Genomic DNA, 83,423 nt, shown 5'->3' with positions numbered 1-83,423 from the left:
AACAAGATAGTCGGAAACTCAGCTATAAACGTTTTTATCGCCCTACTTTTCGCATGCACTTGACGAATAAAGAAATTCTAGACAAGCTTTTGAGCTATTCAGAAGACTTGAAACACCACTACCATCTCTATCAACTCTTGCTTTTTCACTTTCAGAATAAGGAACCGGATAAATTTTTCGGGCTCATTGAGGACAATCTAAAGCAGGTTCATCCTCTTTTTCAGACTGTCTTTAAAACCTTCCTCAAGGATAAAGAGAAAATTGCCAACGCCCTTCAACTACCCTATTCCAACGCCAAACTGGAAGCCACCAATAATCTTATCAAACTTATCAAGCGCAATGCCTTTGGATTTCGGAACTTTGAAAACTTCAAAAAACGGATTTTTATCGCTCTGAATATCAAAAAAGAAAGGACGAAATTTGTCCTTTCTCGAGCTTAGCTTTTCATCAACCCACTACAGTTGACAAAGAGCCGTATTAAAATAGTCTCTTATAGCTCTCTTCCAAGCTTGAGAACTCACGCGCGATCTTTTTACGCCACCGTACTGAGCAGTCTTTGGGCTACCTGTATCATCTCTATTCATATTTGAAGGTGGCAAGGTTTGTATAGCATGAATATCTAAAAATAAGCGTTGGTTAGTTGTCATTGTGTTTTTCTCCTTTGATTTGTTTATAATATGATCTTGCCCAATTTAGGCGAAGATTTTCTTGTACATTTTTTAAAAACCAATACAAGTCTTCAGCTAACTTAGCATAATCAACCTTTGTAGCAGGAGACTTTGTTTTGAGCAACATCATCATGTGGCGTAAATGGTAGATCAACTCTTCAAAAGTTGATGATGTAATCATAACATTGAACCTTCTGTCAATGGCTGTCGTGTCATCTCCTTTTCGAAGTTGACTAAGAGCAGAACCGATATTTTGATAAGTATCGGGCTCATCTAACATCACACTGGTTGAAGTTCCTTGTTGATGTAAGGCGTAAAATTGGATAGCTGTATAAATCGCTAACTCCTCATAGCTAGGCTGCTGGTATGAATTGACGAACTCCTCTGGTAAATGCTCAAATAAAATCGGCCAGATATCTGTTGCATCGCTCAAGGGTTTACCCAACGTTTTTCTAATTTTGGCCAGTGCGGCTTTACTCAATGGTGACTCCAACTCATAACTCAATTGTCTAATAATTCTTTTTGTGACAGAACCAACTGTCTGTTTGGATTGTTCCAACACACACACCTCCTATTTTAATTGTTGATGAAGCAAATATTCAAATGAATTATAGGCAGTTGCAATATTTTTTATTCGACCATCTTTTTCAATGCCGAGGTAGTCCCTAGTTCCTCCGTGACCTAAGATGCTCTTTGCTTCAGCTTTAACCATTTTTTTCAGCAAATCTCTCCATTCTTTGATTTTAGGATCCTTTTCATCATCTGGTAGGATACTGGATAACCATTCTCGAAAAGGGTGATCGATTTTGAAATAGAGCATTTCAACCATCTGATTAGTATAATTGTTGTTTGAGATATTCCTGATTTCTTTTAGTTCCTCTATATAGCGTTTATATACTTTGGAAATGACAGTTTTTGTTTCTTCTACCACCTCATTAATACGTGGTACCCAACCACTCTCATTAAAATCCGCCAAAACTAAATCATTGATAAGTATAGAGTCAATAACTTCATCAGTTGGAAGCCATGAAGTAGCATTTCCATCATCCTGCATACTAATGGAAATAATATTAAATAATCTATTTCCTATTATGTCACCTATATCTCCGAGCCAATCAATAATTCCCGGTTTTCTAAAGTGCCCTGTTCTATCTTCTACTGCTAGCAAACCAAATGACCGCCACAACGATTGATTCAAGAGATGTTTCCTAGGAGTATAGCTATCTTTATTTTCTCCTGTAGTATTATATTTCCATGTTGTCATCGGCTCTAAAAAATTGTCCCGATGATTAATTTCGGGTAATTTTACAATCTCAAAAGAGAAAGGCTTATTTAAATCATATTCTGGATCAATATAAATCCCTCTGCTCCAAATCGTATACAGATTAGCTAAATCTGTACATTCACTACCAAACAAATAGCGATTAATATTATCAGAACTAGCAAATTCCCAACAGGGACATTGAATACTTTCTAAATTACCATGGTCATAGAATGGCAAGATACAATTTAGTAACAGCGTTTCAAATAAAGAAGTTCCCTGTATAAAAACTGCCCCGATATCAAACAACCAGCCCTTTGACACTTTATATTTTTTTTTTCCAAAAATAACTTTATCGGATAATCCTGAGTACCCTTGAAAAGTTAAAAGCCATCGTGTAACTTCGGAAGCAGTCAGTTGTTCTTTATTTTTACTATTCTTTGGGGAAAATAAGGCTAACTTATTCTCACTCTCTGAAATCGTTCTATTGATATTTTTCCCAGAGATACTGCTTGCTTTTGCTTTACTAATTTTGTCTGCTACAATATCCTCTTTTCTAACTTGAAAAAATGGATATTCCTTATCAAATAAGTAAAAGCGGTCCCGCCATTTTTCTAGGTAATGACTAACAATGTCTGGGAACTTACCACTTTCCCAAAGATCTATCCATGTATCATATAAATCATCCTGATAGTCAGCAATATCAGATTCTTCCACAGGCTCAATTTGTTTAAACCGCTCATCTACTGCCAGATACTCATAGACATTACCATCTGCATCAAAGCGTGAAAAGACAGTATGTAACACAGCCAGCAAAACTCGCAGCACAGCAAAATCTTGCGTTTTTGTATCTCCTGCTAAATCTTTGTACTGATGAGCATTTATAAATAATTCCTGCAAGGAAACTTCTTTTGTTGTTCCTTTTTCATCATAAACGACAGAAATCCAGGGTTCATCTAGTAAATTAAATCGACTCATTCTTATTTAACCTCTCCATTGTAATCCCATATTTTTTATCATATAAGAGTTTAAACCCATTGAGAATAAACTCATTGTTTTCATCAAAAATAATCCCGAGAGCTCCTTTTAACCACGATGAATTTCGCCATTGACTTAAATAGCTGTTGTTATACCTTTCAAGCTCTTCAATAGTTTGATCGATATTATAGCCCTTGGATAAACTCATAGGAAGTCGTAAAGTATTTTGTGCTACTTTTTTAGCGACCAAAGGATTATCAATATTCTGAGATATATCTTGATTTTCAATAAATAAGCTATAGCCATCAGACATTTTTTTTAAAGCAATCACTTCAATTGTATCTTCAACATCACGAACCTGAGCATTAGATTTTTCTTCACTATCGTTTGGATGCAGGTTCTTCAACCAACCAATCAGACTATTGTTTCTATGTCTCGATATTTTTAAGACAGGATCATTGATACGGTATGTTCTTGCCTTTGTTTCCTTATTCTTAATCGTGACATCATGCTCCGTCTTAGCATCTAAATATTTTTGCTGAAATTCCTGACTTGAAAACTCAATTGTAAAATCTGGACTATAAACTTTCTGGACTAATGGTGAAATATCATCTGGTAATCTCATGATATCTGGTAAAAAGTGCTGAGTTCTGGCTAACAGATAATCACCATAAGCAAAACTACTTCCTTCTTCAAAATCCAACTCTTGGGAAGTTCCTAAAACGTAAAACCTAGCTATTTTATGCTTTTGAGGCCGGTCTATTTGGTGTCGATGAAGTCGTCCAATACGTTGTATTAGCAAGTCCATAGGTGCCAGATCACTTATCATCACATCGAAATCAATATCCAAGGATTGCTCAATCACCTGAGTTCCAATGATAACTTTCTTATGTGGACGGTCTACATTTTTTCCGATTTGTTGTAATAATTCTTTCTCTTTTTGGATTCTTTCGGTCGCAATAAAACTGGAATGAAGTAATTCCACCATATCATCTCCAAAAATTTCCGAAAAGTTTCTTGCCAACTCTTGGGATCTTCTCACTGTATTGACAATGATTCCAACTACTCCACCGCCCTCAAGGGCATCTTTAACAGTTCCCAATAACTGCTCTTCTTGTAAACGAATGATGTGAATGTCTTTTATGTTTTGCTTATTGAATGTTGTAACTTGATAAATCTCTGAGCCATCATTATAAGTGATTAAAGGATAAACGTCTGTCTTTAATTGGTCCGTATTTTCAATATCTCGCCATTTGATCCCCATCCCAGACATATAGCTTTTAAGGATATTTTCTCTTTGTTGAGAAGGTAATGTCGCTGACAAAATGACTACTGGAACACCATAGGCTCCCATCCATTTTATCGCCTCCATCAAATATTGACTCATATAAGCATCATAGGCGTGAACTTCATCAATAATAACAACCTTTTTACTAAAACCTAGATGACGCAAAGCTAAATGTTTTTGTTTCAATGCTAACATTAAGAACTGATCAACAGTCCCCACTACAAAATCATCTAAAGCCGAAGTCTTTCTCCCAGAAAACCATTCATTAATGATAACGCTACCATTTTCTACATCGTCAAAATTAAATGTATTAGCTTTAAGTTTTAAAAAATCTTCGTTTAGAGCTGCTTTCCCGTGTACCAACTGAATAGATAGTATGTCTTCAGAATCATCTTTTAAACTTTCAACCCATTTTTCAATACGATTAAAAATCCCATTCGATGTCGCCTGAGTTGGTAAACCAAAAAAAAGACCGCTTCTTCCCGTCTTAGTAGCTAACTGCTCTGCTGTAATCAATGAAGCTTCTGTCTTCCCTAACCCCATTGGTGCTTCTAGAACTACAATCCCAGGTTTAGATATTTGAGTAATAACATGAGATAAGGTTGATTGAACATTATTAGGTTCAAATCCAAATCTTTCCTTATAAAGACTATCTGGTTTTGAGATATATTTAGGTTGCCACAAACTAGTTTTTTTCCACCTTTCAAACCCATCTTGAAGGCGTCTTAACTTATCTACCTCCTCTTTTTCATTGACACTTAATAAAGGAAAGTAGTACTCATTACTAGCAATCCAGTCAGCCATAATCAGCAATCCTGATAAGATAACTTGAGCAGGCTGTTTAATTCTAGGAAGCTCTCTCACAGAGTCAAACCCCAACTCATCTAAAGCACAGTTGAAGATTTCTTTTTGAACCAAATCCCAATTCTTATGGATAGCACTCTCCTTACTTTCATTTTGAAAATAGTTTGAAAGATAGCTCCCTTGATTTTTTACATCCTCAATCGTATCAATCGGTCGTCCATGGTGTCCACCAATAATAGTCGAAATATCCTCTTGAACACCATAACTAGATAGCAAATATTGACCTGCAAGGCTGTGATGACTCTTTTTTGGTGATGATAGTTGAAGTGAACTAATTTTAGTAAATCCTGACTGCTCCAATTTTTCTAATAGTTGAATATCCAAATCATCTGAATTTGCAAATCCTCTTTGAGTTTGAAAAGCTGGAGTTGCTTTCCCGATATCATGAACAGCAGCTAAAAATTGTGCAAGTCGTTTCCCTAAACCGTCATCATGTGTTACTGAATCCAGAGAATCCTCAATCAGCTTTTTTTGCCCCTCACTTAACCAATGCTCCCAGAGAAGTCCAATTATATCTTTTGTATCTTCTAGATGCTGAGACAAGGGTAACCAAAAAAATCTACCATTTTCTTCCTTTTTCTTAGCCCAAAGAGTATCGGACTTTTTCTTAGACATGATTCATCCCCTCTTCATCCCATTTTATATATTTCCATTTTATACCTAAAAGTTTTAAAATACAACAACAAGCATGGAAGGGGTTACAAAAACATGCTGTTTTCTAAAGTAGTGTAAACATAAGAATGGGAAAATCCTTTTTAGAGGAGTTTTAAAACATTACTAGAATGATCTTTATTAATATAAAACCATTCACCATAGAATTGCTTCACTTCCATACCCTAAAGTAAGAAATGGATGATATTTCCCTTAAATTAACTGTAAAGGATTGTATTGTTGAAAATGGGTACATTCTCTGTGATTCAAATATCAAAAAAAGAGAGAATAATGTAATCCTCTCCTGTTCTTCGTTATATGTGAGACTTTTCAATTGACAATGAACTTGTTTTCCTTATGTTTCATTTTTTGAGACTAATACCACGGTTTCAACTGGTTAAGACCGCCAGACTTTTAAATATTGCTGGGCTGTCTCTAAGTTAAAGGTTTTATCTGCGATGAGGCGCTCAACGAGGGGAGCAACTTCGGACTCACTAGCACCTGCTAGGAGCGCTAGGGATTTGGCCTGTAATTTCATGTGACCTTGCTGGATGCCCGTACTTACCAAGGCTTTGAGGGCCGCAAAGTTTTGGGCAAGACCGATGGACACGATAATCTGGGCTAATTCTTTGGCAGAAGGATTTCCCAGTAGTTCATGACTAAGAGCTACACGAGGGTTGAGTCCGATAGAGCCACCCTTGGTCGCTACCGGCATGGGTAAGGTCATCTGACCCACCAATTCTTCTGTGTCCCTATCTAGACTCCATAGACTGAGACCTTGATAACGTCCGTATCGACTGGCAAAGGCATGAGCCCCAGCTTCGATGGCACGCCAGTCATTACCCGTGGCGATTAAAATGGCATCAATACCGTTAAAAATCCCTTTATTGTGAGTAGCTGCTCGGTAAGGATCAGCCTGCGCAAACTGACTAGCCAAGGATATTTTCTCCGCAATTTCTCGTCCTTGGTCCCTTTGGGGACTCAAGTAGCGAAAGGCGATACGACAGCTTGCAGTCACCAGAGAATCGGTCGCGTAGTTGGACAGGATTCCCATGAGACTCTGTCCTTGACTGAGTTCTTCTAAGACTGGCTTCAAGGCTTCCAGCATGGTGTTGAGCATATTGGCTCCCATAGCTTCCTGGGTATCGACATGGAGATAGACAACGAGAAAGTCTGTTTCACCTTTGATCTGCTCTACATGTAAATCACGCGCCCCGCCTCCACGTTTGACGATAGAAGGATAGGCTTGATTGGCAAGTTCCAAGAGTTCGGCTTTCTTGCTGGCAATCTTCTCTTGCGCTTGTTCAGGATCAGCAACTTGATAAAGGGCTACCTGACCAATCATCTGGCGCTCATGTACTTGAGCAGTAAAGCCACCTGCTCGCTTGATGATTTTGCTGGCATAGCTGGCCGCAGCAACCACGGACGGTTCTTCTGTCACATAGGGAACTGTGTAGTCCTGACCATTCACCACAAGCTCTGGAATGACGGAATAAGGCAGAGAAAAAGTTCCTACCACATTCTCACTCAGCTGATCTGCAACTGCCAAGCTGACTTGTTCATCCTGCTCGAGACTCGTTTGCTTTTCAGGACTAAGGAGCGCCTGAGCTTGTAACAACTCAAGGCGCTCATGGTATGATTTTTTAGAAAATCCATTCCAACTTATCTTCATTATTTTTCAACCTTGCTATAACGGCGTTGGTGGTCGACAATTTCAACCAAGGCATAGTCTTGATGTTCATAAGCTGCAAATTGAGCTGAGCCAGACTCATCCAACTGCACCTCTTCGAAGAAGACTTTTTCATAGTCTGCAACAGACAATGCTGTACGTTGTTTAAGTTTGCTCAAACGATCCTTATCAAGGTAAGCCTCATAGCCTTCGACCAATTCACCACTAAAGAACTCTGAAACCGCTCCACTTCCGTAACTGTAGAGGGCAATTTTATCTCCAGCCTTCAAAGTCTCTGCATTTTCCAAAAGGGAGAGAAGGCCGAGGAAGAGGGAACCCGTGTAGATATTTCCAATCATCTGACTGTAGAGAATGGACTTATCAAAGTTCTCTTGCAAACTATCCTGTTTTTCTTTAGACAAAGTTTTGTCCATCATCTTGCGCAAACCTTTTAGGGCCAACTTAGGATAAGGCAAGTGGAAGCAGATAGCCACAAAGTCATCCATAGTCCAATCGTAGCGTTTCTTGTATTCATCCCAAGTCGTTGTCAGGCAATCAAGATACTGTTGGGTCGAGTACATGCCGTTTACATAAGGAGTGCTTGAGTAGTTCGGACGCCAGAAATCCATGATGTCGCGCGTTTGAGCAACATTATCATTGTTAAAGGCCATGATGCGCGGATTCTGGGTGATTAGCATCGCTACACTTCCAGCACCCTGAGTTGGTTCACCTGGAGTTCCTACACCATACTTGGCAATATCACTGGCAATGACCAAAACCTTAGACTCTGGAGAATTTTCCACATGCAATTTAGCATAATGAAGGGCAGCTGTCGCTCCATAGCAGGCTTCTTTGATTTCAAAGCTACGGGCGAAAGGCTGAATGCCTAATAGGCCATGAACAAAGACTGCCGCTGCCTTACTCTGGTCAATTCCTGACTCGGTCGCCACAATGACCATGTCGATTTCTTCTTTTTCTTTATCTGTGAGGATAGAGTTGCTTGCACTAGCTGCCAAGGTAACAATGTCCTCAGTCAGTGGCGCAATACTAATTTCATTTAACAAGAGTCCCTTGCTAAATTTTTCGGGGTCAACTCCCCTCGCTTCTGCTAAGTCTTGTAATTTCAAGACATATTGACTGGTCGCAAAACCAATCTTATCAATACCGATTGTCATATTTACCTCTGTTTTTTCATTCATTGTAAAAAATCGTTTCATTCTATTTTATCACAAATAGGGACAAAAGAGAGAAAAAAGACTTGATTCAACAAATCAAGTCTTTGCTTTGATTGTATTAGGAAGAGATTCCTCGTTGTTTTCGGATGTAGTAATAAAGCTTTAAAATCACCGTTCCACTTGCCATTCCAATAGAAATAACAAGAGCTAACATAACCACCAAAGTCGCACTAGCAATAGCATGGCTGTAATCGCCAGTCACAAAGAAAGCTGTCGTTCGATAGGATAAATAACCTGGCACCAAGGGGGCAAGAATGGCCAAGACAAAGACCACCGCTGGTGTCTTATAGACAATACTTAAAATCTGACTGATGCAAGAGCCAATTACTGCTGCGATAAAGGTCGCGACAATAACATTGGTTGGTTCTTTGAGGACGAGATAGAGGAGCCAAACGCCCATTCCCAAAACACCACCAGGTAGGAGCATGGAGCGTTGAACATTCAGTACGATTAGAAAGGTGATAATGGCGAGTAAACTCGCCACTGCTTGGAGCAAAATACTTGTTAGAGTCATCTTATGTCATCAAAACCAGGGCGACCGAAGTGCCGGCCCCTAAAGCGAGGGTAATGAGCAGAGATTCAAACATCTTGCTCATACCAGAGTTGATATGGTTGGTCATGATATCCCGAACCGCATTTGTCAGAGCAATCCCTGGAACAAAGGGCATGACAGCTCCTGCTATGATCAGGTCTGCTGTCGAAGGAAATCCAGTGTAACGGGCCCAGAACTGGGCGATCAATCCGAAAACAAAGGCACCCGCAAAGGCCGTTACAAAAGGAATGCGGACAAACTTCTCTACATAGAGAGAGAAGGCAAATCCAAATAAAGTCGCAATAGCCGCACCAAGAGCGTCATAAACATTGCCCCCAAACATAATTGAGAAGAAAGGGGCACTGAGGGTCGCTGCTACAGTCACTTGGAACTTAGTATAAGGAAGGGCTTGATTGCCGATTTCTTTGAGCTTTTTAAAGGCTGTCGAGAGATCAATCTGTCCTCCGACAAGCTCCCGTGATACTTGGTTGACATCACAGACTTTTTCAATGTTATAAGAGGATGAGGTTACCCGTTTCATTCGAGAAATATTAGTATTTTCAATAGAAAAGAAAATAGCAGCGGGCATGGCAAGTACATTGCAATCCATAATCCCTTGTGAATGGGCAATACGAATCATGGTATCCTCTACCCGATGAATCTCCGAACCACTTTTCAAGAGAATGGTTCCAGCTAACATAATGACATCAATGACGTCATTCAACTCTCTTGATTTGTCCATTTTCTCCTCCTTTTTTCTACTCCCTATATTTTATCACAAAATCTTGTTAAAAAAAATCTTTGTCATGATTTCATGACAAAGATTCGTTTAATCTCGAGAACTTTCGCGGTTTCCTTCATTGTTTGGTTGATTCGTTGGAGGATTATTACCTTGTTGATTACCTTGTTGGTTCCCTTGATTTGGTGTTGTTGTAGAACCCTGGTTCCCTCGTTGAGCAGGGTTAGAGGATGAAGTTGACGGTGGTGTTTTCGGTTTGTAAATCGAAATCTTGATACGCGTTCTAGCAAGGTCAACCTTTTCACCAGCTTTTGGTGTTTGATCTACAACCGTACCCTCTGCTGTTCCTTCAGGAGCAGTCGATACTTCAATAACCTCAATATTAGCCTCTTTTACTCCGACAATCTGAGTCAGATTATTCTTAGTAAATTCGAGACTTGAACCGATGTAGTTCGGCATGCTGACACTAGTCACCTTCTTAGCTACTGTTAAGGTAATCGTAGTGGCTTTTGAGAGATCATAGGTAGAACCCGATGCAGGGGTCTGTCTGAGGACGGTGCCAGGTTCGCTTTCGCTGGATTCTTCCTCTTCCATCTGGATTAGATTTTCTGGTACCTTTTTCTCCTTGAGCTCAGCTACAACTTCTGTGTACTTGCGTCCGACGTAATTGCTCAATTGGAAGGATTGCTTCCCAGAAGAAACAATCAAATTGACCTTGGTCCCTTCTTTTCGGCCGCTACCAGCTTCTGGATCCGTTCGAATAACACGTCCTTCTGCTACTGTATCGCTGGCCTCTGACTTTTCTTCACCAGCTTCAAACTTGGATTTTTTAAGAGTTTCCTTAGCCTCTGCAACGGTTTGTCCAGCTACGTTAGGAATAGCAATCGTTGCTGGTGTCCTTGACAAAATCCAGACCAAAGAGGCTGCAACCAATAGAAGACTGGCCAAAAGAATCATATAGCGAGCCTTAAACTTCCGTTTCTTGGCTGGCTTTGGTGCAGGTGCTGGCTCAGCGACTGGTTGAGTTACTTTCTTTGGCTGAGGACGCTCTTCCTGCGCAGGCGCTTTAGGAATAGACGTCAGTGTACTTTGTGGAACTTTAGGCAAGGTCTTGGTATCTGCCTTGCTGGCATCATCAAAGACCAGTTTCGGTTCATTTCGGCGATTGTAAGACAAGCTAGTTGACAAGTCCACATACATCTCCGAAACAGACTGATAGCGATCCGTCAATTTCTTGGCCGTTGCCTTGATGACAACATTTTCTAAAGCCTGAGGGACAGATGGATTTTCAGCTATGACGGACGGAAGTGGTTTCTGGAAATGCTGGAGGGCAATCGTAACCGCGCTATCCCCATCATAAGGGATATGACCTGTCAGCATCTCATAGAAGATAATCCCCATCGCATAGATATCACTCTGGAAAGTCGCTTTTGACCCACGTGCTTGCTCAGGTGACAAATAATGAACGGAGCCTAGCATCGAGTTTGTCTGAGTCAGACTGGTCTCCGCAAAGGCTACTGCAATCCCAAAGTCGGTGACTTTGGCTGTGCCATCAGGTGTCAGTAGGATATTTTGAGGTTTCAAATCGCGGTGAACAATGCCTCTAGTATGGGCTAAGCGCATCGCCAAGAGGATTTGCCCCATGATTCGAACCGCTTCTTCATTTGAAAGAGGATGGTGTTCTTTGATATAACGCTTGAGGTTAAGCCCTGCTACGTACTCCATAGCTAGGTACTGTTGACCTTCTTCCTCACCAATATCTGTTATCCGAACGATATGAGGATGGTCCAGATCTGCCATAGCCCTCGCTTCACGCTGGAAACGTGCTACAGCAATCGGGTCTGTCTGGTAGTTGGTCCTCAGGACCTTGACCGCCACTTCTTCCCCGTCTAGGATCAAATCCTTGGCCAGGTAAACATCTGCCATGCCCCCTCGACCAATCTGTTTGATAATCCGATACCGCCCGGCAAAAATCTTGCCGATTTGGATCATTCTGCTTCCTCCTCGTTCATGTAAACAAGGGCAACCGTAATGTTGTCTAAACCTCCTGCATTGTTAGCGAAACGAATGAGGGTTGCCGCCTTGTCTGCTAAGGAAATATCGCTGGTTACGATATCATAAATCTCACTGGCCGAAATCATATTGGTCAAACCATCACTATTGAGCAAGAGATAATCTCCTGACTCCAGTGTAATCATTCCAAAATCTGGTTGAATCTCATCTTTTTGTCCGATGGACTGAGTGATGATATTTTTTTGGGGATGCGCTTCAGCTTCTTCTGGAGTCAACTGGCCAGCCTTGAGCAATTCATTGACCAAGGAATGGTCACTGGTCAACTGGTGGTACTCTTCTCCACGAATCAAACCGATACGAGAATCTCCAATATGAGCATAGATAGCTTGGTTGTCAATAATAGCCATAGCTTCTAGCGTAGTTCCCATACCTTTGTAGTCTTCGTCCTGACCTAGTTGATGAATTTTTTGATTTTCAATCTCTAGGTAGTGGGCAAACCACTCACGAACTTCATTGACTGAGTCGATTTGGGTATCCACCCAAGCCACGCCTAGGTCTGTTACCGCCATTTCACTAGCGATATTTCCTGCACGGTGCCCTCCCATCCCGTCAGCCAAGAGGATCATAGTGCGTCCTGCTCGGTTGACAAAGTGATTGACATAGTCTTGGTTATTTGTTCGTTTCTGACCAACATCTGTTAATAATGCTATTTCCATTGTGTCAGTTCCTTCCTAATCTGATATCTTACGAAATTGGCTAATGAAGAATCCATCACTTCCGTACAATTCTGGAGTAATCAGGATACAGCCATCTTTCAGGATATCTTTACATTCGTGTTCTAGTTTAACCTGTTCGAACTCTGGGTGACTTTCTAAAAACGCCTCAACGACTTGAAAGTTCTCCTCAGAGACAATAGTACAGGTACTATACGTTATTATACCACCTTTTCGTAGTGTTTGACAAACACTACCTAATATTTCCAGCTGAATTTCCTGTAGGGACGTGAAATCTGCCGTTTCTTTATTGTATTTGATATCTGGTTTGCGGCGCAAGAGGCCGATTCCAGAACAAGGGGCATCTACTAAAATCTTATCAAAAGAGTCTTTTTCAAAAAACTCATGCACTTTTCTGGCGTCCAATTTTTGCGTTTGCACCCGATCTGCCACACCCAGACGTTGGGCGTTTTCTTGGATCAAGTCCAACTTGTGATCATAAAGATCCAAAGCCGTCACCTTACCAGATGTGAGGAAAGAAGCCATATGGGCTGTTTTCCCACCCGGAGCTGCACAGGCATCCAGGACCTGCTCATGGCCTTGCAGATCAAGAGTGGGAGCAACCAATTGACTGGACTCATCTTGGATGGTAATAGCACCCTCTAAAAACAAATCATGTCCCGCAAAGTGTCCCTGCTCCTTGACCAGACCAGAAGCGACCAAAGGAGAATCACTCGCCTCTAATATGGCCTTGATTTCCTCCTTTCGGCTCAAGTCGGTCACTCGGATACTGGCTTTGTTGCGCACCAAGAGACTTTTAAAGATGGCTTGTGCTCGCTCTTCACCGTATTCTTCCTTGAGCTTAGATACTAGCCAAACTGGGAGAGAATAGGCAATGGAATCACGCTTGTTTTTGCGTTTGATACTGTCAATGTCTGGCCAGCCTTCTCGCAAGATATGACGAAGGACGGCGTTGACTAATTTTTCACTGCCTTTTTTACGGGCTTTGGCTAGCTCTACCGCTTCATTGACTACAGCGTGATTAGGAATCTTATCCAGATACCGGAGTTGGTAGGCGCTCAGAAGGAGCAGGATATAGAGCCAGTTATCTAGCTTGTCTCGGTCTTGGATAAAGTGGGACAGATACCATTCCAGAGTCAGTTTGCGAGCTACCGTTCCGTAGACAATCTCTGTCACCAAACCCTTATCTGCTACTGAGAGTTGACTCCCCTTGAGGTGTTTGTTTAAAGCAATATTCGAATATGCTTGGTTGACTAGAACATCCTCTAGCACTGCTAGAGCTAGACTTCTAGCCGTTTCTACTTTAGTCACCAAATCGTTCTCCTACTGTCAATGTGCGTCCCACTCCGTTGAGGAAGGAAGAAATATCCATCTTAGGCTTACCAGCTGGCTGCACTTGCTTGAGAGACAGAGCACCTTCTGACGTAGCGACGATCAATTCCTTCTTGCCAATAGATAGAATCTCACCTGGAGCTCCCTGACCTTCTACTGGCAGGGCTTCATAAATCTTAAAGCGATCACCCTTAAGGAAAGTATGGGCAACAGGCCATGGATTCATGCCACGTATTTGGTTGAAGAGTTGACGATTGGTTTTAGTCCAATCGAGTTTCTCTTCTTCTGGCTTAATATTTGGCGAGAAAGTGACCTGACTAGGATCTTGAGGCACAGGTTTGATCTCCCCAGCAATATAGCCAGGTAGCGTATCCAAAAGCAAATCACGACCAACAATCGCCAATTTTTCAAACAAGGTACCAACATTGTCCTCATCTGTGATGGGAATACTGCGACGGGAAATCATATCTCCTGCATCCATTTCTTTAACCATTTCCATAATGGTCACACCAGCTTCCTCATCTCCTTGAATCAAGGCATAATGAATGGGAGCGCCACCACGGTGTTTGGGAAGAAGGGAAGCGTGAACGTTAACCGCAAAGTCCATGCTATCAAGAAGTTTACTTGGGAGAAACTGCCCAAAAGCAGCGGTCACAATCCCATCTGCTCCTAAATTCATAATAGCTTCCAGCTCTGGGCTTCCAGATAATTTTTCTGGTTGGTAGATAGGAAGGCCTGCTTCTTTAGCAGCCTGCTTGACTGGGGTTTCTTGGACCACTTTTTTACGGCCGACAGCGCGGTCTGGCTGGGTCACAACAGCTAGAATCTCGTAACGATCATCTGATAACAAACCCTTCAAAACTGTCGCTGAAAAATCAGGTGTTCCCATAAAGATTAGTTTTGTCATTTCTTCTCCTTCTTATAAAAACTGCTGCGGTTCGTGGTCAATGCTGAGACGAAGCTCGCTATTTTCACGTTCTTGAGTCAAGGCCAAGACCTGGTTAAGAGTTGGTCCCAGCTCATCTTCTAAACGGTATTTAATCAAAATCTGGTAATGATAAAGGTTGTGGGTACGGGCAATGGGTTTTGGTGTCGGTCCAAGGATTTTACTAGTTTCCGATAAACCTGATCGCAAAATTCCCATAACTTCATAGGCACGTTTGACAACCTCTTCTTCTTTCTTGTGAGAGAGGGTAATCCCAATAGTGAAATAATAAGGCGGATAGCCGAGTTGGCGTCTGATACTCATTTCATAGGCATAAAAACCTTCGTAATCCTGATCTTTTGCAAAACGAATGGCATAGTGTTCTGGATTGTAAGACTGGATCAAGACCTGCCCAGCCTTTTCCGCTCGACCTGCACGACCAGCCACCTGGGTCAAGAGTTGGAAGGTTCTCTCAGAAGAACGGAAATCAGGCAGATTCAAGGCCGTATCCGCATTGAGCACTCCGACCAAGGTCACATTGGGAAAATCCAAGCCCTTAGCAATCATCTGAGTTCCCAGCAAGATATCTGCTTCACCTTGGCCAAACTGGTCAAGAAGAGCTTGGTGACTGCCTTTCTTGCGGGTCGTATCCACATCCATCCGCAGAATGCGTGCCTGAGGAAAGAGCTCTGCCAGCTCATCGTAAGCTTTCTGAGTCCCTGTACCGTAGTAGCGAATGCTGCGACTCTGACAGTTGGAACAGACATGAGGAATTCCCTTAGAAAAGCCACAGTAATGGCAATTCATGGTCTTGGTATCCATGTGGAGAGTCAGAGAAATATCACAGTTGGGGCAGCTATCTACCGTTCCACACTCCCGACACATAACAAAGCTAGAATAGCCCCGACGGTTGAGCATGAGGACTACCTGCTCTTTTTTATCCAGTCGGTCTTGGATGGCCTCTAGCAAAGGGGGCGTAAAGTTTGACGTCTCATTCTGCCCGATATAGTCACGAAAGTCAATCACTTGAACCTCAGGAATAGTGGCTAAAGGATTAGCTCGTTGTGTCAGACGTAAGTGTTGATAGACACCTTTTCCAGCTCGCGCACGGCTTTCTAAGCTCGGTGTCGCCGAACCAAGGACCAGGGCTGCTTGATTGTACTGGGCCCGTAGAATGGCGACCTCTCTAGCATGATAACGGGGATTGCTGTCTTGTTTGTAGCTAGCTTCATGCTCTTCGTCGATAATTATAACACCTAGATTTTTCAAAGGAGCAAAGATAGCTGATCGAGCGCCAACAACAACTTGGGCATCGCCACGCTCAACCTTGCGCCATTCGTCGTACTTTTCACCATTGGACAGGCCTGAGTGAAGAATGGCTACTTTCTCACCAAATCGAGCAATAAAACGCTCCGTCATTTGTGGCGTCAGAGAAATCTCAGGCACCAGCAAAATAGCCGTCTTACCCTTATCCAAGGCTCCTTGGATAATCTGCAAGTAAACCTCCGTTTTCCCACTTCCTGTAATCCCTTGAAGGAGGAATGGAGGCTGTTGACTACCAATAGCACTGACAACCGCATCGCGAGCTTGTCTTTGCTCTGGGTTCAGCTCCAAAGGTCTACTTGCTTCAATGCCTTCAAAATAAGCAGCTGAACGTTGCACTTCCTTTTGGACTAGAGTCAAAGCTCCTTGCTCCACAAAAAAGTTGACTTGCTCCCGTGAGTAGGATTCTAACAAGCTAGCCAGAGGAGCACTTTCAGGATGAGACAGCAGATAATCTCTCAGCTCTGCCTTTTTCTTAGCACGCGCAGAAATCTCAATACCTTCTAACCGATCGACATGGACCTTATACCAAGACTGGGTCTTGACCTTCTTCTGATCGACAGCCTGATACTCTAAGCGAAGCAGACCTTTTCTGGTCAAGCGCATCATTTCTGCCTGTTTGGCCAAATCCAGAGAAGAAAAGGCTAGCGAATCTTCTGAACCAAACAAGCGCTCTTTGTCTTGCCGACTCAAACCTTCCAGAGGATAGAGAATCTTATCATAGCTGGAGTTTAAAAATCCCGGCAACATGGCTTTTAGGATGGAGATTTTGTAAGAAAAGACAGACTTTCGAAGCTCCTCAGCTAGCCAAAGTTGCTCCTGAGTCAAGACTGGAGAAAAGTCTAGCACCTCCGCAATCTCTTTCAAGTCCTGATCAGCCACCTCTTCATCCGAATGGGACTCCAGGCCTAGAACAATCCCTTGGATCAAACGATTGCCCTTACCGAAGGGGACATGGACCCGTATACCGACTTCCAGCATGTCTATAAATTCCTCTGGGATCTTGTAACTGTATGGCTGGTCCGTCTGCATCAGGGGAACATCCACGATAATCTTTGCGATAGCCATCTTCTCACCTCCTTCTTGTCAGTACATTCTTGCAATAGAAAAAATAAGATTGAGTCCCCCCAACCTTAAATTTTTTCACCATCTTCTTTTTCTTTAGCGATTTGCTCTTTGATTTTCTTTTCTTCTTCTTCTTTGCGGCGTTTTTCTTCTTCGATACGGAGACGAACTGCTTCACGTTTTCCTTCTGGATCTGGGTGAATGGTTACATTTCCAGACTCGATTTCTTCTAAAGCACGAAGAGTTGATTTTTCAGATTTGAATTCTTGAGTTGCAGGTGCTCCAGCTTCTAATTCGTGGGCACGTTTTGCTTCCAAGATTACGAGTGAATATTTTGATGGTACCTTGTCCAGCAAGGTATCAATAGAGGGTTTTAACATCATTTGCTTGTACCTGTTTCCTATAGTTTATCGAGGGGTTGGAGATTTTGGCAACATCTCCTGATAGTGACCAATGACACGGTCCACACGGAAGTGTTCTGCTTCGATCACACGCTTGACACGTTCAGCAGCGAGGGGCACCTGATCGTTGACAATGGCATAATCATACTCACGCATGAGGGCAATTTCTTCCTTAGCTTTTTCGATTCGTTGGGCAATCACTTCTGCACTATCTGTTCCACGACCTACCAAACGATCTTGCAATTCATCCAAATCTGGTGGTGTTAGAAAGATAAAGACAGCATCTGGAACCTTTTTCTTAACCTGAAGGGCTCCTTGGACTTCAATCTCAAGAAAGACATCAATTCCCTTGTCCAAAGTTTCATTGACATAAGTCAGAGGAGTTCCATAATAGTTACCGACATATTCTGCATATTCCAACATCTGACCTTGACGAATCAGCTCTTCAAACTCTTCACGAGTACGGAAGAAATAATCTACTCCGTCCACTTCACCAGGACGTTGCGCACGCGTCGTCATCGATACAGAGTATTGAAATTGATTCTCAGAACTCTCAAAAATCTCTCTTCTAACCGTTCCTTTCCCAACTCCTGAAGGACCAGAAAAAACGATTAGCAAGCCTCGGTCTGCCATTATGTCTCCTTTAGTTAGTCTGTGAAATAAAGTAAAATTTCTCTCGGATACTGGTGATAGTGTCAGTTATCCTTCTACAGTCTTTCTATCTAGTGTAACAAAAAAGCAGTAATATTTCAACTGCTCTTTCTTATTTATTTAGCATAATCTACTGCACGAAGTTCGCGGATCACGGTTACCTTGATATTTCCTGGGTAATCGAGATTGTTTTCAATTTTCTCACGAACTTTGTGAGCCAAGATTGTGACTTTGTCGTCTTTGATTTGTCCTGGATTTACCATGATACGGATTTCACGTCCTGCTTGAAGGGCGAAGCTATTTTGCACGCCTTCAAAGCCATTGGCGATTTCTTCCAAATCATGGAGACGCTTGATGTAGCTTTCAAGAGATTCACTACGAGCACCTGGACGCGCTGCACTCAAGGCATCTGCTGCAGCAACGATCACTGCAATGACGCTTTCGGCTTCGACATCACCGTGGTGGCTAGCAATGGTATTCACCACAACTGGGTGTTCCTTGTACTTACGAGCCAACTCTGTACCAATCTCAACGTGGCTACCCTCAACCTCGCGGTCAATAGCTTTCCCGATGTCGTGAAGGAATCCAGCACGACGGGCAAGAGCTGCATTTTCACCAAGTTCACTGGCGATGATACCAGATAACTTAGCAACCTCAATCGAATGACGCAAGACATTTTGTCCATATGAAGTACGGAACTGCAAACGTCCCATGATCTTCATCAAGTCTGGATGGAGGTTTGGCGCACCAATCTCGCAGGCAGCAGCCTCACCGTATTCACGGATTTTATTGTCAATCTCTTGACGGTTTTTCTCCACCAACTCCTCGATACGAGCTGGGTGGATACGGCCATCCTTGAGCAACATTTCCATGGTCATACGAGCAATTTCACGACGAATCGGATCAAATCCTGACAAGGTTACCACTTCTGGCGTGTCGTCAATGATGACATCTACCCCTGTCAAACTTTCAAAGGTACGAATATTGCGTCCTTCACGACCGATAATGCGTCCCTTCATGGTATCGTCTGGTAGGTGAACTGTAGAGTTTGTTGACTCTGCTACATATTCACCAGCGATACGTTGCATAGCCTGAACCAAGATATCTTTCGCAATCTTGTCTGAACGTTCCTTGACCTCTTGCTCTGCCTCACGAATGCGGCTAGCAATTTCCTTGGTCAAATTTTCCTCTGTCTGAGCCAAGATAATATCTCGAGCCTCAGTTTGGGAAAGGGAACCGATACGTTCAAGTTCAGCTTCTTTTTGTCTTTCGACTTCCTCTAATTGCTCTTCACGTGCATCAAGGTTTTTTGCTCTATCAGAAATACTTTGTTCTTTTTGTTCAAGTGTTTTTTCTTTGTTCGTCAAATTGTCGTCTTTGCGGTCAAGACTCGTTGCACGTTCCGTCAAACGACTTTCGATTTGCTTGAGCTCCTGACGTTCTGACTTAAATTCAGCGTCCACTTCTTCACGGTATTTTCTGGCTTCCTCTTTGGCCTCCAATAGTGCTTCTTTTTTAAGAGACTTGCTTTCGCTCTTAGCTTCATTTAGCAATAAATCCGCTTCGCGCTCAGCTTGTCCTCGTAAATTAGTTGCTTCTTGTTCAGCATTTAGAAGCATCAACTCTGCAGCCTCTTGAGATGATTTCATCTTAGCTGAGATGCTGACATATCCAATGACTAAACCAATGATGACGGCAAAAACAACAATCGCAATGGTCATGATTTCCATGTTTTTACCTCATTAAATTTGTTTATCGAATGACATACATTCTTTAATATTCTATCATAAAAAAGGAATTTAAACAAACCTAAATTGAAGAGTTTTGTGTGAATTTTAGGAGAAAGTTCTGAAATCCCCAAACAAACTTTCTAACACTTAAAAATGACATTTTCATTAAAACATACAATAAAAAAAAGCCTACCTTTTAGTAGACTTAGTAATGATCTTTGAAGGACAAGAAAGCCACGCTATCTCCATCTATCATATAAATCAAGCGATTTTCTGCATCAATGCGCCGTGACCAAGCTCCTTGATAGTCATATTTGAGCGGTTCTGGTTTCCCCATTCCTACAAAAGGATCGCGTTGAATATCTTTGATTAATTTATTGATTCTTTTTAATGTTTTCTTATCTTGGTTTTGCCAATAGCAATAATCCGCCCAGGCATCTTCTGTAAAATTGAGCAGCATTTCTCACTCCTCAATCATATGTACCTGAGTGCTTCCAGCACGAACTTGAGCCATTCCTCGCAAGACCTTGTCAGAAAGTTCCTTATTTTGAGCGATTCTCAGGGTTTCCTGAATACTATCCCACTCGCTCTTTGAAAGGACTACAATATCCTCATCTGGATTTTTATTGACCACTGTTAAAGGCTCAAATTCATCGTTTACCTTCTTCATGTAGTCTTTTAAATGATTTCGGAATGTTGAGTAAAGAACTGCTTCCATAACCATACCTCGTTTTACCTCTTTTCCACTATTATACACGAAAAGAAAGAAATTGTCAGGAACTTGTACAAGATTTTTCTTTTCTATCTATTTATTCGAAAATCTTCTAAAAAAGCCTACCTTTCAGTAGACTTAGTTTGTTTCTATTCTAATCGGCACTCTGCCAAAATTCTGCTCTGCTATACTTGGTTGTCCCAGTTGGTAAATCTGGTCTGCCTTTTGGGTCATAGCATCCCAAGGTTCTTTCCCAATTCGGCTGACTAGTTGGACTTGGTCTTTCAGAGACTTAAGATGTTGTCTGCCTTTTTCGGTAAAACCAAGGACATGAATGGCTTCTGGCAAGTCACTTTCTCTGGCCTGCACCAGGATATAGGTCAAGAGGCGTCTGACACGCGCTTTGGTATAGCGTTTGGTCGCAACCGCCTCGACCAATTCGTCAACAGACTGTGCTTTTTTGATAGCTTCCTTGATGCGCACTTCCATTTCTTGATTGACCTGATAAATGGTGGTTAGGTCTGTATTTGACAAGATTTGATAGCGGAGCAAGGGAAAATAGTCATCCCAGCTCACCTTACTGGCCTGCTCAAAAAGGGCAAGAGAAGGCATAAAGCGTTCTAAGAAATCTTGGTCCCTCTGATGCTGACGAAGAGCTGTCGCCGAGGCAAAGTCCACATCCTTGTCCACAGAATGATAGCCAGCTCCTTGACGCTGAATAGGATGCAGTTTGATGTTTCGTCCTGCAACCGCCTTGGCATAGGCCAGAGCAAGGACATGATTGGGCGTGTTGCCTGAAAAATCAAGACCAGCAAATTCCTTCCACATGGCTTGGGTTTTCTGGGGATAAGATAGTGAATCAGGCAGATTGTCCACAAAATTCTCCATCTCAGCACCTCGCTCTGTGTATAAGTCAGCAATTTTCTGATAATCCAGAACTTCCTCTGTCCCAAAGGCTAGGCTATCAATCCCCAGCCGTGCCAAGATATCCACAGCTCCTTGACCGAAGAAATCAGCTGCCTGAACACTGACTAGAAAGGGCAATTCCACTACCAGATCCGCTCCATTCTCCAGTGCCATCTGGGCCCGTGTCCACTTGTCTACAATAGCAGGCTCTCCACGCTGCATGAAATTTCCAGACATGGCAACGATTTTCAGCCCATCCGCCTGATCCAGCAGGTATTTGTGGCCATTATGAAAAGGATTGAACTCCGCTATAATACCTGTAATGGTCATGATGCTCTCCTACTTCTGCACGACAAAAAACCAACGTCTACTAGTCTCAGTCGGCTCCTTGTCCTCAAAGTCCGCATAGAGTTTGAAGGACTTGAAACCAGCCTGTTCCAGCAAAATATCATAGGTCAAGACTTCGTATGTACGCTCCTCGTGTACCTCATCGTGGCGACTAAAGGAACCATCAACCTCCTTGATAAAGAAGGTCAACTCATGCACGATGGAGTGAGGAGCCGCATCCTCATAGGTATCCCAGAGCATAGCAAAATCTTCCGCATTTTCATGGTAAGAATAGCCTGGAAAAACTTCATCTGTCTGGTAGGTCGAATGGACATCAAAGATAAAGACACCATCTTCGCTGAGGGCATTATAGACTTCTTTGAAAACATCCCCAACTTCCACCTCATCCTGCATGTAACAGATTGAGTCCGAATAACACGTGACAAAGTCGTATTTCCCTGCTTTGGACAAATCCAGCATATTGCCTTTAATAAAATCAATCTTTTGCTTGGCTGAAGCTGCTCTTTTCTCAGCAATCTTCAGCATATCTGCACTCAAGTCCAGTCCAGTCACTTCAAAACCAGCCTGAGAAAAGCGCACAGACTGGATGCCTGTCCCACAAGCCAATTCCAAGAGTTTCTTTCTCTCCTTGGTCTTAGGCAAATGACGCAGAGAAAAATCCGTCCATTTATCGTATAAACTATCATCCATCACAGCATCGTAAACAGCCGCAAAGGTTTCATAAGTTGCCATAATCATGATACCAAGTCCGCCCGTAATAGGAATGAAAATTAGGAGCTTGGACTTAGGATCCTGATCCAAGCCAAAGCTATCTATTTTCCGACGATTACAGGACGGGTTCAAATCCTTTCTATCACTTTCCTTTTAAAATAAGCAAAGAAACCCAGTTTACTGCAACTGAGTTCAATTGTAACGCTATAGTCTTTTCGTTTGCTTTTAGTACTAGGCAACGAATTACAAGCATAACTAGAGTTAGACAAAATGAGTTAACGCCGTAATAAAAGATAAAGGAAAAGACTATAAAGTTTCAGATAAATCTACAGAATCCGCCTCATGCCATAGTTTTTCTAGGTTATAGTGGGCACGCATTTCTTCTGAGAAGATATGCACAACGACACCACCGAGGTCTAGCAAGACCCAGCCTCCTGCTGCATCGCCTTCGATATGGCTGCCTTTAACACCAGCATCAGCTCCTTTTTCACGAATGTTATCAGCGATTGCGTCCAACTGACGGCTATTCATCGAGCTAGTGATAACAAAGTAGTCTGTCACACTAGTCAAATCTTGTACATCAAGCGCAAGGATATCCTCCGCACGTTTCTCATCAGCCGCTTTCACGACTAGTTCTAGTAATTCTTTTTCGTTCATTTAGTCCTCTTTCAAATAGTGCACATAGGCGTTATAGGTTTCAAGGGTTTGGGGATAGATGGGGAATCCCTGATGAGCTAGATGCTCCACGGTACGAGCTGTTTCGTAGGCCACTGCCTTATTGAGTGACAAACTTGCAATCTCACGTGCCTGGTCCACTCCAGGGAAGGCACGATTGTGCTCGATATAATCTGCGACGTAGATGACTTTATCTAAGTCGGTCATCTGAGCCGCCCCGACTGTATGGATTTCAATAGCTCGCAGGATTTCAGAGTTTTGCAAGTTCAAATCTTCCTTGATTTTGTAGATGCCGACCATGCCATGCCAGACATTATTGCCCCAGTTTTTGAGGTCAGGGTCTAATTGGTAACGGTCAATCAAGTCTAGAAATTCCTGATCTGACAACTTTTTAGCATAGTCGTGGAGAAGACCTGCTAGTCCTGCTTTCTCGGCATCGACTCCAAATCTCTCAGCTAGTTCTATGGCTGCACGCTCTACACCCAGACAATGGGTCAAACGTTTTTCAGGCAGAAGCTCTGCCATTTTTTCCAACAAAGCCTCACGGGAGCAGTTGATATAGTTTTGATAGGCCATCAGTAAAGCCCCTCCTTCTCGATGTAGTCTAGCACTGGCTGAGGTAGGAGAAAGTTGGGTTTCCGACCTTGGGCAAGGAAATCACGCACCATGCTGGATGAGATATCCATGAGCGGTACATCCACCCAGATGACTGGATAAGAAGTCCCTGCCTTGTAGCGTGGGCGCTGGACCCCCACAAACTGAACCATGTCAACCAGTTCATCAATTCGGTACCACTTAGGCAGATAATCCACCATATCAGCTCCGATAATGAAGTAATAGTCTGTGTCTGGATGTTGCTCTGTCAAAATCTTCATGGTGTCGTAGGTGTAGGAAATGCCCTTGCGCTCCAGCTCAATAGTTTCAATGGCTAGTCCTTCGATCCCCTCAATCGCCAATTCAAGCATCTTGAGACGGTGGTGTTCAGGGATGGTTTCTTTTTTGTCTACATGAGGAGGTTGGTATTCAGGCATGAGCAGGACCTGGTCCAGCCCTAACTGTTGTCGTACTTGGTCCGCCACAACAAGATGGGCATGGTGAACAGGGTTAAAATTCCCCCCTAGAATCCCGACTTGTTTGCGTTTTTTCTCCTTGATTTCTGGCTCCAACTCTACCTTGGTAAAGGGAGTCAATAATTCAATTGCCATAGGCTCGTCTTCCTTTAATTCTCTGTAAAAACAGTTGTTTGGAGTAGGTGTTTAGATTTCTTTAACTTTCTTGGAAATCTTGCGATTTTCTTTCTTGCTGGATTGTTTAAACAAGATTAAGATGCGTCCGATTTTTTGGACTGTATCCACACCAATTTCTTCTTCCAAGATTTCAGCTACTTCGTGGATGTTTTCATCTGTGTTTTGTAAGAGAGTAACCTTAATCAATTCGCGGGCGTCAAGAGCTTGACGAACGCTGGTTTTGATTTGATCGTTGAGTCCATTTTTCCCGATTTGGATGATGGGTTTGAGGGTGTGTGCCTGGCTGTTGAGGAAGGCACGTTGTTTTGATGTTAATGACATAATCTTTCTTCCTTTTTTGATAGTTATTTTAGGTGGTGAGGGACGGTCGGAACTAATTTTCCAAAGCTCTCATCTTTGAAAAATGGATTTCCTGACCTCACACTTGAGCCTAGGTCTCAAGTGTGCCCCTTGCCAATCTAACGATTGGCAATCACACCACGGCAATAACCATCTCTGTATGAGCTCACTTTGTTCGCTCAGTGATTTTATTTTAAATAATTGCTTTTCGTGTGACGACGGCGACGCCTTCTGGTGCCCAGACGGCGACTTTGGCGGTGCCTGTTACGCGGATCCATCCGAGTCCTGAGATGACTAGGTCTGTTTTGTCCTTGATGGTAAATACATGCTCAACCAGTTTTGGAAAATCTTCTTTTTCCTTACTGTTTGGAGGCGTAAGAAGGGTACCTAGGTGCTTGTCGTAGAAAGCACTAGCCCCTTCTAGCTTGGTACGGTGAAGTTTGAGTTCATTGTCAAAGAAGGCTGTAAAACCTTGCTTTTCTCCTGCAATAAAGTCAAAGCGTCCGAGACCACCTAGAAACAGGGTTTGTTCAGGATTGAGCTGATAGGTTTTGGGCTTGATTTCCTTTTTAGGACTGACATACTTGAGGTTTTTAGCCGTCAAGTAGTGGGCCATCTGGTGGCGGTGGATAATCCCCGGTGTGTCGTAAATATAAGATCCGTCGTCAAGCGGAATCTCAATCTTGTCCAAGGTTGTCCCTGGGAAGCGCGAAGTCGTGATGACATTCTGGTCACCCGTTATTTCTTGGATAATGGCATTGATGAGGGTTGATTTTCCAACATTGGTCACACCGACCACATAGACGTCACGACCCTTTCGGTAGTGTTCAATCTTGTCAATGACTTCCTTGATGGCATGCTTGTTTTGGGCTGATGTCAGAACGACATCTACTGGACGAAGTCCTTCCTCGTGGGCACGTTCCATGAGCCACTGGCTAATCTTGCCCGGTTTAACAGACTTGGGCAGGATATCTTTTTTATTTCCAACCAAGAGGACATCATTACCCGATACAAAGCGTGGCAAGCCTGGGATGACAGAACCATTAAAGTCAAAGATGTCAATGACATTGACCACCAAGGCATCACTGTCTCCTACCTCGTGCAAGAGTTTGAGGAAATCATCGTCTGTCAACTGGACATCTGTGATTTCATTGTAATGACGGAGACGGAAACAGCGTTGGCAATAGACTTCGCCTGTCTCCAACCCTTTTTCGAGTGCCGACTGGGGAGTAAAGCCAAGTCCAGCCTTGTCTGTCGTCTGAATAGTTGCTCCACAACCAATACAGAGAATTTCTTCCATAGTTAGATTCCTTTTTTATATGTAATCGGTCCGTACTTTTCAGTAATTTGCTTCATGACACGGCGCTCGCGAGCTCGGTTAATCTGCGTTTTGATGGAGTCGTGTTGGACCAAGGGCTTGACTAAGATCGAGCGAATGCCTGCACGATGAGCTGCTCGAATATCCGTCATGAGCTGGTCACCAACCATGACCACTTCATTTTTATCATAGTGAAATTCCTTCATGGCACGGTCTATTCCAAAGGTGAAGGGTTTAAGAGCCCAATAAACATAATCAATTCCAAATTTCTCAACTGCGCGTTGAACTCGTTTTTTGGTATTATTTGATACCACGATGATGCGAATGCCTGCATCCCGAAGGTCATGTAACCATTGTTTCATCTCTGGCGTCCCATCAGGGTTGTTCCAAGCAATGAGGGTATTGTCCAAATCGACCAAAACAGCCTTGATTCCCTGCGCCTGCAGGCTTGGGACTGTCAGATCATAGACTGCTTCCACAGCAAAGTCTGGCATATAATTTTCAATCGCCATTCTGGCTCCTTTTCTTTTTAATTTCTAGCAATATTCTTTAAACATTGGGCTAAGACTACCCATAAAATGAGACTAGCTATCAAAATATAAATCCAAGCATTTGGTTCATCTGCAAACGGTAAGGGAACATTCATTCCGAAGAATCCTGTAATAACCGCAAGGATAGCTAGCAAGACTGAGATAATGGTCAAAGTTGTTAAATTATCATTTAGATTATTATTTAGGATGTTGTTGTAAGAGGCTGAGAGTTGTTGCAAAACTTGAGAAATCAAGTCTGTCATCGAAACCAACTGATGCGCTTCAATCATGGCATCGTCAAACTGCTCTCTTTCTACCTCATTAAAATTGCGATAAAGAGCATGCCCTTGGATGTGTTCCAAGAGGAGACGATTTTGTTTGGCAGCAGCAGTCAGGTAAACCATACCAGTTTCCAAGTCAGAGAGGGCAAAAAGATTTTTTTTAGTTGTTTTTTGACGAAGAAGTGCACTGATTTCATCCTTACTTTTATCCATTTCTTCAATCACTGGATAATAAGCATTGCTAATAATCTCTAAACTGGCAAAAAGAAATTTGTAGATTGAAACAACTTCATGGCTTTCAAGGTAGGATGCCATTCGTTTAATCACATAACTATTCTTGTGGTTGCTAATTGTGATCAGCCGTTGTTTTTCAACGATAAAGGTCATCGGAATCGCTTCATAATATTCTTTGTCTTTTTCTAAGTCAAGAACATTATAAATGAAGGTTACCGTTCCCGTTTCACGGTGATAGTCCATGTGGGCACGCTCATTTCTATCCAGAGCATACTCGATGGTTTCCTTGTCCAATCCATAGATGTCAGAAAGATCTTCCATATTTTTAATCTTGTCCACATCAAGGTCTATCCAAGTACGATCGTGACCTAATTTTTTCTCTACAAATAGCATACTCTCTCCTTTACCAAACTCCTTCTATTGTACCACAAATCTGCTAAAATAGTCGGACTATTCAGTACGGGATAAATTACTAACAACGGTAATATTGCGGTTAGGAACAAAGTGAAGAGCTTGATCATCACCGCGCAGTTGTGTTGTACGGATCCCTACACTAACGACCTTTCCAGAGACGGTAATCGGTCCATTTGTGAGGACCACTTCATCACCCACATCAAGCTGGCGTTCAAAGAGGATGAAGAAGCCATTAATGACATCGGATAGAAAGCCTTGCGCCCCCATACCAATGGCTACCCCAGCAATCCCTGCCCCAGCAAGGAGGCTGGAAACCGGCAAGCCCAAAATAGACAGGATGCAGTAGATTAAAAAGAAATAAAGAATGTAGTTAAAGACATTCTCCAGCAAACGCGAGATGGTCTTTTGCCTTCCTGCATCCCGATTTGAAAATTTAAGTGAGGGCTTGACAATCTTTCGTACAGTCGCATGAAGCATCTTTTTAGCTATATAAAATAGTAAAAACAAAATCAAAAGAGAAATCACCTTGGTCAAGAGATTCTCTAAAATAGTTGTTAAGTCAAGTTTATCAAAATAGCGTTGAAAAAAATCTTGCATATAAAACTCCTTTTTCCTATTATACCATAAAATCTCCCTTCTCTTTTCTTTCATAATTATTCAATTATAGGCCCTTTTTTCAAAATATCACTTGCCTCTATAGCATATTTATACTATAATTATAAACAATACATTTTGAAAGAGACTGCTATGAAACGAATCATTAGAGCCTGGACCAAGGCAAGCCTCATCAAACGAATCCTTATTGGAATGATTTTTGGAGCTACATTGGGGATGCTCTTTCCAAACTTTACAGGAATTGGTCTGCTTGGAGACCTCTTTGTAGGCGGACTGAAAGCCATCGCTCCTATTTTAGTTTTTGCCCTTGTTGCCAATGCCCTTTCTCAGCACCAAAAGGGACAAAATACCAATATGAAGACGGTTATTTTCCTATACTTGCTCGGAACCTTTGCTGCTGCATTGGTAGCCGTTCTAGCTAGTTTCTTACTGCCTGTGCAAATCACCCTGACCAGCGCAAATACAGAAGTTGCTGCTCCTGACGGTATCGGTCAAGTCCTCAGCAATCTCCTACTCAAACTGGTGGACAATCCCTTAAATGCCATTGTTGAAGCCAACTATATCGGGATTCTCTCTTGGGCAGTCATCTTTGGCTTGGCTATGAGAGAGGCAAGTAAACACAGCAAAGAATTACTGAGAACCATGGCGGATGTCACCTCTAAAATCGTGGAATGGATTATCAACCTAGCTCCCTTTGGGATTTTAGGTTTGGTGTTTAAGACCATCTCAGACAAGGGCATTGCCAGTCTGACCAACTACGGTGTCCTCCTAGGACTCTTGATTGCTACCATGGCCTTTGTCGCTCTCATCATCAACCCGCTCATCGTCTTTCTCTTTATGAGGAAAAATCCCTATCCCCTTGTTTTGAAATGTCTACGTGTCAGTGGTATTACAGCCTTTTTCACTCGTAGCTCTGCCGCCAATATCCCTGTCAATATGAAACTCTGCCAAGACTTGGGACTGAATCCTGACACCTACTCTGTCTCCATCCCGCTTGGTTCGACCATCAATATGGCTGGCGCTGCTGTTACCATAAATGTCCTGACTCTAGCTGCCGTCAATACACTCGGAATTTCGGTAGACTTTGGGACAGCATTTGTTCTCAGTGTGGTGGCTGCCATTTCTGCCTGCGGGGCCTCTGGAATTGCTGGGGGATCCCTTCTCCTCATTCCTGTGGCTTGTAGCCTCTTTGGGATTTCCAACGACTTGGCTATGCAGGTTGTCGGAGTCGGTTTTGTGATTGGGGTCGTGCAAGACTCCTGCGAAACAGCCCTGAACTCTTCAACAGATGTCCTCTTTACAGCGGTTGCCGAGTATGCTACAAACCGAAAACTTCGTCTCTAGTCTCTGATTCCTCGTTAAACACTTGACTCTATTAGTTTAGGAAATTTTCATGTCCCTCACTCAACGTACAACAAAACTGATCTTAGCGACCTGTCTCGCTTGTTTTCTCGCTTATTTTTTAGATTTATCATCAGCAGTTTCAGCTGGAATTATCGCCCTCTTAAGCCTCTCCGACACGCGCAGAAGCACGCTGAAATTAGCACGTAACCGCCTCTTTTCTATGCTCCTAGCGCTCGCTATCGGTGTTCTAGCCTTTCAGCTGACGGGCTTTCACATTTGGAGTCTGGGCCTCTATCTGGCTCTCTATGTCCCTCTTTCTTACAAAATGGGCTGGGAAATCGGCATCACCCCTAGCAGTGTCTTGATCAGTCATCTCTTGGTACAGGAATCTACTTCTCCAGATCTCTTACTCAATGAAGTGCTCCTCTTTCTCATCGGGACAAGCTTTGCTCTATTGGTCAACCTTTATATGCCCTCTCGTGAGAAAGCCATCCAAAGCTACCACCTTCAGGTCGAGGAAAAGTTAAAAGACATCCTGCTTCGCTTTAAATACTATCTGTCAAGAGGAGACGGGCGCAATCAAGCCCAACTCGTTGACCAATTAGACAACCTCCTCGATGAAGCCCTCAAACTGGTCTACCTGGATCACTCGGACCACCTCTTTCACCAGACGGACTATCACATCCACTACTTTGAGATGAGACAGCGACAAAGTCGCATCCTGCGAAATATGGCCCAGCAGATCAATACCTGTCATTTGGCCGCAAGTGAGAGTTTGATCTTGGCCCAGCTCTTTTCAAAGATTGCTGCCCAGCTAAGCCAGACCAATCCTGCTCATGACCTACTTGATGACATCGAACGCTATCTGCAAGTCTTCCGCAATCGGAGTCTCCCTAAAACACGTGAGGAGTTTGAAACCCGTGCCACCCTCCTGCAACTACTACGCGAAGCCGAAACCTTTATCCAGGTCAAGGTCGATTTTTACCAGAAATATGGAAACTAGAACGCAAAGAACCTCAGAGGACTTCCTCTGAGGTTCTTGTGTTTTGTATTTGGAAGGGAAGTTCTTCCTCTCGTACTATTCTCAATAAAGAAATAGCAACTCCTAGTCGTCCATCACACCACCTGTCAGCTGGTACATGAGGTAAATGTGTTCCAAGACTTTTACCTTATCCATGTGGTCTACATCTTTAAAGCCACCTAATGCTAGAAGTGGAACGAAACCAAAACATTGGTTATAAGACAAGGGACCATGTTTTAACACAGCCTGTCTATATAAATCCAGTTCAAATTTTTTTGTAATATATTCGTTATCTAAAAATCGAATAAATAAATCCATACCCTTACAAATAATATCCAAATCCTGAATATTATATTGGACAATTCCCACGTAGGCATTTTCTTCCCAAGTAATAATATCTCCAAATGCTGTTACAAACATAGGAAAAGCGACATCTCCTCTGAAATAACTATCTTGGAGAAGTTCAAGATAATCCTCTGGATTAATCACCTTCAAATAACCATCAAGAAAAGTTCCTAGACCATCTTCCTCCCAGATTTGAACTAACTCAGCTGGAACTTGATTCTGGTATTTTTCAATCACTTCTCGGGGCATATCTGCCACTTTGACAAAGTTTTCTAACATTTTATCCTCTTTCCTGATTTTAGAAATTGTGAATCTAAGCCCTCCAATTACTCCGTAAAATTGTAGATCGATTCATTTCACTCTTCTAATTATTTGTACCGTACAGTCGCTACAAATTCTGTGTTACTTGTTTGTGGAACATTGCTATCAAACTGATAATTATATATCAAAATCAACGTATTATTGGGTGCGATATTGGCTTTTATGCCTTTTTACTCTAAATTCTTTACAATAATGTTGTCATAGGATGCGCCCTTTAGCATGTCAAACAAATTTGTAAAGCTGGTTTCAAAAACTTCTTTTTCAATTAGATAATCATCAATATCATCAATATCAATGTTATATTGATGATAAAACATTGAAGGAATCGCCTCTCCTTCATCATCATATTTCAAAGTTATAAACTCATCTAATTCTAATTTAGTATCAAAGTTGCCAATCCAAATTGACACTGTGTTTTCTGTTTCCATGATTATACTTTCTATTTGCCATTATGCTCCTGCTGGAAGGCTTCCATTGCCTTGAACTGTTCTAGCTCTTTTTCGTTGTCAGGTTGCTGGCCCAAGTATTTATATTGAAAAAAAGAAGTTCTAGCACTTGGTCCAAAACCACTTTCGAGCCATGGTGCATAGTCGAAGTCCAAAGAGGCTTTATTGTTTTCATCCACCTTAATTGTAAAGGCAGACCACTCTGCGAGACCGTTCTCGATGAATATCTTCTTCATCTCACCACCTAAATCAAATAATTCAAAAAATTCCTTATCAAAGTCGTCTTCAGAAATGTTAAATAAAGATGGAATATCCATGTAATAATGATATTCTCCTTTATATTTAAAGAAAATACACACCACCACTAAGCGTCTTATCTATTTCAAAATTGATATAAAGATCATCCCACTCTACTGGAATCATATCGTTGGTTTGATGCACGATTTCGATAATTTTTTCATTCATTAGTTCTTCCATTCTATCCTCCGATTTGCTTGGATCTTTTTTTCGTGTTTAGTATTCCTCATCTGTGAATGGTGCCGCGTTCTTACTGATAGGTCACCAACATAAAAACGAGGAGCAATACAAACAAGGCTAGGCTAATCAAGAGGGTCACCATTTTTACCAAGCGGTTGTTCTGCCAGTAGCCTGGTTTTCCGATATTGCTGGTCGCATCCATGGAAAAGAGTCGGCTTTGGCGAGGTTGGATGAGAACCAGGACAATCAAGGCGACGGCTAGGATTATTCCTATAATCATCAAAACTTCCATCAATTTCACCTCAAGATTCCTAATAATGTAAAGATCAGGGTAAGAAGGATGAGCATGCCGAGTAAAATGGAGAAGGTTTTACTGATCTTTTCTCCTCGGCTAGGCTTTTCTTTCTTAAGCGCTCCTTGCTTTAACTCTTCCATGCGTCCTTCGACATCCTTGTAAAATAAATCTTTTTTAGTCATGTCCTTCCCCTATTATCCTTCCCATCCTCTCTTGGTAAGTAGCCAAGTCCACATAGTTAGCATGACGACCTTGATGCCCAAGGGCTTGCCCCATCTTGTCAAGACTGCTGAGAGCTTCTTGAATCTTCGCAATCATGTCTCCAACAGCCTGCACATCAAAGAGGTGTTCTGGAGCTGTGTAAGGTCTGTTATGAGCTGTCTGATCAAAGGCTAGGATAAGCATATTGTGCTCGAAGGCTTGACGGACAGCTTCCAACAACTCGTTTCCGTAATTGATATCCAGATAGAGATCCGACAGTTGGTAGAGTTCTCGAATCTTTTGCGGACTGGCGTTTTGGTAAAGAACGACATTGGGATGGGAAAGCAAGGCCAGCAACTTGGATGACATTTCAGTCACCGCAGCGATTCGGAAGGTCACCATTGGCAAGGACTCAATCAGGGTTTCGATATGCTGGATCTGATCCGAGTTGGTAACGATCAAGGCATCTGCTCGGACGAAGTTTTCTCTTTTGAACTGATAATGGTAACCTAGATGGACAAACTTGTCATGATAGGCTGGATTGGCCAAGGCCAAGGCCTTTTCATAGGTAGCCTTGTCTGGTATGAGGATCTGCTTGGCTCTCAACTCCCCTTGCTCCAAGAGCAGCTGCATGTTCCCAGGAAGACAATCACCTAACGGTTCTTGCCAAGCCAAGATATCCTGTCCACTCTTGTCTGGATAATGGTAAGAGACCAAGAAAGAGGTGGCGAGAGTGTTAAAGAGAAGGTGGCGAGTGTCGATTCCCAAGTCTTGCAAAAAGAAAATCGTGAATTCTACTCGATTTTTAAAATGGCGCAGGGCTTGTCCGGGCAAGGTTAGGAGGATATCGCCTGTCACATGGTTTTCTAGTACAATTTCCTGTCCCTTTGCATCCTGGTACTTGGTCAGGATAGCCTGTCCATCTGCACTATAGGTGGTCTTGGCAAAGCAGGCTCCGTATCGGTTATAGTGGTCTGCTTGGTAGATGCGACCAGATAGGTCCTTCCAGTCGACTTGCTTGACCAGACGGGCCTGAGGAGCCTCCACATAGTGAATCACGCCCCTCTCCCGAGAATCCTCTAGGATATGCGCAAACTGGTTATTACCCGCAATCTCCCAAAATTCAGGTACAGCTACTTGGTTGAAATAAAGAGCTTTTCCCGACTCGTAACCTAGATAGTAGGTAAAGGGAGAAAGAATCCCATCTGGGAGAAAGCCATCTGGCTCGATCACAACCGTGACATGGGACAGGCCAGCAGCTTCTAGACTTTCATGTAAATCTCGACTTTCCTGGCCATATCGATCAAATAGTTGAATCATGCAGGACCTCCTCTATCGTTTTCTTCCACTTGTCCCTTACTTTGTCTGTTAAAAATTCTCTCGCTAGGTCATAAGATGCTGTTCGCATAGCTGGCAAATGATTTTCCTGATAGAGCTGGCAGATCTTTTCCGCGAAGGCCCTTTTAATCGCCGTTTCTACATGGTCATCCGAACTTGGGATCAAGTAACCATTTTGACCGTCCTGGATAAAGGTCTGGTTGCCATAGGGTACATCAAAACCAATCAGGGGCAAGCCTGAACCAACTGCCTCCATCAAGGTCAGACCAAAGCCTTCACTGGTTGAGGCTGTCAGATAGACCTCATACTGGGGATAAATCTGAGCTAGATCTGCATGCCCCTTGAGCTGGATATAGTTCTCCGCTTGGTGAGCCGTGATGATTTCCCTTAAAAGGGATTCCTCACCCCCACTGCCATAAATGTCAAAGGTAAGCTCAGGGAGGACTTGATGCGCTTGGATAACCGCCTTGACGAGCCAATCGATGTGTTTTTCCTTGGCCAGACGCGAAGCAGTAATGAGAGAAAAGGGCTTGCGTTCCCTAGCAGGCTCCGTCAGCTGATCAATGCTCCCAACTGGAATCGTGACGATTCGTGGACAATGCTGACTGTACTGGGCAAATTGACCTTCGAGAACTTCCTTCTGCCGATCCGTAGACACGATAAAGCAATCGACCTTGTCCGCATTTGTAAATTGATACTCATAGTAGTTGTTCCAGAGGAGATAGTCTTCGTTACTAGCATTTTCACTATAGTGCTCTGCATGAACGACAACTGCTAGATGGGCCTTTTGTGCTTCTTCAAAAACAGCCTGACCAATCCCTGTTTCCCTGTCCAAGATGACCAAATCAGACTTGCTCAAGTTCAAACTTTGCATAAAATAGCGCATAAAGGCTGGTTTTCCGTACAGAATCCGGTCCTTAAATCGATAGACCTCTTCCTGTCCTTCAGTCATCAAGATATCGTAAGCAGTGCTGCCATCTTCATTGAAAAAGGTTCGTTGATAGAGCCTAGCCACCTGGTCTTTGGGCGCGAAATATTCTGTACAGTAGCGTGTGTAGGAGAAATAATCCTTGCGAATCATGTTCCCCCCAAATACATACTCTGCATGCTGCACCAGATTCTTAGCCGAGTCTACTAAGTAGCAGGTCACAAACTTGTCCTCGTCAGAAAAGTAGACGCGCAAGACTTTGCCATCCTGCTCCCTATGACTCTCAAGGCCACCAAAAGAGGCCAAGACCTCGTCAACTGTAACACTGGTCGGTGCTAGCTTGATATCTGTAAAATGATTGTAAAGCCAGATTACCTGACCATCCGCAAAGCCGATATTGGCCGTTAAGTGCTGGATATTGTCTGCTAAAATCAAGTCGGTAAAGATAAACTTAGATGCTAGGTCTAAACTTCTAAAAATCCCTGCTCGGTAGGCCTGGGCATACTCGACACCACTGCTCGCCCAACCGATTCCTAGATTTATATTGTAAATTGTCATATGATCCTCTTTTTATGGAAAATGGGTGAGAATCTCACCTTTGGGCGTTACTTCCACAATCCCCATGAGAAGATTGCGTACCATATCTGTACGGATTTGTTGCTTCATGGTTTCAAAGCCTGCATAGGCCTCCTGATAGTACTCTACGATAGGGTTCTTTTGAGAAGCAGACTGGCTCCCGATTGCTAGACTGAGCTGTTGGAGATAGTCGACTTGCTCAACCCAGTTGTCATCAATAGCCTTGAGCATGGATATTCTCAGAAAAGAGTCATAGAGCTGGTGAGGTTGGAGGACTACCTTTTTAGCTGCGATTTCCTTGGCTATTATTTCCTCTAGCAACTCCCGAATCTGATCTGCATCAGCTAAATCCAGATCAGCTGGTAATTCTCTCATCCCAAAGCTAATATTGGTAACGATGAAGTGAAAGAGTTCTTGGGGGCTGCTATAGGCTTTTTCTGAGATTTGTTTGGTATAGTCTGCCAGTATGTCCTCAAGGATATACTCTAAATCACGACTCCCATCCAGCAAGCGATCTCTTTCTTTGTAGACCATCTGACGCTGAATATTGACGCTTTCCGCATACTCTAAGGTTTGTCTGCGTACTGAGCGACTGGCACTATCACTAGCCTCTTGGGCTTTTCTGACGAGATTGCGGTACTTGCGAGCCTTGAGTAGGATAGGTTTGCTGATATCTTCCACTTGGTAGTCTTGATACAGGTCGTGAACCCAAGACGGTCCAAACTTTTTGATCACATCATCTTCAAGCGATACGAAAAATTGAGACATGCCTGGATCGCCCTGCCGGCCGGAACGACCTCTGATTTGCAGGTCAATTCGTCGGCTCTCCATCCGCTCGGTACCAATCACAATCAAACCGCCCAATTCTGCGACTCCTGGACCGAGTTTGATATCTGTCCCTCGACCTGCCATAGAAGTCGCAACGGTCACTGCCCCCATCTGTCCAGACTCTGCGATAATCTGGGCTTCACGCGCCGCATGATTGGCATTAAGGACATTGTGAGAAATCCCCTCTCGCAAGAGCAAGGACGAATAAAGCTGGGACATTTCTACAGATCCGACAAAAATCAGGAGTGGATTGCCTTTGGCGTGGTAAGTCTTGATAGCTTCGAGAGAGGCATAGACTTTCTCAGGGAGGGTCACATAGAGATTGTCCGGATGGTCCATTCGCCTAAGTGGGCGATTGGTCGGGATACGAATGACGGCCATATTGTAGGTTTCGAAAAATTCTTTTTCTGCCACCTTTCCCGTTCCTGTCATACCTGAGATTTTACGAAACATTTTAAAGAGACTCTGGTAGGTGATCGAAGCCATGGCTCTGGTTTCAGGAGAAAGCTTCACATGTTCCTTGGCTTCGATGGCTTGATGGAGACCGCCTTGAAGCTTGGTCATTTCCATCAAACGCCCTGTTCCCTTGTCTAACAAGACCATTTCTTGCCCTCGAACCAGGTAGTCCTTGTCCTTGGTAAAGAGCGTATGGGCTCTGAGAGCATAGACTAGATGCCGAACATAACTAGCGTATTCTTCCTTGTAAAGATGGTCGATTCCTAAGAATCCTTCAACCGTCTGGGCCCCCTTTCGGGTTAACCAAACCTGGTCTTTTTCTTCCTTGTAGATGTAGTCTTCTCCCTAAACCAAGGTCGTCACTAGGGTATCAATCATCCCATAATAGTTAGACTGGACACGGGGAGAACCTGCGATAATCAAGGGAGTTTGGGCACTATCGAGTAGAATGTCATCGATCTCATCAATGATGACATAGTTAAAGGGAGGCAGGAATTTCCCCTCACGAGTGGAGGCAAGATTGTCATTGAGATAGTCAAATCCCAGTACACTATTGGTCGTGTAGACGATATCTGAGGCGTAGATTTTTCTTTTCTCTTCCGCAGTCAAGTCCTCTTTGGGATCCTCTGAAAAAGGCAGACCGACAGTTAGACCTAAAAATTGGTAGACTGGGCCCATTTCACTTGCGTCCCGTCTAGCCAGATAGTCATTGGTTGTGACCAGCATACTGCCTTTACCCGTTAAAGCATTGAGGTAGAGGGGCATGGTTGCAGTCAAGGTCTTGCCTTCACCCGTATTCATCTCTGCCACATTTCCTTGGTGGATCACTATGGCACCCATGACTTGCACATCATAGGGAAAGAGACCTAAAACACGTTTATCTGCCTCACGTACAAGGGCATAGGCTTCTACCAATAGCTCATCCACGGTTTCTCCCTGGGCAAGGCGCTGGCGAAACTCTTCTGTCTTTGCAGCCATTTCCTCATCACTGAGAGCTGCCATCTCTTCTTTGAGGGCGTTGATTTGGCTTACAAGCTTCTTGACCTTTCTCAGTTGTCTTTCCTGATACAAATGATTAAACACCAGCATCCTCCTCAATAGAAAACGAAACAAACTCAAGAGCCTCAAAACCTGCACTAATCAAGGAAAGGCGGTAGGTGTAGGCCGCTTCAGGATAGGTGAAGCTAAAAGAAAATTGTCTTTCAATCTTCTCCTCGATGATTTCCTCATAACGGTTTAAAAAGGTCAGTTTGAGATAGAGGCCATTGGTCGGTTGAACCCGCATCTTCATGGATAAGCGGTAGGTATGATTTTTCTTAAGAAGAGGGAGGCTCGGCTGGCTTCTAGTAGCCTGGTAGTTGACACTAGAAAACCATGTTTTAAGGGTTTCTCCTGAAGCCAACAAAGGATTTTTCAGGGTAACGTGACCATCTGCATGATAGGTGATCTGGCTGCCATAAAGATAAGTGGCTCCCATCTCGCCCCACCTAATATCCTCTCTCTTAATGATAATCATGTCTCACCTCTTCCGTATTCTTCTAGTATCATCTTGTAAAAATGAATAAACCAGGAAACGTTTGTACCTGTGTCATCATTGTGTCGACCTGCGGTACCTTTGGACAAGATCTTGGCTCCTGTCTGACAAAGTGTCTCCACTAGCTGGTCATAGGCTCCACTATCCATATCCTCGTCCTTCATGTAAGAAAGACCAAAGGTCGTCTGGGAAAAATCAGCTTGTTTAAATCGGGTCCAAAAACGTTGATCCAATTCCTTCATGTCTTTTTGGCTCACTCCTCCTGTCTGAAGGTGCAAGACATCAAAGCTGGTCGGGAAAACTCCTGGCGCTTCTAGTCGCCCCCTCTGTGCGATGGTTCCTAGATTTGTCAAGGGTTTTCCGACTACGATTCCTTTGGGCTCAAAGTGAGAACCATAATAGAGGGCCGGGAAGGTTCCCATTGACAGCCCAGATAAGATCAAGTCACTTCTATCCAAACCTAGATAATCTAAATAGTACTGGATGGTTGCTTGAATCTTATCTTCCAATTCCTCACTTCCTAGGTAAAAGGCTCCTCCTTCTAATCGAGGGTCCGAAAAGAGGAGAAAGGGGCATTGGAGATTCTTCATCATCCAGTAACCCTCAAAACCCTCTGCGGGACGGTAACCAGAAAAATAGACTGCTAGAGGAGGCTTGAAATCTCCTGGGTGAAGGAAATAGTTGATTTCCTCACGTTTTTTGTCATGTAGGATATTGCCTCCGAGAACAAATTTTCCAAACTGTTTCCGGCTCCAGCGTTGGTGGAGATTGCCGATGTTGACCTTTCCCTGACCACGCGCTTCAAGAGAAATGCTCAGATAAGCGTCATAGTCTTGTTCCACAATGATTGCTTGGGAAAAGTCTGCTTCCTCAAGGAGAATGTCCTGACTAATCTCTGAGATAGAGCCTGCTGGGATTTTTCGCAAACGCAGGCGCAAGTCTACCGTCTCAGTCTTTTCATATTCGAGCCAGAGTTCAATAGGTGCATGGGCTTGGACAGACTGATTATAGGCCCAAGAGACTAGCTGGGTATAGGTTTTCCCAAAATCACCTTCTAATTCCAGATGCTCAAATCCTTGATAGGAGATAGATCCTTGGAATCTAGGGTGAATCCGTATCGTAGCTGGACTCAGCTTGTCCCCATAACCACCTTCAAAGAGGGAGGTGGAAAGGTCCCGAACAAAGCCCTGTCGGTCTGACAGGTCCATCGCCTGCATGCAGTGCTGTTTTATGAACTTCTGAATGTTTTTATCCTGACTTACAAACGGTTCTGGATAGAAAACTGTATAGGGTTCCAAGCTAGATGCAAAAGGCAACAAATCTACTAGATAAGCCCCATCCGTGAGAATGACAGCATGAAAGTGATCTAGATCATTCTCATCCATGATTTTCTGGATGGCAGACGGTGTGTTGGGAGGAACATGATACCAGTCAAGTTGGGCTGGTAGGGCAAGGGTATCTCGCCAATCCTCTGGACCGATTTGCAAGATCTTATATTTCTTTTCCATGAGTCACCTCCTCCAACCACTTTTCTAGCTTGATCAGGAATTGCTCCCCAGTGTGTTCCTTTATCTTTTCGATGGAATGGATCAGAGCATCATTCCACACCTGCAGGCTATCGAGATAGTAATGGGCAGCTTGAGCAAAATCAGCAGTGTTTTCCAACAGATAGCCATTCTTCTGATGGCTGACATACTCTGTTTTGACCCTATTGATTTGAGGGATACCAGCACTAATACCCGCTATCTGGGTATAGAGGAGAGGTTGACTGTTCAAATCGACAATCAAACGAACAAATTCCAGCTGCTTGATTAACTCTGATTCATCCTTCATATTGACAAACGAATAGCGCTTGCTCTGATGGCGATTGTCCTCAAGTGGATTTTCAGCTCCTTGATAATCAACTTCCTTCTCCAGTTCCTGGTCTTGAAACTGCTCTGCAATCATCTCAGAAACACGTGTTTCCAGCCGCTTCATTTCTTCTTGACTAGCAGCAAAGGCTCCAAAGACCAGCTCTGTATCCTTGTTTTCAGAAAGGAAACGCAAGACCTGATAGAGAGCCTGGTCCTCTATCCCCTGCTCAAAGTCCAGTTGATAGTAGAGAAGCGACTCCTTCCGAGTCTGGCTCTTTCCCAGCTCCAAGCGCGTATCAAAAGGCGATAAATGACGAAACTTCATTGCTTGTTCTGAAAAGGCAGACTGAGCCAAGCGCAGGGTATCCTCCCTGTCAACCAGAACAAGGTCCACCTTATCCAGCAGACCTGACAGTTGTGGTAATTGCTCTTGGGGATTTCGTCCGATAAAAAGGCTGAGAACCTTGGTGCTTTGGCGAGGCAATCGATCTAAAAGGAAAGTATTATGCTGGTCACACGCAGGCAGAAAATAGGTCGTTCCTTCCTCGGGAAGGTGAGCTATTTTCTTCTCAAAAAACTCCGCAATCAATTCTCCCATATCTCGGTAGGCCTCTTTTTGGAAGCGAAAAGCAAAGATAGGATTGACCTCGATACGGCCCCCATCTTGCAAGTACTCTCTAAACTGCCACAGTCCCTTGGGATTGAGGTAGTCTTGGTAGATAGCCTGACCATCTTCGTAGTAAATGACACTGGAGACCAGCCCCCGATCATCCATCAGGTAGTTGGCGGACAAGAGCCCATTTTCCTTGAAATACTGAATCGTACTGATAAAACCTTCTATCCCATGCTCTACCTGGGCATAGGGCTTGCCATCCTTCAGCACCAGAATGGTAAAGGGACTGTAAACAAACTCGCAGTCCTCTTCCCACTCAATATCTCTGAGCTGCAAGACCTGCGGTCGAATCTCGTGAAAATCCTGCAATTCATCAAATAAGGAATAAACCGGTGCTTCTAAAATGCCTTGGCGATGGAGAAAATAGCGAAGATGAGGCTGATAGGACAAAAGGAGGACCTGTGCAGGAATCCCTTGGCGTTGCATTAAGCGAATCTGATTGAAGGTGTCATCAAATTCTAGCTTAAAATGAGAAAAATACCAGGGTGTCAAATCAGCATGCCAGGGACGCTCCTTGCCATACCAGGCTGGGATAAAGTAATACATCAAAACCTCCTAGAATAGTGGCCGATACCTTTCATTTAGTCTGAGCGCTTGCAGTTCGTCGTGAATCGTAAATAACATGCCACTCAAAATTAAAAAGAGTCCGGGAATCATGCTGACTTTTAACAAACTCTCATCCTTCAAGACAAACAAGATTGGAAGTCCAGCCAAGGTAACGTTAAAGACTGCACCTATCAGAGCAAATCGGAGAACCAAGCGATTGATAAAGCGACTGGTATCCTCACCGGGATAGACTCCGTAGATGTAATCTCCTGATTGCTTCATCCGATCTGCAATCTGTTGACCACTCACATTGACAAAAGCAAAGGCAATGCTAAAGACAAAGAGGATAAGGATATAAGCATAAATCCACAAAGGTTTCCCCATCGCATACTGCTCCAGTAGGGCAGGGTAGAGCGGATTGCCCTTATCCAGATGTTGAAGCAAGAGCAAGAGATAAGAAGGCAAGCCCATGAGACTCATCACATACATATAAGGCATGCCACCTGCAGGATTGAGCGTGATTTCCAGATAGGAATAGCGTTTAAAGCGAGAATGGAGGCCGATTTTATTGATAGGGATGCGGTATCGCGCTCTGTAAAAGAGAACGACGAGATAGGTAAAGAGGACGCCAAGTATCAGCAACAGGAAAAGCAACCAAGGAGAGATCTTATGAACTTGGACCGATTGGATGATGTCCTGAGGGAGTGAAGCCACCATACTTGCCAATAAAATGACGACAGGGCCTCCAACTCCGATAGACGCATTGATGTCCGACAGCCAAACTAAGAAGAAGGTCCCCGCAACCAAAAGGCTGGTATTGAGGAGAAAGACCAAGAAGGGATTGTAGGGGGCTTGGACAGGGAGGTTTGTCGTCAAGGCCAAGGCCTGAATCAAGGCAATCCCTAACGTCAAGTACATTTTCCGTCTATCCTGGACTTCTGAAGAAACCGAGTTTAGACCCAGTTTCTTTGAAAAGGAAAACATCTGCCACAAGATCATAGCTGACATCCAAGGTGAAAGTCCGATGGAAAAGAGAGAGAGGCTGCGAAGATTTCCACCAGTCAGGGCTACTGAAAAGTCCAGATAGGCTGCGCTTCCTCCGAGAAAATCCCGACTATTGAGGTCAACAAAAGGAAGAGCCAGACGACTCCCGAGCACATAAATAAAGAGCAAAAATAGGGTGCGCATCCCTTTTTTTACTGCTATCGATGAACGAAATTCTTTCACTAGCTCCTCCTTTTCTTTTTATCTTTCTGTCCTGTCACACGGGAACAATCTTGTCCTTCCATCTTAGAATTTTCAAATCTCTATCTCAGTTTTCGTGAGTTTTATCATCCAGATAAGCCTTCAAAGTAGCCACCATTTCTTCTGGTCTTTCTGCTGAGAAAATACCCGCATAGGCACTTTCAGGCAGTTCCTGGGACTGGGTATTTTCAAAAGTCAAGATCGGTTTCTCAAAGCGTGAAATATAGTCATAAACGACACTCAACTTGTCATCGTGGTTAATATCAAGGTAGACATCTGTCTGCTGGATCAATTTCTCGACCAAGAGAGGGAAGGTGTTGGGATAGAGGGTCACATTTTCAAAACGTGACAAGAGCATGAGTTCAGGTGCCATCGTCGTATAGGCTGCAATGTAGAAATGCACCTCTGGCAAGGCTTGAACTAGATAGTCGATTTTCTCAAGATGCCAGGAGTTGGTCAAATTAACACAAGTCATAGCTGGCTGATAGACTGTGACTGGATAGTCAATTCCAGCCTGACGCCATTTTTCAGTAATGGTAGACCACTCCATCAGATGATAGTGCCACCAAACCTCACGCAAACGCCCAACTGAATGAGTGTTCCAAGGTTTGTCTTGAGAAAGGAAATGCAAGATGGCTGGCAGGGGCTCTAGGGGAATCTGGAAGATAAACTCATGTCCATGTGAGGCAGCCCCACTGTCAAAACCAATCTGGAAATTATAGTTCTGATCCAGAGGAGCATAGCTGTCATGAAAGAGCATATTGAGGATGGACTGGTCTCCTTCACTCACATGTTGGTGTTCCCGCTCCGTCAACTCAACTAGCTCTTGTCTCACAGCTTCAGCTCGCCATTTTTTGTTATTGATCAAGAGTACACCTGCATTAAAGCCAACTCCAACTCCAAAACAAGATGGTGCAGCAGCCAGGTAGTTTTCGCCTAAGTCCATTTCAAAGAGAGCCGTCAGATCAGCCGTCACAACCAAATCACTGTCCAAGTAAAGAACCTTGTCCTCTTCGACAAAATCAGGGATAAAATAACGGGCAAAGGTCATGTGATTGATATGGGGCAGTTTGTTGCTCCAGTTCATCTGAAACTGGGCGCCAAGCATCTTGACATCCACTAATTCACCGCCCATTTGCTCTACTATCGGTCTGAGAGCACGGAACCACTCCTGGGGAATATCCTGGTTAAAGATATAGACCTTGACATGACTATTATGATAGCAGAGAGACTTGAGCGCTGTTTCAATCTGACGAATATAGGCATAATCTCCTGCGAGAACAATTGTTTTTTTCATTTAGTTTCCTTCAGTTCACAACGACTGCTTCTTTGATTCCAAAAGCGTGCGGATAGACTCGATCATTTGATCTACGGCTGCTGGTGAGTATACGTGACTGTAACCACTCGAGTCATGACTAGTGGTTTCAAAAGCAAATATAGGGATTTCTCTTTGCTGCACTTCTTGGATAATGTTTGCAATTTCATCCTCATGATTGATATCCAAGTAAAAGTCAATCTTTTCCAAGACTTTTTTGACATTCATGGGATTAAAGTAAGGATAGAGGCGTACATTCAGATGCGATTGCAAGTTCATGATTTCCGGCGCAAAATTGGTATGAGCTAGGATAGAGAACTCAACATCTGGCAGTTCTTGGATCAGGTGTTCGATTTGCTCTATGTGACACGTATTGGTAAAAATAGCGGTCGCATACTGGGGAGCTTGAACTAAAGATGCCAATCCTTTATGGAAATCACATTTTTTCATGATGATATCAGACCACTCTAGTCCGTAGTAAAACCACCAGTCCTCCCTGAAACGGTTAAGGTTGATTCGGTACCACGGCTTGTCCCCTGTATAATGAATAATCTTGGCTGTCTTTTCAATAGCAAGAGAATCGCTATACCAAGAATCCATGTGGTAATTTCGAGCCACCGTATCCATACCAACCATAAAATTATAGGTAGCTAGCAGCGATTTCCAACGACCTTCAAAGAGGTGATTTAACACGCCCTGATCACCAAAAACTTGGTCATGCAGTTGGTCTGTCAGGCTCAACAAGTGCTCCGTCACCTTTTCTTGACGCCAAAGAGCCACATTAATCAGCAAGACACCTGCATTAAAAGTGCTAGGAACTAGCGCATCTGCGACAGCAGCTACTGGCCAGTCCTCCATGTCTTCTAAAAAGAGTTGATCTAGGTCTGATCTAACGATGATATCCGAATCCAGATACAAGGCTAGGTCTTCGCTGACATACTGAGGAATAAAATAACGAAAGAAAGTTGCATAACTTAGGTGGGCTAGTGGCAAACTATACTCTTTCAAACCTTGATGACTAATCTTGACATTGACGATTTTTGAGGCTAGAGGCTCTAGACGCCTCTCCATGAGCTGAAACCATTCTGATGGCAAATCATCATTGAAAACATAAAAAGTCATTGCTCGGTTATGGGCACAGATTGACTTGATTGTTGTCTCAATCTTGTCCATATATGCATTATCACCACCGAGTACAATGGCTTTTTGAAGCTCTTTTCCCATTTCTTCCCCTTTTCTTTTCACATTCTTTTGGCTACTTTTCTACTACTATATTCCTGATTTTTTCGATGATTCTCTCACCTTCCTATTATACCTTTTCCCCTAGTTTATTTCAAACTCCAAAGAGGATTTTCTCCTTCTCGCATATAGAAAAAACCTTTGAAAAATCATGTTTTCAAAGGTTTTCCATTTTACTATTTATTCATTGATTTTTATATCTTATCAATGACTTTATTCATCGTTCTTCTGACTCTTCTTGGCAAGAAGACCGATACCTGTCACAGCTGTCAATGCCCCCAACAAAGCAGATGCTACCGAAGTAGACGCTCCTGTATTTGGCAAGGCTTGTTTCGGCTTGCTTGAAGCGGATTGACCTTGGCTTGCAATGTTTGCCATTGAGAGAGAGGTGCTTGTTAAAGTAGATGTCAGAGTACTTGCTGATGCAGAACTACTAATAGAATCTGAAGTCGAGAGACTAGTGCTAATCGACGTTGACTCGCTCACTGACATACTTGCTGAAATCGAAGCACTTTCTAGAGTCGATTCACTGGCTAACATGCTAGCTGAGAGTGATGCGCTCGTTGAAATAGATTCGCTCACTGATGTACTTGCTGAGATCGAGGCACTTTCCAATGCTAACTCGGCTGCTAGCATACTTGCAGAAGTTGAAGTACTTGTTGAAGCGGATTCGCTGGCGCTCACTGACACAGATTGGCTTGTGCTTACTGAGGCTGATTGGCTTGAGCTTACTGAGGCTGATTCGCTCGAACTTACCGAAGCAGATTGGCTGGAGCTCGCTGAAGCCGATTGACTCGAACTTGCCGATACAGACTCACTCAAACTTACTGAAGCAGACTGACTAGCACTTGCTGATGCTGACTCACTTTCGCTTACCGATGCAGACTGACTTGCGCTGGCTGAAGCTGATTGACTTGCACTTAATGATGCTGACTGGCTAGCGCTTGCTGAGACAGACTGACTCGAACTTGCCGACGCAGATTGACTTGCGCTTACTGATGCGGATTGACTGGCACTCAATGATGCTGATTGGCTCGAACTTACTGAAACAGATTGACTAGCGCTTACTGAGGCGGATTGGCTGGCACTCGCTGACGCAGACTCACTCGCACTCAATGAAGCGGATTCACTTGCACTTGCAGATGCTGACTGGCTCGAACTTACTGAGGCTGACTGGCTTGAGCTTACAGACGCTGACTGACTAGCACTTACTGAAGCAGATTCACTGGCGCTCGCTGATACTGATTGGCTCGAGCTGACTGAAGCTGACTCACTCGCACTTACAGAAGCGGATTGGCTGGAGCTGGCTGAGACTGACTGACTGGCACTCACTGAAGCGGATTGACTAGCACTTACTGAGGCGGACTCACTCGCACTCACCGATGCGGACTGGCTTGTGCTGGCTGAGGCAGATTGGCTGGAGCTCAATGACGCTGATTGACTAGCGCTCGCTGAAGCGGATTGGCTCGAACTTACTGAAGCGGATTCACTTGCACTTGCAGATGCTGACTGGCTTGAGCTTACTGAAGCGGATTGGCTTGAGCTTACCGAAGCTGACTGGCTGGAGCTTGCAGATGCAGATTGGCTAGCGCTCACTGAAGCGGACTGACTCGAACTTGCTGAGGCAGAATGACTTGCACTTGCTGAGGCTGACTCACTTGCGCTTACTGAAGCCGATTCGCTTGAACTTACTGAGACTGATTGGCTCGAACTTACTGAAGCGGATTCACTTGCACTTGCAGATGCTGACTGGCTTGAGCTTACTGAAGCGGATTGGCTTGAGCTTACTGAGGCTGACTGGCTAGCACTTACTGAAGCGGATTCACTTGCACTTGCAGATGCGGATTGACTCGAGCTCAATGAAGCAGATTCGCTTGAGCTTATAGACGCTGAATGACTGGCGCTCGCTGAAGCGGACTGACTTGAGCTAACTGATGCAGATTCGCTTGAGCTGACTGAGGCTGATTGACTGGCACTCAATGAAGCGGATTCGCTTGAGCTTGCCGACGCTGACTGACTAGCGCTCACTGACGCCGATTGGCTCGCGCTCGTTGAGACGGATTGGCTGGAGCTTACCGAAGCTGACTGGCTAGTGCTGACTGACGCTGACTGACTCGAACTTGCCGATGCAGATTGGCTCGAACTCAATGAAGCTGACTGGCTCGCACTTGCTGAAGCAGACTGACTAGCACTTACTGATGCGGATTGACTTGCACTCACTGATGCGGATTGACTCGAACTTACTGAAGCGGATTGACTCGAACTTACTGAAGCGGACTGGCTGGCACTTGCTGAAGCGGATTGACTTGCACTCACTGACGCGGACTGGCTTGAACTTACTGATGCAGACTGACTCGAGCTGACTGAGGCGGACTCGCTTGTGCTTACTGATGCTGATTGGCTGGCGCTCAATGAAGCTGACTGACTCGAACTTGCCGACGCTGATTGACTTGCGCTTACTGAAGCTGATTCACTTGTGCTTACAGAAGCGGATTGGCTGGCACTCAATGAAGCCGATTGACTAGCACTCAATGAAGTTGACTGGCTTGAGCTCACCGATGCGGACTGACTCGAACTTGCTGACGCTGATTGGCTTGAGCTGACTGATGCAGACTGACTCGAGCTTGCAGATGCAGATTGGCTCGAACTTACAGATGCAGACTGACTAGCACTTACTGATGCTGATTGACTTGAGCTCACCGATACAGATTGGCTAGCACTCAATGAAGCCGATTGACTTGAACTTGCCGACGCTGATTCGCTTGAGCTTACAGATGCAGATTGGCTGGCACTCGCTGAGGCGGATTGGCTTGAGCTTAATGAGGCAGACTCACTAGCACTCAATGAAGCTGACTGGCTGGCGCTCGCTGACGCTGACTCACTTGCACTCACTGAGGCAGACTCACTGGCGCTTACCGATGCAGATTGACTTGAGCTTACTGAAGCCGATTCGCTTGAGCTTACTGAGGCTGACTGGCTCGCACTCGCTGAAGCTGATTGGCTTGAGCTTGCCGAAGCAGACTCACTCGAACTTACTGAGGCTGATTGGCTAGCGCTCGCTGAAGCGGACTGGCTGGCACTTACTGAAGCCGATTCACTTGAGCTTACTGAAGCCGATTCGCTAGCGCTCACCGATGCTGACTCACTTGTGCTCACTGAGGCTGATTGGCTTGAGCTTGCCGAAGCGGACTGGCTGGCGCTCACTGAGGCTGATTGACTTGCACTCACCGATGCTGATCGACTCGAACTTGCTGAAGCAGACTGACTTGAGCTTACGGACGCTGATTGGCTCAAGCTTACTGATGCAGACTGGCTAGCACTCGCTGAAGCGGATTGACTCGAGCTTACCGATGCAGATTCGCTGGAACTTACTGAGGCGGATTGGCTAGCGCTCGCTGAAGCTGATTGGCTCGAACTTACTGAAGCCGATTCGCTCGAGCTTACAGATGCTGACTCACTTGCGCTCGCTGAAGCTGATTGGCTAGCGCTCGCTGAGGCGGATTGACTTGAACTCATTGACGCTGATTGGCTCGAGCTGACTGAAGCTGATTGACTGGCACTCACTGATGCGGACTGACTCGAACTTGCAGATGCTGATTGACTCGAGCTTACTGAGACAGACTGGCTCGCACTCGCTGAGGCTGATCGACTAGCACTGGCTGAGGCGGATTGACTCAAACTTACTGAGGCGGACTGGCTATTACTTACTGAAATAGACGCTTGATTTGGCGTGATTTGTCCATTAAACACATCTGAAACCAAACCATCCACTGTCGTACTTGCAGTCACTGGTCCACTAGGAAGTCGTCCTCCATTGCGATCATATACTTTCTTCAAGTCAGTTGCAGTAAAGGTTACACTAGTCGAGCTCCCCGTTGCCTGTTTGGTAAATGTTTCACCTGCAATTGTTAAAGTAACTGTCCCACCTGGCGCAACCCCATCTACCGTAATCGCTTGATTTGAGAGCCCACCTTTTTCGTTAAGATATTGATTCTCTATCCTTGGCGTCTGAGGGCGCACAGTAAAGCTCACGTCAATTTCATCCGTACTTCCATCTGGATAAGTTACCACCGCTGTCAAAGTATGCCGACCAGCAGACAAATTCGTATTGGTTCCAGATTTCCAAGTATAGGTTGTTCTAGTTCCCTTAGTAATTCCTGTAGTAGGTAATTCTGGTGTCCCTGTAGCATTCGTGATGTACTGACTGGCTTCACCAACAGAAACAGTCCCTGAATTGGCCGTTAGAGTAAAGTTTCGATTCACCTCAGCATTGATAGCTGGTTCGTACTTTTCAGACTGAGCATGGACTTCAAATTGAATTGCGGCAGGGTTGGCTGTTAAATCTTTTACAAGACCTACGTCAGTAGTATTTCCGCTAAAATTACCTTCCTGATCATAGGTGAAAACATAACGAGTCCACAAACTATTTACTGCTTGATTTTTTCCAACAGAACCCGTGATTGAAACGGTGAAAGGATTTGATGCTGTAGCATTTCCATCTTTGGCTAGTTTATTTGTCGGAACAATCATGCTGATACTTTGACCATTACTCGTAGTGAATGAGACAACAGTTGAAGTAGCCGGATAGGCCGCGGGAACAGCAGTAGGAACAAATTTTGCATGTTCAATTCGACCACTGTTATCAGTAAACTCAATGGTCGCAGAAAAATTTTCTTCTCGATAAATTTTAAATTTTTGTCCTTCTAGAACTGCGCCACCTGTAACGGTTATTTTCTGAAGTTCTGGCTTCTCTGTATCCCTAGCAGCTCTGAAGCTAGCGGTATTTGAAGCTTTGGTCAAAGCTTGTCCGTTTCTGCTGTCACGAAGTCCAGAGTTGGCACGTAACACAGCATTTGCAATGCTATTTCGAGCTTCTGTAGCTTTTTGTAGGATAGTGGCAAGGTCAGAAACCTCCCCTTTCAAGGCCTCTGCTATCTCATTCTTCGCTAGACTAGCCTTCGTGATCGCCTCATCCGAGTTTGGAAGTCCCTGCGCTTGAGCTAGAAATTGCCCAATCTCAGCAGACAAGGCCTCTAATTTCTTCCGTTTTTCTTCACTTTGCTTTTCTGTCAAGGCTACAGAAGTCATTGTGAGACTAGATTCAGCCGTCACACCTTCATTCTTTACATGACCAGACTGACTTCGAGGCAAGGATTCTGTAGAAAAATCAACTGCTTTTAATTCTTTTGAAGGTTGTGATTCTTTCACTGTCTCCCGAGCTGACTCACTTGTTTGGTACTGACTTTGAACACCAACTGAAGCTCTCTCTGACAGATTACTATTCGCTTGATTTTGTGTTCCAAGGGATTCACTTGAACTAGCAGTTACACTTTGACTGTTTGCCAAAGATTGACTAGTAGAAGCAGATTGGCTCATCGACTGGCTCATGCTAGAAGAGCTTGAGGCACTGATAGACTGACTCGTAGAGGCAGATTGACTGGCGCTCTGCGAATTGAATTCTGACAATGACTGGCTTTGACTGGTAGACAAAGACAAGCTAGCAGTATCTTGATGATCCTGAGTCGTCCCCAGCACTACTGAATCTCTCGTCGCCAGGGTATCTTTTGATTCGACAGTCTTTTCAACAGCGACTGCATCATTGGCATAAACACGCGTTTGCGTTGCAGCAAAACCACCTAAGATCGTCCCCGTAGCTGCTATCCCTTTCAAGACATCCAAGCCGGTCAACTTCTGACCTTCTTGCTTTTCAACCATTTCTGTCTTTACTTGGCTCGCATCCGCACTTCCACGCATCACCTTAAATAAGCCAAAAAGGGAAGTCGAGGCCCGTAGCCAATGCTTCCCTGATTTGATTAATTTGAACCGAGTTACACGGTCTGTTTCTCTATATTCACCCTTCTGGCGTCTAAAAAACATGTTCATCCCCTCAACTTGAAAAAGATCTATTCACCTATAAAATACTATTTTCTTATTATATACCAAATATACCGACAATTCAATATCTATAACACATCCTAAAGAAAGAAAATGATTTCAAAAATGACTCTATTTCAAATCTATTCTGTTTTTTCAATATAATCTTCATTTTATTATTCTGTTAATATATTTTATTTATTTTTTAACCATTTCTATATGCTTTAAAATTTGAGCAAATAATTCCAATCACTCAGGGAATTGATTTTTATTCAAAATATAGAAAAAAGTCCATGAATCAATAGCATCCACAGACTTTTAGGAGTAGAGTATTTAAAGGCAGTTTCACAAATGAATCAATGAAGCCGGTAGCCGATGTAACTTTCTAGCCTTTCCAACAAAAAAATCCACGAATCGAAAGCATTCGCGGACTTTTCTTACAACGCATTTAAGAAAAATGCCATACTAATTAATAGCCGTAATCTACGACACGAAGAGGCGAAAACGATTATTTTTCGCCGATGAATTAGTGAGGCAGGTTGCTAGCCCTCTCACTACCCGTTACAACGGAAAAATCCACGAATATTATCGATTCGTGGATTTTTCCTAGTGAAGCGTTTAGGTAAGCCGATTTTACACTACGACACGGAGTTTGGCAAATCGGTTCTATTTGCCAAACGTAGTTAGTAAGGCAGTTAGCTAGTTCGCCAAATAGCGACTAGCGTCCAACAATTAGGAACTTTAGTTCCAATTGTTGGTGCTGAGTTACATTTTTTCCTCCAACTCAACATCTGGATACTTGTCCGCAAACCAGCGGAGGGCAAAGTCATTTTCAAAGAGGAAGACTGGTTGGTCGAAACGGTCCTTGGCCAAGATATTGCGGCTTGAGGACATCCGTTCATCCAAGTCCTCAGGCTTGATCCAACGAACCGTCTTTTTACCCATTGGGCTCATGACCACTTCTGCATTGTACTCGCCTTCCATACGGTGCTTAAAGACTTCAAACTGGAGTTGTCCGACAGCTCCTAGCATGTACTCACCAGTTTGGTAATTCTTATAAAGCTGAATGGCTCCCTCTTGCACCAGTTGCTCAATCCCCTTGTGGAAGGATTTTTGCTTCATGACGTTCTTAGCAGAAACTTTCATGAAAATCTCAGGTGTAAAGGTTGGCAGTGGTTCAAACTCAAACTTGTTTTTTCCAACCGTCAAGGTATCCCCAACCTGATAAGTACCAGTATCGTAAACCCCGATAATATCACCTGCAACAGCATTGGTCACATTTTCACGACTTTCGGCCATAAACTGAGTGACATTAGATAGTTTGGCAGTCTTACCAGTACGAGGCAGATTGACACTCATTCCACGCTCGAATTCACCTGATACGATACGAACAAAGGCGATACGGTCACGGTGACGAGGGTCCATGTTGGCTTGGATTTTAAAAACAAATCCTGAGAAATCCTTGTCATAAGGGTCCACAATTTCGCCATCTGTTTTCTTGTGGCCATGTGGTTCTGGAGCAAACTTAAGGAAGGTCTCAAGGAAGGTCTGCACCCCAAAGTTTGTCAAAGCTGAGCCGAAGAAGACTGGTGTTAATTCACCCGCTAAAATAGCTTCTTCTGAAAATTCATTCCCTGCTTCTTGCAACAGTTCGATATCGTCCTTAACCTGAGCGTAGAAAGGATTGCTTCCAAAGAGCTTATCCCCTTCTTCCAGACTGGCAAAACGCTCATCTCCTTTATAGAGTTCCAAGCGTTGGTTATAGAGGTCATACAAGCCTTCGAAGGCTTTCCCCATCCCGATTGGCCAGTTCATTGGATAACTCGCAATACCAAGGACTTCTTCTAGTTCTTGCAAGAGGTCCAGTGGCTCACGACCGTCACGGTCCAGCTTGTTCATAAAGGTAAAGACTGGAATGCCACGGTGCTTCACAACCTCAAACAATTTCTTGGTTTGAGCCTCTATACCCTTGGCAGAGTCTACGACCATGACCGCAGCATCCACCGCCATCAAGGTCCGATAGGTGTCTTCTGAGAAATCCTCGTGCCCTGGTGTGTCGAGGATATTCACGCGCTTGCCGTCGTAGTCAAACTGCATCACAGATGAAGTGACCGAAATCCCACGTTGTTTCTCAATATCCATCCAGTCAGATTTGGCAAAAGTCCCTGTTTTCTTTCCTTTAACCGTACCAGCCTCACGAATCTCGCCCCCAAAGTAGAGCAACTGCTCAGTGATGGTTGTTTTCCCAGCGTCCGGGTGGGAGATGATGGCAAAGGTACGGCGTTTCTTGATTTCTTCTTGAATAGTCATAAGTTCTCTTTCTTTGATTCTCTATTTTTAGTTGTTTCAGTAGCTAAGAATAATTTTTACATTGGATTGTACTATTCCTTTCAACTCTCCATTATAGCGGATTTTGGGGAGTTTTTCAATTGCTCATCCGATGAAAAGGCGAGCTAGAGCACAGATTTCACCTGATTTCTCTTTTTCCACCGTTTCTTGAACAAGATATCAAAGAGAACCAGAGCCAGTGAGAGGATGACGGACACAAGAAGGTACTTTAGCCATAGAGGAGCATTCGAGATAAACGGGGTATCTCTTAACAAACCATAATTTCCACCCGTTACCTGATTAACCCCAACTAGAAAGAGATTGAGAATAAAGGTATAGGCCACAATCATATATTTCTTGAGCAAGGTCTTGTCATAGTGATTCATCAAGTAAACCAAGGAATTCACTAGAAGGGCATAGTGCCCAATCAAAAATGAAAAACTGGTGATATGGGGGAAATCATAGGGGTCAAAAACAGGGTAAACCAAAGCAAAGACCGCTCCACTTGCTCCTAAGAGGGCAAAATATTGCTTGCTCCGCCATTTATCTGGCAAGAAAACCACCGCAAACATAGCCAAACGGCAATGGTAAAATGGAAGGCTATTAGAAAATGGAATCCCAAAACCAACATACCAGCTATATAGGGCTAGTAACTGGAGGATCTGAATCCCCTTAAACAAGCGGACAAATTTCGGATTTTTGTGATAAACAAGCGCTCCATAAATACAAAGCACTAATAGGAGCATCATAATCCCATACCAAAAGAGCGAAATGGGAGGAGGGACTGTCTGAGTTCTGGTGATAAATTGATGGAACATATTTCTATCCTAACTCTTATTTTTTCTATTCTCTAGTTTAACCATTATAGCGAATTAAAAGCGATTTTTCAATTTCTATTTCTTTTCAGTTTGGCTCCCTTATTTATAGGAAAATATGGTAAAATAGAACAGACTAAAAATCATCATTTCACGAAAGGATGCAAGATGAAAATTACGCAAGAAGAGGTAACACACGTTGCCAATCTTTCAAAATTAAGATTCTCTGAAGAAGAAACTGCTGCCTTTGCGACAACCTTGTCTAAAATTGTTGACATGGTTGAATTGCTGGGCGAAGTCGACACAACTGGTGTCGCACCTACTACGACTATGGCCGACCGTAAGACCGTACTCCGCCCTGATGTGGCCGAAGAAGGAACTGACCGTGACCGCTTGTTTAAAAACGTACCTGAAAAAGACAACTACTATATCAAGGTACCAGCTATCCTAGATGATGGAGGAGATGCCTAATGACTTTTAATAACAAAACGATTGAAGACTTGCACAACCTCCTTGTCTCTAAGGAAATTTCTGCAACTGAATTGACACAAGCCACGCTTGAAGATATCAAGTCTCGCGAGACAGCTATCAACGCTTTTGTCACTATCGCTGAAGAACAAGCCCTTGCTCAAGCTAAAGCCATTGATGAAGCTGGAATCGACGCGGATAATGTCCTTTCAGGAATTCCACTGGCTGTTAAGGATAATATCTCTACAGACAGTATCCTGACAACTGCAGCCTCAAAAATGCTCTACAACTACGAGCCAATCTTTGATGCGACAGCCGTTGCCAATGCAAAAGCCAAGGGCATGATTGTCGTTGGGAAAACCAACATGGACGAGTTTGCCATGGGTGGTTCTGGTGAGACTTCTTACTATGGTGCTACTAAAAATGCTTGGGACCACAACAAGGTTCCTGGTGGTTCATCAAGTGGTTCTGCCGCAGCTGTATCCTCTGGACAAGTCCGCTTGTCACTTGGTTCTGATACGGGTGGTTCCATCCGCCAACCTGCTGCCTTCAACGGGATCGTTGGTCTCAAACCTACCTACGGAACAGTTTCTCGTTTCGGTCTCATTGCCTTCGGTAGTTCGCTAGACCAGATCGGACCTTTTGCTCCAACTGTTAAGGAAAATGCCCTCTTGCTCAATGCGATTGCCAGCGAAGATGCCAAAGACTCTACCTCTGCTCCTGTCCGCATCGCTGACTTTACTTCAAAAATCGGCCAAGATATCAAGGGAATAAAAATTGCTTTGCCTAAGGAATACCTTGGTGAAGGGATTGATCCAGAGGTTAAGGAAACCATTCTGAGTGCAGCCAAACACTTTGAAAAACTTGGTGCTATCGTCGAAGAAGTCAGCCTTCCTCACTCTAAATACGGTGTTGCCGTTTACTACATCATCGCTTCATCAGAGGCCTCCTCAAACCTGCAACGTTTTGACGGTATCCGTTACGGCTACCGCGCAGAGGATGCGACTAATCTTGATGAAATCTATGTAAACAGCCGTAGCCAAGGTTTCGGTGAAGAGGTAAAACGCCGTATCATGCTAGGTACTTTCAGCCTTTCATCAGGTTACTATGATGCCTACTATAAGAAAGCTGGTCAGGTCCGTACCCTCATCATCCAAGATTTCGAAAAAGTCTTTGCGAATTACGACTTGATTTTGGGACCAACTGCTCCTAGTGTTGCCTATGACTTGGATTCACTCAACCATGATCCAGTTGCCATGTACTTGGCTGACCTCTTGACCATCCCAGTCAACTTAGCAGGTCTCCCAGGAATTTCCATCCCTGCTGGATTCTCTCAGGGTCTACCTGTCGGTCTCCAATTGATCGGTCCTAAATACTCAGAAGAGACCATTTACCAAGCTGCTGCTGCTTTTGAAGCAACAACAGACTACCACAAACAACAACCCGTGATTTTTGGAGGTGATAACTAATGAACTTTGAAACAGTCATTGGACTTGAAGTCCACGTAGAGCTCAACACCAATTCAAAAATCTTCTCACCAACTTCTGCCCACTTTGGAAATGACCAAAACGCCAACACCAACGTGATTGACTGGTCTTTCCCAGGAGTTCTGCCAGTTCTCAATAAAGGTGTTGTCGATGCCGGTATCAAAGCTGCTCTTGCCCTCAACATGGACATCCACAAAAAGATGCACTTTGACCGCAAGAACTATTTCTACCCTGATAATCCAAAAGCCTACCAAATTTCTCAGTTTGATGAGCCAATCGGCTACAACGGTTGGATTGAAGTGGAGCTCGAAGATGGTACGACTAAGAAAATCGGTATCGAACGCGCTCACCTAGAAGAAGATGCTGGTAAGAACACCCACGGTACAGATGGCTACTCTTATGTCGACCTCAACCGTCAAGGGGTTCCTTTGATTGAGATTGTATCTGAAGCTGACATGCGTTCTCCTGAAGAAGCCTACGCTTATCTGACAGCCCTCAAGGAAGTCATCCAGTACGCTGGCATTTCCGACGTTAAGATGGAAGAAGGTTCTATGCGCGTGGATGCCAATATTTCTCTTCGTCCTTATGGTCAAGAGAAATTCGGTACCAAGACTGAGTTGAAAAACCTCAACTCCTTCTCAAACGTTCGTAAGGGTCTCGAATACGAAGTCCAACGCCAAGCCGAAATCCTTCGCTCAGGTGGTCAAATTCGCCAAGAAACACGTCGTTACGATGAAGCTAACAAAGCAACCATCCTCATGCGTGTCAAAGAAGGTGCTGCAGACTACCGCTACTTCCCAGAACCAGACCTACCACTCTTTGAAATCTCAGACGAGTGGATTGAGGAAATGCGAACAGAATTGCCAGAATTTCCAAAGGAACGCCGTGCGCGCTACGTATCTGATCTTGGCTTGTCAGACTACGATGCTAGCCAGTTGACGGCAAACAAAGTCACTTCTGACTTCTTTGAAAAAGCTGTTGCCCTCGGTGGCGATGCCAAACAAGTTTCTAACTGGCTCCAAGGTGAAGTTGCTCAGTTCTTGAACGCCGAAGGTAAAACACTAGAACAAATCGAATTGACACCAGAAAACTTGGTAGAAATGATTGCCATCATCGAAGACGGCACTATCTCTTCTAAGATTGCCAAGAAAGTCTTTGTCCACCTAGCTAAAAATGGCGGTGGCGCGCGTGAATACGTGGAAAAAGCAGGCTTGGTGCAAATCTCTGATCCAGATGTCTTGATCCCAATCATCCACCAAGTCTTTGCGGATAACGAAGCTGCCGTTGCCGACTTCAAATCAGGTAAACGCAACGCAGACAAGGCCTTCACAGGATTCCTTATGAAAGCAACCAAAGGCCAAGCCAACCCACAAGTCGCCCTTAAACTCCTTGCCCAAGAATTGGCGAAGTTGAAAGAAAGTGAGTAATTTACTCTTTATACACTTTTTTCTACTTTTAAAACGAGAATGAGACAAGGAGAATAAATGAACAAATTTTTACGATTGCTATTTGTCTTAGTCATCATCGCTATGTTAGGCGCTTCTATACTACAAATTTTCTTTCCATCCTACATGGGAAGCCACTCCGGGTACGGAATATCTGCTGGTTGGCAACGAGAAATTGGAATATGGAATTTAGCTGTATTGATTATTATTCTCGCTATCAATATTAAATACGATTGGTTCTATCTACGAATCGCACTTCTTGCTCTCATTATTGGCGGAATTGGAATAGGAACAAATCACTTACTCAATTATATGGAGTATCACTCTCCTGTAAATGCTATCGGTGCTTTTGAAAATTACTTGCTAGCAATAGGGTGGATTGTGGGATGGCTCATCGAGCGCCATTCCATAAAGAAGCTAAATGCTAGTAAATAACGCCTAGTATATCTTAGATGATTTTTAAAGGTTATTAATAGTTTAATAATTATTCGAATTCAGAATTCTACCTTTTCAATCATATAGTTAGGAGACACATGAAAAAGTTTTACGCTCTTTTAATGACCTGTTTATTACTTGTTTTTCTATCCGTGCCTCAAATCGTTGATGCAGGTGTCGGACATTCCAGAAGTGGAGGGAGCAGCCGCAGTAGCTCTAGAAGTAGTAGTCGTTCAAGTGGAGGAGGAAGTCGCTCTGGTGGCTCATCTTATCACTACTACCACTCTGGATATGGATCATCCTCTGACAGTTCTGATAGCTCTAACTATATAGGATTTATTGTAATATTCGCGGTTGCCTCTGTTATAGTTGCTATTTCCAAATCCGCGCAGAATAACTCAGAAGATTCAAGTTCAACAGACACTAGTAATGATTCTCAAACGCTCCATCGTCGAGTTGAACACAACACACGGGCCATTAGTCTTGTGAAATACGGAGATCCAAACTTTGACGCGGAAGCTTTCACATCTTGGGTTAAGGAAGTCTACCTTAAATTGCAGGTTGCCTGGACTGAGAAAAATTGGAACTCTGTCCGCGCTTTGGAAAGTACCAGTCTCTACTCCCAACACAGTGCCCAACTCGAAGACCATATTCGTGCTAAAACAACCAATGTTTTAGAGAAAGTTTGTATCGAAAATGTTCGCATCAAGGAGTTCATTGAAAATCCTGACGGAAACGACACCTTAGTGGTGATCCTGTCATCTACCTTGCGTGACTATGTCATTGATGATGAGACTCGCCGTGTCCTTGAAGGAGACCCTAAAAAAGATCTCTTCACCGTGTATCAATTAAACTTTATCCGTCAACACGGTAGCCAAACGCAAGCAGTCAATCCAGACGAAGTTGTGAGCGACCACTGTCCAAACTGTGGCGCCCCATTAAAAATCTCTGCAGTTAGCGAGTGTGACTACTGTGGTGCCAATCTCTCTCGCAGTCCAAACCAATGGGTACTTGATACCTATGATGTTGTGGATGAAGACGAGCTTTATAATTAGGAGGAATTATGGGATTTATACGTGCAGCCTTATCAGCAGGCTTAAATAGTTTTAATGATAGTAAATTCAAGGAAGCCATTGTCCTTCCAGATAATGTCTCTGGCGATGCCTTGGCCGTCAAGGGTCAATTACTCACAAAAGACCCAGATGGACGTTCTCGTCACAGCAATCAAAATACTGGACTTTTGTCAGATGGCAGTGTGGTTATCGTTCCCCAAGGCTATACCGCTGTTTTGGTAAACAATGGTACCTTCCTTGGTGAGGTCCTCGAAGCTGGTAGCCACGAATGGCAAGCTGGTGATAATGCCTGGCTCCTTGAAAAAGGTGGTTTAAAGGGCACTTGGGAAAACTTTAAAAACCGTTTCTCTTTTGGTGGACAAGTCATCACCCAACAAGAAATCATCTTTATCCGCATGCAACCTATTGCAGGTAATAAGTTCGGCACACAAAATGCGGTCGAATACTTCAGCGAACGTTACCAACAACTGCTTAACATCCGTTTCTATGGCTTGTTTGATGTAAAAATAGCAGATCCAGTCCTCTTCTACGTGAGTTCTGTTAGCCGTCAAATTACTGACGGACAGCCATTTACTCTCCAAGATGTAGCTCAAGGAACGCTCCGTCAAAATATCGCACCAAAAATCGCGATTGCCATTGCCAAATATACCAACGAAAACAAGGTTGATATCTATAGCCTCAATGCCAACCAAGACACCTTTAACGAACTCGCTAAACAAGAGGTCAACAAGGTTTGGACAGGTCTCTACGGGATTGAAGCAACTAACATCTTGCTTGAAGACCTCAGCTACGACCAAGAAAGTCTTGATATCGTTCGCAAACTTGATAGTGAGCTCGTGGCAATGAAGTACAACACGATTGAAATCGAAGAACGCCGTGCTCGCAACGAAGCGCTTATTGCTGCTGCTGCCAACGAAGGAAATGGCAATGGGATGAACATGTTTATGGGCATGAATCTTGGTCAAACTCTGGGTGGTCAATTAAGCCAACAAGTCCAAAATCAAGCACCGGCTCAAAACACTGGGCAAACTGCCAGCAAGAATTTTTATATCGAAGTCGATGGAAAATACGTCCTCGTTACTAAAGACGAAGATGGAAATATCGTACCAGTCAACTAATTAAGCTCCTTCTGACATTTGAGTAATGTTGTCTTTTATGGTACAATAAAGAGTAAATTATTTATTAAAGAGGTAAAAACATGATTGAAGCAAGTAAATTAAAGGCTGGTATGACCTTTGAAACAGCTGACGGAAAATTGATCCGCGTTTTGGAAGCTAGCCACCACAAACCAGGTAAAGGAAACACAATCATGCGTATGAAATTGCGTGATGTCCGTACTGGTTCTACATTTGACACAAGCTACCGTCCAGAGGAAAAATTTGAACAAGCCATCATCGAGACTGTCCCAGCTCAATACTTGTACAAAATGGATGACACAGCCTACTTCATGAACACAGAAACTTACGACCAATACGAAATTCCTGTAGTCAACGTTGAAAACGAATTGCTTTACATCCTTGAAAACTCTGATGTGAAGATCCAATTCTACGGAACTGAAGTGATTGGTGTTACCGTTCCTACTACTGTCGAATTGACAGTTGCAGAAACTCAACCATCTATCAAAGGTGCTACTGTTACAGGTTCTGGTAAACCAGCAACGATGGAAACTGGACTTGTCGTAAACGTTCCAGACTTCATCGAAGCAGGACAAAAACTCGTTATCAACACTGCAGAAGGAACTTACGTTTCTCGTGCCTAATCTCTAGAAAGAGGTCATTCTATGGGAATTGAAGAACAACTTGGCGAAATCGTTATCGCCCCACGTGTACTTGAAAAAATCATTGCTATTGCTACTGCAAAAGTAGAGGGTGTTCACTCTTTTTCAAACAAATCAGTATCTGACACCCTTTCAAAACTTTCTCTCGGCCGCGGCGTTTATCTTAAAAACGTGAACGAAGAACTCACAGCTGATATCTATCTCTACCTTGAGTACGGAGTAAAAGTTCCTAAGGTAGCTGTTGCTATCCAAAAAGCTGTCAAAGATGCTGTCCGCAACATGGCTGATGTAGAACTAACTGCTATCAATATCCACGTTGCAGGTATCGTTCCAGATAAAACACCAAAACCTGAATTGAAAGATCTATTTGACGAGGACTTCCTCAATGACTAGTCCACTATTAGAATCTAGACGCCAACTCCGTAAATGCGCTTTTCAAGCTCTCATGAGTCTTGAGTTCGGTACGGATGTCGAAACTGCTTGTCGTTTCGCCTATACTCATGATCGTGAAGATACTGATGTGCAACTTCCAGCCTTTTTGACAGAGCTAGTTTCTGGTGTTCAAGCTAAAAAGGAAGAACTAGACAAGCAAATCACACAGCATTTAAAAGCAGGTTGGACCATCGAGCGTTTAACACTCGTGGAGAGAAACCTTCTTCGCTTGGGAGTCTTTGAAATCACTTCATTTGACACCCCTCAGTTGGTTGCTGTTAACGAAGCTATCGAGCTTGCAAAGGATTTCTCAGATCAAAAATCTGCCCGTTTTATCAATGGACTGCTCAGCCAGTTTGTAACCGAAGAACAGTAAACAGAAAAAGTGTTTGACAATTATCAAACACTTTTTTCTTTACCTTTCACTATCTAAAAAAACGATAATAGATTAAATTAGAAAGAAACAACCAGATGAAGTCTGCATGGATGAGAAAATTTATAAAACTATGGCACAGAATGGTGATTTTTAGACTCTTTGTCCAACGGTAAACTAAAGCAAAGAAAAGACCGGAAAAACTATAAACCATCAAACTGATAGGATCTCGGTGAGTTAGGATCAAATGACTAAATCCAAAGATAAGAGCAGATAGGATAACATCCAGATAGTACTTGGACTGGGGGAAAAAGGTATTCATAAAATACCCTCTATGAATCAGTTCCTCTAATATAGGTGCGGCGACTACTGTTAAACTAAAACTGAGAACAGTTGATAGAAAAGTTGGTTGCCCATTGGAGTATAGAATCGAAAGAAGGTCTTGAAAGATATACTTGTTATCAATTAAGTGATGAAACTGTAACTGAAAAGCATCCACCAATTGACGATCAAAATAAGTAGCTACTAGACCAACTACAAGGTAAAAGAATCTTGACTTCTTTGAACCCTTTTTTTCAAAAATATAGAGCATCTCTTTCTTTTTGAGCCAGTAGATAAATAATAGCAAAAGAGCTATTACTTCAACTGTTAAAAAGATAGAATAGCCATCTATCCCCCATCCTAAAAACTTAGTTAGATGCATAATCCCTAACTCTGGTAGGTAAATCGATAGAAATACCAGTGATGTATAGACTCCCAAATGCCCTAGTTTTTTCATACTTACCCCTTTAATTTATCAATAGCTAATACCATAAGCACGTCTAGTCGCATGATTCAGTATTGTACTCCATTCTGTCGCCAAACTATATGCATATGGCGAAGGCCAATGTCTATCATAAACTAACCAAATCATGCCACCACCTGAAACTTGCTCTAAGTCCTCAGATAAAAGAACTGTAAATGTTTTTGTACCTGTCCTATCAAGTAGCTCCTTAAAATAAATTTTTGTCAGTTTACATCTACAGTATACATCTTTTTGTCTATTTTATAGCCTATCTCCTCAACTGTCAATTTTTCACCCTAAATGGTAGCTTTACTCATTGAGAAATAAGAAATTGATAAAAGAGATTTCTCTATCTTCCCATTAAATTAGAAAAAGTGTTTGACAATTATCAAACACTTTTTCTTTACTTCCTACTATCTAAAAATCAAATAATAAATATAAAATAAGATTGACGGAGCATAGGGAATTGCATTATAGAAACTATGACAAAAAATGGTAAACCGAAGACTACCCGTAACTCGATAAGCGACTGCAAATAGAAGACCAAGAATACTATACATTAGGAGACTGATGGGGTCACGATGAGATAGAACTAAGTGACTAAGCCCGAAGATGAAAGAAGACAAAATCACATCCAAATAAAACTCCGACTTCGGAAAGAAGGTATTCATAAAATAACCTCTATAGATTGTCTCCTCAACAACAGGTACAATCGAAATGTTAAAGATTAAAAATATAAGACTTGATAGAGTCGTTTCTCTTCCGTTTGAGTAAAGTTCTGAAAGAAGGTCTTGGAAAATAAAGCTATTGTCAATCAATCGAATATTCTGCATTCTAAATCCATTTAGAAAAGAATAGATAAGAAAGCAAGCCACTAAGAAAGCGAGATAAGACCAGCGCCAACCCTTTTTCTCGAAGATAAAGAGCATCTTCTTCTTTTTCAACCACAAAACGAATAAAAAGAAAATAAGCAACACTTCTCCAACTAGGAAGATTATATAGCTGTCCATTCCTAAACCAAAGGTCCTAGCTAGAGTTATAGCCCCTAATGGCGTTAAATAAATGTACAGGAACATTAAAATCATACAGATTCCTAAATGTATTGTCTTTTTCATTCTTTCTCTCCTAATGGTAAACTCTCTATTAGGGCAATATAGAGGATATACCATTGATTATTTTCTTATTTATCTAGAGTATTCATATTTATCCATGCTCTATTATCAAAATAGCTAGAACAAATTGTTCTAGCTTTTAAATTTTCTTAGTATTTTCTAAAGCGTTGGTAACGTTCTTCGATAAGTTGGTCGAGTGGTAGTTCTTGCAACCTATCTAGTTCTGCACGCAATTCATTTTTAACGCAACTTAGCAGTTCTTTACTTGACAGCCCTGCTTCTGAGATTACCTTGTCTACGATTCCCATTTCTAGGAGTTCATGTGAAGTGATTTTCATCAACTCCGCCGCTTCCATAGCACGACTTCCATCCTTCCAAAGGATAGAGGCAAATCCTTCCGGGCTAAGTACGGCGTAGATTGAGTTTTCTAACATCCAGACACGGTTAGCTGCGGCTAGAGCTAGGGCCCCACCAGATCCACCTTCACCGATAATAATCGCGATGATTGGAACCTTGAGATCACTCATTTCCATCAGGTTTCGGGCGATTGCTTCACCTTGTCCACGTTCCTCGGCTCCAACACCTGGGTAAGCACCCGCCGTATTGATAAAGGTCACAACTGGACGACCAAACTTTTCTGCCTGTTTCATCAAGCGTAAGGCCTTACGATAACCTTCTGGATGAGGTTGCCCGAAATTCCGTTTGAGGTTGTCATGAAGACTCTTCCCCTTTTGGATACCAACGACAGTTACTGCTTGTTCACCTAACCAGCCAATTCCACCGATAACCGCACCATCATCGCGGAAAGAGCGATCTCCATGCAATTCGATAAACTCGTCAAAGATTCCATTGGCAAAATCAAGTGCGGTCAAACGACTCTGCTCGCGTGCCTCTCTGACTATTTTTGCAATATTCATCCGCGACTTCCTCCATGCAATCTTACTAATTTAGCAATTGTTTCAGGCAATTCTCTCCGTTTGACAATTGCATCAACAAATCCATGTTCAAGCAAAAATTCTGCCTTTTGGAAGTCATCCGGCAAGGTCTCACGAACTGTATTTTCGATAACACGACGCCCAGCAAAACCAACCAAACTCTGTGGCTCCGCTAGGATAATATCACCTTCCATAGCAAAAGAAGCGGTCACCCCACCTGTTGTCGGATCGGTTAAAATAGTTAGGTAAAAAAGTCCTGCCTTGGAATGGCGTTGAACTGCCGCAGAAATCTTAGCCATCTGCATCAAGCTCATGATTCCTTCTTGCATGCGGGCTCCACCAGAAGCTGTGAAGAGAACGACTGGCAAGTTTTCTACCGTTGCATACTCAAACAAGCGCGTGATTTTTTCACCCACAACGGTTCCCATAGAAGCCATGATAAAGTTAGAATCCATGATCCCAAGGGCAACTTTTTGTCCCTTGATGCTAGCTGTACCAGTTAGTACTGCTTCATCCAAACCTGTCTTTTCACGCATTGTTGCAAGTTTTTTCTGGTAGCCAGGAAAGTTTAATGGATCTTGAGTTTCAATACCTGTAAACATCTCCACAAAGCTACCAGAATCAATCGTCAAATCCAAGCGTTCCTGAGCTGAAATACGGAAAGTATAGCTACAATGGGGACAAATTCGTTCGCTCCCAAGATCCTTTTGATAAATGGTGTGTTTACAACCAGGACACTGGGAGAAGAGTTCATCCGGAACCTCAGGCTTGGCTTGTGGTTTCTGCCTTACGGAACGGTTAGGATTGATCCGAATATACTTATCCTTTTTACTAAATAGAGCCATAACTCCCCCTTTTAGTTCTCATACTGTTTGAAAGTCTATTCTTTTTCTTGGTATTTTGGCAAGAAAGTTTCCATCAAGAAGGAAGTATCGTAGTCACCAGCGATAACTCGGCGGTCTGAAATCAGATCCAACTGGAAGTCTGCATTGGTTTGCACTCCTTCAATATCAAGTTCATAAAGTGCCCGTTGCATCTTCATCAAGGCATCAAAACGATTCTCCCCATGAACAATGATTTTGGCAATCATACTATCATAGTAAGGGGGAATGGTATAACCTGGATAAACTGCAGAGTCTACACGCAAGCCAACTCCACCACTTGGTAGATAGAGATTGGTAATTTTACCTGGGCTTGGAGCAAAGTTAAATGCTGGATTTTCCGCATTGATCCGGCACTCGATAGCGTGACCTCGTAGGACAATATCTTCTTGTTTGAAAGGTAAAGGTTGCCCGGCAGCAATGCGAATCTGCTCTTTCACGATGTCAACACCTGAAACAAACTCTGTGACTGGGTGTTCCACTTGCACACGAGTATTCATTTCCATGAAGTAGAAATTGCCACTGGCTTCATCGAGAAGAAATTCAATCGTCCCTGCATTTTCATAGCCTACAGACTCTGCTGCACGAACGGCTGCAGCACCAATTTCATTACGAAGGGTTTTGCCAATCGCGATGGACGGGCTTTCTTCTAAGACCTTTTGGTTATTTCGTTGAAGAGAACAATCCCGTTCACCAAGATGGACAACATGACCCTCTTGATCTGCAAGAATCTGAACTTCGATATGACGAGCTGGATAAATCACACGCTCAAGATACATAGCGCCGTTTCCAAAGTTGGCCTTGGCTTCACTGGACGCTGTCTCAAAGGCTGCGACCAAGTCTTCTGCCTTTTCAACCTTACGAATCCCTTTTCCACCACCACCTGCCGATGCCTTAAGCATGACTGGATAGCCAATTTTTTCAGCAACCGCAAGGGCCTCTTCAGCTGTGTGAACTTCACCATCAGATCCTGGGATAACTGGAACCCCAGCCTTGATCATTTGCTCACGCGCATTGATCTTATCTCCCATGGTATCCATTACAGCCCCAGAAGGGCCGATAAACTTAATCCCCACTTCATCACACATCGTGGCAAACTTGGAGTTTTCGCTAAGAAAACCAAAACCTGGGTGGATGGCTTCTGCTTCTGTCAAGACTGCAGCAGACAAAATAGCGTTGATATTGAGATAAGATTCTGTCGCCTTACCAGGTCCAATACAGATAGCTTCATCCGCTAGGAGTGTGTGAAGAGCTTCCTTATCAGCAGTTGAATAAACTGCCACGGTCGCAATGCCCAATTCACGCGCAGCTCGAATAATGCGAACCGCAATCTCACCACGGTTGGCAATTAAAATTTTACGAAACATGGAGAACCTCCTTAGTTTCCAATTGCAAAGGTAAGAGTACCACTCGCTGCAAGCTTACCATCTACTTCAGCCTTTGCTTCAACCACAGCAATCGTACCACGACGTTTGACAAAAGTAGCCGTCATGACTAATTGGTCACCTGGTACAACTTGCTTCTTGAACTTAACCTTGTCCATGCCAGCATAGAAGACCAGTTTCCCTTTATTTTCAGGTTTGGACAATTCCAAGACACCAGCAGTCTGTGCCAAAGCTTCCATGATAAGAACACCTGGCATGACTGGGTATTGTGGAAAATGACCATTGAAGAAAGGTTCGTTGATGGTCACATTTTTAATGGCAACAATGGTATCTTCGCTCACTTCCAAGACACGATCCACTAGGAGCATAGGGTAGCGATGGGGTAGAGCTTCTTTGATTCCTTGAATATCGATCATTTGATACGTACCAATCCTTTACCGAACTCAACCATTTCTTCATTTGAAACGAGAATTTCTGTCACCACACCATCCTTAGGTGCAGGAATTTCATTCATGACTTTCATGGCTTCGATGATCACCAAAGTCTGACCTTTTTTAACACTATCCCCGACTGTGACAAAGGCAGGTTTATCTGGTCCAGCAGCCAAGTAAGCCACCCCTACAAGTGGACTTTCAACGACATCACCCTCTGGAGCAACCGTCGTTTCAGCTGGTGCTGGAGCTTCTTCCACAGAAGTCTCTACTGGAGTTGAAGGGGCAGAAACTACTGGACTTGCAGCTACTGCAGTTGGCACTGGAGCAACTTGAGCTGGTGTTTCAGAAGCCATTCTTACTTCATTCTTACTGAACTGCAATTCGTCCGTTCCGTTTTTATAAGAAAATTCTCTCAAACTTGATTGGTCAAATTGAGCCATCAAGTCCTTGATTTCATTTAAATTCATAATTATTTATTCTCCCAACGTTTGAAAGCAAGAACCGCATTGTGTCCACCAAAACCAAAAGTGTTTGAAATAGCATAAGGGATTTCTTGCTCCAAGCCTTGTCCATAAACGACATTCGCTTCGATATAGTCTGATAACTCACTTGTTCCAGCTGTCATTGGTACATAGTTATGACGCATGGCTTCGATGGTAGCGATGGCTTCTACCGCTCCTGCAGCACCAAGCAAGTGTCCTGTAAAGGATTTGGTTGAAGATACAGGTACTTCTTTACCAAGAACAGCTACGATCGCACCACTTTCTCCTTTTTCATTTGCAGGAGTTGAAGTTCCGTGGGCATTGACGTAAGCCACTTGCTCTGGAGAAATTTCTGCTTCTTCCAAAGCCAACTTCATAGCCTTAATCGCACCTTGACCTTCTGGATGTGGTGAAGTCATATGGTAAGCATCACAGGTATTACCGTAACCAACTACTTCAGCCAAGATAGTTGCACCACGTTTTTCAGCATGTTCAAGGCTTTCAAGAACCAACATCCCTGAACCCTCTCCCATCACAAAACCATTACGGTCTTTGTCAAATGGAATAGAAGCACGAGTTGGATCCTCTGTAGTTGATAGGGCAGTCAATGCTTGGAAACCAGCGATGGCAAAAGGAGTGATAGATGATTCTGATCCACCAACTAACATGACATCTTGGAAACCAAACTTGATAGAGCGGAAGGCATCCCCAATGGCATCGTTTGATGAGGCACAGGCTGTATTGATTGATTTACAGATACCGTTTGCTCCGAAACGCATGGCAACATTTCCTGAAGCCATATTTGGCAAGGCTTTTGGAAGCGTCATTGGTTTAACACGTTTTGGACCTTTTTCATGAAGACGGATAACCTGATCTTCGATTTCTTTAATTCCCCCAATACCAGAAGCCACGATGACACCAAAGCGATCTTTATCAATTGCTTCTACATCAAGATTTGCATTTGTCACCGCTTCTTGAGCCGCATACAAGGCATACAAAGAATAGTTGTCAAAACGGTTGGTATCTTTTTTGACAAAGTATTTATCAAATGGGAAATCTTGAACTTCTGCCGCATTGTGCACAGCAAATTCGCTGTGGTCAAACTTAGTGATTTCTCCAATTCCAATCTTCCCAGTTTGCAAACTGTTCCAAAATTCTTCTGGAGTATTTCCGATAGGAGAGGTCAATCCGTAACCTGTTACTACAACTCGATTTAGTTTCATCTGTCTTACCTATATCTTTCCTTATTTTTTACATGCTAAGTCCGCCATCAACAGCGAGAACTTGTCCAGTCAAATAATCCTGTCCAGCCAGGAACACTGTAGCATCTGCGATATGTTCTGCTTGACCAAAATGTTTCATTGGGATTTGGGCCAATGTCGCTTCCTTGACCTTATCAGACAAAACAGCCGTCATATCTGACTCGATCATCCCTGGTGCAAGAGCATTTACTCGTACGTTGCGATTGGCAACTTCACGTGCAACTGACTTGGTAAAACCAATCAAACCTGCTTTAGAAGCTGCATAGTTGGCTTGTCCGATATTTCCCATCAAACCGACCACACTAGACATGTTGATAATCGCACCTTCACGTGCCTTGATCATCTGTTTCAATACTGCTTGCGTCATGTTGAAGGCACCTGTCAAGTTGATCTTAATCACTTTTTCAAAGTCTTCTTCGGTCATCTTGAGCATAAGCGTATCTTGAGTGATCCCAGCATTGTTGACCAAGACATCGACAGAACCGAGTTCTGCAATCGCTTGATCTACCATACGCTTGGCATCTGCAAAGTCTGAAACATCACCTGATATCGGTACTACTTTGACGGCGTAGTTTGAAAACTCAGCCAGCAATTCTTCTGGGATTGCTCCGCGACTATTCAAAACTACATTAGCGCCTAGTTGGGCAAATTTGTGAGCAATGGCAAGTCCGATACCACGACTTGAACCTGTTACAAAGACATTTTTATTTGTAAGTTGCATTCTATCTCTCCTGTTTCCTGTTGTATTTTGTGGGAGAAGGGATTACTAGTTTCCCAGCAAAGCATCCAAACTTGCCAAATCTTCAACATTGGCTAACTTAGCTGATTTATCAATCTTTTTGACAAAGCCTGACAAGACTTTTCCCGGACCAATTTCAATGAAGTTGGTCACACCAGCATCCTGCATGACTGCGATACTTTCGTAGAAACGCACCGGTTCCTTCACCTGACGCGTCAAAAGCTCTTGGATTCGATCTTTTTCCATGATTGCAGCTTCTGTATTGCCGACTAGAGGGCAAATAAAGTCTGAGAAACTAATTCCCTCAAGAGCCCCAGCTAGCTGTTGGCTAGCTGGCTCTAGAAGGTCTGTGTGGAAAGGACCCGATACATTTAAAGGAATCAATCGTTTTGCTCCTGCTTCCTGCAAGAGTTCAACTGCGCGGTCAACCGCAGCCACCTCGCCACCGATAACGATTTGGCTTGGGGTGTTGTAGTTAGCTGGAGTCACTACTCCAACTTTAGAGGCTGTTTCACAAGCTTCCTCAATCACTTCAACTGGAGTATTGAGAACCGCAACCATCTTCCCAGAGCCTGCAGGTGCAGCCTCTTCCATATAAGCACCGCGCTTAGCAACCAAGGCAACTGCATCCTCAAAGTCCAAGGCCCCACTTGCTACAAGAGCAGAATATTCCCCAAGAGACAATCCTGCTACCATATCCGGCTGGTATCCCTTTTCTTTTAATAGTCGGTAAATAGCAACCGAAGTCGCTAAAATAGCTGGTTGCGTATAGCGAGTCTGGTTTAACTTGGTTTCTTCCTTATCGATCAAGTCACGAAGGTCATAACCCAAAACCTGACTGGCTTGGTCAATTGTTTCCTTGACGATAGGGTAGCGATCATAGAGTTCACGCTCCATTCCTAGATACTGAGCACCTTGACCCGCAAATAGAAAGGCTGTTTTAGTCATTTCTTACAACTCCTGCCCAACGAGAGGCTTCTTCTTGAATTTTTTTGGCTGCACCATAGTATAGATCTTTTAGGATTTCTTCGACAGTTTCCTCTTTAGAAACCAAACCAGCGATCTGACCTGCCATGACGGATCCACCTTCTACATCTCCATGAACAACGGCTTTAGCAAGAGCACCAGCTCCCATTTGCTCAAAGATTTCTAAATCTGGATCTTCTTGTTTAAAGGCATCCTTTTCAGCCTGTTCAAAGTCACGTGTCAACTGATTTTTAATGGCGCGAACAGCATGTCCAAAATGTTGAGCTGAAATAGTCGTATCGATATCACGCGCTTTTAAGATTTTTTCCTTGTATTTTGGATGGGCGTTAGATTCCTTGGCTACTACAAAACGCGTACCAACTTGAACAGCCTCTGCACCAAGCATAAAGCCTGCAGCGACACCTTCACCGTCGGCAATTCCTCCAGCTGCGATAACCGGAATTGAAACGGCTGCAGCAACTTGGCGAACCAAGGTCATGGTTGTTAATTTACCAATATGTCCACCGGCTTCCATTCCCTCTGCAATAACTGCATCTGCACCAATTTTTTCCATGCGTTTTGCCAAAGCAACACTTGGAACAACAGGAATAACTGTAATTCCTGCATCATGGAAACGAGTCATGTATTTACTTGGATTTCCTGCACCAGTTGTAACCACCTTGACCCCCTCTTCAATCACGAGATCAACGATGTCTTCTACAAAAGGTGACAAGAGCATGATGTTAACACCAAAAGGTTTGTCCGTAAGTGATTTGATTTTATCGATATTAGCCTTTACGACCTCTTTAGGTGCATTCCCACCACCAATGATCCCTAGACCACCAGCTTTTGATACTGCACCAGCCAAGTCACCATCTGCAACCCAGGCCATTCCTCCTTGAAAAATAGGATAATCAATGTTCAATAATTCTGTAATACGTGTTTTCATAGTGCCTCCATCATTCTTTGCTTACGTAATAGTTCGATGAGTTTATCGTTTGAGTTTCAAACTATTACCTAAACAAGAGGGAGTGGGTTTCCCCTACTCCTTCTAGTAATATGTTAATTATTTTGTTTGCTCTTCAACGTAGGCAACCAAGTCACCAACTGTTTTCAAGTTATCTTCTGCTTCGATTTGGATATCGAAAGCATCTTCGATTTCAGAGATTACTTGGAACAAGTCCAATGAATCTGCATCCAAATCATCAAAAGTAGATTCAAGTGTTACTTCTGATGCGTCTTTCCCAAGTTCTTCAACGATAATTTCTTGTACTTTTTCAAATACTGCCATGATAGGACTCCTTTAAAATATAAAAAATTTATAACTATGTGTTTACCACATGATTACCTAGATTGTAAGAATGAGTGTGCCCCATGTCAAACCTCCACCGAAGCCTGATAGGAGAATCGTCTGGCTACCATCTAAACGAATCTTGCCATTCTCCACACACTCTGAGAGCAAAATCGGGATACTTGCTGCACTGGTATTTCCATACTCCATCATATTGGCAGGAAGCTTGTCTCGGTCTACGCCGATCTTCTTAGCCATCTTATCCAAAATGCGGATATTTGCCTGATGAAGCAAGAGATAATCCAATTCCGATGCTGCGATTGGACCATTTTCAATGGTTTCTTTTATCGATCTAGCAACATCACGATTTGCAAAATCAAAAACTGCTCGTCCATCCATTTTCAAAAAAGCAGGAACTGCTTCTTGATCCGAGAAAGGAGAAGCCAAAGCCGTTTGACCATAGGTCAAACACTCGCTCCGAGAGCCATCTGTATAGAGACTTTCCACAAGGAAGTGACGTGTTTCGCTCGCTTCCAAGAGAACCCCACCAGCACCATCCCCAAAGAGAACAGCTGTCGAACGATCTGACCAATCAACTGCCTTGGATAAGGTCTCAGCCCCGATAACAATCCCTTTTTTGAACTGTCCAGAACTTAAAAACTTTTCTGCAGTTGAGAGAGCGAATACAAAGCCACTGCAAGCTGCTGTCAGATCAAAGGCGAAAGCTCTATGCGCTCCGATATTTGCCTGAACTCGAGCTGCTGTGGAAGGCATCATCGAGTCTGGGGTAATCGTCGCTACAATAATAAAATCAATCTGATCCGCTGTTAAGCTCCCTTTAGCCAACAAGCTCTTAGCTACTTCTGTCGCCAAATCACTTGTAGACTCTGTTTTTGAGATATGTCTCTGTTTAATTCCTGTCCGACTTGAAATCCACTCATCGCTTGTGTCCATGATTTGGGCTAAGTCATGATTAGTGACCACTTGCTCTGGAACATAATGAGCAACCTGGCTTATCTTTGCAAAAGCCATTATTTCAAATCCTCCAAAAATTGATAAAGATTGATTAATCCTCTACCCATAACTTCTATTTCCTCAGGACTCATGCCATCGATGATTTTTTCGACCATTGCCTTGTGAAAACGTCTATGAAGACGATGGACTAACCGACCTTTCTTGGTCAAATGCAGATAGACCACTCGACGGTCTTGGTCAGAACGAATACGCTCAATATAACCTTTTCTCTCCAGGTTATTCAAACTCGTCGTCACTGTCCCAAGAGTTACCATCAGTTCTTTTGAAACCTTACTTGGCGTTGCCTCCGGGAACTTCCCAATCACATCGATCGTGTGCATTTCTTTGATGGAGATGTCTTTGAATCGACTACCTCGTAAGCTAACCTCCTCAATCACAAGGACGTTATTAAAAATAGATGTTAGATAATCATTTACTTGTTGGTAGTCCAAATCGTTTCCCTCCCCCTCAAAAAGCTTTTACAATCAAAACATTTGATAAAAGAAGTATAACAAACTTCAAAAAATTGTGCAAGTATTTTTTCACATTCCTGTAAATTTCGGTCTTCTTCTTTCAGAATGTGCACGAACCCCTTCTTTAAAATCTTCAGTTAAAGATAACGATTCTTGTAATTTCAATTCTAATTCAGCATAATTCTGCCAATCCTTAAATTGACTTTCCCAAACTAACTTTTTAATCGCTGCGTATGAGTTTGCTGAACCTCTTCTTAATTTTTTCAGAACTTGTTCTCTTGTTTTTTCTAATTTGTCAACTTCACAAACACGGTATACCACGCCCCATTCTAGCGCTTTTTCAGCAGTTAAGGCTTCACCTGTCATAGCAAGTTGTGCAGCCCGTGTTACCCCGATGCTACGACTCAAGAGATGAATCCCACCAGCGTCTGGCGCCAATCCAACTCCGACAAAGGCTTGAATGAATTTTGCCTTGTCAGTCGCCAAACAAAAATCAACTGCTACTGCCATATTTGCTGCGGCACCAGCAACCGCTCCATCTACCTCCATCAAAACAGGTTTAGGAATTTGCTTGATTTTAAAAGAAATTGTATTGACTAATTCTGCAATCTTATTCAAAGAAGGAATATCATCTTCGTCTACTGCTCGTTTCATCTCAACCAAGTCTCCCCCAACTGAAAAGACCTTCCCATTAGCATTAATCAAGATGAACTGCACAGCTTGATCCTGATCCGCTAGGGTCAAAGCTTCTAAAATTTCCTCACACATTGGGATATGAAAACCATTTGCCACTTCGGGACGATTCAAAGTAATGATAGCCAGATCATCTACGATCTGATATAAGATATGATTCATAGCTTCTCCTTTTCTTTTATAAGGCAATGAAATTGTTTTATCATCAAAGTATACCTTTTTTTGGATAAAGAGGCAAGGAAAAACTAAAGGAAAGTGTCTCAGCTGATTATTTACCCATCATTTATGAGTGTGAGTAAAATTTGACACTCTTACTTTTAAATCGTTATCGCTTTTCAGAATAAGTTAGTGTTTTCTTCTATTATAATAGGAAGTTATTTTCGTCATTGAAAAATGCCCCTCTTTCTGCTATAATCGTATAAAACACTTACTTGAGGAGTCCTTATGAAGGTTGTAAAATTTGGCGGAAGCTCGCTTGCCTCTGCTGGTCAGTTAGAAAAAGTTTTAAACATTGTTAAAAGTGATAAAGAACGCCGTTTTGTAGTCGTTTCTGCACCCGGCAAACGCAATGCTGAAGATACCAAGGTAACCGATGCCTTGATCAAATACTATCGTGACTATGTGGCTGGAAATGACATCAGTGCTAGCCAAAGCTGGATCATTGACCGTTATGCCGCTATGGTTAGTGAACTAGGGTTAAAACCTGCTGTTTTAGAAAAAATCTCTAAAAGTATTCGGGCCTTGGCAACTCTTCCTATAGAGGACAATGAATTTCTCTATGATACCTTCCTAGCGGCTGGAGAAAATAACAATGCCAAATTGATTGCAGCCCACTTTAACCAAAACGGCATTGATGCACGCTATGTTCACCCAAGAGAAGCTGGGATTGTTGTCACAAGTGAACCAGGAAACGCACGCATCATTCCATCTAGTTATGACAAGATTGAAGGCTTGGCTGATAGCAACGAAGTCCTTGTCATCCCTGGTTTCTTTGGTGTGACTAAGGAAAATCAAATCTGTACTTTTTCACGTGGAGGTTCAGATATTACAGGTTCTATCATTGCAGCAGGTGTTAAGGCTGATCTCTATGAGAACTTTACAGACGTAGATGGTATCTTTGCTGCCCATCCTGGTATTATCCACCAACCACACTCCATTCCTGAATTAACCTACCGTGAAATGCGTGAGTTGGCTTACGCTGGATTCTCAGTCCTTCATGACGAAGCTCTTCTACCCGCTTACCGCGGAAAAATTCCTCTTGTCATCAAGAATACCAACAACCCTGACCACCCAGGAACACGCATTGTTTTAGAACACAGTAGTGATAAATTCCCAGTAGTAGGGATTGCGGGTGACTCAGGATTCGTCAGCATCAACATGTCAAAATACCTCATGAACCGCGAAGTCGGATTTGGTCGCAAGGTTCTGCAAATCCTTGAGGACCTCAACATCGGTTGGGAACACATGCCTACAGGTATCGACGATCTTTCAATCATCCTCCGCTCCCGTGAATTAACTCCTATCAAAGAAGAAGAAATTCTACGTCAACTCGTTCAAAAAGCTGAAGTGGACCATGCTGAAATCGAACATGACCTTTCCATCATTATGATTGTTGGAGAAAAGATGAAGAGCCATATCGGGGTAACTGCTACTGCAACACGTGCTTTGTCTGAGAATAAAATCAACATCCAGATGATGTCCCAAGGTTCAAGTGAAGTTTCCATCATGTTTGTTGTCAATAAAGAGCAAGAAAAAGCAGCTATCAAGGCTCTCTATCATGCCTTTTTCGGTGAAAGTAAGGAAGACTAATCATGGCCCAATCACTCAATCAAGTCATTGACCTCCAAACTACTGGGACATCTTACCTCTCTATCTCTGGAAAAGTTGGAAAATTTTTAGTCGGGGATCAAGCCTTAGAGTTTTATCCTGATGTCAATGTCGAACAATATATCCAAATCCCTTGGTCCAGCATTCAGCAAATAGGAGCTAACGTAAGTGGTCGCAAGATCAGCCGTCACTTTGAAGTCTTCACTGATCAAGGTAAATTCCTCTTTGCCTCAAAAGACTCTGGGACTATCCTCAAAATCGCTCGGAAAAAATTAGGAAACGATAAGGTTGTCAAACTTCCTACTTTGATTCAGACCATTGGTCAAAAATTTAAAAATCTATTTGCAAAAAAGTAGAAACTTTAGTATAATCATAGCAACGGATAAGTAGGTTATCTTCTTCTTTCAGAAAGTCTGCGGGTGCTGCGAGCAGATAGGAGGGATAGGTGAAATTCTACCGTTGTTAACAATTAAATACTCAATCAAGTGCACACCTGTGAAGTTGGATGGAACCGTGGCCCTGCCACTCCAACACTTTGTCAGGTGTGCTTTTTTTCATAAAGGAGTTCTTATGTTAGATATTAAACGTATTCGTACAGATTTTGATGCTGTCGCTGAAAAATTAGCTACACGTGGTGTAGATCCTGCTATCTTAAATGAGATGAAAAAAATCGATGCTAAACGTCGTGACATCTTGGTCAAGGTTGAAACGCTCAAAGCAGAACGTAACACAGTTTCTGCTGAGATTGCCCAAGCCAAGCGAAACAAGGAAAATGCAGATGACAAGATTGCTGCGATGCAAACCTTATCTGCTGAAGTCAAAGCCTTGGATGCTGAATTGGCAGAAATCGATGCTAAATTAACAGAATTTACCACTACTCTTCCAAACATCCCAGCTGACAGTGTTCCTGTTGGGGCTGATGAAGATGACAATGTGGAAGTCCGCCGTTGGGGTAGCCCACGCGAGTTTGACTTCGAACCAAAAGCTCACTGGGATCTTGGTGAAGACTTGGGTATCCTTGACTGGGAACGCGGTGGTAAGGTAACGGGCGCTCGTTTCCTCTTCTATAAAGGACTTGGGGCTCGTTTGGAACGGGCTATCTACAACTTCATGTTGGATGAGCATGGTAAAGAGGGCTATACCGAAGTCATCACACCATACATGGTTAACCATGACTCAATGTTTGGTACTGGTCAATATCCAAAATTCAAGGAAGACACTTTTGAATTGAAAGACACTAATTATGTCCTCATTCCTACAGCTGAAGTGCCTCTTACAAACTACTACCGTGATGAAATCCTTGACGGTAAAGACCTACCAATCTACTTCACTGCTATGAGTCCTTCATTTCGTTCTGAGGCTGGTTCAGCTGGTCGTGATACACGCGGCTTGATTCGTCTGCACCAATTCCACAAGGTTGAAATGGTCAAATTTACCAAACCAGAAGAATCTTACGAAGAATTGGAAAAAATGACAGCCAACGCTGAAAACATCCTTCAAAAACTCAACCTTCCATACCGTGTCGTTGCCCTCTCTACTGGGGACATGGGCTTCTCAGCTGCCAAGACTTATGACTTGGAAGTTTGGATTCCAGCCCAAAATACCTACCGTGAAATCTCAAGCTGTTCAAACACAGAAGATTTCCAAGCCCGTCGTGCCCAAATCCGTTACCGTGATGAAGCCGATGGTAAGGTGAAACTCCTTCACACCTTGAACGGTTCTGGACTTGCGGTTGGACGTACAGTGGCTGCTATTCTTGAAAACTACCAAAATGAAGATGGTTCTGTAACCATTCCAGAAGCTCTTCGTCCATACATGGGTGGCGCTGAAGTTATCAAACCATAAAAATAAGGCCTAGCTATTTCTAGCTAGACCTTTTTTCGTAACCAAATCAGATAACCAACCAAGACAAAGAATAAAATAGTGAGGCAAATAACGGTTTCAGCCAAGACCAGATAATCCAGAAATGGAAGTTTCAAAATTCCCTGAGCCATCTTGAGCGAGGTAGCTGTGATAATGGTTGGGAAGGTGAGGGCTGAGAAGGCTGGTTGAAATCCTTGTTTTAAAATATTGGGTAGGCGAGTTAAAACAAAGAAAAAGAAGGATTGAGATGCCAAAATCATGACAATCAAGAGCCAAGTCGGTAGGCTTGCTCCTCCAACTCGAACTAGAGAAGCCAAGAGTAGGGAGAAGGGAGCACAGTAGATTCCTTCTTGTCCAAGCAAGGCCACTGGGAGTGGATCTTTCTTTAAATCACTATAAATAAGGGGATAGAGATAGAAGGTCAAGGCAAAACCAAAACTCAAGGTCGCATAGGCAATTTCAATGATACCGACAAGAGGATAGGTCAAGGCTGCTACTGCTATCCCCACATAGAGTACCGTCCAGCTAGGAGTCGCATTGACCCTCCGACCTGGACAGGCAAATTTGATGGTAAAAGTAGCAATCAAAGTCAAATCCAAGAGAAATGAAAACCACCAGATCCCTTGTGCTACCAAATGAAGAGCAGGGAATACGCGAAAGACATAGGTCGCTAAAATCATCCCAGCCATGGGAAAGGTGGCCATCCCAGATAAAAGAGGGGGCTTGGTCAATTCTTTCTTGGTTTCTTCCCAATTAAAAAGATGAACAACAAGAAAGAAAATCCACAACACTAGACCAGTCAGACTCAATAAATGCGACAGAACAGGCAAAGTATCTGCAATCAGATTTCCTGCACCTGCTAAACCCAACAAACAACCAGAAAATACTAAGGGGAGCTTTTTCATTCGAGCCTCCAATAATCATGTTATTATTAGTATAGCATAAAAGCGCTTAAAATAGCATAGAAAAATGAAGACTGGATTGCTCAGTCTTCATTTTTTCTTTCTGATTCGAACTAGGCATAAGGTTGTAATTCTGGGTTAATAGGCGTATTGGCTAGGTTGTTTGCATAGTTACAAAGGCTGGCAAGACTAACACCGAGAACCACGTCCAAGGCATTTTGTTGCGTGTAGCCAGCTTCCAAAAATTCAGCCAAGGCTTCATCTCCTACACGCCCTTTGGTATTGATGACCGCCAAGGTAAACTTAGCTAGAGTATCTAGTTTTGGATCTGTTTCAATCGGAGTGCGGTTGCGGAGAGCTTGGAGAAGATCATCATTCATCTGGATTTGTTTGATTGAAAAGGCTGTATGACCTGCGACGCAGAAAGCACAACCATTGGTTACGGCAGCTGTGATTTGTACTACTTCGCGTTCCACTGGTGTCAGGCTATTGCGGCGGTTGATGGCTCCGACAGTTCGGTAAGCTTCAAGCGCGGTTGGGGCATTGGCCAAGAGACCGATTAGGTTGGGAATATAGCCATTGTTATCTTTTTGTACTGTTTCAAGAACTTCTTTCACTTCTGCTGGTGCTGATTCTACTGTGTGGATGGTAAATGTTGTCATAAGAAACCTCTTTTCATTTTATTGTCATTTAGTCTATCATAGAATTTTCCACTTGGATAATATATATTTTCAATCGCCTTGATAGGAAATGTTTATGAAATGAAAAAATCACACCAAAAGTGTGATTGGATTAGTGTTTAAAATACTGTTTAGTCTCAGCAATGACGACTGGCGATAAGACTAAGAGGGCAATCAAGTTTGGTAAAGCCATCAAGGCATTGACGATATCTGCAATAATCCAGACCATATCCAACTCGATAAATCCTCCCAACAAGACCATGACTACAAAGACTACACGGTAAAGCCAGATAAAACGAACACCAAAGAGAAACTCAAAACAGCGTTCTCCGTAGTAGTTCCATCCGAGAATCGTCGTAAAGGCAAAGAGTACAAGGAAAATGGTCAAGAGGGAAGGTCCAAAATATGAAAAAACTGTTGAAAAGGCTGACTGGGTCAAGGCAACCCCATTCAAATCACCACTCCAAACCCCAGTTACCAAGATTGTTAAACCAGTCAACGTACAGATAATGAGGGTATCAATAAAGGTTCCTGTCATGGAAATCAAGCCTTGCTCGACAGGCTCATTTGTCTTAGCTGCAGCCGCTGCAATGGGAGCAGAACCAAGACCAGATTCGTTAGAGAAGACTCCCCGCGCCACACCATTTTGGATAGCCATCCGAATACTGGCACCTGCAAAACCACCTACCGCAGCAGTTGGACTAAAGGCTGAAGTAAAGATGAGGGCAAGTGTGGCTGGGATTTTCTCGATATTAAAGAGAATAACTGTAAGAGTCCCTAAAATATAGACAATAGCCATAAAAGGAACCACTGCTGTCGAAACTTTTGATATGGACTTGAGGCCACCAAAGACAGCAACACCCACCAAAATGGATAAAATCAGAGCTGTGATAGCTGGATCAACTTGGGCTGTATTTTGAATGGATTCTGTAATCGAATTGACTTGGGTAAAGGTACCAATCCCTAGAAGGGCTACCAATACACCCGCTAGGGCAAAGAAGATAGCAAGTGGACGCCACTTTTCTCCCATCCCCAAAAGGATGTAATGCATGGGTCCTCCAGCTACAGCTCCATTTGCATCCTTTGTGCGATATTTGATGGCCAACAAGCCTTCGGCATATTTGGTCGCCATCCCAAAGAAGGCCGCCATCCACATCCAAAAGAGGGCCCCTGGTCCCCCAACCTTAATGGCTGTCGCCACTCCGATGATATTTCCCGTACCAACGGTGGCTGCTAGAGCCGTACAGAGAGCAGCAAAGCTCGACACATCGCCATGCCCCTTATCCTTGGTAAAGATCAGCTGAAAGGCCTTAGGGAGACGAGCCACCTGCAAAAGTCCTAGTCGGATGGTCAAATAGATACCCGTTCCGACCAATAAGATCAAGAGGGGAGGCCCCCAAACGAAAGCATCAAGCGCTTTAAGCAATTCTAACATGTCCTTCTCCTATCTTTCAACCCCAAAAGAAAGAGCACATGCAAGATACATGTACTCTGGAATGCTTAGATAAATGCCTAAAAGCGGTCTATCCTAGCTCTGTCCTTTTACCTGAGAGTTTGAGCAGTTGCCTGCCTTGCCCCTTCGGTGCCTTTACGGTCTCTCCAGAGTTCCGTCCATTTACAGTCATGGAAAACAAACCTTTCTCCACTTCTATTAAACTTCATTCGGTGTTGGTATTTTATTTTTTATTATTTTACAAGAAAAGTTAGTCTTTGTCAATATATTATTTGAAAAAAGATGGATTTTCACTTCTTTTTCAAAAAAAGAGACGTACTCTTTTTTAACCTTTAAAGGTCACAATGGTGGCACCACTGCCTCCAGCATTTTGTGGAGCATAGCCAAAACTCTTGACATGCTTGTTTCTTTGCAGGTATTTGGTGACGCCCTCACGGATGACTCCTGTTCCGATACCATGGATAATGTCGACTTGCGCCATGTTATTAAGCAGGGCTTGGTCGATAAAGGCGTCCAGCTCATTCATGGCCTCTTCGTACCGTTTACCTCGGAGATCCAGTCTCGCTTGCGGACCACGACCAGAAGCTCGTTTGACGACATTGACTTGTTTTTTCTTGACTGGGGCTTCTTGCTGAGCCTGAACAAGGTCAAATTCTTTCTCTTCCAAGGTCATCTTGATCAAACCGACTTGGGCTTCCCAACGGCCGTCCTTAAGCTGATTGGTCAAGGTTCCACGTTGACCATAACTGAGGACCACAATGTCATCTCCCACCTTTGGAGCTCGTTTTTTCTTGGCCTTTTGAAGGACCTTGTTTTTAGACAAGTCGACTTTTTCAGGGGCCAATTTCTTCAGCTCAGCCTTGGCTTCAATGATTTCGTGGGGTTTGAGTTGAGACTTACTATGGAGATTTTTGAGAATCTGATCACTTTCACTTAGAGCGAGTTCCACAATCTCGGCAGCTTGTTCACGCGCCTTGTTGAGCTCAGTTTCCTTTTCACGATTGAGCTCGTTGTAAAGTTTTTTGAGTGCTCGATTCATCTTGAGGTTTTCTTGCTCCACCTCACGGATATTGTCCAAGCGTTTGCGACTTTCAAGCGTTTGCTCTTCCAATTGCTCAATGATACGGTTGACATCATTATCTTGATTGACCTGCTGGCTGGCATCTCCTACGATGACATCTGACAAGCCCAGGCGTTTGGCAATTTCAAAGGCATTGCTTCGACCAGGAACTCCCTGCATAAAGCGATAGGTCGGACGCAGGCTGGCTGTGTCAAACTCCATGCTGGCATTTTGCACAAAGGCTGTTTCGATACCGTAGGCCTTGAGTTCTGGATAGTGGGTCGTCGCCATGGTCTTGACCTGACGCAGACGAAGATCCTCCAGAATAGCCATAGCAAGCGCTGCTCCTTCCTGCGGATCGGTACCTGCCCCCAACTCATCCAAAAGTAAGAGTGAATGTTGATTGACCTTGCCAAGAATATCTACGATATTGGTCATGTGGCTGGAGAAGGTAGACAAGCTTTGTTCGATAGACTGCTCATCGCCAATATCCGCGAAGATTTCCTCGAAAATACCAACACGGCTTCCTTTATCAGCTAAGATTGGCAAGCCAGACTGGGCCATGAGTTGAGTCAAGCCCAGGGTTTTGAGCATGATGGTCTTCCCACCAGTATTGGGACCTGTAATGACAATGGCCGTTAATTCCTTACCAAAGTGTACATCGTTTGCGACAGCATTTTTGACCAAAGGATGGCGAACATGAAGGAGTTGAATCTCCTGATTCTCTGAAAGTTGAGGAACAACTGCTTGTCTTTCTTGGATGAAACGTACCTTGGCACGAATCAGATCCAGATGACCGATGATCCAAGCGTCATTAGCAATCTCAGCAGCATGAGGACGAACCCGTTCCGATAGTTCCTGCAGGATGCGAATCATCTCATAGCGTTCGTCTGCTCGCAGACTGGCGATTTCTTCGCTCAGCTTGACCACCTCACGTGGCTCGATATAGACCGTATTCCCACTAGCAGAGATGTCATGGACAACACCTGCAATCTTATTACGATAGGTATTCTTGACAGGTAAGACTTGACGACCATTTCGGCTAGCGATTATGCCCTCCGTCAACATCTGAGCTTTTTGTTTGAGCAAGTCTTGCAAGACATCTCGAACTTGACTCTCGCTATCATGGATTTTCCGACGGATACGTGCTAGTTCTTCACTGGCAAAATTTTCGATAAATCCTGCATCATTTAGGGCTTGGAGACTCCCTTGCAAGTGTGGGAAATCATGTAGTTTTTCAAACCATCTCGCCAACTGCTCCAAGCGTACGTTTTCGAGATTGGTATAAAAGCCTTGCAACTCTCTGCTAG

At 43.4% G+C, this 83,423-nt stretch carries 76 protein-coding genes, 3 pseudogenes and 1 riboswitch (1 of these 80 only partly in view); of the genes and pseudogenes, 15 read left to right on the top strand and 64 right to left on the bottom strand.

Going from position 1 to position 83,423, the window contains the following annotated elements:
• Positions 1 to 440: transposase (locus tag ACIY19_RS00615; RefSeq protein ID WP_409002439.1), on the top strand; the 440-nt coding region annotated here is incomplete at its 5' end.
• A 39-nt stretch (positions 441 to 479) separates the two neighbouring features.
• Here ACIY19_RS00615 and ACIY19_RS00610 read toward each other — a convergent pair.
• The 28 genes and pseudogenes from ACIY19_RS00610 to ACIY19_RS00475 form a co-directional block, all read right to left on the bottom strand.
• A pseudogene (locus ACIY19_RS00610) lies at positions 480 to 647 on the bottom strand (type I-E CRISPR-associated protein Cas7/Cse4/CasC); the annotation flags it as partial.
• Complete coding sequence (gene casB / locus ACIY19_RS00605) at positions 637 to 1,230, bottom strand: type I-E CRISPR-associated protein Cse2/CasB (RefSeq protein ID WP_000893380.1); 594 nt, start codon at positions 1,228 to 1,230, stop codon at positions 637 to 639. The gene casB and the pseudogene ACIY19_RS00610, both read right to left, overlap by 11 nt.
• A gap of 9 nt (positions 1,231 to 1,239) precedes the next feature.
• The gene (locus ACIY19_RS00600; RefSeq protein WP_409002438.1) at positions 1,240 to 2,907 is read right to left on the bottom strand and encodes a type I-E CRISPR-associated protein Cse1/CasA; all 1,668 of its coding nucleotides are present in this window, start codon (positions 2,905 to 2,907) and stop codon (positions 1,240 to 1,242) included.
• Positions 2,894 to 5,674 carry a CRISPR-associated helicase Cas3' gene (cas3, locus tag ACIY19_RS00595; RefSeq protein WP_409002437.1) on the bottom strand — a complete coding sequence of 927 codons (2,781 nt, stop codon included), beginning with the start codon at positions 5,672 to 5,674 and terminating at the stop codon, positions 2,894 to 2,896. Before cas3 ends, ACIY19_RS00600 begins: the two co-directional genes overlap by 14 nt.
• 433 nt (positions 5,675 to 6,107) lie before the next feature.
• A complete protein-coding gene (locus ACIY19_RS00590) occupies positions 6,108 to 7,382 on the bottom strand; it encodes a hydroxymethylglutaryl-CoA reductase, degradative (protein WP_409002436.1) in 1,275 nt (424 codons plus the stop codon).
• A complete protein-coding gene (locus ACIY19_RS00585) occupies positions 7,382 to 8,554 on the bottom strand; it encodes a hydroxymethylglutaryl-CoA synthase (RefSeq protein ID WP_409002441.1) in 1,173 nt (390 codons plus the stop codon). The genes ACIY19_RS00590 and ACIY19_RS00585 overlap by 1 nt, the downstream gene beginning before the upstream one ends.
• Before the next feature lie 118 nt (positions 8,555 to 8,672).
• Complete coding sequence (locus tag ACIY19_RS00580) at positions 8,673 to 9,128, bottom strand: threonine/serine exporter family protein (protein WP_000176909.1); 456 nt, start codon at positions 9,126 to 9,128, stop codon at positions 8,673 to 8,675.
• A 1-nt stretch (position 9,129) separates the two neighbouring features.
• Positions 9,130 to 9,888 carry a threonine/serine exporter family protein gene (locus ACIY19_RS00575; protein ID WP_409002435.1) on the bottom strand — a complete coding sequence of 253 codons (759 nt, stop codon included), beginning with the start codon at positions 9,886 to 9,888 and terminating at the stop codon, positions 9,130 to 9,132.
• A gap of 87 nt (positions 9,889 to 9,975) precedes the next feature.
• Positions 9,976 to 11,877 carry a Stk1 family PASTA domain-containing Ser/Thr kinase gene (pknB, locus tag ACIY19_RS00570; RefSeq protein ID WP_409002434.1) on the bottom strand — a complete coding sequence of 634 codons (1,902 nt, stop codon included), beginning with the start codon at positions 11,875 to 11,877 and terminating at the stop codon, positions 9,976 to 9,978.
• Positions 11,874 to 12,614, bottom strand: a complete 741-nt coding sequence (locus ACIY19_RS00565; protein ID WP_000401534.1) for a Stp1/IreP family PP2C-type Ser/Thr phosphatase — start codon at positions 12,612 to 12,614, stop codon at positions 11,874 to 11,876. Before ACIY19_RS00565 ends, pknB begins: the two co-directional genes overlap by 4 nt.
• Positions 12,615 to 12,629: 15 nt before the next feature.
• Complete coding sequence (gene rsmB, locus ACIY19_RS00560; protein WP_409002433.1) at positions 12,630 to 13,943, bottom strand: 16S rRNA (cytosine(967)-C(5))-methyltransferase RsmB; 1,314 nt, start codon at positions 13,941 to 13,943, stop codon at positions 12,630 to 12,632.
• Positions 13,936 to 14,871, bottom strand: coding sequence for a methionyl-tRNA formyltransferase (fmt, locus tag ACIY19_RS00555; RefSeq protein WP_409002432.1), 936 nt, complete (start codon positions 14,869 to 14,871; stop codon positions 13,936 to 13,938). Before fmt ends, rsmB begins: the two co-directional genes overlap by 8 nt.
• Positions 14,872 to 14,883: 12 nt before the next feature.
• Positions 14,884 to 17,280 carry a primosomal protein N' gene (locus ACIY19_RS00550; protein WP_409002431.1) on the bottom strand — a complete coding sequence of 799 codons (2,397 nt, stop codon included), beginning with the start codon at positions 17,278 to 17,280 and terminating at the stop codon, positions 14,884 to 14,886.
• Between the two features lie 65 nt (positions 17,281 to 17,345).
• On the bottom strand, positions 17,346 to 17,660 hold the full coding sequence (gene rpoZ, locus ACIY19_RS00545) for a DNA-directed RNA polymerase subunit omega (RefSeq protein ID WP_002874282.1): 315 nt from the start codon (positions 17,658 to 17,660) through the stop codon (positions 17,346 to 17,348).
• A 24-nt stretch (positions 17,661 to 17,684) separates the two neighbouring features.
• Positions 17,685 to 18,311, bottom strand: a complete 627-nt coding sequence (gene gmk / locus ACIY19_RS00540; RefSeq protein WP_409002430.1) for a guanylate kinase — start codon at positions 18,309 to 18,311, stop codon at positions 17,685 to 17,687.
• 134 nt (positions 18,312 to 18,445) lie between these two features.
• On the bottom strand, positions 18,446 to 20,059 hold the full coding sequence (locus ACIY19_RS00535; RefSeq protein ID WP_409002429.1) for a ribonuclease Y: 1,614 nt from the start codon (positions 20,057 to 20,059) through the stop codon (positions 18,446 to 18,448).
• A gap of 205 nt (positions 20,060 to 20,264) precedes the next feature.
• Positions 20,265 to 20,519, bottom strand: a complete 255-nt coding sequence (locus tag ACIY19_RS00530; protein WP_045590442.1) for a Txe/YoeB family addiction module toxin — start codon at positions 20,517 to 20,519, stop codon at positions 20,265 to 20,267.
• Between the two features lie 3 nt (positions 20,520 to 20,522).
• A complete protein-coding gene (locus ACIY19_RS00525; protein ID WP_173425167.1) occupies positions 20,523 to 20,777 on the bottom strand; it encodes a type II toxin-antitoxin system Phd/YefM family antitoxin in 255 nt (84 codons plus the stop codon).
• Positions 20,778 to 20,909: 132 nt separating this feature from the next.
• Positions 20,910 to 22,007, bottom strand: coding sequence for a nucleotidyltransferase (locus ACIY19_RS00520; protein ID WP_409002428.1), 1,098 nt, complete (start codon positions 22,005 to 22,007; stop codon positions 20,910 to 20,912).
• A 9-nt stretch (positions 22,008 to 22,016) separates the two neighbouring features.
• Positions 22,017 to 22,757, bottom strand: a complete 741-nt coding sequence (locus ACIY19_RS00515) for a class I SAM-dependent DNA methyltransferase (protein ID WP_409002440.1) — start codon at positions 22,755 to 22,757, stop codon at positions 22,017 to 22,019.
• Positions 22,758 to 23,042: 285 nt separating this feature from the next.
• On the bottom strand, positions 23,043 to 23,393 hold the full coding sequence (gene rsfS / locus ACIY19_RS00510; protein WP_409002427.1) for a ribosome silencing factor: 351 nt from the start codon (positions 23,391 to 23,393) through the stop codon (positions 23,043 to 23,045).
• On the bottom strand, positions 23,394 to 23,987 hold the full coding sequence (yqeK, locus tag ACIY19_RS00505; RefSeq protein ID WP_409002426.1) for a bis(5'-nucleosyl)-tetraphosphatase (symmetrical) YqeK: 594 nt from the start codon (positions 23,985 to 23,987) through the stop codon (positions 23,394 to 23,396).
• Positions 23,987 to 24,616: a nicotinate-nucleotide adenylyltransferase gene (locus tag ACIY19_RS00500; RefSeq protein WP_000963696.1), complete on the bottom strand. Its 630-nt coding sequence runs from the start codon at positions 24,614 to 24,616 to the stop codon at positions 23,987 to 23,989. Before ACIY19_RS00500 ends, yqeK begins: the two co-directional genes overlap by 1 nt.
• Before the next feature lie 51 nt (positions 24,617 to 24,667).
• Positions 24,668 to 24,979, bottom strand: coding sequence for a ribosome assembly RNA-binding protein YhbY (gene yhbY, locus ACIY19_RS00495; protein WP_000060169.1), 312 nt, complete (start codon positions 24,977 to 24,979; stop codon positions 24,668 to 24,670).
• Positions 24,980 to 25,190: 211 nt separating this feature from the next.
• Complete coding sequence (yqeH, locus tag ACIY19_RS00490; protein WP_000391182.1) at positions 25,191 to 26,297, bottom strand: ribosome biogenesis GTPase YqeH; 1,107 nt, start codon at positions 26,295 to 26,297, stop codon at positions 25,191 to 25,193.
• A gap of 2 nt (positions 26,298 to 26,299) precedes the next feature.
• Positions 26,300 to 26,827, bottom strand: coding sequence for a YqeG family HAD IIIA-type phosphatase (locus ACIY19_RS00485; protein WP_045590428.1), 528 nt, complete (start codon positions 26,825 to 26,827; stop codon positions 26,300 to 26,302).
• 17 nt (positions 26,828 to 26,844) lie between these two features.
• Positions 26,845 to 27,753, bottom strand: a complete 909-nt coding sequence (locus ACIY19_RS00480) for a magnesium transporter CorA family protein (RefSeq protein ID WP_409002425.1) — start codon at positions 27,751 to 27,753, stop codon at positions 26,845 to 26,847.
• A 57-nt stretch (positions 27,754 to 27,810) separates the two neighbouring features.
• On the bottom strand, positions 27,811 to 28,371 hold the full coding sequence (locus ACIY19_RS00475; RefSeq protein ID WP_001150568.1) for a mechanosensitive ion channel family protein: 561 nt from the start codon (positions 28,369 to 28,371) through the stop codon (positions 27,811 to 27,813).
• 150 nt (positions 28,372 to 28,521) lie between these two features.
• On the opposite strand from ACIY19_RS00475, the gene sstT reads away from it, so the two are divergent.
• Entirely contained in the window at positions 28,522 to 29,733 is a 1,212-nt protein-coding gene (gene sstT / locus ACIY19_RS00470) for a serine/threonine transporter SstT (RefSeq protein ID WP_409002424.1), read from the top strand.
• 49 nt (positions 29,734 to 29,782) lie between these two features.
• Positions 29,783 to 30,736, top strand: a complete 954-nt coding sequence (locus ACIY19_RS00465; RefSeq protein WP_409002423.1) for an aromatic acid exporter family protein — start codon at positions 29,783 to 29,785, stop codon at positions 30,734 to 30,736.
• Between the two features lie 102 nt (positions 30,737 to 30,838).
• Here the strand turns inward: ACIY19_RS00465 and ACIY19_RS00460 are convergent, their stop codons facing one another.
• From ACIY19_RS00460 to ACIY19_RS00380, 17 genes and pseudogenes are all read right to left on the bottom strand, one after another.
• The gene (locus tag ACIY19_RS00460; protein ID WP_409002422.1) at positions 30,839 to 31,378 is read right to left on the bottom strand and encodes a T6SS immunity protein Tdi1 domain-containing protein; all 540 of its coding nucleotides are present in this window, start codon (positions 31,376 to 31,378) and stop codon (positions 30,839 to 30,841) included.
• Between the two features lie 212 nt (positions 31,379 to 31,590).
• Positions 31,591 to 31,848, bottom strand: a complete 258-nt coding sequence (locus tag ACIY19_RS00455) for an immunity 22 family protein (RefSeq protein WP_409002421.1) — start codon at positions 31,846 to 31,848, stop codon at positions 31,591 to 31,593.
• Between the two features lie 11 nt (positions 31,849 to 31,859).
• Positions 31,860 to 32,343, bottom strand: a pseudogene (locus ACIY19_RS00450) (TIGR01741 family protein).
• 70 nt (positions 32,344 to 32,413) lie between these two features.
• Positions 32,414 to 32,635 carry an accessory secretory protein Asp5 gene (locus ACIY19_RS00445; RefSeq protein ID WP_409002420.1) on the bottom strand — a complete coding sequence of 74 codons (222 nt, stop codon included), beginning with the start codon at positions 32,633 to 32,635 and terminating at the stop codon, positions 32,414 to 32,416.
• A 5-nt stretch (positions 32,636 to 32,640) separates the two neighbouring features.
• Complete coding sequence (gene asp4 / locus ACIY19_RS00440; RefSeq protein ID WP_000161924.1) at positions 32,641 to 32,820, bottom strand: accessory secretory system protein Asp4; 180 nt, start codon at positions 32,818 to 32,820, stop codon at positions 32,641 to 32,643.
• Positions 32,813 to 34,159 carry an accessory Sec system glycosylation chaperone GtfB gene (gene gtfB, locus ACIY19_RS00435; RefSeq protein ID WP_409002419.1) on the bottom strand — a complete coding sequence of 449 codons (1,347 nt, stop codon included), beginning with the start codon at positions 34,157 to 34,159 and terminating at the stop codon, positions 32,813 to 32,815. Before gtfB ends, asp4 begins: the two co-directional genes overlap by 8 nt.
• Positions 34,143 to 35,663, bottom strand: a complete 1,521-nt coding sequence (gene gtfA, locus ACIY19_RS00430; RefSeq protein WP_268711524.1) for an accessory Sec system glycosyltransferase GtfA — start codon at positions 35,661 to 35,663, stop codon at positions 34,143 to 34,145. The genes gtfB and gtfA overlap by 17 nt, the downstream gene beginning before the upstream one ends.
• A gap of 12 nt (positions 35,664 to 35,675) precedes the next feature.
• A pseudogene (gene secA2, locus ACIY19_RS00425) lies at positions 35,676 to 38,054 on the bottom strand (accessory Sec system translocase SecA2).
• A complete protein-coding gene (gene asp3 / locus ACIY19_RS00420) occupies positions 38,041 to 38,481 on the bottom strand; it encodes an accessory Sec system protein Asp3 (protein ID WP_000583894.1) in 441 nt (146 codons plus the stop codon). The pseudogene secA2 and the gene asp3 overlap by 14 nt, the downstream one beginning before the upstream one ends.
• Complete coding sequence (asp2, locus tag ACIY19_RS00415; RefSeq protein ID WP_000412871.1) at positions 38,478 to 40,007, bottom strand: accessory Sec system protein Asp2; 1,530 nt, start codon at positions 40,005 to 40,007, stop codon at positions 38,478 to 38,480. Before asp2 ends, asp3 begins: the two co-directional genes overlap by 4 nt.
• On the bottom strand, positions 39,991 to 41,571 hold the full coding sequence (gene asp1, locus ACIY19_RS00410; RefSeq protein ID WP_000291143.1) for an accessory Sec system protein Asp1: 1,581 nt from the start codon (positions 41,569 to 41,571) through the stop codon (positions 39,991 to 39,993). The genes asp2 and asp1 overlap by 17 nt, the downstream gene beginning before the upstream one ends.
• A 9-nt stretch (positions 41,572 to 41,580) precedes the next feature.
• Positions 41,581 to 42,798, bottom strand: a complete 1,218-nt coding sequence (gene secY2, locus ACIY19_RS00405) for an accessory Sec system protein translocase subunit SecY2 (RefSeq protein ID WP_000657782.1) — start codon at positions 42,796 to 42,798, stop codon at positions 41,581 to 41,583.
• Between the two features lie 85 nt (positions 42,799 to 42,883).
• Complete coding sequence (locus ACIY19_RS00400; protein WP_000751402.1) at positions 42,884 to 44,113, bottom strand: glycosyltransferase; 1,230 nt, start codon at positions 44,111 to 44,113, stop codon at positions 42,884 to 42,886.
• A gap of 15 nt (positions 44,114 to 44,128) precedes the next feature.
• Positions 44,129 to 45,355 (bottom strand): glycosyltransferase, encoded by a 1,227-nt coding sequence (locus ACIY19_RS00395; protein ID WP_409002418.1) that lies wholly within the window; start codon positions 45,353 to 45,355, stop codon positions 44,129 to 44,131.
• Positions 45,356 to 45,583: 228 nt separating this feature from the next.
• Positions 45,584 to 51,247, bottom strand: coding sequence for an accessory Sec-dependent serine-rich glycoprotein adhesin (locus ACIY19_RS00390; RefSeq protein WP_409002417.1), 5,664 nt, complete (start codon positions 51,245 to 51,247; stop codon positions 45,584 to 45,586).
• 762 nt (positions 51,248 to 52,009) lie between these two features.
• On the bottom strand, positions 52,010 to 53,554 hold the full coding sequence (locus ACIY19_RS00385) for a peptide chain release factor 3 (RefSeq protein WP_000155105.1): 1,545 nt from the start codon (positions 53,552 to 53,554) through the stop codon (positions 52,010 to 52,012).
• Between the two features lie 143 nt (positions 53,555 to 53,697).
• On the bottom strand, positions 53,698 to 54,390 hold the full coding sequence (locus tag ACIY19_RS00380; RefSeq protein ID WP_000468959.1) for a TIGR02206 family membrane protein: 693 nt from the start codon (positions 54,388 to 54,390) through the stop codon (positions 53,698 to 53,700).
• A gap of 165 nt (positions 54,391 to 54,555) precedes the next feature.
• On the opposite strand from ACIY19_RS00380, the gene gatC reads away from it, so the two are divergent.
• From gatC to nusB, 9 genes are all read left to right on the top strand, one after another.
• Complete coding sequence (gene gatC, locus ACIY19_RS00375; RefSeq protein ID WP_000705419.1) at positions 54,556 to 54,858, top strand: Asp-tRNA(Asn)/Glu-tRNA(Gln) amidotransferase subunit GatC; 303 nt, start codon at positions 54,556 to 54,558, stop codon at positions 54,856 to 54,858.
• Positions 54,858 to 56,324, top strand: a complete 1,467-nt coding sequence (gatA, locus tag ACIY19_RS00370) for an Asp-tRNA(Asn)/Glu-tRNA(Gln) amidotransferase subunit GatA (RefSeq protein WP_000143709.1) — start codon at positions 54,858 to 54,860, stop codon at positions 56,322 to 56,324. Before gatC ends, gatA begins: the two co-directional genes overlap by 1 nt.
• Positions 56,324 to 57,769, top strand: a complete 1,446-nt coding sequence (gene gatB, locus ACIY19_RS00365) for an Asp-tRNA(Asn)/Glu-tRNA(Gln) amidotransferase subunit GatB (RefSeq protein WP_001008649.1) — start codon at positions 56,324 to 56,326, stop codon at positions 57,767 to 57,769. Before gatA ends, gatB begins: the two co-directional genes overlap by 1 nt.
• A gap of 57 nt (positions 57,770 to 57,826) precedes the next feature.
• Complete coding sequence (locus ACIY19_RS00360) at positions 57,827 to 58,222, top strand: hypothetical protein (protein WP_001031998.1); 396 nt, start codon at positions 57,827 to 57,829, stop codon at positions 58,220 to 58,222.
• A 98-nt stretch (positions 58,223 to 58,320) separates the two neighbouring features.
• On the top strand, positions 58,321 to 59,277 hold the full coding sequence (locus ACIY19_RS00355; protein WP_409002416.1) for a zinc-ribbon domain-containing transport protein: 957 nt from the start codon (positions 58,321 to 58,323) through the stop codon (positions 59,275 to 59,277).
• An 8-nt stretch (positions 59,278 to 59,285) separates the two neighbouring features.
• Complete coding sequence (locus tag ACIY19_RS00350) at positions 59,286 to 60,413, top strand: SPFH domain-containing protein (RefSeq protein ID WP_000505819.1); 1,128 nt, start codon at positions 59,286 to 59,288, stop codon at positions 60,411 to 60,413.
• Between the two features lie 80 nt (positions 60,414 to 60,493).
• Positions 60,494 to 61,054, top strand: a complete 561-nt coding sequence (efp, locus tag ACIY19_RS00345) for an elongation factor P (protein WP_000568640.1) — start codon at positions 60,494 to 60,496, stop codon at positions 61,052 to 61,054.
• A 21-nt stretch (positions 61,055 to 61,075) separates the two neighbouring features.
• A complete protein-coding gene (locus ACIY19_RS00340) occupies positions 61,076 to 61,465 on the top strand; it encodes an Asp23/Gls24 family envelope stress response protein (protein WP_000510587.1) in 390 nt (129 codons plus the stop codon).
• Positions 61,458 to 61,880 carry a transcription antitermination factor NusB gene (nusB, locus tag ACIY19_RS00335; protein ID WP_000203659.1) on the top strand — a complete coding sequence of 141 codons (423 nt, stop codon included), beginning with the start codon at positions 61,458 to 61,460 and terminating at the stop codon, positions 61,878 to 61,880. The genes ACIY19_RS00340 and nusB overlap by 8 nt, the downstream gene beginning before the upstream one ends.
• Before the next feature lie 49 nt (positions 61,881 to 61,929).
• Here nusB and ACIY19_RS00330 read toward each other — a convergent pair whose 3' ends face one another.
• The 15 genes from ACIY19_RS00330 to ACIY19_RS00260 form a co-directional block, all read right to left on the bottom strand.
• Positions 61,930 to 62,655: a lysostaphin resistance A-like protein gene (locus ACIY19_RS00330; protein WP_409002415.1), complete on the bottom strand. Its 726-nt coding sequence runs from the start codon at positions 62,653 to 62,655 to the stop codon at positions 61,930 to 61,932.
• 419 nt (positions 62,656 to 63,074) lie between these two features.
• Positions 63,075 to 63,776, bottom strand: a complete 702-nt coding sequence (locus ACIY19_RS00325; protein ID WP_049519393.1) for a CPBP family intramembrane glutamic endopeptidase — start codon at positions 63,774 to 63,776, stop codon at positions 63,075 to 63,077.
• Between the two features lie 146 nt (positions 63,777 to 63,922).
• The gene (locus tag ACIY19_RS00320) at positions 63,923 to 64,690 is read right to left on the bottom strand and encodes an acetyl-CoA carboxylase carboxyl transferase subunit alpha (protein ID WP_049489769.1); all 768 of its coding nucleotides are present in this window, start codon (positions 64,688 to 64,690) and stop codon (positions 63,923 to 63,925) included.
• Positions 64,687 to 65,553, bottom strand: coding sequence for an acetyl-CoA carboxylase, carboxyltransferase subunit beta (accD, locus tag ACIY19_RS00315; protein WP_001173379.1), 867 nt, complete (start codon positions 65,551 to 65,553; stop codon positions 64,687 to 64,689). The genes ACIY19_RS00320 and accD overlap by 4 nt, the downstream gene beginning before the upstream one ends.
• Before the next feature lie 35 nt (positions 65,554 to 65,588).
• Positions 65,589 to 66,956 (bottom strand): acetyl-CoA carboxylase biotin carboxylase subunit, encoded by a 1,368-nt coding sequence (accC, locus tag ACIY19_RS00310; protein WP_000488665.1) that lies wholly within the window; start codon positions 66,954 to 66,956, stop codon positions 65,589 to 65,591.
• An 11-nt stretch (positions 66,957 to 66,967) separates the two neighbouring features.
• Positions 66,968 to 67,390 (bottom strand): 3-hydroxyacyl-ACP dehydratase FabZ, encoded by a 423-nt coding sequence (gene fabZ / locus ACIY19_RS00305; protein ID WP_000565515.1) that lies wholly within the window; start codon positions 67,388 to 67,390, stop codon positions 66,968 to 66,970.
• Positions 67,387 to 67,875 (bottom strand): acetyl-CoA carboxylase biotin carboxyl carrier protein, encoded by a 489-nt coding sequence (gene accB / locus ACIY19_RS00300; protein ID WP_409002414.1) that lies wholly within the window; start codon positions 67,873 to 67,875, stop codon positions 67,387 to 67,389. The genes fabZ and accB overlap by 4 nt, the downstream gene beginning before the upstream one ends.
• Before the next feature lie 2 nt (positions 67,876 to 67,877).
• On the bottom strand, positions 67,878 to 69,113 hold the full coding sequence (fabF, locus tag ACIY19_RS00295) for a beta-ketoacyl-ACP synthase II (RefSeq protein WP_000774052.1): 1,236 nt from the start codon (positions 69,111 to 69,113) through the stop codon (positions 67,878 to 67,880).
• Between the two features lie 28 nt (positions 69,114 to 69,141).
• Positions 69,142 to 69,873 carry a 3-oxoacyl-[acyl-carrier-protein] reductase gene (gene fabG / locus ACIY19_RS00290; protein WP_001177609.1) on the bottom strand — a complete coding sequence of 244 codons (732 nt, stop codon included), beginning with the start codon at positions 69,871 to 69,873 and terminating at the stop codon, positions 69,142 to 69,144.
• 45 nt (positions 69,874 to 69,918) lie between these two features.
• A complete protein-coding gene (fabD, locus tag ACIY19_RS00285) occupies positions 69,919 to 70,839 on the bottom strand; it encodes an ACP S-malonyltransferase (protein WP_409002413.1) in 921 nt (306 codons plus the stop codon).
• Positions 70,832 to 71,806: an enoyl-[acyl-carrier-protein] reductase FabK gene (fabK, locus tag ACIY19_RS00280; RefSeq protein WP_000857451.1), complete on the bottom strand. Its 975-nt coding sequence runs from the start codon at positions 71,804 to 71,806 to the stop codon at positions 70,832 to 70,834. Before fabK ends, fabD begins: the two co-directional genes overlap by 8 nt.
• A gap of 117 nt (positions 71,807 to 71,923) precedes the next feature.
• On the bottom strand, positions 71,924 to 72,148 hold the full coding sequence (locus ACIY19_RS00275) for an acyl carrier protein (protein WP_000257840.1): 225 nt from the start codon (positions 72,146 to 72,148) through the stop codon (positions 71,924 to 71,926).
• A 57-nt stretch (positions 72,149 to 72,205) separates the two neighbouring features.
• The gene (locus tag ACIY19_RS00270; protein ID WP_409002412.1) at positions 72,206 to 73,180 is read right to left on the bottom strand and encodes a beta-ketoacyl-ACP synthase III; all 975 of its coding nucleotides are present in this window, start codon (positions 73,178 to 73,180) and stop codon (positions 72,206 to 72,208) included.
• Positions 73,180 to 73,614, bottom strand: a complete 435-nt coding sequence (locus tag ACIY19_RS00265) for a MarR family winged helix-turn-helix transcriptional regulator (RefSeq protein WP_033630318.1) — start codon at positions 73,612 to 73,614, stop codon at positions 73,180 to 73,182. The genes ACIY19_RS00270 and ACIY19_RS00265 overlap by 1 nt, the downstream gene beginning before the upstream one ends.
• Before the next feature lie 90 nt (positions 73,615 to 73,704).
• Positions 73,705 to 74,490: an enoyl-CoA hydratase gene (locus tag ACIY19_RS00260; protein ID WP_042902828.1), complete on the bottom strand. Its 786-nt coding sequence runs from the start codon at positions 74,488 to 74,490 to the stop codon at positions 73,705 to 73,707.
• Between the two features lie 282 nt (positions 74,491 to 74,772).
• On the opposite strand from ACIY19_RS00260, the gene ACIY19_RS00255 reads away from it, so the two are divergent.
• From ACIY19_RS00255 to serS, 3 genes are all read left to right on the top strand, one after another.
• Positions 74,773 to 76,137 carry an aspartate kinase gene (locus tag ACIY19_RS00255; RefSeq protein WP_409002411.1) on the top strand — a complete coding sequence of 455 codons (1,365 nt, stop codon included), beginning with the start codon at positions 74,773 to 74,775 and terminating at the stop codon, positions 76,135 to 76,137.
• 2 nt (positions 76,138 to 76,139) lie between these two features.
• Complete coding sequence (locus ACIY19_RS00250; protein WP_000079381.1) at positions 76,140 to 76,511, top strand: DUF956 family protein; 372 nt, start codon at positions 76,140 to 76,142, stop codon at positions 76,509 to 76,511.
• A gap of 214 nt (positions 76,512 to 76,725) precedes the next feature.
• Entirely contained in the window at positions 76,726 to 78,000 is a 1,275-nt protein-coding gene (serS, locus tag ACIY19_RS00245; protein WP_409002410.1) for a serine--tRNA ligase, read from the top strand.
• A gap of 23 nt (positions 78,001 to 78,023) precedes the next feature.
• Here the strand turns inward: serS and ACIY19_RS00240 are convergent, their stop codons facing one another.
• The 4 genes from ACIY19_RS00240 to ACIY19_RS00225 form a co-directional block, all read right to left on the bottom strand.
• Positions 78,024 to 78,923, bottom strand: coding sequence for a TDT family transporter (locus tag ACIY19_RS00240; protein WP_409002409.1), 900 nt, complete (start codon positions 78,921 to 78,923; stop codon positions 78,024 to 78,026).
• Positions 78,924 to 79,033: 110 nt separating this feature from the next.
• Positions 79,034 to 79,582 carry a carboxymuconolactone decarboxylase family protein gene (locus ACIY19_RS00235; protein WP_000206774.1) on the bottom strand — a complete coding sequence of 183 codons (549 nt, stop codon included), beginning with the start codon at positions 79,580 to 79,582 and terminating at the stop codon, positions 79,034 to 79,036.
• A 130-nt stretch (positions 79,583 to 79,712) separates the two neighbouring features.
• Positions 79,713 to 81,035, bottom strand: coding sequence for a sodium:alanine symporter family protein (locus ACIY19_RS00230; RefSeq protein ID WP_000891450.1), 1,323 nt, complete (start codon positions 81,033 to 81,035; stop codon positions 79,713 to 79,715).
• Positions 81,036 to 81,124: 89 nt separating this feature from the next.
• A riboswitch (glycine riboswitch) is annotated at positions 81,125 to 81,213 on the bottom strand.
• 165 nt (positions 81,214 to 81,378) lie between these two features.
• On the bottom strand, positions 81,379 to 83,423 hold the 3' portion of the coding sequence (locus ACIY19_RS00225) for an endonuclease MutS2 (protein WP_409002408.1). 292 nt of this gene lie beyond the right edge of the window; the window shows 2,045 of its 2,337 coding nt (coding positions 293-2,337); its start codon lies off the right edge, out of view — the gene reads right to left on this strand; its stop codon occupies positions 81,379 to 81,381.

Origin of the sequence: Streptococcus sp. ST14 (assembly GCF_046098195.1) — a bacterium.
Lineage (GTDB): Bacteria > Bacillota > Bacilli > Lactobacillales > Streptococcaceae > Streptococcus.
This window is presented reverse-complemented; position numbering and strand designations above follow the sequence as displayed.

What these genes read in the sequence shown, in the direction of transcription:
- ACIY19_RS00330 (WP_409002415.1), bottom strand. Translation starts at nt 62,655, where the DNA reads ATGAAAAAACTAGGGCATTTGGGAGTCTATACATCACTGGTATTTCTA.
- ACIY19_RS00455 (WP_409002421.1), bottom strand. Translation starts at nt 31,848, where the DNA reads ATGGAAACAGAAAACACAGTGTCAATTTGGATTGGCAACTTTGATACT.
- gatB (WP_001008649.1), top strand. Translation starts at nt 56,324, where the DNA reads ATGAACTTTGAAACAGTCATTGGACTTGAAGTCCACGTAGAGCTCAAC.
- gmk (WP_409002430.1), bottom strand. Translation starts at nt 18,311, where the DNA reads ATGGCAGACCGAGGCTTGCTAATCGTTTTTTCTGGTCCTTCAGGAGTT.
- ACIY19_RS00320 (WP_049489769.1), bottom strand. Translation starts at nt 64,690, where the DNA reads ATGAATATTGCAAAAATAGTCAGAGAGGCACGCGAGCAGAGTCGTTTG.
- ACIY19_RS00380 (WP_000468959.1), bottom strand. Translation starts at nt 54,390, where the DNA reads ATGTTCCATCAATTTATCACCAGAACTCAGACAGTCCCTCCTCCCATT.
- gatC (WP_000705419.1), top strand. Translation starts at nt 54,556, where the DNA reads ATGAAAATTACGCAAGAAGAGGTAACACACGTTGCCAATCTTTCAAAA.
- ACIY19_RS00325 (WP_049519393.1), bottom strand. Translation starts at nt 63,776, where the DNA reads ATGAAAAAGACAATACATTTAGGAATCTGTATGATTTTAATGTTCCTG.
- accB (WP_409002414.1), bottom strand. Translation starts at nt 67,875, where the DNA reads ATGAATTTAAATGAAATCAAGGACTTGATGGCTCAATTTGACCAATCA.
- efp (WP_000568640.1), top strand. Translation starts at nt 60,494, where the DNA reads ATGATTGAAGCAAGTAAATTAAAGGCTGGTATGACCTTTGAAACAGCT.
- ACIY19_RS00360 (WP_001031998.1), top strand. Translation starts at nt 57,827, where the DNA reads ATGAACAAATTTTTACGATTGCTATTTGTCTTAGTCATCATCGCTATG.
- ACIY19_RS00535 (WP_409002429.1), bottom strand. Translation starts at nt 20,059, where the DNA reads ATGGAAATCATGACCATTGCGATTGTTGTTTTTGCCGTCATCATTGGT.
- ACIY19_RS00235 (WP_000206774.1), bottom strand. Translation starts at nt 79,582, where the DNA reads ATGACAACATTTACCATCCACACAGTAGAATCAGCACCAGCAGAAGTG.
- ACIY19_RS00240 (WP_409002409.1), bottom strand. Translation starts at nt 78,923, where the DNA reads ATGAAAAAGCTCCCCTTAGTATTTTCTGGTTGTTTGTTGGGTTTAGCA.
- fmt (WP_409002432.1), bottom strand. Translation starts at nt 14,871, where the DNA reads ATGACAAAACTAATCTTTATGGGAACACCTGATTTTTCAGCGACAGTT.
- ACIY19_RS00530 (WP_045590442.1), bottom strand. Translation starts at nt 20,519, where the DNA reads ATGCTGCTCAATTTTACAGAAGATGCCTGGGCGGATTATTGCTATTGG.
- ACIY19_RS00465 (WP_409002423.1), top strand. Translation starts at nt 29,783, where the DNA reads ATGTCCCTCACTCAACGTACAACAAAACTGATCTTAGCGACCTGTCTC.
- nusB (WP_000203659.1), top strand. Translation starts at nt 61,458, where the DNA reads ATGACTAGTCCACTATTAGAATCTAGACGCCAACTCCGTAAATGCGCT.
- ACIY19_RS00445 (WP_409002420.1), bottom strand. Translation starts at nt 32,635, where the DNA reads ATGGAAGTTTTGATGATTATAGGAATAATCCTAGCCGTCGCCTTGATT.
- ACIY19_RS00385 (WP_000155105.1), bottom strand. Translation starts at nt 53,554, where the DNA reads ATGACTATTCAAGAAGAAATCAAGAAACGCCGTACCTTTGCCATCATC.
- ACIY19_RS00400 (WP_000751402.1), bottom strand. Translation starts at nt 44,113, where the DNA reads ATGAAAAAAACAATTGTTCTCGCAGGAGATTATGCCTATATTCGTCAG.
- cas3 (WP_409002437.1), bottom strand. Translation starts at nt 5,674, where the DNA reads ATGTCTAAGAAAAAGTCCGATACTCTTTGGGCTAAGAAAAAGGAAGAA.
- accC (WP_000488665.1), bottom strand. Translation starts at nt 66,956, where the DNA reads ATGTTTCGTAAAATTTTAATTGCCAACCGTGGTGAGATTGCGGTTCGC.
- fabF (WP_000774052.1), bottom strand. Translation starts at nt 69,113, where the DNA reads ATGAAACTAAATCGAGTTGTAGTAACAGGTTACGGATTGACCTCTCCT.
- yhbY (WP_000060169.1), bottom strand. Translation starts at nt 24,979, where the DNA reads ATGTCATTAACATCAAAACAACGTGCCTTCCTCAACAGCCAGGCACAC.
- gtfA (WP_268711524.1), bottom strand. Translation starts at nt 35,663, where the DNA reads ATGACAATTTACAATATAAATCTAGGAATCGGTTGGGCGAGCAGTGGT.
- fabZ (WP_000565515.1), bottom strand. Translation starts at nt 67,390, where the DNA reads ATGATCGATATTCAAGGAATCAAAGAAGCTCTACCCCATCGCTACCCT.
- ACIY19_RS00475 (WP_001150568.1), bottom strand. Translation starts at nt 28,371, where the DNA reads ATGCAAGATTTTTTTCAACGCTATTTTGATAAACTTGACTTAACAACT.
- ACIY19_RS00270 (WP_409002412.1), bottom strand. Translation starts at nt 73,180, where the DNA reads ATGGCTTTTGCAAAGATAAGCCAGGTTGCTCATTATGTTCCAGAGCAA.
- serS (WP_409002410.1), top strand. Translation starts at nt 76,726, where the DNA reads ATGTTAGATATTAAACGTATTCGTACAGATTTTGATGCTGTCGCTGAA.
- rpoZ (WP_002874282.1), bottom strand. Translation starts at nt 17,660, where the DNA reads ATGATGTTAAAACCCTCTATTGATACCTTGCTGGACAAGGTACCATCA.
- ACIY19_RS00565 (WP_000401534.1), bottom strand. Translation starts at nt 12,614, where the DNA reads ATGGAAATAGCATTATTAACAGATGTTGGTCAGAAACGAACAAATAAC.
- ACIY19_RS00600 (WP_409002438.1), bottom strand. Translation starts at nt 2,907, where the DNA reads ATGAGTCGATTTAATTTACTAGATGAACCCTGGATTTCTGTCGTTTAT.
- fabK (WP_000857451.1), bottom strand. Translation starts at nt 71,806, where the DNA reads ATGAAAACACGTATTACAGAATTATTGAACATTGATTATCCTATTTTT.
- ACIY19_RS00480 (WP_409002425.1), bottom strand. Translation starts at nt 27,753, where the DNA reads ATGCTATTTGTAGAGAAAAAATTAGGTCACGATCGTACTTGGATAGAC.
- ACIY19_RS00230 (WP_000891450.1), bottom strand. Translation starts at nt 81,035, where the DNA reads ATGTTAGAATTGCTTAAAGCGCTTGATGCTTTCGTTTGGGGGCCTCCC.
- yqeK (WP_409002426.1), bottom strand. Translation starts at nt 23,987, where the DNA reads ATGGCCTATCAAAACTATATCAACTGCTCCCGTGAGGCTTTGTTGGAA.
- ACIY19_RS00515 (WP_409002440.1), bottom strand. Translation starts at nt 22,757, where the DNA reads ATGGCAACTTATGAAACCTTTGCGGCTGTTTACGATGCTGTGATGGAT.
- sstT (WP_409002424.1), top strand. Translation starts at nt 28,522, where the DNA reads ATGAAACGAATCATTAGAGCCTGGACCAAGGCAAGCCTCATCAAACGA.
- gatA (WP_000143709.1), top strand. Translation starts at nt 54,858, where the DNA reads ATGACTTTTAATAACAAAACGATTGAAGACTTGCACAACCTCCTTGTC.
- ACIY19_RS00395 (WP_409002418.1), bottom strand. Translation starts at nt 45,355, where the DNA reads ATGGGAAAAGAGCTTCAAAAAGCCATTGTACTCGGTGGTGATAATGCA.
- ACIY19_RS00550 (WP_409002431.1), bottom strand. Translation starts at nt 17,280, where the DNA reads ATGGCTATCGCAAAGATTATCGTGGATGTTCCCCTGATGCAGACGGAC.
- ACIY19_RS00250 (WP_000079381.1), top strand. Translation starts at nt 76,140, where the DNA reads ATGGCCCAATCACTCAATCAAGTCATTGACCTCCAAACTACTGGGACA.
- accD (WP_001173379.1), bottom strand. Translation starts at nt 65,553, where the DNA reads ATGGCTCTATTTAGTAAAAAGGATAAGTATATTCGGATCAATCCTAAC.
- fabD (WP_409002413.1), bottom strand. Translation starts at nt 70,839, where the DNA reads ATGACTAAAACAGCCTTTCTATTTGCGGGTCAAGGTGCTCAGTATCTA.
- ACIY19_RS00260 (WP_042902828.1), bottom strand. Translation starts at nt 74,490, where the DNA reads ATGAATCATATCTTATATCAGATCGTAGATGATCTGGCTATCATTACT.
- ACIY19_RS00585 (WP_409002441.1), bottom strand. Translation starts at nt 8,554, where the DNA reads ATGACAATCGGTATTGATAAGATTGGTTTTGCGACCAGTCAATATGTC.
- asp3 (WP_000583894.1), bottom strand. Translation starts at nt 38,481, where the DNA reads ATGATTATCATTAAGAGAGAGGATATTAGGTGGGGCGAGATGGGAGCC.
- ACIY19_RS00255 (WP_409002411.1), top strand. Translation starts at nt 74,773, where the DNA reads ATGAAGGTTGTAAAATTTGGCGGAAGCTCGCTTGCCTCTGCTGGTCAG.
- ACIY19_RS00485 (WP_045590428.1), bottom strand. Translation starts at nt 26,827, where the DNA reads ATGGCGATTGAAAATTATATGCCAGACTTTGCTGTGGAAGCAGTCTAT.
- rsfS (WP_409002427.1), bottom strand. Translation starts at nt 23,393, where the DNA reads ATGAACGAAAAAGAATTACTAGAACTAGTCGTGAAAGCGGCTGATGAG.
- ACIY19_RS00355 (WP_409002416.1), top strand. Translation starts at nt 58,321, where the DNA reads ATGAAAAAGTTTTACGCTCTTTTAATGACCTGTTTATTACTTGTTTTT.
- asp2 (WP_000412871.1), bottom strand. Translation starts at nt 40,007, where the DNA reads ATGGAAAAGAAATATAAGATCTTGCAAATCGGTCCAGAGGATTGGCGA.
- fabG (WP_001177609.1), bottom strand. Translation starts at nt 69,873, where the DNA reads ATGCAACTTACAAATAAAAATGTCTTTGTAACAGGTTCAAGTCGTGGT.
- yqeH (WP_000391182.1), bottom strand. Translation starts at nt 26,297, where the DNA reads ATGGAAGAAATTCTCTGTATTGGTTGTGGAGCAACTATTCAGACGACA.
- ACIY19_RS00590 (WP_409002436.1), bottom strand. Translation starts at nt 7,382, where the DNA reads ATGAAGATAAGTTGGAATGGATTTTCTAAAAAATCATACCATGAGCGC.
- ACIY19_RS00460 (WP_409002422.1), bottom strand. Translation starts at nt 31,378, where the DNA reads ATGTTAGAAAACTTTGTCAAAGTGGCAGATATGCCCCGAGAAGTGATT.
- ACIY19_RS00275 (WP_000257840.1), bottom strand. Translation starts at nt 72,148, where the DNA reads ATGGCAGTATTTGAAAAAGTACAAGAAATTATCGTTGAAGAACTTGGG.
- ACIY19_RS00575 (WP_409002435.1), bottom strand. Translation starts at nt 9,888, where the DNA reads ATGGACAAATCAAGAGAGTTGAATGACGTCATTGATGTCATTATGTTA.
- ACIY19_RS00390 (WP_409002417.1), bottom strand. Translation starts at nt 51,247, where the DNA reads ATGTTTTTTAGACGCCAGAAGGGTGAATATAGAGAAACAGACCGTGTA.
- ACIY19_RS00525 (WP_173425167.1), bottom strand. Translation starts at nt 20,777, where the DNA reads ATGGAAGCAGTTCTTTACTCAACATTCCGAAATCATTTAAAAGACTAC.
- asp1 (WP_000291143.1), bottom strand. Translation starts at nt 41,571, where the DNA reads ATGTATTACTTTATCCCAGCCTGGTATGGCAAGGAGCGTCCCTGGCAT.
- ACIY19_RS00340 (WP_000510587.1), top strand. Translation starts at nt 61,076, where the DNA reads ATGGGAATTGAAGAACAACTTGGCGAAATCGTTATCGCCCCACGTGTA.
- ACIY19_RS00580 (WP_000176909.1), bottom strand. Translation starts at nt 9,128, where the DNA reads ATGACTCTAACAAGTATTTTGCTCCAAGCAGTGGCGAGTTTACTCGCC.
- gtfB (WP_409002419.1), bottom strand. Translation starts at nt 34,159, where the DNA reads ATGATTCAACTATTTGATCGATATGGCCAGGAAAGTCGAGATTTACAT.
- ACIY19_RS00500 (WP_000963696.1), bottom strand. Translation starts at nt 24,616, where the DNA reads ATGGCAATTGAATTATTGACTCCCTTTACCAAGGTAGAGTTGGAGCCA.
- pknB (WP_409002434.1), bottom strand. Translation starts at nt 11,877, where the DNA reads ATGATCCAAATCGGCAAGATTTTTGCCGGGCGGTATCGGATTATCAAA.
- asp4 (WP_000161924.1), bottom strand. Translation starts at nt 32,820, where the DNA reads ATGACTAAAAAAGATTTATTTTACAAGGATGTCGAAGGACGCATGGAA.
- ACIY19_RS00350 (WP_000505819.1), top strand. Translation starts at nt 59,286, where the DNA reads ATGGGATTTATACGTGCAGCCTTATCAGCAGGCTTAAATAGTTTTAAT.
- ACIY19_RS00520 (WP_409002428.1), bottom strand. Translation starts at nt 22,007, where the DNA reads ATGACCATTACAGGTATTATAGCGGAGTTCAATCCTTTTCATAATGGC.